Raw genomic sequence first — 113,154 nt, 5'->3', positions numbered from 1 at the left:
AGTGGCTCGACCGCCTGTCCCTGGCCACCGACGCCGCGGCGTTCACTGGTCTGCCGCTGGTGGTGGAGGCCGTGCCAGAGTCCCTGGAACTGAAGGCGGATTCCTTCGCCCAGATCGCCGCAGCCTCCCCGGACGCGGTCATCGCCACCAACACCTCCTCGCTCCCGGTCTCCGATCTCGCCGCCACCGTGGACAACCCGGTCATCGGGCTGCACTTCTTCAACCCGGTGCCGGCCTCCAAGCTGGTGGAGATCGTAGTCGCGGACAGCACGCCGGAGGACCTGGTGGATGTCGCGCGTGGCTGGGTCGCCGGGCTGGGCAAGACCCCGATCGTGGTCAAGGACGCCCCCGGTTTCGCATCCTCGCGCCTGGGGGTGGCCATCGCCCTGGAAGCGATCCGCATGGTCGAGGACGGCGTGGCCTCAGCGGAAGACATCGACAACGCCATGGTGCTCGGCTACAAGTTCCCGGTTGGCCCGCTGAAGCTGACCGACATCGTGGGACTGGACGTGCGCCTGGGAATCTCGGAGTACCTGGCCTCCACCCTCGGCGACCACTTCACCCCGCCGCAGCTCATGCGGGACATGGTGGCCCGGGGCGAGCTCGGCCGGAAGTCCGGCAAGGGGTTCTACGACTACAGCTAACCGCGCTTCTCGACGATCGCGTTGGTGATCCGTGCGGTGCACAGCCGCCGTCCCGCCTGATCCACCAGCACCACCTCGTGGCTGGTCAGCGTCTTACCCAGGCGGATGGCCGTGGCGGTGGCGGTGACGTGGCCCTCCCGGCTGGAGACGTGGTGCGTGGCGTTGATGTCCACGCCGACCGCCACCTTGCCCATCGTTGAGGCGTGGATGACCGCCGCCCAACTCCCCACCGCCTCGGCGAGGGCGACCATTCCACCCCCGTGCAATAAGCCGAGGGACTGCCGATTGCCGGCGATGGGCATGGTGGCCACGACCCGCTCCGCGGACTGCTCCACCACCTCCACGCCCATCTTGCGGTCGAGTTCTCCCAGTTCAATTTTCCAGGGCTCCACGTTGATCACCTTTCTGAAAGAGCTGCAGAAAATGCAGCCATGATTATACTGGCATCCAAATACTAACCGTCCGGTCGGTAGTTAAATGAAATTCCGCTCCACTCGATGAAAGGAACACCCGATGACCACCCGTAACAGCAGCATCACCTCCCTGATCTCCGAGGCCGGCAGCGGCGGCGCCACGCCTCCGGTTGCCCGGGACACCCTGGTTCCCAGCTTCCTCGCCGGGAAGTGGGTGACCCCGGACAACCCGGACCGGGTGGTGGAGGTCGCAGACTCCTCCACCGGTGAGACCGTCGCCCGGGTCTCCACCGACGGCCTCGACATCGCCGGCGCCGTCGAATACGGACGCACGGTCGGACAGGCCGGGCTGGCGGCACTGACCATCCACGAGCGCGCCCTGAAGATCAAGGAATTGGCCCTTTACCTCCAGGAACACAAGGAAGCTCTCTATGAGCAGGCGTTCAAGGCCGGGGCCAATAAGCGGGACAACTTCGTCGACATCGACGGCGGCATCTCCACACTGTTCACCTTCTCCTCCAAGGGGCGCCGTGAGCTGCCGAACTCGAAGGTGATCGTCGACGGTGCCACCGAGGTGCTGTCCAAGGACAACAGCTTTCTGGGCACCCACATCTACACCTCCCTGCCGGGAGTGGCCGTGCAGATCAACGCCTTCAACTTCCCGGTCTGGGGCATGCTCGAGAAGTTCGCCCCGGCCTTCATCGCCGGTGTCCCCACCATCGTCAAGCCGGCTACCCCGACCGGCTACATCACCGCCGCCTGCGTGGAACTGATGGTTACCTCCGGCATTCTTCCGGAGGGCTCCATCCAGCTGATTTCCGGCTCCGCCCGAGACCTGCTCGATCACCTCAACTACTGCGACCACGTCGCCTTCACCGGTTCCGCCGGCACGGCGGCGAAGCTCCGCGCCCACGACAACGTGCAGCGGGAGGGCGTGCGCTTCACCTCCGAGGCGGACTCCCTCAACGCCGCGATCCTCGGGGCGGACGCCACCGAGGGGACCCCGGAGTTCGACGCCTTCATCAAGACCCTGTTCGTGGAGATGACCTCCAAGGCCGGGCAGAAGTGCACCGCCGTGCGCCGCGCGATCGTCCCCGCCCCGCTGGTTGACGCCGTCGCCAAGGCGCTGTCCGAGCGGCTCGACGCCAAGGTCGTCCCCGGTGATCCCCGTGAGAAGGGCACCACCATGGGGCCGCTGGTCTCCGTCGAGCAGCGGGACGACGTCGCCGCGGCCGTCGAGACGCTGGTTGCCGCCGGGGGTGAGATCGTCCACGGCGGCGCCGACAAGCTGGAGGGCGCCTTCTTTGCGCCCACCATCCTCACCTTCGCCGACGCGGACACGGAGGCGGTCCATGACACCGAGGCCTTCGGGCCGGTCGTGTCCATCCTCGGCTACTCCGACACCGACGACGCCATCCGGCTGGCCGCCCGCGGCCGCGGCTCCCTGGTGGCCTCGGTGATCACCCATGACCCGGAACTGACCGCCCACTTCGCCACCGGTATCGCCGCCCACCACGGGCGCCTGCACTTCCTGGACCGCGACGACGCGAAGACCTCCACCGGCCACGGATCCCCGCTGCCGCACCTGATCCACGGCGGCCCGGGCCGCGCCGGCGGCGGCGAGGAGCTCGGCGGTGTGCGCGGTATCAAGCACTACATGCAGCGCACCGCCATCCAGGGCAGCGCCGATCACCTGACCGCCATCACCGGGCAGTGGCACCGCGGTGCCCGGGTGCAGCGGGTCACCCGAGCTGAGGTGGCGGCCGGAACCGGTACCCACCCGTTCCGTAAGGACCTGGCCACCCTGCAGATCGGTGACCAGTTCGCCTCAGACCTGCGCAAGGTCACGCTGGAGGAGATCCTCGAATTCGCTGAGAAGACCGGCGACACCTTCTACGCCCACGTGAATGAGGAGGCGGCCACGGCCAACCCCTTCTTCCCGCGCCGCGTCGCCCACGGCTACCTGCTGGTTTCCTGGGCGGCCGGGCTGTTCGTGGAGCCGGAGCCGGGCCCGGTCCTGGCCAATTACGGTCTGGAGAACCTGCGCTTCATCGAACCGGTCACCTACGATGACTCCATCCGTGTGGAGCTGACCGCCAAGCGGATCACTCCCCGCGTGACCGACGAGTACGGCGAGGTCTGCTGGGACGCCGCCCTGTACAACCAGAACGACGAACTCGTGGCCAGCTATGACGTCCTCACCCTCGCGGAGAAGGTGGAGACGCTCTACGTGAAGTAGCCCGTCTGCACGATGACCGCCGGCCCCGCCCTCTTCCTGAGGGCGGGGCCGAAGGCGGTGGGATGGAAATCAGTCAGTGCGGGGCGACGGGCTCATGGCGGGTTGATCTTCCTGTTCTCCGCGACACCAGGGGCCCCTGCCCGCGAGCTCGTCCAGGATGCACGTGGCTGTGGGCTGTCACTGCCATCCGTTCTCCCGCAACTGCCCGGGGCGGGAGCAGCCGCTCACGTCCGACTCCAGCAGCTGGGGCGCTACCTCTTCGAGCTCAGCAGACCCGTCAGCGGGCCGAGCAGCCAGTTGACGATCGCCATGATGATCGCGCCCCAGAAGGCGTCCAGGAAGGTCTCGATGGACAGTCCCAGGCCCAGTGCCTGCGAGATCCATTCTGCGAGCAGGAATATCGCCGCATTGATGACCAGGGCGAACAATCCGAGGGTGATGAGGGTGATTGGCAGTCCGATCACCTGTAGGACGGGCCTGACCAGCATATTCAGCACCACGATCACCGCGGCGACGCCGAGGAAGACCAGGAGGCGGTCATAGCTGCCGTCGCCGGCGAGTATGACGTCCGGGGTGGCGATGGACACGCCGTCGATGAGCAGCGTGACCACCCACAGGGCGACGGCGGTGCCGAGGGCCCGGATGAACAGGTTCCACAATCCGGAGAGCATGGTCTGATCCTAACAATCCCGGCGGCGAATCCGCTGCCGGGAAGCTGTGGGGAGGGCGGGAATGTCGGTTCCCCGGGCGGAGGCCGGCAACCGTGGTTGTCGGCGAGATCACCGTGGCCGAGTCCGGTGAGGAGTCTCGCAAATGTTGCAGAGAGTGCAAATATGCAGTTAGTGTATCCCCATATGGAAAATTCGGATGAGTCCTGGAACGTGGTGAGCCTGCGGGAGCGCAAGAAGCTGGAGACGCGCCGTAACATCCGCCAGGTGGCACTGGATCTGGCGCTGCAGTCGGGGATGGCAAACTTGACGGTGGAGGCCATCGCCGAGGCCGCCGAGGTGTCGCCGCGGACCTTCTTCAACTATTTCTCCTGCAAGGAGGATGCCTTGGTCACGGACACCGCGGCGACGGTCGCTGAGCTGCGGCCCCTCATCGTGAACCGGCCGTTGGACGAGACTCCGTTGCAGTCCCTGCAGGCGGTGCTGACGGAGGCCGACCCGTTGTCACTGACGAAGGCGAACCGGGAACGGGCGCTGGCCCGGCAGCGGCTGGTGCAGGACAATCCGGCGCTGATGTCGCGGCAGCTGGCGCAGTACTCGACCATGGAACGGGAACTGACCGGCGTCTTCGCCGACCGTTTCGGCGTGGACCGCGACGATGATCTCCGGCCGGCGCTGGTGGCGGCCGTCGCGGTGGGCATCATCCGGGTCGCGCTGCGCCGCTGGACGGCGGGCGGAACCGAGTCACTGAGCAATGTGCTCCGTTCCGTCTTCGACCTGGTCGACGAGGGTGCGCTGACGACGCCGCCCAGCGCCCGCTGACAGCCACGCCGACTCCCCGAACACCACTGACCCCAATTCCCCGGCCTTCGGCCGGGCAGCAACGCAAACGAGAGAAGGTCCTTCATGGCGAATGAGTCCACCATCCCGGCCTCCGGTGACTCCCCGGCGGGAGCTTCCGGGGAGCAGGAGACACCGGTCTACCAGAACCCGGTAGAGCGCAACGTCCTCATGGGCGTGCTGCTGGCCGGCGCCTTCGTGATGATCCTGAACCAGACCCTGCTGAACACCGCGCTGCCGGCGTTCATGGCTGATTTCGGTATCACCGCCAGTGACGCGCAATGGGTGACCACCCTGTTCATGCTGGTCAACGGCATCATGATCCCGGTCACGGCCTTCCTGATCCAGAAGTTCAGCACGCGGGCGATGTTCCTGACCGCGATGGGGCTGTTCATAACCGGCACGATCGTCGCGGCCGTGGCGCCGGTCTACCTGGTCCTGCTCCTCGGCCGTGTCCTCCAGGCCGCCGCCGGCGGCATGATCATGCCGCTCCTGCAGACCATTCTCTTCGCCATCTTCCCGCGGGACCGGCGCGGTTCCGCCATGGGTATGTTCGGCCTGATCATCGGATTCGCACCGGCCATCGGGCCCAGCCTGTCCGGTTGGATCGTCGACCACTTCCCCTGGCAGACGCTGTTCCTGATGATGCTGCCGATCGCCGTCATCGCCATGGTGATCGCCTTCTTCCTGCTGAAGAACGTCACCGAGAACACCGACCCGAAGCTGGACATCCTGTCGATCATCCTCTCCTCCCTCGGTTTCGGCGGTCTCCTCTTCGGCTTCAGCTCCGCCGGTACGGCGGGCTGGTCGAGCGCCGAGGTCGTCATCTCCCTGGTGGTCGGCGTGATCGCGCTGGTCCTGTTCGTCTGGCGGCAGTTGAAGCTGGACCAGCCCATGTTGGAACTGCGCGTGCTCCGGATCCCCATGTTCACGCTCAACACGGTGCTGGGCATGGTCATGTTCATCGCGATGGTCGGCGGCATGCTCATCCTGCCGCTGTACATGCAGAACATGGCGGACTTCACCGCCATGGAATCCGGCCTGGCCCTGTTGCCGGGGGCGATCATCATGGGACTGATGTCCCCGGTCACCGGCCGTCTCTTCGACCGCTTCGGCGGGAAGTGGCTCGCCGCGGTGGGATTCATCCTGCTGACCGCCACCTCGCTGCTCTTCGCCCGGCTGAGCGCGGACACCTCCTTCGTCTACATCGCCGCGGTGAACGCGGTGCGCATGGTCGGTGCCGCGATGGTCATGATGCCGGTGACCACGGCCGCCCTGAACCAGCTGCCCCAGACACTCGTTCCGCACGGCACCGCGGTCAACAACACGTTGCGCCAGGTCGCCGGTTCCGTCGGCACCGCGGTGCTGGTCACCGTGATGACGGTGACCACCCGAGATCCCGCGGAATACGGGGTCGAGGGAATGGTGCACGGCGCCAACGTCGCCTTCCTGGTCAGCGCCTTCATCAGCGCCGCCGGACTGATCGGTGCCTTCTTCATCACCAACTCCCACGGTGAGGAGACCGGCGAGAACCGGCTGGAGCAGATTCACCCGAAGAATTAGGGGGCTGTCAGCTCTGCCGGTCCAGCCAGGCGTCGATGCCGCCCGCCAGGCTGAGCGGGCCGGTGACCCCGGCTTCCCGCAGCGCTCGCACGGCCGTCGCGGAGCGCACCCCACCGGCGCAGTAGACCACCACCGGGTTCTGCCCGGCCCCGGTGATCTCCGCCGGCACCACGCCGTTCCCGGTGATCTCCGCCAGTGGCACGTTCACCGCGCCGGGGATGTGGAAGGTGGTGAATTCCCCGGGCTCGCGGACGTCGATGAGCACCGCACCATCCGGCACGACGAGGATCTCCGGCACCGCAGCGGCCTCTGTCGGGGCAGGTGGCTCGGCGGTGTCGGGGCCGTCGGCACGCAGTTTTTCCGCCGTCGCGGGATCGCCGACCACCGGAATGTACTCCCACCGGCCCGCCAGTGAGGAGAAGTAGCCGAGGGTGCCCACCAGCGGTTCGCCGATGCCGGTGAGCAGCTTGAGCGCCTCCATCGCCATGGCGGACCCGATGATGCCCACCAGCGGCCCGAGCACGCCCGCCTGGGAACAGCTGGGCACACTCCCGGGCGGCGGCGGGGTGGGGAAGAGGTCCTCGTACACCGGTCCGCGATCGGCCCAGAACACCGAGAGCTGCGCCTCGAACCCCAGGATGGACGCCCACACGTGCGGGATGCGCAGCTGTGCACAGGCCGCGGAGGCGACGTGCCGTGTGGCGAAATTATCGGTGCCGTCCAGCACCACGTCCGCGCCGTCGAGGACCTGCAGGGCATTGTCCCAGGTCAGTCGCTCCACAACGGTGTCAACCCGGATGGACGGGTTCAACTCCAGCATCTCCCGGCGCGCCGATTCCGCTTTGGCCTCCCCCACGGCGTCGGTGGTGTGGATGACCTGGCGGTGCAGGTTGGACAGGTCCACGACGTCATCGTCGATCAGGGTGATCCGTCCGACGCCGGCGCCGGCGAGGTAGAGCAGCGCGGGGGAGCCGAGGCCGCCCGCTCCGATGACGGCCACGTGGGCGTCGAGCAGTTTGCGTTGCCCCTCGGCCCCGAAACCGCCGAGGCTGAGTTGGCGGCGGTAGCGCGCGATCTCCCGGTTGCTCAGATCCGTCATTCCAACCCCACCCACTGCGTGGAGCCGTCCGTCAGGAGCTGTTCCTTCCAGATCGGCACCTCGGCCTTGACGCGGTCCGCCAGTTCCGACGCCGCGGCGAAGGCGTGTCCGCGGTGGGCCGCGGCAGCCAGCACGACGAACGCGAGGCCCCCGATCCGCAGATCCCCGGTGCGGTGTGCGGTCCACAGGCGGGTCTGCGGGTGCTTCTCGACGACCTCTCCGGCAACCGCCGCGATCCGCTCCGCCGCCGTGGGATGCGCGGAGTAGGACAGCTGTGTCACCCGCTGACCGCCGTCGTGGTCCCGCACCACGCCCTCGAAGGTGACCAGTGCCCCCATGGCCTCGGTCAGGGTCTCCCGGCGCGCAGCCGCCAGCAGCTCCTCAATGGGGGCGGCGGTCATCAGGGCACCGATGACGGTGCCGGTCTGCTCGGCGACATAGGCCGGATCAGTGCTCATGGCTTCCCTCCAGTTGTTCGACGATGTGGTTGAGGATCGGACGCAGGGTGGTCACCCCGTCCTTCACCCCGCCGGTGGAACCGGGCAGGGTCATTACGAAGGTGCGCCCGGTGATGCCTGCGACGGCGCGGGAAAGCACCGCGGTGGCGATGTTCTCCCGCCCCGTGGCCCAGAAGGCGTGGACGATGCCGGGCAACTCCTTGTCCAGGTGGGGCGTGATGAGTTCCACGGTGTTGTCGTCGGCGGTGATCCCGGTTCCCCCGGAGGTCAGCACCACGTCCGGCAGTGCCGTGGGCTCACTGAAGAGCTCGCTGAGGGCGGACGGCAGCTCGGCGTCGGCCACCACGGTGGCGTCCGGGGTGGAAAACCCCAGTTCGCGGAGGAACTCCACGGCAATGGGGCCGGAGCGGTCGGGGTAGTCCCCGGCCGCGGCGCGGGTGGAGGCGACCAGGACCAGGGCGGTGCGTTCGGACACGGAAAACTCCTCAGAGCGGGTAGACGGTGACGGTATCCCCGGCGGCCAGCCGGGCCCGCGCGGGCACCCGGATCAGGCAGGTGGCTCCGACGGCCCGGGCCAGCAGGTGGGAGCCCGCACCCGGTAACGGGGAGGCCACCACGCGGGTGTCGACGACCCGGTGGGTGCCGCGGCGCAGCTGCTCGCGGTCGTCGTCGAGTCCCGCCACGGCCTCGTCCAGCACAGCTGTGACAGGGGCCGGCGGGTGACCCAGGAGGGACGCCACGAACAGCCGGAAGCTGGCCAGGGTGGAGATGGGGTTGCCGGGCAGGCAGATCACCGGCGTGTCCGCGAGAAGCGCCATGCCCTGCGGGCCACCCGGTTGCTGGTCCACGTGGCCGAACCACGCCCGCGGCTGGTCCTCGAGCACCTGCCGGAAGACCTCGAACTTGCCCTGGCTGATCCCGCCCGAGGTGATCACCGCGGTGGGCTGTTTGTCGGCCACCTGCTCGTGGAGGAAGCCGCGCAATTGCCCGGCATCGTCACCGGTGTGCAGGGTGCTGACCACCTCGATGCCGTAACGGGCGCACAGCGCGCGCAGCATCGGGGCGTTGGCGTCGGGGATGGTGGCCTTGCCGGGTGTCCCGATTTCCGCGCCGCCGGTGCAGATCATCACGCGGGCGGGTGCTGCCACCTCCACCTCAAGGATCGACTGGCTGGCCAGCAACCCGACATCCAGGGCGCTGAGTAGATGCCCGGCGGGGAGGAGTTCCGTGCCGGCGGTGATGTCTGAGCCGGCACGCCGGATGAACTTTCCCGGCGAGGTGGCGGGCAGCTCCACCGTCTCGCCCTCGGCCAGGAACCGCGCCGGAGAGCAGGCTTCCACCGGCACGATGGCGCCGGTGCCCCGCGGGAGCTTCGCCCCGGTCATGATCGGGGCGGCCAGATTCCCCAGACCGGCAGGATAGAGCTCGTCCGGGTCCTGCCCGGCCGGGATGGTCGGACCCACCGGCAGCCGCGCCGCCTTCTGGTACGACTGTGCTTCCGGCAGGGCGTAGCCGTCCATCTGGGAGTTGTCGAAGCGCGGCGAGTCCGCTGCGGCCATGACCGGGGCGGCCAGGCGGTGGCCCGGGGCGTCGATAAGCGGGAGGTGGACGCTGCCGCGGGCGGGCAGCAGTTCCCGCAGGGCCGCCAGGTGATCCTCGGGTGTGCGCATCAGTGGCCTAACCTCCTTGTCCTATCGCCCCACGTTACCTGTGTCATCTGGACAACCGCAGGCGATGGCGGCATGCTGGGGGAAGAACCGGGCTATGGGAGGGAATTGACGTGGAGATCCACTATTTCGCCGCGGCGCGGGCGGCGCGGGGCACGGGGCAGGAGACGGTCGCGGACGTGCCGGACACGCTCGCTGACCTGCTGGACCAATTGAGCGCCGAACACACCGGCACCACCGACGCCGGCATGAACCTCGGGGAGGTCTTCGAACGCTGCAGCTTCCTGGTGGACGGCGCCCGTGCGGGGCAGGGCCAGCGTCTGGCCGGGGTGCAGCGCGTGGATGTCCTGCCGCCCTTCGCCGGGGGCTGATCTACAGTCGCGGCTGCAGCTTCTCCCAGGCAGCCAGGAAAACGTCGTTCTCTTCCGGAGTGGTCACCGTGACGCGCAGCCCCTCCGGGAAGGCGCGTGCCAGCACGCCCTCCGCCATCAGCGATTCCGCGACCGGCGCCGCATGCGCCGTGGGCAGCCAGATGAAGTTGGCCTGTGAATGGCGGGCGCCCACGGCGTCGGCCACCCGGTCACGGTCCGCCACGACGATCTCCGTGCGCTCCAGCAGTTCATCGGCGGCCGCCAGCGAGGCCAGGGCGCCCGCCTGGGCGACCGAGCTGACGGCGAAGGGGATCGCGACCTTGTTCAGGGCGGCTATGACCTCCGGTTGGCCGAAGGCGTAACCCACCCGCACCCCCGCCAGGCCATAGGCCTTGGAGAAGGTCCGCAGCCCCACAAGGTTGGGGTAGTGGGCGATTTCCTCCGGAGCCAGCGGAGTGTCCTCGGTGCGGTGGTATTCAATGTAGGCCTCATCCAGGCCCACCAGGACGTTCTCCGGAACCCGGGCCATGAAGTCCGCGAACTCCTGCCGTGTGATTGCGGCCCCCGAGGGGTTGTTCGGGCTGCAGAGGAAGATCACGCGGGTGCGCTCGGTGATGGCGTCGGCCATCGCCGCAGAGTCGTGCCGGCCGTCTTCGGTCAGCGGGACCGCCACCGGGGTGGCGCCGACGACCCGGGCGAAGATCGGGTACGCCTCGAAGCTGCGCCACGGAAACAGCACCTCATCACCGGGGCCAGCGGCGATCTGCACCAGCTGCTGGCACAGCGCGGAGGAACCGTTGCCCACGGCCACCTGCTCCGGATTGAGCTCAAGATGTTCGGCTAAGGCGGTGCGCAGCTGCACGGCGCCCATGTCCGGGTAGCGGTTCACTCCCTGCGCGGCTTCCGCCATCGCCTCCCGGGCCGCCGCGAGCGGCGGATGGGCCACCTCATTGGAGGACAGCTTCACCGCGTCGGGAAGTACTTTTCCGGGAACATAGGCGGGCAGGTCGGCGAGATCAGCGCGAAACAGGGAACTCATGGGCACCAGCCTATACCGGCGATTTATACGCAGGTGACGACGACCCGGAAGGCGGCGTGCCAGCCGGTTTGGTGTGGCGCGAGAGAAATGGCTAAGATGTTTTGAGGTTTCATGACACGCCGTTCGGTGTGCTGAGATCAATGGAGACGTGCCAGAGCGGCCGATTGGGGCTCACTGCTAATGAGTTGTCCTCTTAACGGGGGACCGGAGGTTCAAATCCTCTCGTCTCCGCCACAGCTTTGAACACGATGCCCTGCAGGAATCTGCTGGGTGGGACGCCGCCGGAATTTGGTTTCCGGATGCGAGTGGGACTAGGCTGAGCGCAGTGCAAACCCGCTGGGTTTACATTCTGCGCCCGTAGCTCAACGGATAGAGCATCTGACTACGGATCAGAAGGTTGGGGGTTCGAATCCCTCCGGGCGCACCACTGGACACCCCCGGCTGAAACTTCGAGTTTCAGCCGGGGGTATCCGCTTGTGTGATGTCCGGCTGCTGGGGGTTGTCGGGTAGGTCACGGCTACTGCCGGTTTGTAGCTTCCTGGGTGAGGTATTGGGCGGTTTCCCGCTACCTACCCGACAGTCCCCGCGCAGCCACTCTGGTTCTGCGCCGCGATATCCGGGATCCCTGGGTAGCATCCCGACAGGTAGTGTCATGGGCTGGCCGGATATTCGTCCGCCCAGGAGACTTCGGAGGTGTAGCCGTGGCTGAGACGACGATCGATCAGCTGGAGAAGATCATCCGTTCCAGGGATGAGATCCCCGCGGAACGTGCGCAGGAACTGTCTCGGATGTTGGATGCGCCTCCCATCCAGGAGGTCGTCGCCCTCGTGGAGCGCTCCGAGAACATCCGGGCAGCTGTCATTCTGCGGTTGCTCAGCCGGGAGCGGTCCATCGCGGTATTCGACGCCCTGGACGCAGGCCACCAGGCCGACCTGATCGGGGCACTGCAGAGCGGTGAGGTCTACGACTTCTTCGGTGAGCTCGACCCCGATGACCGGGTCTCCCTGCTGGACGAGCTGCCGGCGGAGATCGCCGATCAACTGCTGCGCAACCTCGACCCCACCGAACGCGACATCACCGGTGTCGTGCTCGGTTACCCGAAGGGGTCGATCGGTCGCCGTATGTCCCCGGAAGTGCCGATCCTCCATCCGGAGATGACAGTGGTGGATACCCTGCGTTATCTGCGCGCGGAGTCCGGGGACCTGGAGACGATCTACCTGCTGCCGGTCATCGGGCACGACCGGAAACTGCTCGGGGTACTCTCCCTGCGCGCATTGTTCCGGGCCGAAGACGGACAGCGGCTCGAGGAACTGATGAACAAGCCGATCTTCGCCAACTCCCATGACGATGCGGAGGAGACGGTGCGCTGGTTCATGCCGCTCGACCTGTTGGCCATGCCGATCGTCGATGACAGTCACCGGCTCGTGGGCATCCTCACCTTCGATGACGCCCAGGACATCCTCCAGGAGGCCGATGACGAGGACACGGCCCGCTCGGGCGGCCACGAGCCGCTGCAGCAGCCCTACCTGTCCACGCCGCTGGTCAAGGTCGTGCGTTCGAGGGTCGTCTGGCTGCTGGTGCTCGCGGTGTCGGCGCTGCTGACGGTCCAGGTGCTCGACACCTTCGAGGACACCCTCGCCGCCGCGGTGGTGCTCTCGCTGTTCATCCCGCTGCTGACCGGCACCGGCGGCAACACCGGCAACCAGGCCGCCACCACTGTCACCCGCGCCCTGGCGCTCGGCGATGTCCGCAAACGCGACGTCGGCAGGGTGATGTGGCGGGAGCTGCGGGTCGGGCTGATCCTGGGCTCCCTGCTGGGTGTGCTCGGTTTCCTGGGTGCCTGGGCGGTCTACGGTTTGCCGATCGGCCTGGTCATCGGGCTGACCCTGCTGGCCGTGTGCATGATGTCGGCGACGGTGGGTGGCGCGATGCCGATCGTCGCCAAGGCGGTGGGCGCGGATCCGGCGGTCTTCTCGAATCCCTTTATCTCCACGTTCTGTGACGCCACCGGTCTGATCATCTACTTCCTCATTGCGAAGTCGGTCCTGGGATTGTGATGTGGTGAGGCCTCGGGCGGCAACCAGCGGGGTTCTTCGGGGGACGTGAGAAACCCGCGGAATGTCGGGGGAGACCCTGCTAAAAGTGTGAAGTCAGAAATTAGCAGGTCGGTAGGTGTTGTTTTCCAAGGTGGGGGTAGATCCCCGTAACAGATCTGTATAGCGGCTAACAAAATAAGTGGAATCAAGTTAAGATTTCGTGAACCTGGTTACACTTGTCACCTCCAGTGCGCACCCGCACCGGAAGGCGGGGAACCGGGGATGCCCGATACCCATCACGTGCCACCCCTGCCTGCGGAGCAGAACCTGCTGCCGCGGGGACCATGGCGCGAAGTGTTTTGGAAGCGACTCTCATGAGCACACCACAGATCAAGGAAAGTAACGCCGAGGCTCCCGGCGAGGACTCCAAGGGCGGTGAACAGCGCGGCTGGCGCCGCCAGGCGACCGGCATCTTCGTCGGCCTGATCCTTGCCGCACTGGTCTACCTCTTCTTCCCGGCGTCCGCCGTGGAAACCGTCATGCAGTCCGCCGGTGTGGATCCGGAGACCGAGTACACCCATCATGCCCTGCGGATGACGGCCGCCGTGACCGTGCTCATGGGTGCCTGGTGGATGACCGAGGCCATCCCGCTGGCGGCCACCGCGCTGATCCCCATCGCGGTGTTCCCGATCTCCCAGGTCGCCTCCTTCAGTGAAGTCGGCTCGCCGTACGCCAGCTCGACGATCTTCCTGTTCATGGGCGGCTTCCTGCTCGCGCTCGGCCTGCAGCGCTGGAACCTGCACCGTCGCCTTGCGCTCGCGGTCCTGCTGACCGTCGGTACCAGCCCGAAACGGCTGATGCTCGGCTTCATGATCGCCACCGGATTCCTGTCCATGTGGGTCTCCAACACCGCGACGGCGGTGGTCATGCTGCCGATCGGCATGTCCGTGCTGCAGCTGACCGCAGAGACCGTCGGTGGCATGAAGAAGCAGGCGAAATTCGCCACCGGCCTGATGCTGGCGATCGCCTACTCCGCCTCCATCGGTTCGCTCGGCACGCTGATCGGTACCCCGCCGAACGCGCTGCTGGCCGGTTACATGGAGACCTCCCACGGCATCACCATCGGTTTCGGCCAGTGGATGATGCTCGGTGTCCCCCTTGCGGTGGTGTTCATGGTCATCGCCTGGTTGGTCCTGATCACCGTGTTCAAGCCGGAGATGAAGGAGATCCCGGGTGGCCGGGAGCTGATCAAGGAGGAGAACTCGAAGCTCGGCCCCTGGACGGGACCGCAGGTCATGGTCGGCATCATCTTCGTGCTCGCCGCCCTCTGCTGGGTGTTCGTCCCGCTGATCCTTGACTGGATCGGCTCCGAGATGGTCTACGATGACGCGATCATCGGTATCATCGCAGGTCTGCTGCTGTTCACCATTCCGGCGGACGTGAAGACCGGCAAGCGGCTGTTGGACTGGAAGACCGCCAACGAACTGCCCTGGGACGTGCTGCTGCTCTTCGGCGGTGGCCTCTCCTTGTCCGCGATGTTCACCGCCTCCGGCCTGTCCCTGTGGATCGGTGAGGTGGCGAAGGGGCTCGGAGCTCTGCCGATCTTCCTGCTGATCGCCGCCGTCGCAACGCTCGTGCTCTTCCTCACCGAGTTCACCTCGAACACCGCTACCGCTGCGACCTTCCTGCCGATCATGGGCGGCGTGGCCGTGGGCATCGGCCTCACCGCCGGTGGCGAGCAGAACGTGATGCTGCTGACGATCCCGGTTGCTCTGGCAGCCACCTGTGCCTTCATGCTGCCGGTGGCCACCCCTCCCAACGCCATCGCCTTCGGCTCCGGTTATGTCCGGATCGGCGACATGATCAAGGGCGGTATCTGGCTGAACCTGATCGGGCTCGTCCTGATCACCCTGTTCGCGTACCTTGTGGCGATCCCCCTGTTCGGCATAGTGCTGTAGGGGTCCTGCCCCGCGTCCGCCTCCGGCGGCGTGCCGCACCTCGATGAGCGGCACCGCCGGCACCTGAAGCTTGACCGCCGCTCCAATGGCACCTCCACCACGGGGCGGCGGTCATTTTTCCCGTTGCTGCACCACGGAGTGGGGTGGTCTGGTTGTTCCGGAGGTTTTCGGGCCAGCCACCTGCGGTTTTGTTTAGTGTGAGGGCCATCGGGTAGAGTAATGCCTCGTTGCAAAGCAGAAGCTTTTCAATCACTGCGCCCGTAGCTCAACGGATAGAGCATCTGACTACGGATCAGAAGGTTGGGGGTTCGAATCCCTCCGGGCGCACCATTGAAACCTCAGGTAAACCCATGGTTTACCTGGGGTTTCGTTGTTGCCGGAGCCCGCTGGCGCCCCGGGGTGCGCCGCCGCGAACACGGCGTGGCCGACCGGCTAGAACACCTCGATTCGGGCACCCAGCGATTCCGCCTGCTCCAGCATCCTGACCCAGTCGGGCCCGCCGGGATTCAGGCGCAGGACCGGCCGGCCGCTGATGGGGGAGGGGCTGACGGAGTCGCCCTGGCGTCCCTGTCCGGAGCGGGCCTCGTAACGGATGCGGGAGCGGTAGCCGTTGTCTGCCAGCTCCTCGATGTTCGGCGGTGTCTCCGTCAGGTGGGCGCGGGCGTCGGTCAGCAGGGCGATCGTCTCATCCAGGGCCACGAGCAGCGCCTCGGAGTTGGTCTCGCACATGGCGCGCACGAGGGACGGGGAGCTGGCGGCCACCCGGGTGGAGTCCCGGAAGCTGCCGGCTGCCAGGGAGAGGCTCAGTGCCCCGCCGTTGTCGCCGACGATCGCGAGGGCCTCGGCCAGCAGGTGGGGCAGGTGGGACACCCGGGCCACGGCGGCGTCGTGCACGTCTACCCGGGCCGGAATGACCTCGGCGCCGGTGATCTTGGCCATCCGCACCACGTCGGTCCAGAGGGCGATCCAGTCATTGCCGGGGCCGTTCGGGGCGTCGTTCGCATGGTCGAAGGTGACCACCCAGGCGGCGCGCTTGAAAAGGCCCGTCCGGGAGGCCTTCCAGCCGCTTTCCGCCGTGCCGGACATGGGGTGGCTGCCCACGTAGCGGTCCTCCAGTCCGGCCTGCTTGACCAGTTCGTACACCTCGGTCTTGACGGAGACGACGTCGGTGATCCCGCACGAGGGGGCGTGCTCGGTGATGGCCGCGAGCATCGCGCCGACCGCCGGCATCGGGGTGGCGATGACCAGCAGGGCCTTCTCCTGCTCTGCGCGCTGCAGCGTCTCCGTCAGGTCTGAGCTGACGTCGAACCCTTCCGTGCGGGCACTCTTGGTGCCGGAGGGGGAGCGATTATAGCCGAAGGCGGGGTGGCCGTGCGCGGACAGGTCGCGGAGCAGGGAGCCCCCGATGAGTCCGAGGCCGAGCATGCAGACGGGGCGGGAAATGTCTCGAGAAGTCACCTGACAAGTGTGGCACAGAAAGACTACGGTTACCTGGTATGAACGCCGATGAGTACGGTGACAGCTTCGCCGTGACGGTTACTCTGACGGATGGTGCCTGGCACGTCCGTTCCTTTGACGATGACTTTGACGGCCTGCAGACCTCGGTACGGGCCGTGCGCTCCCTCCGCAGTGAGGGGCCGGCGTTTGCCCTGCTGAACGTCGAGGACGATTACTTCGTCATCGTCCGCCCCGCCCCGGACGGGGTGCGCGTCCTGCTCTCGGACGCCACCGCGGCCGTGGAGGATGACTTCGCCGCCGAGGCGCTCGACGAGATCAACGTCGAGATCCCCGACATCGACCCCGATGAGCTCGACCAGGTTGATCCCTGGGCCGAGGGCGATTTCGACATCCTCGCTGATCTCGGCCTGGCGGAGGAGGTGCTCGGCGTGATCTGTGACGATGAGACGCTCTGGCCCACCGAGCAACTGATCCGGATTGCGGAGGAACTCGATTTCCTCGATGAGCTCGCCGACGCCGCGGACCTTGACCTCGACTAGCGTGCCCGCCCTGCCCCGCCCCCTCGGCGAGCTCCACGCCGAGGCCATGATCCGCCGAGCCATGGGCATCGCCGCCACCACCCCGCGTGGCGACGTCCCGGTCGGTGCCGTCGTCTACGCCCCCGACGGCCGGGAGCTCGCCACCGCCACCAACCGGCGGGAGACGGATGGCGATCCCACCGCCCACGCGGAGGTGCTCGCCATCCGTGAGGCGGTCCGTCTATACGGCGACGGCTGGCGGTTGACTGACTGCACGCTCGCCGTCACCCTCGAACCCTGTGCCATGTGTGCCGGCGCTCTCGTGGGGGCCAGGGTGGGCAGGCTGGTCTTCGGCGCCTGGGAACCGAAGACCGGTGCCGTCGGTTCGGTGTTTGATGTCGTGCGCGACCCCAGCGTGCTGCACCGCCCGCAGGTCCGGGCGGGCGTGCTGGAGCAGGAGTGCGCGGAGCAGTTGATCACCTTCTTCGAAACCTTGCGTTGAGCCGTGCATCCTTGTCGTTGACTGTGCGTTTGATAACGATTCAGTGACGCCTCCCACAGTGTTGTTGAGATGATTAAAGTGGGCGGCATAGCCACCGAACAGCGGGAGGATGTCCCAGATGGCCGACGCTGAGAAGCCCGGCCGGGTGCATCTCAGCCACACTGACAACGATGAAGGTTCGGCGGCAGCGACTAACACGAAAGGGTGAGTTTCATGGGTGAGTTCCAGGACAAGGCAGAGGGTCTCAAGGGCAAGGCCAAGGAGGCCGTCGGCGACGCAACCGACAACAGGGACCTGGAGAACGAGGGTAAGGGTGAGCAGGTCAAGTCCGACATCAAGGACAAGGCCCGCGAAGTCGGCGACAAGGCCAAGGAAGCCCTCGGTTCTCTGAAGGACGACGACAAGTAGGCCCCGAATTTGGTCGCCGGACAGTGCTTCCGTTAATCTAGTCGACGGTGGCGTGTCCGAGCGGCCGAAGGTGATCGACTCGAAATCGATTGTCGGGTAACTCCCGACCGGGGGTTCAAATCCCCCCGCCACCGCCACAGAAGATCCCGCACCCCTTTCAGGGTGCGGGATCTTTCGTCGTTGTCCGCCGGGAGCAGGTTCCGCCCGCCCGGGGCGGGGCGTCGCAAAGCTGGTGGCCGGCTCAGGGGGCGGGATCGGACCAACCTGGGTTCTCCCGCAACTCCCCGCGAGGTTTTGCTGATAGTGTCTACAACCTGATTAAAAGGTGTTCTCAGCTCACGCCTGTAGACTGACTTCCTGCTACTTTCCGTCCTATCCGCAGGAGTACCCCCACGTGGCGAAATGGTTGTTCAGGCTGGGCCGCTGGTCCTTCCACCGCAAGTGGATCGTCATATCGACCTGGCTGGTGATTTTCGCCGGGGTGGCGGCAGGTGCGCTGAGCATCATGAAACCGTTCACCACCGAGTTCGCGATCTCCGGTACCCCGTCGATCGACGCGATCGAGAACCTGGAGGAGAAGTTCCCGGGACAGGGGGACGTGGTCAACGCCGCGAGCGTGAACCTGGTGTTCCAGGCTCCGGAGGGGGAGACCCTCGATGAGCCGCAGAACATGGCGGCCATCGATGACGTGATCGGTTACATCGAGACCAATCTCGAGGATCTGACCGGCACGGAGCGCTTCGGCAACCCGGTGGAGGTGTCGCCCGCACTGCAGGAGATGGTGATCGACACCGCCACGGAATCGGGCCTGCCCCGGGAAGTGGCGGAGCAGGACGCAGAGAACCTGAAGATGCTCACCGACGACGGTGCCCTCGGCTACACCACCTTCACCTTCGACGTGCCCTCCGCCCAGAGCGTGACGGAGGAACACCGGGATGTGGTCAATGCCGCGATGGATCTCGGGCGCGAGCAGGGCCTGACGGTGGAAGCGGGCGGCGCCGGCTTCGGTGATCCCATCGCGATCAAGACCACCAGTGAGATCATCGGTCTGGTCGTCGCGTTCTTCGTGCTGATCTTCACCTTCGGCTCGTTGATTGCCGCCGGCTTACCCCTGATCACCGCTGTGATCGGGGTGGGCATCGGTGCGCTGGCGATCATCGGTGCCACCGCATTCACCGAGCTCAACAACATCACCCCCGTGCTGGCCGTGATGATCGGGTTGGCCGTGGGCATCGACTACGCCCTGTTCATCCTGTCCAGATACCGTTCGGAACGGACCCGGATGCCCGCCGATCAGGCGGCCGGGATGGCGGTCGGCACGGCGGGATCGGCGGTCCTGTTCGCCGGTACGACGGTGATCATCGCGCTGGCCGCGCTCGCGATCGTCAACATCGAGTTCCTCACCGCCATGGGGCTGTCCGCGGCGTTCACCGTGTTCGTCTCGGTGCTGGTGGCGCTGACGTTCATCCCGGCGCTGCTGGGGGTCTTCGGTGAGCGCACCTTCGGTGGCCGCATCCCGGGAATCGCCGGAAACCCCCGCAAGAAGGGGCCGAGGATACGTACGAAGGAGACGATGGGACACCGCTGGGTGCGGTTCGTGCACAAGGTGCCCGCCCTGGTGATGGCCGTGGTGGTGCTCGGCCTGGGCGCCCTGTCCGCCCCGGTGATGGACCTGGAGATGGCGCTGCCCTCGGACGCCACGTCCAACCTGGACACCACCCAGCGCAAGTCCGCCGACCTGATGGCGGAGGGCTTCGGGGAGGGCGTGAACGGGCCCTTCCTGGTGATCCTCAACGCAGATGACGTGGACCCGGAGGCGGGGGCGCTCCAGCCGCTGATGCGGGCCCAGGAGGATCTCGCGGAGCAGGCCGGGGAACCCTTCGACCCCGAACAGGGAGCGGCGATGAGTTCCTTCCTGTACACCACCCAGGCGTTGAACGGGATGACCGACGTCAAGCACGCCCAGATCATCGCGACCAGTGAGGACGGCCGGGGCGCACAGCTGATGGTCTCGCCCTACACGGGTCCCGACGACCACGAGACGACGGCCGTGGCCGAGGCCCTGCGTGCCCAGGGGCAGGAGATCGAGGACGCCACCGGTCTGGAGGTCGGACTGACCGGCCTGACGGCGGTGCAGATGGACATCACGGAGCGGCTGGCCGGTGCCATGCCGCTGTACCTCGCCGTGGTGGTGGGGCTGGCGATCGTGCTGCTCCTGCTGGTGTTCCGCTCCATCATGGTGCCCGTGGTCGCCGGCCTGGGCTTCCTGCTCTCCGTCGGAGCGGCCTTCGGCGTGACCGTGCTGGTCTGGCAGGAGGGCGTGCTGGGCCTGGTCAACACGCCTGGCCCACTGATCTCCTTCATGCCGATCTTCCTGATCGGCGTGACTTTCGGCCTGGCCATGGATTACCAGGTCTTCCTGGTCACCCGCATGCGCGAGCACTACACGCGCTCCGGCGGGGTGGACCGGCCGGAATCGAAGTACAACGCGGTGGAGGAGTCGGTGATCGAGGGCTTCTCCTCCGGTGCCCGCGTGGTCACGGCCGCTGCGTTGATCATGATCGCCGTCTTCGTCGCCTTCATCGACCAGCCGCTACCGTTCATCCAGATCTTCGGCTTCGCCCTGGGCGTGGGCGTGTTCTTCGACGCCTTCTTCATACGTATGGGGCTGGTGCCGGCCACCATGTTCCTCATGGGGCGGGCCACCTGGTGGATGCCCCGCTGGCTGGACCGCGTCCTCCCGCAACTCGACGTCGAGGGGGCCGCGCTCGAGGAGGAGTTTGAGCGCGAGCAGTCCCGGCGGGCGCGTGCCGACGACCGCGGTGGTTCCACCCGGCCCGCCCGCGGCGGCGGCAACGCGAACACGGATGAGATGCCGGTGGTGCGGTAGCCCCCGTTTAGACTGGTCGGCATGACCACCGCCTCATCATCCCCGGACCTGTCCTTCACCGTGGGCACCCGCCTCGAACAGGACGGGCCGGGAAAGCACGGCCGCACCGGTGTGATTCACACGCCGCACGGCGACATCGCCACCCCCGCCTTCATCCCGGTGGCCACCAAGGCCACCGTCAAGACGCTGACCCCGGAACAGATCCGCGAGACCGGCGCGCAGGCGATCCTCTCGAACGCCTACCACCTCTACCTGCAGCCCGGGCACGACATCATCGACGAGGCCGGTGGCGTCGGTGCCTTCGAGAACTGGCGGGGGCCGACCTACACCGACTCCGGTGGCTTCCAGGTGATGAGCCTGGGCTCCGGCTTCAAGAAGGTCCTGGCCATGGACATCTCGAACCTCACGGAATCCGACATCAAAGCGGCGAAGAAGGAACGCAAGGCGCTGGTGGATGAGGATGGCGTGGACTTCAAGTCCGTCATCGACGGTTCCAGGCACCGCTTCACACCGGAAAAGTCCATGCAGATCCAGCACGGGCTCGGTGCTGACATCATGTTCGCCTTCGATGAGCTCACCACTCTGGTGGACAGCTACGACTACCAGCGGGAATCCGTCGAGCGCACCACCCGCTGGGCGGAGCGCTGCCTGCTGGAGCATGAACGTCTGACACGTGCCCGCGTCGGCAAGCCCCTGCAGTCCCTGTGGGGCGTGGTGCAGGGGGCGCAGTACGAGGATCTGCGCCGGCACGCGACGCGTCGGCTGGTGGAACTGGATCGCGTGGCAGTTTCCGAGGGGCGTCGGGGCTTCGGCGGCTTCGGCATCGGCGGGGCCCTGGAGAAGGAGAACCTGGGCACGATCGTCGGCTGGTGCAATGATGAGCTGCCGGAGGACAAACCGCGCCATCTGCTGGGGATCTCCGAACCCGATGACCTGTTCACCGCCATCGAGGCCGGCGCGGACACCTTCGACTGCGTGGCACCGACCCGCCTCGGCCGCCGGGGAGGGGTGTACACCCTGGACGGCCGGATGAATTTGACCGGCGCCCGCTTCAAGCGGGACTTCAGCGGCATCGACGAGGAGTTCGGCGGCTACGTCTCCGAGAACTACTCCCGGGCCTACATCCACCACCTGCTCAAGGCCAAGGAGTTCCTCGCCGGCACGCTGTGCACCATGCACAACCTGTTGTTCATGATCAAGCTGGTGGACAACGCCCGTGCCGCCATCGAGGACGGTTCCTATGAGGCCTACCGCGATGAATTCCTGGGCCGCTACTACGCGGGGAAGAAGCCTGCCGATCAGCCACAGAGCCTGCACCGGAGAACACCGCGTGCTTAGCTGAGGGGCGTGCCACAGGGGGAGAGGTTGATCCTGACTACCGGGTTGAGTTTTAGCGCCGCGGAGGAGGTCAGGAGGCGGTTTCGTGACGGGGAACTCGTGAAGCTGGGGCAGGGTGTCTACTGCTCCGCCAGATTCTATTCCAGGGCGAAACCGTGGGAACGGTACAAAACTGACTGCCTCGCGGCAGCTGTGGCACGGCCGACAATGACCCTGGTGGGAAAATCCGCCGCTGCCGTATGGGGGTTTCCCCTGGGCCGGATCCCCAGGCAGGTGGAGATGGCCCGCGCTGATGGACGAGGTGGAAGCGCAGCGGCGCAGATTCAGCTCCGCGTACTGGCACTGATCCCGGAGGACCCGCTCTGTCAGTTGCGGAAGCCGTACCACCGGGGGCGGGTGACCGGGCACAAGCAGACGTTGATCGACACGGCACGTTGGCACGGCGTCAGCGACGCAGTGGTAGCGATGGACTACTGCCTGCACCAGCAGATCGTGACGAAACAGCAACTCAAAAGCATTCTTGACACCTACCAAGGATTCCGCGGCCGGAAATTTTCGGCCCAGGCAGTTCAGCTTTCGCATGCGGCCACCGAGAGTCCGCGGGAGTCGATGATCAGGGTGCGGATCTGGGAATGTGGACTTCCTGCGCCGCATGTCCAAGCGACGCTGCGTAATGAACGAGGTGAGTTCATCGGCCGAGCCGACCTTTTCTACCCTGAGTTCTCGCTCGCGATCGAGTATGACGGTGAGGCCAAATACACCGGGGCATTCGGGATTTCACCGGAGGGCGCGATGTACGACGAAATGCGGCGACAGCGGGAATTGCTGGCAGCCGGCATCCGGCTGATACGTGTCGACCGGGAAAATTACCGCGACCAGACGTGGCTGTGGAATCTCCGACGGGAAATAGAGGTTGGCACGCGTGCGGCGAACCCGTTTCCCCGCTCGCAATGGACCTCCGAAGGTGTGGCCTGGTAGCTGGTCCGCGATTTCTGCAAGGCATACGTAAGTTAGCGTCCGAAACGGCCGGAATCCGAGGAATTCCGAGCACAACTTACGTATGCCTTGCAGTGGCGGTGTCCGGAACGGGAGACATCCCCGGGGACAGAGAGAACTAGCCGGGATCAGCGACAGCGGGAGCGCTACACCGCGGCCCCATAGCCCTCGCTCCGCTTCACCCACCCGATCACCGCGTAGGTCACGGGCAGCAGCACGACTTCGATCAAGGTCTTCCACAGGAAGCCGGCCACCACGTAGTTCACCAGCCCGCTGAACGTCGAGATCCCGATCACCGGCGCTGCGATCACACAGAACAGCAGGGTGTCGCCGAATTCCCCCACCACGGTCGAGCCGAGGAGCCGTGCCCACAATGATTTCTCGCCGGTGCGCTTCTTAATGGCCACCAGCACGTAGGAGTTCAGCAGCTGGCCCACGAGATAGCCGGCCAGAGAGGCCAACACGATCTGCGGCACCAGGCCCAGGACCGCGGAGAACTCGGCCTGCCCCTCGTAGAAGGACGCCTCCGGCAGCCAGATCGCCACATAGAACGCCACCACGGCCAGCACCGTGACCGCGAATCCGGTCCAGATGGCGCGCCGGGTGGCCTTGAAGCCGTAGCATTCGGCGAGCACATCGCCTACCACGTAGGCCAGCGGAAAGAGGAAGAAGGCGCCGTCGGTGATCAACGGCCCGATCTCCACGCCCTTGGTGGCCGTGATGTTGGAGATGAGGAAGACCGCGACGAACAGCGCGACGAAGGTGGGGTAAAAGGACTTTTGTACGGGGATGAACTGGGCTTTACCGGACGCTGCCCCAGTAAAAGCGGCGGCGCCCTGCCCAGACCCGTGATCTGGTGTATTGGTCACCCGGATATCCTGCCATACCCTGGAGGCCATGCCCTCCCCGAAAGCCGGCGCCGGCCGCTACGCGCCCTCCCCCAGCGGCGATCTCCACTTCGGCAATCTGCGGACCGCGCTGTTGGCCTGGCTCTTCGCCCGTCACACCGGCCGTGCCTTCCACATGCGTGTGGAGGACATTGACACCCAGCGTTCCTCGCTGGAATCGGCCCATCGGCAACTGGAGGATCTCAAGACCCTGGGCGTTGACTGGGACGGCCCTGTCACCTACCAGTCCGACAACACCGACCGGTACGAGGCGGCGCTGAACCGGCTCCCCACCTTCGAGTGCTACTGCTCACGCCGGGACATCCAGGAGGCCTCGAGCGCCCCGCACGCCGTCCCCGGCCACTACCCGGGCACCTGCCGGAATCTCAGCGAATCCGAACGCCGGCGTAAACGCGAAGAACTCGAACAGCAGAACCGGGTCCCCGCCATCCGGCTCCGGGCGGACACGGACCACTTCACCGTCCACGACCACTATCTGGGTGAGTACACCGGCGACGTCGACGATTTCATCCTGCGCCGCGGTGGACAGCAACCGGACTGGGCCTACAACCTCGCGGTCGTCGTCGATGACGGCGCCCAGGGCGTCGACCAGGTTGTCCGCGGCGATGACCTGCTCTCTTCCGCCCCGCGCCAGGCCTACCTGGCCACTCTCCTCGAGACCGCCGTGCCCGGGTACGTCCACGTCCCGCTCGTCCTCAACACCGAGGGCAGGCGGCTGGCCAAACGCGACGGCGCCGTCACCCTCCGCGAGATGCTTGCCGACGCCCCGGTCTCCGCGGTCGTCGCCAAGCTCGCGGCGTCGCTGGGCTACTCCGGGATCAGTACCCCGGCGCAACTGCTGGAACAGTTCGATCCGGAGACGCTTCCGCGTGAACCGTTCGAGTGGCAGGGCTGATTCGAACGTCTGCATGTCCGGGTCACCGGATAAGGTGCGCCCTGAATCCGTTCCACAGCATTCAGGAGGGGCAATGCCCGCAGAAGTAAGTGCCACCACCGCCTGGCAGTTTCAGGCCGAGGTACCGGTGCCGCAGGACATCGGGCCATTGCTCGTGCCCGGTGAAGTTCCCGTCGCGGCCTACAAGACCTTCCGTGACTCGGCCGTGTTCACCGACCGGCGCCTGATCGTCCGCGACTCCCAGGGGCTGACCGGGAAGAAGGTCGAGCTCTATTCGCTGCCGTACAAGTCCATCGACATGTGGTCCTCGGAGAACGCCGGCCGCATCGACTTCAACGCGGAGCTTGAACTCTGGACCCGGGCCGGGCACATCAAGATCAAACTGGGGCGGCAGGTCGATGTCCGGCGTCTCGACGCCCTGATCGCCACTGCGGTACTCGGCTCGCTCACCCCGCACTGACGGACACCATCCGGCCACAGCTTCACAACGATTCCGGCAGAAAGGGCCGGTTCGGCCTCGCCTGCGCTATTGCTTGAAAGACCCCACCACTTCCCGGAGGACGGTCATGCACAATAGTCGACTGGTACTGAGCGTGGTTTCCGGCCTGGGCGTGCTGCTGGTGGCATGCAGCGGGGGAGGGGACAATGCGGAGCCGGTGGTGCGCTCCAGCGCCGAGGTGGCTACCGCGGTGGACACCAACCCGGTCACCACTACGGCGCCCACCACCGCCCTGCCGGGTACACCGGAAAGCCCGTCGGGGACTGTGGAAGAACCAGTAGGAGATGTGCTCGCCGTTCTCACGGCCGTCGACCCCGCCCCGTTCCACGGACAGGACCCCGGCTCTCTGGCGGGATACCGTTTCGTCTCGCCCACCGGCAACATCAACTGCCATATCGCCACCATTCCGGCGGCCTGCCACGTGCGGGAGCACGCCCCCTGGCCAGATGTGGAGCGCCGGGCGGACGGGATCAGCGCCGCCGGGTCGAGCACGGTCGGATGGATGGGAGAGATGGACTTGACCGGTCGGCCGATGCATTGGCGTCAGCAGGGGACGTTTCCGGTGACCGGGGTGGGCATTCCCCTGGAGTACGGCCAGCAGATCACGGTGAGCCGCACCATTGAGGGCGTGAGCTCCCAACTCACCTGCGGGTCCCGGTTTTCGGGCATGACCTGCATCATCAATGAGGGGGAGCACGGTTTCACGGTGAGTAGGGAGAACTACGAGAGTTGGTGACCCTGGAGCGGGACCACCGCCGGGGAGAGGGTTCGCGCGGTTTCCGTAACCTTGGTCAACGCCTGCTCCACCAACAGGTTGTCGCTGCTGCCGCGCCGGGTGGCCGCGAGGATGCGCCGGGCGGGCGTCGGTTCGCCCTGCAGCGGCACCCGGGCGACCGGCCAGTGCGGATGCAGCCGGGCGAGCCGGGGCACCAGCATGATGCCGAAACCGTGGGACACCAGGGCGGTGCCGGTTTCCCACTCATCCGCCCAGTGGGCGATGTCGGGTGAGAACCCGGCTGAGGTGCATGCTGCGACCACCAGGTGGTGGTAGGCGCTGCCGAGCCGGCCGACGATCCACGCTTCGTCGGCGGCGTCCGCGAGGTCCACGCGATCCCGGCCGGCGAAGGCGTGTGCGGCGGGGACGATCAGATCCAGCGGGTCGGCCAGGAGGGGACGCTGCTCGAATCTCGGGTCAGTGGACGGGGGAGTGGCGGAGGTGGCGGTGACCAGGGCCAGGTCAGCTTCCTCGGAGAGCAGCAGGTCGAAGCAGCGCGGGTTCGGCCTCGACGACGCGGACCGTCAGGTGCGGGTTGGTGTCGCGCACCAGTGCCGCAGCCTGGGGAAGCAGTTGACTCGCGGCCGTGGAGAAGGCGCAGAGGGTGAACTGCCCGCCGGCGTGCCCGCTCGCCTCCAACACGTCATTCCGAGCTTGCTCCACCTGGGAAAACAGGGTGTCAGCGTGCTGGAGCAGGACGTGGGCGGCGGCGGACAGGCGGATGCCGCGGCCGGACTGCACGAGCAGCTCGGTTCCCAGCTCATCGGCCAGCTGGCGGATCTGGTAGGAGACGGCGGAGGGGGTGTAGTGCAGGGCTTGGGCGGCAGCGGTGACGGTGCCGTGATGGTTGATCATCTGCAGCACTCGGAGACGGGGATCGATCATGCAAAATATTTTAACGGTTCATCCCGAAACTCTTCGCTTCTGCTTATTAGTTTCCGTGGGCACTATAGAGGTATGAGGCAAAGAGTTCAGGGGGTCGCACTCCGGGAGTGGGTGCTTTCGACCGGGTTGAAGTCATTATTTTCCTATCGTCCCAGCCGGGCGGCGTACACCGCCGGCTATCTGATGGTGGTGCTCACCATCGGCGCTTATCTGCCGACTCCGCTGTATCCCGTTTATCAGGCGCAGCTCGGTTTCAGTGATCTGGCACTGACACTGGTGTACTCAGTATTCCCGTTGGTCAGTGCTGTCGCCCTGCTGCTGTTCGGGCCGGCCTCGGACATGGTCGGCCGACGTGCGGTGCTCCGGATTGCCGTTCTGCTGGGGGCGCTGGGGTCCCTCAGCTTTCTGGCGGCCGACGGCCTGGCGTGGCTCTTTCTCGGGAGGGCGCTGCAGGGGGTCGCGCTGGGTGCTGCCACCGGGGCGGCGACGGCGCTGATCGTCGATCAGGCTCCGATCCGGCACCGGCGGTGGACCTCGGCCCTGGCCACCGTCGCATTCCTGGCGGGTACCGCGCTGGGCCCCGTCCTCGGCGGCGCGCTGGCGCAGTATCTGCCGGCACCCGGGGTGGTCCCGTATGTGTTGCACCTGTTGACCCTGGTGCTCGGCTGGCAGTTGGCCTCCCGATTGAGTTCTGCGACCCCCGCCGCCGGACGTCTGGCGGGGTGGCGGCTGAGCCTGCCCCGGATCCCGGCGGCGATCAAGACCCCCTTCCACTTTTCGGCGGTGGTGGGTTTCCTCGCCTGGACCGTGGTCGGTATCTTCCTGTCCACCGTTCCCAGTGTGCTGGAGCGTTCTGCCGGCATCACGAATGTGGCCACCATCGGATCGATTCTTGCGGCGTTGTTGGCCTTCGCGATGGCGATGCAACCCCTGATCCCGTTGCTGGATGCGCGGCGCGCGCAGATCATGGGTCTGATCGGACTGCTGCTCAGTCTGGTCGTGCTCGGGATGCAGCTGGGGGCGTCGTTGCTGCTCACGCTGCTGTCAGCGGCGATAGCCGGTTGCGGCGTGGGGTTGGCCTACGGGGGCTCGGCCGCAGAAGTTGACGCGATCACCGCGCCGGAGCAACGGGGCGGGGTCAACGCCGCCCTTTACCTGGCCTATTACCTGGGATCCGGTGTTCCCGCCGTGGTGTTGGGGCTACTGTCGCTGCGGGTCGGGATGACTGATGCGCTCGCCGTGCTGGTGGCCATCATCGCGGTTGCAACCGGGGGAGCCTGGTACATCTCCCGGTTCGTGCCGCGAGCCCATCAGGTGGACACCATGCTGTGACAGCATTCAAGGCTGGCGGGGACTCCGCTGCCGAGCTCGGCATGGGCGCTCGGTCGGAGAGCCCGGCCGGGTGCGGAAAATGCAATGCAAAAGCGATTAAGCCCCGGTCTTGTGGTCCGGGGCTTAATCGTGGCGGAGGATGTGGGATTTGAACCCACGAGGGTCGTGAAACCCGCACGCGTTCCAGGCGTGTGACATAGGCCGCTAGTCGAATCCTCCAGCGTGAAAACGGTGACGGTATCGCCGCCGCGTTCTCCAGAAACAGTACACAACGCTTTTGGGAATCACCAAATCGCATTCTCGGGGCGACTGGGCCGGGGAGTTTCGGGTCTTCCAGGGGCCGGGGGCATTGTCCGGAAGTGGGACAGTCCTGCGGTCTGGAGCCGTCGTCACCATGGGGTTGGCTCTCCGTGTCCCGGATGCGCTATTATCTTGAGCAGGATCCCGTGCGGCGTCTATCTTGTGAACTCCCCCAGGGCAGGAATGCAGCAAGGGTCAACGAGCTCTAACGGGTGCGCGGGATCCCCTAGACTTCTTCAGCGTCTAGAGTGGAAGCCGACATGTCGAGCACTTGCTGCACCATGGAAGGTAGGCCCACGTGACGCTCAATGATCTGGATCAGGACGCCCTCGCAGAGTTCGCGGCGCAGATCCGCGCCGAATACGAAGACCTCAAGGCGAAGAACCTCAAGCTCAATCTGACCCGCGGCAAGCCGTCGGCAGAACAGTTGGACATCAACAATGAGCTGTTGCATCTGCCGGGGGAGAACTTCCGTACCCAGGATGGCACTGACGTCCGCAACTACGGCAACCTCAAGGGCATCATCGATATCCGCCAGATCTGGGCCGAGCTGCTGGGGCTACCCACCGAGCTGGTCTACGCCGGGGATTCGTCCAGCCTGAACATCATGTTCGACCTGATTTCCTGGTCCTACATCTTCGGCAACAACGATTCTCCGCGCCCCTGGATGGACGAGGAGAAGATCAAGTGGATCTGCCCTGTTCCGGGGTATGACCGCCACTTCACCATCACGGAGCACTTCGGCTTCGAGATGATCACCGTGCCCATGCTCGACGACGGCCCGGACATGGACGCCGTGCGCGAACTCGCGCTCGACCCGCTGGTCAAGGGGATGTGGACCGTCCCGGTCTTCGGCAACCCCACCGGTGTCACCTTCTCGGAGCAGATCTGCCGCGAACTCGCGGAGATGGAGACGGGCGCCCCGGACTTCCGCATAGTGTGGGACAACGCCTACGCGGTGCACACCCTGGGGGAGGAGTTCCCGGAGGTCCACAACGTCATCAAGATGGCCGACGCGGCGGGGAACCCGAACCGCTTCTGGTTCATGTCCTCGACCTCGAAGATCACCTTCGCCGGTTCGGGCGTGGCTTTCTTCGCCTCCTCGCCGGAGAACCTCGCCTGGTACGTCTCCCATGCCAGTGTCCGCGGTATCGGGCCGAACAAGCTGAACCAGCTGGCTCACGCCCAGCACTTCGGCACGGCCGAGGGCGTGCGGGCGATCATGCGCAAGCACGCGGCGTCGGTCGCGCCGAAGTTCGACGCCGTCCTGGACATCCTCGATGAGCGGCTGGGTGGACAGGGCGTGGCCACCTGGACCAGACCGGAGGGGGGTTATTTCATCTCCCTCGACGTCGTCGACGGCACCGCCGCCCGCGTCGTGGAGCTGGCGAAGAACGCCGGTATCGCCCTGACGGAGGCGGGCTCGTCCTTCCCGCTGCACCAGGATCCGAACAACCGCAACCTCCGGCTCGCTCCGACGCTGCCGCCGAAGGAAGAGGTGGAGGTCGCCATGGATGGCGTGGCCACCTGCGTGCTGCTCGCGGCCGTGGAGAAGCTCGGGGCCTGAGCCCCGCCCGCCGGACAAGCATCGACCACCGAAGGGGTATGAGGTGAACCTGGACGAAGCTGCCTACTGGGTCAATTCCCTGTTCCCTGCGGAACTGGAGTTCCACCGCGTCGATGATTTCCACATCGGCTGCGCGGATCTCGGACAGGAACAGCAGCTGGCCTGCACCGCTGACTTCGGTCGCGTGGACACGGGTCTGACAACCACCGAGAACGGCCTGGACTTCGAGGTCCGCAGTGAGCTGTTCACCATCGGCAAGGTGACCGAGCGGCAGGCCGCCGGGGTGCTCGGAGCTGCCGCGGGCTACCTGCGCAGCGCCGCCGGCAAGACTCCCGCCCAGCCGGGCGTGCTGCTGCCGAGCGTGAACATCCTGGCGGGTCTCGGCCCGGAGTTCACCGTCCACCACGGGCTGCTCTCGGTGCCCTATGTCTGGGGGCCGGAGGTCCCCCGGCTGACGGAGCAGGCCGGCGACGTGAACGGCGAGAACACCGGCGCTCGCGGCCGGTTGACGGTCATGCTGCAGCTCATCATGCTCACCGACGCGGAACGCGATTACGCCGCCGCCTACGGCATCGGGGAACTGCAGCAGGAGTTGGCCCGCAACGACGTCGATCTGCTGGACTGGCGGCGTTAGTCACGCCTGCTGGCCGTCTTCCGGGATGTCCGGGGGCGGAGGTAGGCTCAGGGGCGTGGCTCTGTATCGGAAATATCGTCCCGCGTCCTTCGCCGAGGTCGTCGGCCAGGAGCAGGTGACCCGCCCTTTGTCGGTGGCCCTGGACTCCGGCCGGATCAATCACGCCTACCTGTTCTCCGGGCCGCGCGGTTGCGGCAAGACCTCCTCGGCGCGCATTCTCGCGCGTTCCCTGAACTGCGTGGAAGGTCCCACCTCCACGCCGTGCGGGGTGTGCAACTCGTGTGTCTCACTGGCCCCCGGCGGCCCCGGCAACCTTGACGTCACGGAACTGGATGCCGCCAGCCACAACGGCGTGGAGGACATGCGGGAGCTGCGCGACAAGGCGCACTACGCCCCCGCGGAGTCCCGCTACCGTGTCTTCATCATCGATGAGGCGCACATGATCTCCCCGCAGGGCTTCAACGCCATGCTCAAGATCGTGGAGGAGCCGCCGGAGCACCTCATCTTCATCTTCGCCACCACGGAGCCGGAAAAGGTCATCGGCACCATCCGCTCGCGCACCCACCACTATCCGTTCCGCCTGCTCACCCCGGGGGACATGCGGGGACTGCTGCAGCGCACCGCAGCGGCCGAGGACGTGCAGATCGACGACGCCGTCTATCCCCTCGTCATCGAGGCGGGTGGCGGCTCACCGCGTGACTCCCTCTCGATCCTCGACCAGCTCGTCGCCGGCTCCGGTCCGGGCGGGGTCAACTATGAGGACGCCCTGGGTCTGCTCGGGGTCACGGACCTGAAGCTCATCGACGCCGCGATCGATGCGCTGGCCGCCAACGACAGCGCCGCGCTGTTCCGGGTCGTCGATGACGTCATCGAGGCCGGGCACGAACCCCGCCGCTTTGTCACCGACCTGCTCAGCCGACTGCGCGACCTGATGGTCCTGCAGTCCGTGCCCGAGGCCATCGACATGGGACTGGTGTCGGCCCCGACGGCTCGCGCGCAGATCCTGCAGGATGAGGCCGCCAAGTTCTCCGGCGCTCAGCTGGCCTCGTTGGCCGCGCAGGTCAATGACCGGGTCTCGGACATGCGGGGGGCTACCGCGCCCCGGCTGCTCCTGGAGATCCTGTGCGCACACCTGCTGCTGCCGAGTGCCGCTGCGCCCGCACCGGGCGGGGGAGTGGTCCCGGCGGCTCCGGCCAACACCCCGGCCGCACAGGCCACCTCCGCGGCCAACGCCAACCAGGAGGTGCCCCAGAAACCGGTCTACGAACGGCCTTCGCAGCGCCGTGCCCGGGAAGCTGCGGAACAGGTCAGCGAAAAGGCCGCTGAGCAGACCGCGACTCAACAGCCCCAGCAGCCGAAGCCCGAACCCGTCCCAGAGGCACCCCGCCAGGTTCAGCAGGCCCCCTCAAACGTTCCGCAGCAGTCCCAGCAGCCAGCTCCGCAGCAGCAGCCGGGGCGGCAGGAAACCCCGGGTTCCACTCCCGACCCCGTCCGGCAGCAGTCACCGCAATCCAGGCCCCAGCAGCCGGAGGAGTCCCGGGAACCGACGCGCGCGTTCGCCGAGGTCCCCGCCCAGCCGCCGGCGGCACCGCAACCCGGGGAGGCGAGCGAGGCAGGCGGCGTCGACACCGACGCGGTCCTGGCGCAGATCCGCTCAAACTGGGCGAAGCTGCGTGGGGAAGTCGGCCGTCGGAACAAGATCGCGGAGATCATGCTCACCGAGGCGCGCATCCTGGGTATCCGGGAGGACACCCTCGTGCTCGGGCACAACACCGGCGCCCTGGCAGAGCGGCTCAATGAAAAGTCCAAGAATGACGTCATCGTTGCGGTGCTCAAGGATGAGATGGGGCTGAACCTGCAGGTCAACTGCGTGGTGGGCACCAACCCGGAAACGGTCGGTTTTCCGCCGCCGGGACCGCGCCAGAGCACCTGGAACCCGACGGCCGCCCCGTCCCAGAACGCGCCGGCCCCGGGCCAGCGGCAGTCACACCCGGGAGCCAGCTCCAGGGAGTCCGCGGACTCCGGTGAGGAGTCGGCGTCGCCGGCCCCGGCCGCTGAACCCCGACACCACCAGACTCCTCCGCAGCGCCCCGACACGGCCGCCACCGGTGATTGGGGAGCCCCGGCACCGCTGGGCGGGAACTCGAACCAGCAGCCGGCGGCGTCGGAAGGCGGCGCCTGGGGCAACCCGGCACCGCTGAGCGGTACCCCAGCCGGGCAGACGCGTGCCTCCGTCGCCCCTCCGGCTCCGCCCCAGGAGCCGGAGCGGCCGCGCCGCTGGGAGCAGGCGGCGGCACGGGGCAACGCGAAGATGCAGGAGCGTGCCCAGCGCCCGGAGTTCTCCGGTGGGGTGCCACTGCCGCCGGAACCTGATGATCCCGATGACCCCTACGGTTACCCGCCCGATGAGGGGATTCCGGACCGCTCGGTGCCAGTCCGCGCGCCGCAGCAGGCACCCCAGCAGCAGCGCCAGGCGCCGCAGCCTTCGCCGGCGGTCGTCCCGCCGCCGACTCCGGATGGTCAGCTTTCCCAGGTTGCCGCGCCGACGCCCCCGGCCGCGCCCGTCAATCCCGAGGACGCGCGCAATGCGGAAGAAGAGGAGATGGTGGCGGCCTCGCTGGAACCGGGGCAGCTGGACCGCCGTGACGCACAGGCCATCGCGATGGAGTTGCTGGCCAATGAGTTAGGCGCACGTCCACTGTGAACCGGTAGACTGCAGAAGCGAATTGAACTCCATCTGAAAGGCTCGTTATGTCCCAGCCGGATATGTCCCAGATCCTCGCCCAAGCCCAGGAGATGCAGACCAAGCTGCAGGAAGCACAGCAGGAGATCCTCGCGTCCACGGTCACCGGCGAGGCCGGCAACGGCCTGGTCACGGTGGCCATGGACGGCGGCGGAAACATCTCCGACGTCAAGATCGACCCGCAGGTGGTCGACCCGGAGGACGTGGAGACCCTGCAGGACCTCATCACCGGTGCGTTCCAGGACGCCCACCAGAAGGTTGCTGAGCTCGCCGAGACCAAGATGGGCCCGATTTCCCAGGGCTTCGGCAATGATCAGATCGGTGGCCTGCTGGGCTAGATCCCCGCATCATCGGCCGCACCCCGCACCGTCCAGTCCGGTGCGGTGGTGTGGCTGTTTTGACGCTCGTCTTAAGCTGTAGGGAGTTTTACTTCACCGCATGATCTACCAAAGGATGATGGCACCCACGTGTTTGAAGGACCCCTCCAGGACCTGATCGACGAGCTTTCCCGCCTGCCCGGTGTCGGCCCGAAAAGCGCGCAGCGCATCGCCTTCCACCTCCTGCAGGTCGAGCCGGAGGACGTCAACCGGCTGATCGGTGCCCTGGGTGCCGTCCGCGACGGGGTGACTTTCTGCCGGATCTGCTGCAACATCTCCCGCTCCGACGTCTGTCGCATCTGCGCCGACTCCGGCCGTGACCGCGGCACGATCTGCGTGATCGAGGAGCCGAAGGACATCCAGGTCATCGAGCGCACCGGCGAGTTCAACGGGCGTTACCACGTGCTCGGCGGGGCGCTTGACCCGCTGGCGAACGTCGGGCCGAAGGATCTGACCATCTCCACTCTGCTGCAGCGTATCGGTGGGGTGCTGCCGGACCGGGAGCTCGCCGACTCCACCAAGGACACTCCGCTTTATGACGACGCCCCGGAGATCACCGAGGTCATCCTCGCCACCGATCCCAACACCGAGGGCGAAGCCACCGCCTCCTACCTGGGGCGCCTGCTCAAGGACTTCCCGGACCTGACCATTTCCAGGTTGGCATCCGGCATGCCGCTCGGCGGTGACCTGGAATTCGTGGACGAACTGACCCTGTCGCGTGCGCTGAGCGGGCGACTGAAACTTTAAGACCTTGAGTTATAACGAATGTGCACTGTGGTGGCCAACACATAAACCGGGATTTATGCTGACGGTACGGGATCAACGACGGTTCGGATGCCAGGTCCAGACAGTTTAAGACGCGCGGTTGGTATCCGGTGGTTGATCCACTCACCGATCTGACCGATTCCGCGGTCGGCTGAGACAACGAGGAGTCACCATGACTGAACGTTCATCCCTCAGCGCACACTCACCCGCCAACGAGCGCTCCGGGCGCTCCCTGCTCCAGATCATCTCGCTCATCTACGGCGTCGTCTTCCTGCTGGTCGGTGTCGCCGGATTCATCCCGGGCCTGACCCAGAACGTGGGCGAGCTGCAGTTCGCCGGCCATGAGGGCCATGCGATGCTGCTGGGCATCTTTCACGTGTCCATCCTCCACAACATCGTCCACCTGCTCTTCGGTGTCGCGGGCGTAGCCCTGGCCCGCACGCCCGCCAGTGCCCGCCACTTCCTGCTGTGGGGCGGCATCATCTATCTGCTGCTGTTCCTCTACGGTCTGTTCATCGACTACGATTCCGCAGCGAACTTCGTCCCCCTCAGCGACGCCAACAACTGGCTCCACCTCGGCCTCGGCGTCACCATGGTGGCCCTGTCCTTCCTTCCCGGCAGGACCCGTTCGACCCGGGACACATCGACCACCGTTTAGGAGCTGTCACCCGGAAGGCGCTTTCCGGACTCTGTCTGCTGGTCTCCCGTCCCAGCTGCCGGGGCGGGAATCTGATTACACGCGGTCCTGGGCCAGCCCGCCCATGACATGAGAAGGAGAACGCACCATGACCGAATCCCATGATCCGAACAACAGCTCCGACGTCACCGTCATCCTCACCATCGATCACCGGGAGATGCTCGAATTATTCGGGCGGATCCACACCACCACAGATCCGGAGGAGCGCCGCGACCTGGCCGATGCGGGCACCGCTGAAGTCATGCGCCACTCCGTGGCCGAGGAAATGTTCGTCTACCCCGAGATGGAAAAGCACCTTCCCAACGGCAGCGAGGAGGTGGAGCACGACAAGAAGGAACACGATGAACTCGTGCAGGCGATGAAGAAGCTGGAGGGCCTCGAAGCCACGGATCCGGCTTTCCTGGATCAGGTCTCCGAGGTGGAGAAGCTTCTCGACCACCACGCCCACGACGAGGAGGACGAGCAGTTCCCGAAGCTGCGGCAGCATTTCGACCAGGACAAGCTCAACGAGATGGGGGAGAAGGTGCAGCAGGCCAAGAAGGTCGCACCCACCCGGCCGCATCCGTCGGCCCCGCACTCCGAGCTCTTCCACAAGACCGTCGGCGCAGGCGTCGGCATGGTGGACCGGCTCCGCGACAAGCTGATGGGGCGAGAGACCAACTCATAGACCTCCCATCAGACCTGACCCGGTCACCGCGCTCCGTTGGAATGACCGGAGGCGTGGAAAAATATGTCGTGATCGTCGCGGAACTGCGCTGAACCAGTGGTCCTGAGGGCAATCACGACATATTTTTCCGGTGGTCAAGGACCACCACCACTGCGAGCTACTTCAGACGCTCCGCGCGCAGCTGGTTCACTGCCTGGATCTCGAGCGGTTCCAGCTCCGTGAGGGAGATCCCCATGGCCCGGGCCAACAGCAGATCGGCCAACTGCGGGTTGCGGGCCAGCGCCGGCCCGTGCATGTAGGTGGCGATCACGCTGCCCTGCACGGCCCCTTCAGCGTTCTTCTGTTTGGAGTCGTCGGCGATATCGGTGGCGTTGTAGGAGTCAGTGTTGCCGGTGCCCCGGGTCAACCGGCCCAGGGGTGAAGCGTCCCCGCCGAGCAGGGTGGCGCCCAGGTGGTTCTCAAAGCCGCTGAGCGGTTCCGTCAAGTCGGCCGTGATGCCCGCCCGGGTGGGCGTGGACTGCACTTCGCCGATGGCACGGTCATCGAGGGTGACCGTCGTGGCGTCGATCAGCCCCACGCCGTCGACCACCCGGCCACCGGCGCGGAAGGAATCACTCAGAACCTGGAGGCCGGCGCAGATAGCGAAGATCGGGCGGCCGGCGTTCGCCGCGTGGACCAGGCCCCTATCGCGGAGCAGATGCTCGGCGGCCAGCACCTGGGCGGTGTCCTCGCCACCGCCGATGGTGTAGAGGTCCAGTCCGGTGGGGACGGGGTCCCCCAGCTTCACGGTTCTGATCTCGGCGGAGAAGCCGCGCATCCGGGCCCGCTGCCGCAGCACCAGGGCGTTACCGTCATCGCCGTAGGTGCCCAGGACGTCGGGGAGGATCAGCCCGATGGTCAGCTCAGTCATTCGAATTCTCCTTCTCGAGGGCCTTCTTCAGGTCCCGGAACGCCGTGTAGTTGGCCAGCACCTCGACGCGCCCGGTGGGGCAGGCGCGGATTGCGGCGACGGGATCGGGGAGGTGCTGGTGCTCCACCGAGGCGTAGGTCAGCCGGACCGTCAGATCAGTTCCCCGTTCACCCGCGGCCTTGACCGGCAGGGACTCGAAGTCCTCGAAGCGCACGTCCCACAACCAGGACAGGTCCTCGCCGTCGGCGACCTGGCCGTTGACGGCGATCACCAGTCCGTCGGCCTCCCGGTCGATCATGGACAGGGCCTCCTGCCAGCCGGCCGGGTTCTTGGCCAGCAGCAGGTGCACGTCCCGCCCCTCGAAGTGGACGGTGGAGTAGCGTCCGGCCACGTTGTCCACATTCTCGGCGGCGGAGACCGCGGCGTCGAAGGGGACGTCGAAGCCGGCCACAGCCGCTGCGATGGCCTGGGCCGCGTTGCCCCGGTTGGCGCGGCCCGGCAGGTTCAGCTCCAGCTGGGTGGAACCGGCCGGGGACCGCAGGCCGTCGTCTGTGACCACCCAGGTGGGCTCCGGGCGCCGGAATTCCCGGCCGTCGCGCAGCTTCTTCATGGCGTACCAGTCATCGCCATCACGGACGATGTGGCTCTCGGTGCGCGGGCAGGTCACGGAATCACCGACCCAGCCGGCTCCGGCGGAGACCCAGAGGACATTGTCGTGGTCATAGGCGACTGAGGTCATCAGCACGTCATCGCAGTTGGCCACCACCAGCATGCCGGGGTGGGCGTTCACGCAGTCCCGCAGGGCACGTTCGATCTTGTTGATCTCCCCCACGCGGTCCAGCTGGTCCCGGGTGAGGTTCAGCAGGATGAGCAGCTGGGGGTCGAGCCGCTCAGCGACCCTGGGCACGTGCAGCTCATCGACCTCCAGGACCACGTGGCTGGCGGACTTCCCGGCCATGAGGGCGGAGATGATGCCGGCGTCCATGTTGTCGCCACCCTCGTTGGTGGCGACAACATGACGTGAGCGCACCGCCGCGGCGAGCATGCGGGTGGTGGTGGACTTGCCGTTGGTGCCGGTCACCAGTGCTGTGGGGCGACGGGCGCCGAGCTGTTCCATGATGGACGGGTCGATGGCGTTGGCGATCAGGCCGCCGATCATGCCGCCGGCACCCCGGCCCGTCAGCCGGGAGGCGGTGGTGGCCAGTTTCGCCGCCGTGACCGCGGCCCGGGAGCGCAGCCGACGGAAGACGGAGGAAGGTTCAGAACTCATGGGTTCAGCCTAGTCGCTGCCCCTGGCATGGAACGGGAGCGCCGGGCGGACAGCCGGTGGACCATTTCCGGCGGGTCACTATCGGGGGCCTTGGGCCCGGGATATACTTGTCTCGGCGGTGAACTCGACCATCCACTGTCGGTGGTCTCGCCCCATCTCGATCCGGGTTCAACGAAAGGGACCAGCCGCGTGCGCCGAGAACCGGTGGCGTTTCGAACAGGAAAGAGGTCCGCCCGACGAAGTTCCGGGGTGGCCCTGGCGGTCCTTTTGATCCTGATCATTAGTGTGACCATCGGGGTCGCGCTTTTCCGCCCCGGGCCCGGCATCACCACGGACTGCACCGCATACGGCATTCCGGCTGATGATCCACGCGCGGCGGCCCCGGAGATCCAGCTGGTCACTGACGAGGACTCGCCGTCTCCCAGGGCGAAGGACCCCACCACGCGCCGGCCCTGGCGTGAGAACTGGGGAGGCAGCGTGGACGGGGTGATTCTGGGCGAACGGCACCGGGCCGGGGACATTCGCAGCCGGTACCACGTGTTCACCCGCGGCATTGACTTCTCTGAGCCGGTGGGGCTGCTGGTGCGGCTGCACGGCGACGGCGCCGAGGAGTACCACCACCCGGATGGGTTGAGCAATTGCCTGGCGGTGGTCGCCAGCTCCCACAATCTGATCACCCTGGTCCCGCGCTCCCCGGACCTGGTGACCGGGACCTGGTGGGAGGACCTGCCGAGGACGCTGCCCTGGCTCACGGACCTGGTCCGGGAAGTCAGCCGTGACTATGAGGTGGACACCGGGCGGATCTGGTGGATGGGATATTCCGGCGGAGCCGAGATGCTCAGTTACGGCGTGATTCCGACCGCCCCCGAACTGGTCTCGGGAGGGGCGGTGCTGTTGGGCGGAGGCGGTGCGCCCACTGCGCTGGAGCTGACGGTGCCGGCGGAACTGCGGGAGACCATGCAGTTGTCCTGGGTCACGGGCCGCCGCGATGACGGTACGGACCCGCGCGAACCATTCGACGCCATCGAAGCGGCGACGGAGGGGGCGGCCTGGTACCGCGACAACGGCTTCACCGGGGTCAGCACCGAATTTCCCGCGGAGCATGACCACTTCACCCTGCCGCAGGTGGGCATCATGGCCGAGCATCTCGACAGGGACGCTGCCGACAGCTAGTTACCGGTGTTCTCGAGGGGCCATTGCAGAACCTGCACCGTCCTCCTCAGGGGGAGGGGGGAGGGTTTTACACCCGTTTTGGGGAATTAATCTACGTAGTACGTATTACCACTAATTCCGCCATTGATGCGATCATGTTCTTTCAGATTTCCAGGCAAAAGGACATTGTACAGCTCAGGAAATTGGTGATTCCATAGTTTGGGCCTGATTTAATGCTACTTAAATTAAATAGTACTTTTTGGAAACTAGTGCCCCCAAATTAAGGGCTGTTTTAAGTTTCCCTGAGGCTTATGCTTCCGGTGATGGTGATTTGTTCGCCATAAGGTGTTTTGTTCAGCGGCTATGAGTTTTCCCTGAGGGTTGGGGGAGCGGTCAAGATCGGCGGTCACCTGACGTGCCGTTCGAAAATGACCGTCAACGTTGATCGGTAAATTGCCCATAATTTCCGAACAGCTTCCTTAATTGTCTCTCCTCTTTCAGGTTCTAAATACGTCCGCTAATTCACCTTAAATAACATCCGTTGTTTTCCAGGAGAATGCGTGAACTCCGAAGATAATCTCAGTCTTCCCAGCCCTCATGATCACCCTCGCCTAGCGGTTTACGGGGTCGAGGACCCGCCCGCAGAGCGGACCCTGCTCGACATCGTCCGCCAAACCACAGCGGACCACCCCGATGCCATCGCGATCGAAGGGTTCGACGCCTCGATCACCTACCGCGATCTGGAGACCCTGATCGCCCGGGAGGTCGAGCGGCTCCACGACAGCGGAATCGGCCGCGGCGACCGCATCGGAATCCGGGTACCTTCCGGCACAACAGACCTCTATGTGGCGATCCTGGCCACCATGTTCGCCGGGGCCGCCTATGTGCCGGTCGACTGGGATGACCTGGACTCCCGCGCGGCAACCGTGTGGGAGGAGGCCGAGGTCGCGGCCGTCTACGGCGAGGACCTCATGCTGGAGCTGCGCCGGGAGACCGCCAACCCAGACACCGGTGAGGCGACCCTCGACAACGATGCCTGGATCATCTTCACCTCCGGGACCACCGGGAAGCCCAAGGGCGTGGCCATTAGTCACCGCTCGGCAGCTGCCCTGGTCGACGCCGAGTACCTGACCTACCTGGTTGACGCCCCGCTGGGGCCGGATGACCGGGTGATGGGTGGGTTGTCCGTCGCCTTCGACGCTTCCTGTGAGGAAATGTGGCTGGCCTGGCGCAACGGCGCCACCCTGGTGACGGCACCGCGCGACGTCGTGCGCTCCGGTGACGCCCTGGGGCAGTGGATCGTCGACAACCGCATCACCGCCGTATCCACCGTGCCGACCCTGGCCGCGATGTGGGACCCGGCGTATCTGCAGAACATCCGCCTGCTGATCTTCGGCGGGGAGGCCTGCCCGATCGGGCTGGTGCAGAAGCTCGCCGCGCCGGGCCGCGAGGTCTGGAACACCTACGGCCCGACTGAGGCCACGGTGATCGGTTCCGCGGAGCTGATGAGCGTGGAACCGCCGGTGCGCATCGGCCGTCCCATCTCCGGCTGGGCGCTGACGGTCGTCGACACTGACGGGGTTCCCGTCGCGTGGGGCGAAACCGGTGAGCTCATCATCGGCGGCGTCGGGCTGGGCCGCTACCTGGATCTGGAGAAGGACGCTGAGAAGTACGCCCCGCTGCCGGCTCTGGGATGGGACCGTGCCTACCGCACCGGTGACCTGGTCCAGGCGGAGCAGGCGGGCCTGATCTTCGCCGGGCGCGTCGACGACCAGATCAAGATCGGTGGTCGCCGTCTCGAGCTCGGTGAAGTGGACGGGTATCTCTGTGAGCTGCCCGGGGTGAGCGCCGGCGCCGCCGCAGTCCACAAGACCGCCGGTGGCAACGACGTCCTGGTCGGTTACCTGTCCGGTGAGGACCCGGACGCCATCGACCTGGACACCGCACGGGTGCTGCTGGCCCGGAAGATGCCCGGTGGCATCGTGCCGGTCCTGGGGGTGCTTCCCGAGTTACCGATGAAGACCTCCGGCAAGGTGGATCGCAAGGCGCTGCCCTGGCCCCTGCCGAACAACGCGGATGACGCCGCCGAACTTCCCGCGGAGCTGCGGTCCCTGGCGGAACTCTGGGAGGAGCAGCTGGGGCCGGTGCCCATGGCCACGGACAGCGACTTCTTCAAGCTGGGCGGCGGCTCGGTCGCAATCGCTCGGCTGGCAGCCCGGATCCGGGAGAACTGCCCGGCCGCGGAGATCGGACAGCTCTACGCCCACCCCACCCTGCAGCAGATGTCGGATTACCTGGCTGACCTGGGCACCACCCACGAGGAACGCCCGCTGCCGCGCCCGATCCCGCGGGCGGCCGGGGTGTTCCAGGCCTCCTTCGTCGGCGCCCTCTACCTGTTCAACGCCCTGCGTTATGTGGTCGGCGCGCTGGTGGCGATCTGGCTGCTGGGCACCTTCTTCGACGCCGGCTGGGTTCCCTCGCTGCCGGCGGTCCCGGTCCTGATCTCCTGGATCGTGTTCTACTCGCTGCCGGGCAAGGTGCTGCTCACCGCAGCCGGCGTCCGGGCGTTGACGGTCGGCCTGCAACCGGGCCGCTACCTGCGGGGTGGGTGGACGCACCTGCGGGTCTGGGCCGCCCAGCGTCTGCTGACCTTCATGCAGCTGGAGAACCTCAACGGCACTCCCATGGCCCCGGCCATGCACCGGCTGCTCGGTAACCGGGTGGGACGGGACTCCCACCTCGGCCACAACCCACCCGTGACCGGCCTGGTCACCATCGGGGCAGACGTCACCGTGGAACACGAGGTGGACCTGGAAGGTTACTGGCTCGACGGCGACACCTTCATCGTCGGCCGCATCGACATCGCCGACGGCGCGCGGGTCGGGGTCCGGACCCTGGTCTCCCCGGGAGTGTCCATCGGCCGTGGGGCGGAGGTCCTGCCCGGTTCCCATGTGGACCGTGACGTTCCCGCCGCCGAGCTCTGGGGCGGGTCACCGCTGGTCTCCTACGGCACGGCCGGGGAATCCTGGCCAGAGGGCAATCCGGAGCAGCTGCGCCGCACCACCGGCCAGTCCTGCTACCGCTCCATGGGGGCGGTCCGGTCCTGGCTGACCTACACCGGCGGCCTGCTGGTGCTGCGCCTGCTGCAGGCCCTGGCCCTGCTGCCGGGATTCATGATCGTCTTCCCGCAGGTCAGGGATCTGGAGTTCTATGAGCATGTCTTCCCGGTGCTGGCCGTCTGGGTGCCGGTGTTCACCATTCTGATGGTGTTGACCTGGCTGGCCGGGGTCGTGGTCGTGGTTCGCATCACCGCCCTGTTCATCGTGCCCGGGTACTATCCGCGGGACAGTTTCACCGGCTTCGCCGTGTGGTTGACCCACATCCTGATGCAACGCACCCTGATCTCGACCTACCCGATCTACGCCTCCAGCTTCACGCCGACCTGGCTCCGTCTGCTGGGGGCCCGGGTGGGCAGGGACGTGGAGATCTCCACCGTCGAGACCATCCCGCACCTGACCTGGATCCGCAACCGTAGTTTCCTCGCGGACCACGCCCTGGCCAGCTCCACCCGCATGCGCGGTTCCTGGCTGCACATCGGTACCACCGTCATCGGTGAAGGCAGCTTCGTGGGCAATTCCGGCATCGTCGGACCGGACCGCGATGTCGCCGACAACTCCTTGGTCGCGGTGCTCTCCTCGGTCCCGCACCGCCCCAGGGCCGGTACCTCCTGGCTGGGCCGGACCCCGACCCTGATTCCGCGGCAGGAGATCGCCGGGGACACCGCCCGCACCTACCAGCCTCCGCTGCACCTGAAGATCACGCGCGTGGTGGTCGAGTCCGGCCGCATCCTGCCGGCGATGATCAACAACTGGCTCGACCTCGTCGTGGTCTACGTGCTCGCCGGCATCTACATGCAGCAGCTGTTCGCTGGCGCCCCACGGCTGCAGGCACTGCTCGTGGTCACCCTGGCCTCCTGGCCGGTGCTGGTGGTGGCGGGCACCCTGGCCGCCCTGATCCCGGTGCTGGTCAAGTGGATGCTCGTCGGCAACTTCCGCGAGCAGCAGAAACCGCTGTTCTCCAGCTTCGTCTGGCGCGGGGAACTGGTGGATGTGTTCGTGGAGAGCCTCGCCATCCCGGGCGTGGTGCGGATGAGCCTGGGCTCCCCGCTCTTCAACCTCTGGTCCCGGATGATGGGCGCGAAGATCGGCACCAGCGTCTGGTGCGAGACCTGGTGGCTACCCGAGTACGACCTCGTCCGGATCGAGGACCGGGTGTCGGTCAACCGGGGCACCGTGCTCCAGACCCACCTCTTCCACGACCGCGTGATGACGATGGAGTCGGTGACCATGGACACCGGTTCCACGCTCGGCCCGAACAGTTTCGTCCTGCCCGGCGGCCGGGTCGGCGAACGCTCCACCATCGGACCCGGCTCCCTGATCCAGCGCCAGGAGCAGCTGCCCGGCGACAGCCTCTGGCAGGGCAACCCGGTCCGGCACGTGGCCGCCATCTCCGGCGCCACCAGTGATACCGCGGCCTCCCCGGTAACTGGTCAGCACCGGGCAGCCGTACCCCGTATGGAGGATGCCGGGTCCCTGGCCCTGCTCCTCGACACCGAGACTGACCTGGCGGAACCCGTGAAGCCTGCGGCAGCAACGGGCCTGACCCTGGGAGAGAAACAATGACACAGCATCTGAACAACTCCGGTACCGAACTGGAGCCCTACGGCGGCGTACCCGAGGGTGACGTGCCCACCGGTTCCCGCCCCGAGCCCGGCCCCAGTGCCCAGCGCCGGGCCTGGACCGGCAAGGAACTGGACGGTGAACCCGTGCTGCTGGACCCCACCCGGGACAGTTCCCGGGAGTTCGGCGCCAGCCGACAGCTCGAGGGCAAGCGGATGGTGGGCCTGGACGTCGCCCGTGGCCTGGCCCTGCTGGGCATGGTCGCCGTGCACACCCTGCCCAGCTGGAACCAGGACACCGAGGAATCCACCCTGGTGTGGTGGTTGGCCGCGGGTAATGCGGCGGCCCTGTTCGCGGTCCTCGCAGGCGTCGGCCTGGCCCTGATCTCCGGTGGTCATGCGCAGGTGCCGGGGCGGCGGATCCCGGGGCAGCGCGGCAAACTCATCGTCCGGGCCGCGATGGTCTTCGGCATCGGTCTGGCCGTCAACCAGATCATCGACCCACCGGTCTACAACATCCTGCCCTACTACGGTCTGCTCTTCCTGATGGCGGTGCCCTTCCTCGGGGTGCGCAAACGGACGCTGGCGATGTGGGCGGTGGGCGTGACGGTCCTCGCTCCACTGGTGGCTTACTTCGTCCGGGGCGCCGAGCTGTTCTCCCCCCTGGAGGTCATTCAGCTGAGTGACCTGACAGCACAGCCGTTGGCGGTAGTGGAGACCCTGCTGTTCACCGGCAACTATCCCACGGCCACCTGGTTCGTCTATGTCCTGGTCGGTCTGCTCGTGGGACGTCTGGCACTCGGCCGCATCGCGGTGCAGCTCAACCTGCTCGGCTACGGGATCCTGCTTGCCCTGCTCGGGCAGGGGGCCTCCTACCTGTCCATCTGGTACCTCGGCGGGTGGGAACGGATGCTCTACTCCCACGTCGACGTCACCATGTGGGATGTGCTCAGCGCCATCTACCGCGGCGCCGAGGACAGCGATCTGCCCACCACCTCCCTGGCCTGGCTGACGGTCGCCTCCCCGCACACCAACACCCCGTTCTCACTGGTGCACACCATGGGCCTGGCCCTGGCAGTGCTCGGCGCCACTCTGCTGCTCTGCCGGGTCATCCGCAGTGTCCTCACCCCGCTGGCCCGGCTCGGCAGCATGACGCTGACCCTGTACGTGGGGCACCTGGCCTTCCTGTCCCTGGGCTTCTTCGAGGGTGCGGCATGGCTGTGGTTTATCGTGCAGCTCGTGGCTGGCACCGCCTTCGCCTACGGCTGGTCCCTGATGAACCGGCAGGGCCCACTGGAACTGCTCGTGGCCAAGGCCAGTGACATCCCCACCCGCCTCATTCCGCAGCCGGCCCCGGGCACCGTCCCGAGACAGGCCCGAGCCAGCCGAATCGGCGATCCGCCCAGCCTGGCGGAGGGCCGCCACCGGCGAAACGACGGCTCCGCCGCCCCGGGTGTCCCGGAACGGCGGGACTAAGTCCCCACGGGTGCTCAGCCCCGCCAGGCGACGGCGAGCTCAACCCGCCGGGGCCGGGGGAGCGTCAGCTGAGCCACCTGAACCCCCGGCGGCCCCAGCGGACGGCGTCGGCTTCCGGTACGGTCCCGGGCGGGATCGCGGTTCAACCCTGTCCCCAACGCCTTGAGTCCGGCCTCCTTGCGGGTCCAAGCGGCAGTCACGGCCCGGGCCTGCAGGGGGCCGGGCAGCCGCGACAGCCGCCGCTGGTCGGACTCGTGCAAGGTGGCCAGTAATAACCGCGCCTCCGCGGGGGTCTGCAGGTCCTCCACGTCCACCCCCACCCCTTCCGGGCTGATCGCCACCGCGATCAGCCCGGAACTGCGGGACAGGGAAAATTGCGGCACCGGGACAATCTCCCCGGCGGTCCGCAGGTGCAGGCGACCGGCAGCGCGGGTGAACACCAGCGCCGAGTCCGCCACCCGGAGCCGTTCGGCCAGCAGCCGCCGCAGCAGCAGGTGGGACGCCAGCCGCAGCTGCTGGGTCGCCGGCGCGGCGGGGCGGGTGGCCTGACGCAGCTCGGCCTCGCCCAGGTGCCGCACCCCGCCGTCCAACAGGGGCAGCGCCGCTGCCACGGGCACGGCATGCACGCTCAGCTCCCCGGGCGGCGGCGCCGGGGTCCGCCAGAACCGGCGGGGCAGCGGCACACGGTAGCCGTCGAGGTCCATGGCGGGTCAGCTCTCGCGCCGGCCTCCGCCGCTGACCTGACGCACGGCGGCCATGAACTCGGTGTCGGAGAGCAGGGGGATACCCTTGCGCTGAGCGTGCATCGCCTTGCCCGTCAACTCCCGGGTCTGGTTGCACACCACCACCGACGTCTGCCGGGTCAGCTTCTCGGAGTAGGCCAACTCCTCCCGCAGACACGCGGCGATGATCTCGTCCGGATCCATCTCGATCTCGGGGGCGACCACCACCTCCATGCCCTTGCGCAGAGGATGTCCCGGCACGTACGGGCCGGGATTGTCGAGGGGCCGGGGGGCCTCCACGGCGTCGACCCGCACCGTCGTGCGCTGCAGCCCGAACTGGTCGGCCCGCAGCTGTTGCGGTGAGCGGCTGGCCACCTCCCCACGCTCCCGCTGGAGCAGGTGAATATCCACGATCAGTTCGGTGATCTCCCGCGTGACCTCAGCTTCCTCGCGGCAGGCCCGCTCCACCGACGCCACCGGTGACGGCGCCTCCAGGTGCAGCGCCGCCGCCAGACCGGCCGGGCGGGTGTCCGCCAGCTGCACCCCCTGGCGCCGCGCGGTGGCCAGGGTGTCCACGACCGCGGCGGGGCGCGGCACATGCCCCACCCGGTGACGACGCCGCCGGGACCGGCCCCGCCGCTTCGAACGGTTGGCCCGCGCGGCGGCATTCATCGCACGCCGGGCCTCGGCGACGAGGAACCCCCAGGTCTGGGACGCGTCGTGGACCACTAGGGTGCGGTCGTCGAGCAACCGGCCGAGCGGCTTGAGTACCTGGGAAAAGGTCTTGCCCGCGGCGATCTCCCCGGGCTGCAGGCCGTGCAGGTGGAACGGTCCCGGATTCTCCCCGGGGTTGAGCACCGCATGGAAGTCCTCGCCGATCTCACCGGCGTCGTTGAACGTCACCGCATCGACCGCGATCACCCGCGACGTCGCCGGATGAATTCCGGAGGTCAGCAGGTGGACCGCAACATAGGGAAACGCCGCCACGGCCGCCTGCCGCCGCCGGGCGCGCTCCTGCCGTTCGGCGTCGCGTTGGGCCTCCCGCTCGGCGGCCTGCGGGGATTCGGCGGCATCACCGTGGGCTGCGGAGCTGACTTGCTGGTTCATTGTTCCGAGTCTAGTTCGCCGCGGCATTCCCGCAGACACTCCCCGGCCGTGCCGTGTCTGCGCAGGGGTGCAGCCCGCTTCACGACGCCGTGGTGTCCGGCGCCGCCACCCCACACGGGCGTGGTGGGCGCCGAGAACCTCGCAATCTGTGAGTGGCGGCACTACCGTGCACAGCATGGAGACCACGAACGCACCAGAAACCGGTAACGGCGCCCGCCCACAGGTGGTCGCCCTGAGCTCCGCGGAGGACGCCTGGTTGGAGAACCTCATGGCCACCGCGGAGGCCAAGGGTTACCTCGACAGCATCGACACCCTTTCCGACGCCTTCGAGGAGGCCCGGGAGGAGTGGTCCAGCCAGCCCCAGCACTCCCGTCCGGAGCCGGGGAAGATCATCCACCTCTACGCCGTGGCCTTCGGCCAGCAACTGGCGATGGACCACGACCTGGACTGGGCTGGCCTGCGGAAGTCCGACACCATTGAGATCGTGCTGTGGGACCCGGAGGGAGAAGTGACCCTGCTGCCGATCAGCATGGTGGAGAAGCGCTGGCATGATCCGGCGGTACGTTCCCTCCGGGACCTCTATGACCAGTCCGTGGCGTCCCTGACCGCCGGGCAGTAGACCGGACCGCAGCGCAGGACGACAAACCGCACAGCCGGTCCCGTTCCATGGTGGAACGGGACCGGCTGTGCCATTCTCCGGGTGAGGAGTCTCCGGTTTAGACGCCGCCGCCCAGTCGGGAGGGTTCCAGCGCCAGGGAACGGTTGATCGCGGAGGTCACGGCCTTCAGTGAGGCGTAGGTGATGGAGCCGGCGATGCCCACGCCCCAGGAGGCGGAGCCGTTGACCTCGGCGAAGACATAGGCCGCTGCCTCGGCATCATCACCGGAGCTCCGGGAGTGCTGGGAGTAGTCCTGCACCTCGACGTCGATGTCGACCTTCTCCAGGGCATTGGCGAAGCCGGCGACCGGACCATTGCCCTCACCGGTGACGGTGATCTCTTCCCCGCGGACGGTGACGTGGGCGGTGACCTTGGAGACATCCTCCTCGGTTTCCGCGTTGTCCACCTTCACCGAGATCAGCTCGATGGTCTCGGAGCGGTCCAGGTACTCGGTGGCGAAGATGTCCCACATGTTCTTGGAGTTGACCTCGCCGCCCTCCGAATCCGTGACGGCCTGGACGACGCCGGAGAACTCCACCTGCATCTGCCGTGGCAGGTTCAGGCCGTGATCGGTCTTCATGATGTAGGTGACGCCGCCCTTGCCGGACTGGGAGTTCACGCGGATCACGGCTTCGTAATCACGGCCGACGTCCTTCGGGTCGATCGGCAGGTAGGGTACCTCCCACGTGGTGCCCTGCAGCTCATCCCAGGTGACCTCGGTGTTGTTCGCGCCGGGCTTGACCTGGGCGGCCATGGCGTCCAGTCCCTTGTTGACGGCATCCTGGTGGGAGCCGGAGAAGGCGGTGAACACCAGCTCGCCGCCGTAGGGGTGGCGCTCGGGGACCCGCAGCTGGTTGCAGTACTCGACGGTCTGCCGGATCTTGTTGATGTCGGAGAAGTCGATCTGCGGGTCCACTCCCTGGGTCAGCATGTTCAGTCCCAGGGTCACCAGGTCCACGTTGCCGGTGCGCTCGCCGTTGCCGAACAGGCAGCCCTCGATGCGGTCCGCTCCGGCCAGGTAACCCAGCTCCGCGGCGGCCACACCTTCGCCGCGGTCATTGTGGGGGTGCAGCGACAGGATGATGGCGTCGCGCTTTTTGAAGTTGCGGTGCATCCACTCGATGGAGTCCGCGTAGACGTTGGGGGTGATCATCTCCACCGTGGACGGCAGGTTGATGATCATCGGGTTCTCGGGCGTGGCCTCCATGATGTCGACCACGGCGTCACAGACCTCCAGAGCGAAGTCCAGCTCGGTGCCGGTGAAGGATTCCGGGGAGTACTGCCAGCGCCAGTTGGTGTGCGGGTAGTCCTCGGCGACGGTCTTGATCAACTCGGCGGCGTCGGTGGCCAGCTTCTTGATCGCCGGCTTGTCCTTGCGGAAGACGACGCGACGCTGCAGTTCAGAGGTGGAGTTGTAGAAGTGGACGATGACGTTCGGGGCGCCTTCACAGGCCTCGAAGGTCCGGCGGATCAGGTGCTCACGGGCCTGCACCAGTACCTGGATGGTGACGTCCTCGGGGATCATGTTCTTCTCGATGATCTCCCGGACGAAGTCGAAGTCCGTCTGGGAGGCCGACGGGAAGCCGACCTCGATCTCCTTGTAGCCCATGTTCACCAGCAGCTCGAACATGCGGCGCTTGCGCTCCGGCGACATCGGGTCGATCAGGGCCTGGTTGCCGTCACGCAGGTCCACCGCGCACCACTGCGGGGCAACGGTGATCTTCTTGTCGGGCCAGGTGCGGTCCGGCAGGGTGATGTCCTCGACCTCTTCGGCGAACGGCAGGTAGCGGTCCACCGGCATGGCGGAGTTACGCTGCTTGTTCCAGGCGGGCTGCCCCTCGCGGCGCGGGCCGGACGGAGTGCGGATCTCAGAGGGAGCGGAGATAAAAGAATCGTTGGGAGACATAGCGGTTAATCATCCTTCGTGAAGTTGCGGCTACAAAACGACTGTAGCGCTGCTGCGGGTCCACGACCGGCGACACCAAACTCCGCGACGGGGTGCCGGCCGTGTTTTTCGACCTACTGGGACCCGCCGCGGCGAAGAAGAAGGAGAGCTCGCTGCGTCATGTGGCACAGCCTACAACATGAAATGGGGTGCGTGTCGAGGGCGGGGAGGGTGCAGGGGCGGGTTAGCCGGTTGGCTACTCGGCAGGGACCGTGCTCACCGTGCGGTACCGGCGGAGCGGGGCCACCGCGGCGTCGATAAGCGGGGGTGTCAGACGCTGCGCCGGGAGAGGATGACGGTGGAGATGATCATCGCGATCAGTGCCAGCCCCATGCTGAGCCAGCCGAGAGTGGTGTCCACGGTGAACTTCTCCCCGAGCACCAGGTAGCCGAGGGTGAAGGCGACGAGGGGTTCGGTGATGGTCATGGCGGGCAGTGAGGTTCGCAGCGCACCGGCGTTGAAGGAGTACTGCTGGACGATGGTGCCGAGTGTGGCGCCGAGGATCAGCCCCCAGAGTTCCCAGTTGAAGATCAGGCCGGGGATCCCGTCCTGAATGAAGATGTCCACCACGGACTTCGAGATCACCGCCACATAGCCGAAGAGGGCGCCGGTGACGATGCCCAGCAGCAGGGCCTTCTGGTTGCGGGGGCGGTACTGCGCTACCCGGTCGATGAGAATCATCAGCACTGCACCGATGATCAAGGCCGGCAGCCAGCGACCGAGGGGCGGTTGCGGGTCACCGGCGGCGGGCCGGCCGAGGATGACCAGGACCCCCACGGCCACAGTCAGGATCGCGGCCCACGCCATCTCCCGCGGGTTGATGTGGCGTTTGTCGTACCAGGCGGCCAGCGGCAGGGTGAACATCAGCGACAGCACCAGAATCGGCTGAACCACGAGCAGGGTACCGAAGCCCAAGGCGATGACTTGCAGGCCGTAGCCGATCAAGGCGGTGCCGGTGCCTGCCCACCACAGGGGGCGGGAAATCGCGGCCCACAGGGGAGAGCCTTTGATGGTCCCGTCATCGGGTGCGGAACCTGCGATGCGGTGTCGCACGACCGTCCCCCACGCAATGGTCAACGCGGAGGAGAGTGCGAAAAGCACGGCAATGAAGTTCGAAGGCACTGTGGGGATTCTAGTGCAGGTACCCCCGTTTGCCGGGTCTTCACACCCGCGCCCCAGCCGCAGGGTTGGGACGATAATATGGTTTCGGTAAAGATAACCGACACGAAAGGCGGCCCGCCGGTGGCACTGGTCGTACAGAAGTATGGCGGTTCCTCGCTGGAGAGCGCGGAACGGATCCGTAATGTAGCGGAACGGATCGTCGCCACCAAGAAACAGGGCAATGATGTGGTGGTCGTCTGCTCCGCAATGGGGGACACCACCGATGAGCTGCTGGAGCTCGCGGCAGCCGTGAACCCGGTTCCGCCGGCACGTGAGATGGACATGTTGCTCACCGCCGGTGAGCGCATCTCCAATGCGCTGGTGGCCATGGCGATCGAGTCCCTGGGAGCGCAGGCACAGTCCTTCACCGGTTCCCAGGCCGGGGTGCTGACCACCGAGCGGCACGGCAACGCCCGCATCATCGACGTCACCCCGGGGCGGGTGCAGGAGGCCCTGGATGAGGGCAAGGTCTGCATCGTCGCCGGGTTCCAGGGCGTGAACAAGGACACCCGAGACGTCACCACGCTCGGACGCGGCGGTTCCGACACCACCGCGGTGGCTCTCGCTGCGGCGCTGAACGCCGACGTCTGTGAGATCTACTCCGATGTCGACGGCGTGTACACCGCCGATCCGCGCATCGTGCCCAACGCCAAGAAGCTGGAGAAGCTCTGCTTCGAGGAGATGCTCGAGCTCGCAGCCGTGGGATCGAAGATCCTGGTGCTGCGCAGCGTTGAGTACGCGCGCGCATTCAACGTGCCCCTGCGCGTCCGATCGTCTTATAGCAACGACCCCGGCACCCTCGTGTCCGGTTCAATGGAGGATATTCCCGTGGAAGAAGCAGTCCTGACCGGTGTAGCCACCGACAAGTCCGAGGCCAAGATCGCCGTCCTCGGCATCACCGATGAGCCGGGGGAGGCCGCCAAGGTCTTCCGGGCGCTGGCCGACGCCGAGATCAACATCGACATGGTGCTCCAGAACGTCTCCTCCCTGAAGGACAACACCACCGACATCACCTTCACCTGCCCGCGTTCCGACGGTCCCCGCGCCGTTGAGCTGCTCAAGGGACTGCAGCAGAAGCAGGGCTGGAACAACGTCCTCTACGACGACCAGATCGGCAAGGTCTCCCTGGTCGGCGCCGGGATGAAGTCCCACCCCGGCGTGACCGCTGAATTCAGTGAGGCACTGCGCGACGCCGGCATCAACATCGAGATGTTCACCACCTCGGAGATCCGCATCACCGCGGTCATCCGCGAGGCCGGCCTCGATGAGGCCACCCGCGTGCTGCACGAGAAGTTCCAGCTGGGCGGCGAGGAAGAGGCCGTCGTCTACGCCGGCACCGGCCGGTAGTTTTCCGGACCCACGCCGGGTCCACCCCTGATCATCGAAGGGGTGGGGCCGGCGTTCGCGTTGTCCGGAGAACTGTGGCGGTGTTCGCGGGGAGCGGGCGGATCTGCAACTCATACGTAAGTTACCGTCGAAATCTGCGGATTCCGGTCGGTTTTTGGCCGCAACTTACGTATGCCTTGCGCTACCGCTGGTCCAGGGTGCGGCAGGAGGGGACGTTCTGCCTCCGGACGTCGAGGTTCCGAAAGTAGCCCGAAAGGGTACCTGCCGGTCCCCCGGCATTGAGTTGCCCCAGCAAGTGCGTAGAATCAACGGAGAAATCCACGATCTCATGAAAGGGCAACGTCTGATGACCACTGTCGCAGTCGTCGGTGCCACCGGCCAGGTCGGTCGCGTGATGCGTACTCTCCTCGAGGAGCGTAACTTCCCGGCCGACAAGTTCCGCTTCTTCGCTTCCCCCCGTTCCGCCGGAACCTCCCTGACTTTCCGCGGACAGGAGATTGAGGTTGAGGATCTGACCAAGATCACCGAGGAATCCGTCGCCGACGTGGACGTCGCGTTGTTCTCCGCGGGTGGCTCCACCTCCCGGGAGTGGGCCCCCGTCTTCGCTGCCGCAGGGGCGACCGTGGTGGACAACTCCTCCGCCTGGCGCAAGGATGACGAGGTGCCGCTGGTCGTGTCCGAGGTCAACCCCGCTCAGACGAAGAACCTGGTCAAGGGGATCATCGCCAACCCGAACTGCACCACCATGGCTGCCATGCCGGTGCTGCGCGTGCTGCACGAGGAGGCCGGCCTCAACCGCCTCAACATCTCCTCCTACCAGGCGGTCTCCGGCTCCGGGCTGGCCGGCGTGGAGGCTCTGGCCAAGCAGGCCGCAGAGATCGGTGAGCACAACGTCGACCTGGTCAACGACGGCTCCCTCATGCCCACCGATGAGCTGGGTCCCTACGTCGCCCCGATCGCCTTCAACGCCCTGCCGCTGGCCGGCAACGTCGTTGACGACGGTTCCGAGGAGACCGACGAGGAGCAGAAGCTGCGCAACGAGTCCCGCAAGATCCTGGGACTTCCGGACCTGAAGGTCTCCGGCACCTGCGTGCGTGTACCGGTCTTCACCGGCCACACCCTAACCATCCACGCCGGGTTCGACAATGCGATCACTCCCGAGCGCGCCCGCGAGCTGCTCGCCGACGCCCCGGGCGTCGCCGTGGTGGACGTGCCGACGCCGCTGGCCGCCACCGGCCGCGATGAGTCGCTGGTCGGCCGCATCCGCCAGGATCAGACCGTCGACGACAACAAGGGACTGGTCTTCGTGGTCTCCGGCGATAACCTGCGCAAGGGCGCTGCCCTGAACACGATCCAGATCGCGGAGCTGCTGGTGTAGTTCTCCTTCCCCTCCTGAACCGCCCCCACGTGTGTGGGGGCGGTTTTTGCGTGGTTTTCAGGGCATCGGCTGGGAGTTGAGGGAAAACTTGCGCGGGCTCCTCCGGTGTTGAAGGTGGCGCCAGGACCACAGTCTGGAATCGTGTGGCGTGTTCTTCCGGAGACGCCGCTGATCCGCTACTTCTCCCCGCGCTTCTCCGTGCGGTTGGTGGCCTCGATCAGATCCTTGCGTGCCCGGGCCACGCGGGAGCGGATCGTGCCTACGCGCACGCCCGCGATCTTGGCTGCCTCGTCATAGGTGTAGCCGAGCACCTGGGTGAGGATGAGGGCTTCGCGGCGTTCGCCGGGCAGGGCGTCGATAAGCGTGCGGACGTCGATCCATTCGGACCAGGAAGAGGAACGGTCCCGGGGAGCGGCCATGGTGTCCGCCACGTCCTCGTATTCGGTGGCGGATTTCCGGGGGCGGGCCATGTCGTGCCGGATATTATCCACCCAGACCCGCCGGGCCAGGGAGAGCAGCCAGGTCCTCGCGGAGGAGCGGGCGGCGAAGCGGGGCAGGGCCCCCATCACCCGTAGGTAGGTCTCCTGGGTGAGATCGTCGGCGATGTCCCGGCCGCCGAGATGGGCCAGGAGACGCCAGACATCGTCCTGGGTGGACCTGATGAACTCGGTGAGCGCGACACGGTCACCGCGACCGGCGGCCAGCGCTAGCTCGGTGACCCTGTCATCATCGCGCTCCGAGTGTTGTCCCACGACAGTCGAGAATACCAGGCCAATGGGTCTTCCCAGGTCAGCCACCATGCAAGAGACGAGCTTCCGGGGTAGAAAAGAAGGCGTGACAGTTGCACGACTCACAAAATCTATGTAAGCTATCAATCAGACTTCATCCATAAGCCAAGACTTTCAAGAGGAGATAGCAGTGACTAATGACAACTCTGCAGTCGATCAGGTTCTGAATCGGGGCCTCGTCCAGCCCGAGCATGGCTTGACCCACCGTCACAACGGTGCACCGGTTCCCTCGGAGAACCACTCGGTGACCCAGGGTCAGCAGGGTGCCACCATCCTCAATGACATTCACCTCATTGAGAAGCTGGCCCACTTCAACCGGGAGAACGTCCCGGAGCGCATCCCGCACGCCAAGGGCAACGGTGCCTTCGGTGAGCTGCACATCACCGAGGACGTGTCCCAGTACACCAAGGCTGACCTCTTCCAACCCGGCAAGGTCACCCCGATGGGTATCCGTTTCTCCACCGTCGCCGGTGAGAAGGGCTCTCCCGACACCTGGCGCGACGTTCACGGCTTCGCCATGCGCTTCTACACCGAAGAGGGCAACTACGACATCGTCGGCAACAACACGCCGATCTTCTTCGTCCGTGACGCCATCAAGTTCCCGGACTTCATCCACTCCCAGCGCCGCACCGGCGCCTCCGGTCTGCGTGACGCCGACATGCAGTGGGATTTCTGGACCCGCACGCCGGAGTCCGCGCACCAGGTGACCTACCTCATGGGAGACCGCGGCACCCCGCGCACCCAGCGTGAGATGAACGGTTACGGCTCGCACACCTTCCAGTGGATCAACAAGGACGGCGAGGCGTTCTGGGTGAAGTACCACTTCATCTCCCGCCAGGGAGTCCACAACTGGACCGACGCCGAGGCCGAGGAAATGGCGGGCAAGGACGCCGACTTCCACCGCAAGGATCTCTTCGAGGCCATCGAACGCGGCGATTACCCGATCTGGGACGTCAAGGTCCAGATCATGCCGGCCAAGGACGCCGAGACCTACCGCTTCAACCCCTTCGACCTGACCAAGACCTGGTCCAAGGAGGACTACCCGCGGATCGACGTCGGCTACTTCGTCCTGAACCGCAACCCGATCAACTTCCACTCCCAGATTGAGCAGATCGCCCTGGACCCGGGCAACCTGGTTCCCGGCGTCGGAATCTCCCCGGACAAGATGCTGCAGGCACGCGTGTTCGCCTACGCCGACCAGCAGCGTTACCGCATCGGGCCGAACTACCGTCAGCTCCCCGTCAACCAGCCCCTGCACCCGGTGAACACCTACTCGCACGAGGGCAGCATGAACTTCCTGTTCAATGACGAGGAGCAGCCGACCTACTCACCGAACCGCCACAGCAAGGGGCAGGGCTACCTGGACAACGGCCAGAACTCCTCCTCGGGGGAGACCCTGGGCCGGGCTGACGATGTCTACGTCGCACCGGACTCCCACGGCAACGACCTGGTTCGTGCCGCCTACGTCGAGCACCCGGAGGACGGTGACTTTGTCCAGCCCGGCACCCTCTACCGTGAGGTGCTCGATGACGAGGCAAAGGAACGTCTGGCCGGCAACATCTCCCGTGCCATGGTCGGCGTGACCCCCGAGGTCGAGGAGCGCGTCTACTGGTATTGGACCCAGGTCGACGAGAACCTCGGCAAGCGCGTCAAGGAGCTGTTCACCGAGCTCAAGGCCGAGCGCGAGCCGCACGACCCGGAGTCCGGCACCACCTCGACCAAGTAGTCAGTACCCGCCCAGCCACAACCCGCCGTCAGGCGCCTGGAGAACTTCCAGGCCCGACGGCCCTGATTGGCCCGGTCCATCACCTCGCAGCCCCGTAGGTGGAGGACCGGGCCTTCGGTATTTCTCCCACCACAACAGCGGACGGGGTGGCGCTCGCCGCAGAATGCGGGGAGTGCCACCGGGTTTCCCGCTGCAGCTTACTCCCGGGTATCCGGAAGAAGACCGACCTGACGACGGTATCTTCGTTACCCTGGGGCGTGACAGTCGACACATATACCACGGAGGAGAAATACCATGGCAGAAAAGCTCTACACCGCATCCGTTACGTCCACCGGTGGCGGCCGCGACGGCCACGTGGAAGGCGACGGCAACATCGATTTTGACGTCCGTCCCCCGAAGGAGATGGGTGGCGATGGCGCCGGGGTGAACCCGGAAGCCCTGATCGCCGCAGCCTGGTCCGCATGTTTCAATGGCGCGCTTCAGCTGATCATGAAGAACCATGACGTTGATGTCTCCGCCCATCAGCCAGAGGTCACCGCGGACTTCAGCATCAACAAGGACCCCTCCGGCGAGGGATTCCGGCTCTCCGGGGTGATCAAGGCCAAGTTCAAGAATCAGGAGCAGATCGACAACGCCGCCAGCCTGGTTCAGGAGGCACACGAGTTCTGCCCGGTCTCGAAGGCCCTGCGTGGGGAGGCAGACATCGAGGCGGGACTGGGCTAAACCACAGTCCTCTCGCCAGCAGACCCGGGGATCGCGAAAACCTGGACCACCGACCCTCCGGCACCTGATGCGACACCAGCACGGTACCGGAGGGTTTCGGCGTGGTGGCCTCTCGGAGAGGGCATCACGCTGCCGCGGGGCTGGCGCAGGGGAAAACAATCCCCGTCTCAGCCGGTGCTGGCCGAGTCGGGGAGATCTGCGGGTGCTGCGCAGTTGAGGTAACCAGCTCAGAGGGAGGACGTGAGCACGCTGGACCCCAGGCCCAGAGCGGAGCTGCCGAGATTGAGGACGGAGCTACCCACGCCCAGGGCGAGCCAGGCGGTGACCACCTGCAGGCCGGCTTCGGCCTGATCAGAGGGCAGGCCCGGCACAAAGTTCTGGACACTGTTGACGAACTCCTGCGGGATCTCGATCTGGGAGCTCGGGTAGGGTGCGCTGACCTGGGCGTTCGCGGTGGCGGTGGTGCCTCCGAGGACAAGTGCACTGGTCAGGGCGACGGCAGCAAGAGACTTGAGACGCATACGGATCCTTTGGTTGCGCAGGATGGCGGAGAAAATGTGACGCGCGGCATGAAAGTGCGCTGCCTGACTGATGCTACCTAAGCTGATGAGTCCGCGGCCGAAGTTCACAGTGCTCCTACCCGACCGAGGTCAGTCGAACGGGTGGTACAGACGGACCTGCTGGTCTAACTGAAGAACGCGTTCTTCTCTGACACGGTGATCAGGGGATACGGAACTGGCGACCGCGCCCCGTACCGGCAGCGCCCACCACGGAAAATCCCGGCGCAGACGTGAGCCCGGCACGGGAACCCCGGGGACCAGTCAGAAGTTCGCGGGCTCGGAACCGTCTTCAGTGGACTCGCCGGCCTTCACGTCGACGACCGTCACCCCGTAGATGGAGCGCCCGATGACGAAGCTGCCCACCGCGGCGATGATCCACACCGCGGCGATCGCGATGATCGCGCGCACCAGGTTGTTGGCGTCGAAGCCGGAGGTGGTCCAGTCCCTGATCAGCTTGGCCACGATCAGGATCGGAACGGCGCAGCTGACCGTGGTGCCCAGCAGGTTCACCCGGGTCAACGCGTCCGGGGCCCGCCAGATCGAGGACGTCGTGGCAGCGGTGAACACGGTGGCGATGATGACAAGGATGGCCACGATGATTTCAGAGATGGTCACTGGGCTACCTTCTTCCCTTGGAGATCATGCGGGCCATGGAGATGGTCGGCAGGACACCGGCCACCAGCGCCGCCAGAATCACGATCTCATAGGCGATGGAGGTCTGATTGTCCATGCTCCAGACCAGGAAGATCGCGATCATCGTATAGAACACCACGTCAGAGACCACCGTGCGGGTCAGGAAGTCCCTCGCGCGGAAGATCAGCACCATGCTCGCCAACAGGCAGATCAGCATGATTACGCCGGCAGCCACCAGGATCATCTGGAATGCGGTCATGGACGGTCATCCACCTTCCGGTCAGTGGGAGGATCTGGGTAGGAATAGTAGCGCTCGCCAAGCGTGGTCGTCGGTCCCTGCCCGGGGACACCGTGGTCAATCGGGCGGACCGCCGGGACCAGACGGTTCTCCATGTCAGCCAGGGACTCGATCACCTCCACGGGATCCGTTCCCTGCACCGCCTGCACGAGCAGGATCCGGGGGTCACCCTCCCGGACCGGATCACGGAAGCCCATCGACAGCGTTCCCGGGGTCATGGTGATCGAGGTGGAGAACCAGAAGATCTGCCAATCGCCGGTCACACGCAGCGGATAGTGGATCACTACCGGGTGGATTCCGGCGTCGCGGCGGAACGCCGCCATGACCAGACCCCAGCCGCTGACGAAGATCTCCTTGATCAACCAGGGGATGTAGATCAGTACATGCATGGGTTAATTTCCTCCCTGCAGGTCGGACATGTCGGGCACCCCGACAGGGTCCTCGCCCAGAATGGACTGCTGGTAGCCCTCGACGTCCAGGAGTCCTTCGGTGGCGGTCAGCACGGCGTCGATGAGTGGTCCGGCAAAGACGAACATGGCCACCGAGACCACGATCAGAGTGGCGGCTGGGGCGATCAGGGAGCCGCGGACCCGCAGGGTGTCCGGAACTCCCTGCATCGGGCGGCCCCAGAAGACGGTGCGCCAGACCCGGAGCATGGCCAGGAGGGCCGCGAAACTGGCGATGATGATCGCCGCGATGACGACCCAGGAGCGCCAGTCCCCGGCACGGGCAGCCTCCATCACGATGAAGACCTTGCCCCAGAGCCCGGAGAACGGTGGGAAACCGACCACCGAGAAGGCGCCGGCGGCGAAGACCGCTGCCACGAGGGGATCGCGCCGGGCGAGTCCGGAGAGTTTCCGCAGCACCCCGGTGCCGTAAGTTTCCTCGATCGCGCCGGAGCTCAGTACCAGAGCACCCACGGTGATCATGTGGTGCAGCGCGTAGAGTAGCCCGGCGGCCAGCGCCCGCTGCGGATCCCCGGTAGTGAACGCGAGCATGACCAGGATGAACGGCATGCCGTTGACCATCTGATAGGCCAGCACACGGCGGATCGAGTTCTCGGCCAGTCCGGCGAAACCGCCGATCATCATGGAGATCACCATGACCACGATGATCAGCAGGTTCCAGCGTTCATCCAGATCGAAGATCATGACGTAGATGCGGAAGAGCATGTACACGGCGACCTTGGTGTGCAGGGCGGAGAACAACCCCATCACAGCCGCGGAGGTGCCCGGGTAGGTGCGCGGCAACCAGGTGTGCACCGGGAAGACGCCGGCCTTGGTGGCGATCGCGACGATCACCATGCCCATGGCCACGACCGCCGGGCCGTTGCCCGCAGCCACACCCTGCAGGGCGGCGATGTTCACGCTGCCGGTCACGCCGTAGACGAAACCGACACCGGCCACCAGCAGGGTGGATGCCGCGAGGTTGACCAGCACGAAGGTGCGGCCGACGGCCAGCCGGGCGCCGGTGCCCGTCATTGCGATCAACCCGTAGGAGGGCAGCAGCATGACCTCGATGAACACGAAGAAGTTGAACAGGTCCGCGGTCAACAGCGCGCCGTTGACGCCGGTGACCAGCATCAGCGTCAGTGCTGGGTAGTAGCGGGACCGGGTTTCGCCGGCCGCGGTGGCGAACCAGTTGGCCACCACCGCCACCAGCCCGGTGGTGATGATCATGATGGCCGAGAATTCATCCGCGGCGAAGGGGATCGCTACTCCACCCTGGAACAGGCCGACGTTGTGGCCCATCGTGCCGTGTTCGGCGGTGTAGGTGAACAACCAGACACCGGCGAGCACACTGGCGGCGGGGACGGCGAGGTGGAGCAGATCGCGGACCCATTTCCAGGGCGCCATGACGGCCAGCGCCGACGACACCAGGGGAACGGCCACGAAAAGGGGCAGCAGGGTAACCATCAGCGGCGGCTCTCCTTCTGGGTGGTCTTGAGCTCGCCGGCCCGGCCACGGGCGCGTTCACCGGCGACGAAATCCGCGGCGGACTGGTTGGCCCGGCCGAGCGTGCTGAACGGGGAATCGTGGAGCTCGGTGTCTCCGGTGTCCCGGTTGCCGCCACCGGCGATCGGGTCGGTGACCTCGGTGTCGTCGGTGCGTCCGAGCGCCGCCATGGTCAACAGGATCGTGGCGGTCGCCATCGCGATGACGATGGCGGTGAGCACGAAGGCCTGGGGCAGGGGGTCAGCGGCATCGGCCACGTCCGACCGGTCCGGAAAGGCCTCTCCGCGCCAGGCGCCCACCCCAGCGGCCAGCAGAATCAGGTTGGAGGCGTGGCCGAGCAGCTGCATGCCGAGCACGACGCGGACCATGCCGCGTTGCTGAATGAGGAAGACTGCGCCGGTGACCAGCACCGCGATAGTCAGTGCCATGATCATCGTCCGGTCTCCTTCCGGTTGGTGTCGGTGGAGGCGTCGCCTTGTTCAAGCACTGTGACAGCCCCCTGCTCATGGGTGTTGCCCCGCTGGCGGTCCGGGCCGTCATCGCCGGGGTCGGGGTTCGGTTCGATCGGATCCGGGAACGGTTCGACAACCTCGTCCTCGCCGATGTACGGCGCCGGGGTGCCCGGCAGCGGCCCGTCGGTACGGGCATAATCGAGTTCCGCGACGGATCCGGCGCCCGGTTTGAGATAGCCGCCCAGGGCATTGACCGCGGAGGTCAGCATGCCGAGCACCGCGAGGTAGATGCCACCGTCGAAGATGAGCGACGTCGTCCAGTGCTGGCCGAAGGCGTCGGCGTAGAGCGGCTTGAGGAAACCACCCTCGAAGTAGCCGACGAAACCGGCCGCCAGCGCGACCACGATGCCGATGCCGGTCAGCCAGTAGGGGGTGGACGGGCGGAAGACGATGCTGTCGCGGCCCCGACTGACGTAGGCGAACATGATGGCGGTGCCGGCGACCAGGGCGGCGACGAAGCCGCCACCCGGGTCCGCGTGGCCCCGCATGAAGATCAGCACGCTGAGCACCCCGAGCACCGGGAGGACCAGCTGGAAGCCCTTCTTCAGGGGCAGAGAGTTCAGCTGGGACTGGCCGAAGGGGCGCGGGCGGGTGCCACGGGTGAACTGCATCCGCGGGATGGAGGCGGCCACGGCACCGATCACGATTGCGGCCATGCCCAGCACCGAGAGCTCACCCAGGGTATCCAGGGCACGGAACTCGACGATGATCGTCGCCACGATATTGTTCCCGCCCGTGATTTCGGGGGCGTTGTCCAGGTACCACTCGGCGATGTCGGAACGGTCATGCCGGCCCAGCAGAGTGAACACCGCGAGGAAGGCGGTGGCACCGGCCAACAGGGCGATGATCAGGGAGCGGATGGTGCGGGACCGGGAAACTCTGGGGAAGCTGGCCGGCTGATGGCGCACCACCATCATGATGATCACCACCACCAGGGCCTCGACCAGGAACTGGGTCAGCGCCACATCCGGTGCGCCCAGCAGCAGGATCTGCAGAGTCATGCCCACGCCAGCGGTACCGATCAGCACGGCACCGGTGATGCGGTTGCGGCTGAAGATCAGTCCGATGACGGAGAACAGGATGATGAGGAAGGGGCCGAGGTCCTGCCAGTTGTCCAGCCCCGCAGCGCGCGGCGCCAGCGGAATTCCGTCCACACCGGTCGTGCCGAACAAGGTGACCAGCATGAGCGCGATCAGGCACAGGAACGGCCAGATCAGATGGCGCGACGGGTTGAGGGAGTTGGCCATGCCGGCCAGGACACGCCCCAGGGCAGCGGCCGCGGTGGTCACCCCATGGAGGGCACCATTGCCGTTGAAGGGCAGCAGGTGGCGGGATTCCAGTGCCGGCCAGAGACGGTGGCGGTAGACCACGCCGAGCACACCGATGGCGATCGCCACCAGGGAAATCACCAGCGGGACGGTAATGCCGTGCCACAACGCCAGATGGGTCTCTGCCTGTCCGCCGATCGAGGCCACGATGGAGTCGACCGGGCCGTCGAAGATCCCCAACAGGAAACCCAGTGGCAGCGAGAGCACACCGGGCAGGGCAGCCGGAAGCCAGAGCGACACCGGGGCCTCGTGGACCTCCTGGTTTGCGGGGCCGTTGTCGTCGGTGGTGCCGTCGAGGAAGGCGCCGAAGATGAACTTGGCGGAGTAGCTGAAGGTCAGTAGGGCACCGAAGCCGCCGATAATCAGCAGCACCCAGGTGGCGGCGTCACCGATCGGGGCGTCCTGGAACGCGGTGAGCATGCCTTCCTTGGAGACGAAGCCCAGCATCGGTGGGATCGGAGCCATGGACAACGCACCGATGAGTGCGGAACCGAAGGTCCACGGCATCTTCTTCCAGATCACACCCAGACGGCGGATGTCGCGGGAGCCGGTTTCATGGTCGATCACGCCGATCAGCATGAACAGGGAGGACTTGAACAGTGCATGTGCGATCGTGTGCACGACGGCGGCAGCCAATGCGAAGGGCGTGCCCACGCCGATGGTGGCCACGATCCAACCGAGATGGCTGACGGTGGAGTAGGCGGTCAGCTTCTTCAGATCGGTCTTCTGCAGGGCGAACAGCGCGGAGGTCACGGCGGTGGCCATGCCGGCCACGATGAGCAGCCAGTTCCACACGGCGACGTCGTGGAAGACCGCGGAGAACCGCAGCAGCAGGTAGATACCGGCCTTGACCACGGCGGCGGCGTGCAGGAACGCCGAAACCGGAGTGGCCGCGGCCATCGCCTCCGGCAGCCAGAAGTGGAAGGGCAGCTGGGCGGATTTCGTGAACGCGGAAACGGCGATGAGGACGGCGACCAACGCTGTCAGGCCGGGGCGCTGCGCCCAGACGTCACTTTCCAGGATGCCCTGCAGGGAGGTGGTGCCGGCCTGGGTGGCTGCCACCGCCAGGGCTGCCAGCAGCGTCAGGCCACCGATGAAGGTGAGCACCAGGGTGCGGACGGAGCCGGCTTCGCCCGCGGAACCCGAGCGCGCGATCAGCAGGAAGGAGGCGATGGACACCAGCTCCCAGCCGATGAACAGCACCACCACATCGTCGGCGAGCACCAGCAGCAGAATGGCCAGCGTAAAAGCCGTCATGATCGTGTAGAAGCTGGTGTTGCCCTGTCGTTTCGGCAGGTAGGCCGCCGAGTAGACGAACACCACCGCGCCGATGACCAGTGCGAGCAGGGCGAAGAAGGCGCCCAAGGCGTCGGCCCGCAGGGAGAGGGAGACGTCTGTCCCGGCCGCGAGGAAATCGCGTATCCAGACGAACTCCCAGGTCACTGGCTGGCCGTCCAGGATCTCCGGAAGCCTTGTGCCCAGGACCGTCGCCGCGGCCACGAACACCGCGGCCAGCGGCCACCCCGCCTTCCGGTCCATCAGGCGCACCAGCAGCGGGGAAAGGACCACCGCGGCCCCGGCCAGGGCCATCACAATCGGTAGCGTCACGCGTCGATCACTCTCCCAAGGGAGTAAAAACTTCAGAATAGGCGGGTGTTAAGACCAGTTAAGGTTAGCAGGCGAAACACGGTGCGCCTCCCGAGGGGGAGTGGCCCCGATCGATAAGTTGCAGGGGTATGAGCTCCCTCCGGTTCCGCCTAATCGCTTTGCTCGCCGTCGTTCCCCTGATCCTCGGGGCGGTGTATCTCGCCGTCGCCGGACCCGGCCTGGAGCGTTCCTGGTCCGACGCCGCGCACCCGGCCGGAGCCCCCGTCGCGCAGGGGCCGGCGGGGATCGACCCCGCTGAACTTGTCGACGCCCGCCGCGCCGCCAGCGAGGCCGGCACCCAGGCCGGCTTCCTGACCACCGGTACCGATGAACTCACGAGTGGTACCGGGCAGCTCCGCGACGGCGCGGGGGATCTGGCCGCGGGTACCGAGGAGGCGAAGGCCGGGGCGCAGGAACTCCATAACGGCCTGGTGCAGCTGCAGGCGGCCACCGGCCAGCTGGGTGATGGTGCGACCCAGGTCGCGGACGGGGTGGGCAGCGCCGTCGACCAGATCGTCGGGCTCGGCGCCGTGCAGGGGCAGATCCTCACCGCCCTCGACGACATCGACGGGAAGCTGGCGGATTCCCGGGACCCCCAGGTCGGTAAGTTGCGACGGGACCTCGCTGGCTTCCGGGGCCAGGTCGAAGCTGTCGACCTGACGGGTGGGATCACTGATCAGCTCACCGAACTCAAGGAAGGCTCCCGCGAGATCGCCAACCAGCTCGCGGTTCCCGGCTATGGCTTCCATGACGGCATCTATTCCGCCACTGACGGCGCACGTCAGCTCAATGAGGGGCTGGGTGCCTTGCAGGGCGGGGTCGGCGAGGCAGTCGACGGAGTCAGTCAGCTCGATGACGGTGCCCAGCGGATCGATCAGATGGCCGAGACCAACAAAGATCAGCTGAACACCATTCAGCGCAGTCTGCCCGCTGTGCAGGCGCCCGCCCAGGGGGAGGGGGTCCAGGCGGCCGCTGAATCGGAGATCACCGGCCAACTGGCACCGATGTACGCGCTGCTGATCGGGGCGTTGGCCGCGCTCGGCGGAGTGGCGGCAGCCTATATCGGCCGTGGCCGGTGGCTCGATCTCCTACTCGGCGGCGTCGGTGTCGTGGTGTTGAGTGGGGTGCTCTTCGGCCTGCTCAGTCAGGGGGTCGAAGCGGTGGGCGTCGCGGCCGGCGTGGCGGTACTGGCCCTGATGACCGCGGCGTCGGCCGGGTTGACGCTGCTCGCCCGCTGCGTGGCCGGGGATCGTTGGGGAGCCGTGTTCACGATGGTCTGGTCGATCGTCCAGGTTGGGCTGGTGGGCTGGGTGTGGCAGACGGCTTCTCGGACGGAGGTCGCGGCGGCCTGGGAAGTCATCGTCGCGCTGACCCCGCTGCACTACGTGACCGGGGCCCTGTCAGCGGTCGGCAATGCGGGGGCCCCACAACTCGTTTGGCTCGGTGCCGGGGTGCTCGCTGCGGTTGCGGTGCTCGCCTTTGCGGCGGTGGGGCTGGGACGGCGGAACGCTGTGACTGAGCTGGGCCAGGGGCGGGACCGGCTCCGGTGACGGGATGACGTGTGGTCAGTCTCAATGACGGTTCAGTCTGCCCCAGCTGAGCCGCATCCGGAGCTTTGTTGAGAATGAACCCTCTCGGCGGCCGATTTCCCGGCGCCCGTAGTTTCCGGAGTCCCGGGCGGGCAAAGCGAAATACCCTCCGACTCAAACCTGAGTCGGAGGGTATTTCCGTGGTCGGGATAACAGGATTTGAACCTGCGACCTCCTCGTCCCGAACGAGGCGCGCTACCAAGCTGCGCCATATCCCGTGGCACTTGCACTACTGTAGCCGACAACCTCCTCAGGAAACAAAACAGCAGGTCAGTTCGGAAAACTCCCGTTACTCCGGCCGCTCAGTGATTCGGAGCAGGGTGGCGGAGGGGCGGCACCAGAGGCGGACCGGGGCGAACTTGGAGGTTCCCAGGCCGTTGGACACGTGCATCTTCATCCCGTGGAAATCGTGGAGCCCGGAGGCTCGCTCACGGTCGATGCCGGAGTTGGTCACGATCGGTGAGCCATTCGGCAGACAGATCTGCCCGCCGTGCGTGTGGCCCGAGAGGGAGAGTTGGTAACCGTCTGCGGCGAACCGGGAGAGCACGCGGGGTTCGGGAGAGTGCAGCAGCGCCAGAGACAGGTCGGAGTCCACATTCGGGGCACCGGCGATCTCTTCGTAGTCATCCAGGTCGTGGTGTGGGTCATCGACGCCGGCGGCGGCAATGCGCACCGGGCCCACCTGGAATTCGTGGCGTGCCTGGTTGGCGTCGAGCCAGCCACGTTCGAGGAAGGCGGCACGCATCCCCTGCCAGGGCAACTCCACGGTGCTGGGAGTGCGCTTCTTCTTGAACATATAAGACAACGGGTTGGAGAACCTCGGGGCGAAGTAGTCATTGGTGCCGAAGACGAACAGCCCCGGCCGGTCGAGCAGGGGGCCGAGGGCGCGCAGGACATCCGGTACGGCGTGTTCATCGGAGAGGTTGTCACCGGTGTTGATCACCAGGTCCGGGTTCAACACGTCGAGAGCTGACACCCACGCCTGCTTGGTCCGCTGCTGCGGGATCATATGCAGATCCGAAACATGGAGGATCCGGAACTCCGGGACGCCGCGCAGTGTGCCGGGGGCGAGCAGTTCGACGGTGAGGTCCTTCAGCTCGAAGCGGTTCAGTTCGCTGTGACCCCAGGCTGCCAGTGCGGTACCGCCGACTGCTCCCAGGCCCAGCGCTGCGGCGGACGTGGTCAAGATTCGCTTCGTCATAGAGTGCACTCATCAAGACTACCTGCGGAGTATCGTGGGCAAGCATGAGTGAGCTGAAGACCCAGATCCGTGATGACCTGAAGACCGCCATGAAGGCCCGAGAGAAGGAACGCACCGGCACCATCCGCATGCTGTTGGCTGCGATCCAGGCAGAGGAAACCACTGGAACCAAGCACGAACTGACTGATGATGACGTCCTGAAGGTCATCGCCCGGGAGATCAAGAAGCGCCGCGAATCCGCTGAGGTTTACCGGGAGAATGACCGCCCGGAGTTGGCCGACGCTGAGCTGGCTGAGGTGGAGGTCCTGACTGCCTATCAGCCGAAGCAGCTGGATGACGCCGGGGTCGCTGACCTGGTCAAGGTGGCCATCGCCGAGGTCGCCGCAGACGAGGGGGAGCCGGTGACCATGAAGCAGATGGGCCAGGTCATGAAGCTGGCCACGGAAAAAGCCGCTGGCCGGGTCGACGGCAAGCGGCTTTCAGCGCAGGTCAAGGCCGAATTGCAGGCCTAGTAGTTCCGCAGACCGGCGACACGTCAGATGCCGAAGGCGTCTCTGAGGTCGCGGGTGAAGTTGTCAATGTCTTCCTGGGTCACGTCCGGGAGGACCGGAGCGGGCGGTGGCGCAGGAGCGTCGCCGTCCGCTCCACCGTTACCACCACCGCCGGGGCCGGCGGGCGGGGCGTCGTCACCCGCCCCACCGCCGCCCGGCGCCGGAGTCACGGCCGAGGCGTCGGAAGCGACACCGGGCTCGCCGGCCATGCCGGCGCTGCGCTCCGGCAGAGTGCCGGACGTGGCTTCCGGGACCTGGTTGGCGATGCCGAACCAGGTTCGGGCGGGCTCCAGCCCTCCGTAAAGGCCACCGCTGGCACACTGCTGCACCGGAGAGGTGCACAGCGGCATCGTGTTGGTGCCGTCATTGTAGATGTAGGGGGCGGCGGCGAAGTTCGAGTTGAAACCGAGGAACGCGGAGGACTGGTGGGACTCCGTGGTGCCGGTCTTGGCCGCCACCGGAGAGGTCCACCCGGCGGACTGTGCGGCAGCCTGGGCCGTACCGATCCGGGCGTCCTGGCTCATGCCGAGGGACAGGGTGTCGGCGGTACTTTCGTCAATGACCTGCTCGCAGTCGGGGCGTTCCAGGTGCACCTCTTCGCCGTCGCGGTTGGTGATCGAATCGATCGGGTTCGGCTCGCACCACCGGCCAGAGGAAGCCAGCGTGGCACCGACGTTGGAGAGCTCGAGCGGGTTCACGGCCGTCGGCCCCAGGGTGTAGGACCCCAGGTTCGCCTCCTTCATGTAGTCGGCGATGGAGTAGTCGTCGTTGTAGCTGCCGGGTTCCTCGTAGGTGCGCAGCCCGAGCTTGACGGACATGTCCACGACCGGGGCGACCCCGACCCGCTCAATCATCTCCACGAAGGTGGTGTTGGGGGAGTGCGCCAGTGCCTCAGTCAGTGTCATCTGGGGCTGATAACTGCCGGCGTTCTCCACGCAGTAGGTGTTGGCCGGGCAGTTGTCGGCGCCGCCGGAGCCCATGCCCCGCGCCTCGTAGCGGGTGGGTACGTTCAGTGTGGTCTCCAGACCCATGCCCTGTTCGATGGCTGCGGCGGCGGTGAAGATCTTGAACACGGAACCGGCGCCGTTGCCGATCAGGGAGGTCGGCTGGGGGAGCATCGTCTCCCCGGCCTCCAGATCCAGGCCGTAGTCCCGGGAGGAGGTCATCGCGAGAATGTCACGGGAGTTCTGCCCCGGTTCCACGACATTGACCACCCCGGCCACTCCCGGGGTGTCCGGGTTGACGTTCGCGGCTATCGTCTCGTGGGCGGCATCCTGGACCTGAGGGTCCAGGGTGGTCTGGATGGTGTATCCGCCCCGAGCCAACTCCTCGCGGGGCACCCCCTTGGAATCAAGGTAGGTCAGCGCGTAATCGCAGAAGAATCCCCGGTCGTCGGCGCCGATGCAGCCGTTGGGCAGCGTATTGGGGGATTCCAGGACCCCCAGCGGCTCATTCTTGTAGGCGTCCGCATCCGCCTGGCTGATGACGCCTGTCTCAGCCATGGACTGCAGGACGTCGTTGCGGCGGACGGTGACCCCTTCTTCGTTGGTGTACGGGTTCAGGGCCGAGGAAGATTGGGGGATGCCCGCGAGCATTGCGGCCTGCGGCACGCTCAGTTCCGAAGCCGGGATACCGAAGTAGGTCTGGGCTGCAACCTCGATGCCGAAGGCACCGTTGCCGAAGGGGACCAGGTTCAGATACCGGGTCAGAATCTCATCCTTGCTCAGCAGCTTGTCCAGCTCGGACGCCATGCGCATCTCACGCAGTTTGCGGGGGATCGAAGTCTCGATTGCCGCGGCCTGCTCTTCTTCGGTATCGGCATCCACCAGCAGCAGATAGTTCTTGACGTACTGCTGGTTGAGGGTGGAGGCGCCCTGGGCCACCCCACCGGAAACCAGGTTTGTCACCGCAGCGCGGGCGGTGCCCTGCAGGTCCACGCCCTCGTGCTCATAAAAGCGGCGGTCCTCGATGGCGACTATCGCGTCCTTCATCGGTTGGGAGATCTCCTCGCCGGAGACCGGCACCCGACGCTGTTCGAAGACCCACGCCATGGGAGTGCCCTCGGCGTCGGTCATCGTCGTGATCGTCGGGGTCGCCCCCTCGGTCATGTCTGAGAGGTTCGACTGCATGGTCTCGTTGGTACGGGCGATCGCCACCCCCGAAACCCCCGCAAGCGGGGCGAGGGCCAAAGCACCGACGAGGGCCGCGGCAAGGGTCGCGGCCAGCACATTTCTGAGCGAAGTTGAGACTGGCACCCTTTTACCCTACGCAGAACCTCTCGCGCAGGGGAACCCGGCATTCCCCCTTTTTGTGTGACGTCCTCGACATCGTGTTAATCCTGTGAATACACTCATATTCATAAAGGGAAAGTTACTGATTACGTTCCACACGACGGAGGTAGAGATGACAATGTCGCTCAAACGTGACCAACGGCATGATTCCCTCGTGCGAAACGGCGATGAGTGTCCCGGATTAGCGGGCGGAAACGTCGATCGCGGAGAATGGGTTACCAAAGCGAAATGCCGCGAAGGTGACCCGGACGCCTTGTTCGTCCGCGGCGCAGAGCAGCGGAAGGCCGCAGCCATCTGCCGGCACTGCCCGGTTCTCGAACACTGCCGGGCCGACGCACTGGATAACCGCGTCGAATTCGGGGTGTGGGGTGGACTCACGGAACGTCAACGGCGCGCGCTACTGCGTAAGAACCCCGAGGTGGAGAACTGGGCCAGCTACCTGGCCGCCGGTGGAGAGCTCAGCGGCATCTGACTGCCTTCCCGCCGGCGGGCGCAGCAGGTGGGGATGTGCGGCTGACGGGGCGTGACTCGCCACGTAGTGTGGGTTCCATGACTAAATGGGAATACGCCACCGTGCCGCTGTTGTCGCACGCCACCAAGCAGATTCTGGACACCTGGGGAGAGGACGGCTGGGAGCTGGTCGCCGTCGTCCCGGGGCCTAACCCGGACAACACCGTCGCCTACCTCAAGCGGGAGGCTCAGTAATGACCAAGGTCAGCGACCGGCTCCGGGAACTGGGTATCACCCTGCCGGAGGTTGCCGCGCCGGTGGCCGCTTACGTGCCTGCCGTGCAGGTGGGTAACCAGGTGTGGACCTCCGGGCAGCTGCCGTTCACCGGGGGGCAGCTGCCCGCCACCGGCAAGGTCGGTGCGGAAGTGGACGAGGCCGCCGCACAGGAGTTCGCGCGCACTGCGGCGCTCAATGCGCTCGCTGCCGTGAATGCGCTGGTCGGCATCGACAAGGTCACCCGGGTGCTCAAGATCGTGGGTTTTGTCGCTTCCGCAGACGGCTTCGGTGGGCAGCCCGGCGTGATCAACGGAGCCTCCAACCTCATGGCCGAGGTATTCGGGGAGGCGGGGGCGCATGCCCGATCCGCCGTTGGAGTGGCGGAACTGCCGCTGAATTCCCCTGTTGAGGTGGAGCTGGTCGTCGAGATCTCCGCTTAGGGATTCCAGTTCTGCGTAATCGGTTGCGGCGGCTAGAGTGGAATGCATGGAGCATCCTGCTTACAGCCAGCTTCGGCCGGTGACTGAATCCGCGTCAGTAGTTCTGTGCCCCAACCCCGGCTACGGCTCCCTGGAGGGGACCAACTCCTGGGTCATCCGGGCACCGGAGGACGAGAAGAGCATCGTCATTGATCCGGGCCCGGAGGATGAGGGGCATCTCAATGTCCTGCACTCCAAGGCCCAGGAAGTCGGTCTGACGCTGCTGACGCACCGCCATCACGATCACGCTGATGGCGCTTCCCGCTTCCGTCAGTTGACGGGCGCACCGGTCCGCGCCTTCGACGCCCGTTACTGCGAGGCGGGGGGCGCGAAGCTGCGGCACGGGGAGATCATTAACCTGGATGGCGTCACGCCGCAGATCGAGGTGGTGCACACCCCCGGCCACACCGCGGACAGCACCAGCTTCTTCATCTGGGGCGGCGAGCCCCACAACTCCGTCCTGGAGGGCATCGTCACCGGTGACACCATCGCCGGTCGACACACCACCATGATCTCCGAAACGGATGGTGATCTGGCTGATTATCTCGCCACCCTGCAGCTCTTGGAGGAGCGCGGCCGGGACATCCCGCTGCTCCCCGGACACGGGCCCGAAGGAAAGGACGTGGCCGCCTTCGCCCGCAAGTACATTGAGCGCCGGGAGTACCGGCTGAAGCAGATCCGGGAGATCTGGGCCGAACGGGGCCGGGACATCGAGGTCGGGGACCTGGTCAACCAGATGTACGACGACGTGGACCCGGTGCTGCGGGGAGCAGCCGAACAGTCCACCCGCGTGGCGCTGCGCTACCTGGCTGACCGCGACAAGTAGCCGCAACCACCTTCCGCATCGTCTGGGGTGTGGGTGGTCCGGATGCGGCCCCTCCCACGTCCCTGGATAGCTGAAACGCCGCCACCAGCCGGCCCATGGACCGGCTGGTGGCGGCGTCGGGCTTTCCGGCGCGCGGCCAGATGTTAGCGGGCGCGCTTGGCCAGGTGCTCGGTATCGACGATCAGCACCGACTTGCCCTCCAGGCGGATCCAGCCGCGGTGGGCGAAGGTGGCCAGGGCCTTGTTCACGGTTTCCCGGGACGCGCCGACCAGCTGCGCGATCTCTTCCTGGGTGAGGTCGTGGTTGACGCGCAGGGCCCCGCCTTCCTGGGCGCCGAAGCGGTTCGCCAACTGCAGCAGCGTCTTGGCCACCCGGCCGGGGACATCGGTGAAGATGAGGTCGGCCAGGGAGGCGTTGGTGCGGCGCAGACGACGGGCCAGCACCCGCAGCAGCTGCTGTGCGATCGCCGGGTGGTCGCCGACCCAGGTTCGCAGCATCTCGGAGTTCATGGTCGCCGCGTGCACCTCGGTGACACAGACGGCGGAAGAGGTGCGGGGGCCCGGATCGAAGATGGACAGTTCACCGAACATGTCGGACGGACCCATGACGGTCAGGAGGTTTTCGCGGCCGTCGGGGGCGTGCCTGGCCAGCTTCACCTTGCCGGAGGTGATGATGTAGAGCCGGTCACCCGGCTCACCTTCCTCAAAGATCGTTGTTCCCCGAGGAAAGCGGACAGTTTCCATGTCCTTGATCAGGTTATCAACGGCTCCGGCGTCCACGCCCTGGAAAATTCCAGCGCGGGACAAAATCTCCTGTACACCTTCCACGTGCATCTCCTTGGGGTACGTGTGCAATGCGATCTCCGACCGTTGGGATTCGATCTAACTGTTTCTCGCGACCGGGTGTGGCCGCAGCTTTCGAGGAAGTCGGAACTCGTCTGCACTGCAAGCTGTCTTTGGTACCAACTGTACCGTGGAATCGGTCACTTTATCATTTAAAGTTCCGAATTATCACACTGGGAGCGATCCGAGGATCTAGTATGACTAGCACCCCACATTACCCCGCATGAGAATTTTCGCTGATGTCGGTATGGCGATCCTGCAGGACCCGGCCTTCTATGCGTTCCATCTGCATGGCGAAAGCCGCGAGGATCACCGGGACGAGCACCACGAGTAATGCGGACATGTCCCCCAGAGTAGCAACTGCCTCTGGCTAATAAAAACACCTGTGTACAGTGCTTATGCCGGTCCTGGCTGAGGTCGGTCCGGGCGATGGGTTCGGGAAATGTCCGGTCCGCTGGCTAAAGTAGGGAACATGTCCCAGTCCGAAGGCTCCCTCACACGGCGCACCACGCCGGCTGACCGTCCCCGGATCGGGTCTCACCTCGCCGCCAAGGGGAAAGAGACCTACCTCGGTCGAAAACGGCGCGCCCGCCGGATCAACCGCACCCTGGCCGTCGGACATCCGGACGCCCACTGCGAACTGGACTTCTCCAACCCGCTTGAGTTGACCGTGGCCACGGTCCTGTCCGCCCAGTGCACTGATGTGCGAGTCAACCAGGTTACGCCGGCGTTGTTCGCCCGCTTTCCCACCGCCGACGCATACGCCACCGCGCGCCAGGCGGAGCTGGAGGAATACATTCGTCCCACCGGCTTCTACCGGGCGAAGGCGCGCAACCTGATCGCGATGGGGCAGCGGCTGGTCACGGATTTCGGCGGTGAGATTCCGCGGGAGCTGGATGATCTGGTGAGCCTGCCGGGAGTCGGACGGAAGACCGCACACGTCGTCCGCGGCAATGCCTTCGACATCCCGGGACTCACCGTGGACACCCACTTCGGCCGCCTGGTCAGCCGTCTGATGCTCAGTGACCAGACCGATCCGGTGAAGGTGGAGTTCGCCATCGCCGACCTGATCGAGAAACCGGAGTGGACGATGTTCTCCCACCGGATGATCTTCCACGGACGGCGCGTCTGCCACAGCCGGAAGGCCGCCTGTGGGGCCTGCTTCCTGGCCGCGGACTGCCCGTCCTTCGGAGTCGCCGGCCCCGTGGATCCGATGACGGCCGCTGAGCTGGTCAAGGGCGACACCCGGGAGCATCTCCTGGACTTAGCTGGAGTGTGAGACATGAGATCCAGCATGAAGTGGTACGCGGTCGGTGTCGTCGTGGTGACCCTCCTCGTGGTGCTGGCCGTACCGGCGATGCTGCGCAGCGTCAACGAGGATGCTGCTTCGCCGCCTGCCTCCACGACGCCGTCACCGGCACCGGAGTCGGCTCCGGAACCGTCTGCTGCACCAGTGGCCGGGGCGGACCGCCCAGACTGTCGTGCGAGCGGGGTCGCCGGGGTGGATCTGCCCTGTCTGGGCGGGGGCAACGGTGCCACCGCCGCGGACACGCAGCCGGCGGGCACGGAGGCCAGCGTCGTGAACCTCTGGGCGTGGTGGTGTGGGCCGTGCCGGGACGAGCTGCCGATTCTCGAGGAGTTCGCGGACGCCCATCCGGAATATGACGTCGTGGGAGTTCACGCCGACGCCCACCCGGACAACGGGATCGCCCTGCTGGAGGACCTGGACGTGGCACTGCCCAGCTACCAGGACAATGACAATCTCTTCGCCGGGACGCTCGGGCTGCCGGCGGTCGTGCCCATCACCCTGGTCGTCGTCGACGGTGAACAGGTGGCGATGTTCCCGCAGCCCTTTAAAACGGTTGCGGAACTGGAAGCCGCGGTATCGGAGGCGGTCGCGTGACCCTGCCAGGCGGATTCGAGCCCGACCAGCCCGGAGAAAATATCGCTCTCAGCCCGGAAAAGGCCCCCCTGTGGATGGGGAAGCTACTGGAGAGCATTGACGCCGGACGTTTCAGCAGCGGTCTACGCACCGGTGAACTACACCGGTCCACCCGCGTCGACCAGAATCGCCGGGCTGCGGTGCTGATGCTCTTTTCCGGGGCGGAAACTTCCTTGGAGCTGCCCAACGACGCCGCGGTGCTGCTGACCCACCGCTCGCCCAGGATGCGTTCGCACTCCGGGCAGATCGCATTCCCGGGCGGCCGCGTCGACGCCACCGACCGCAACACGGTGGACTGCGCGTTGCGGGAGGCCTGGGAGGAAACAGGGTTGGACCGCCAGACACTGACTCCCGTCGCGGAGCTGGAGGAGGTGCACATCCGGGCCTCCGGATACCCCGTGCATCCGATTCTCGGGCACTGGCATTCTCCGTCTCCGGTAGCCGTGGTCAGCCCGGCGGAAGCCGATGAGGTCTTCCCCGTCCCGGTCTTCGAGCTGATCGACCCCGCCAACCGCATGATGGTGCAATGGGGGACGTGGCGGGGTCCGGCGTTCAAGGTCAACGGTTATGTGGTCTGGGGATTCACCGGCGGCCTGTTGTCCGCGGTGCTGCACCATGCTGGCTGGGAGGAACCCTGGGACCGCGACACGGCCGTGGATCTGCGCACTGCCCTGGCCTCCTCACGCAATAATGAAAGTCCTAAATAGGTGAAATTCCCTCACTTTCCGAACCCGAACTGGAGCACCGTGTGACTGCGAGTCTGATTGTCGACGCAATTCTGGTGCTCGCTGTCGTCTTGGCGATGTTCAGTGGCTGGCGCGCCGGGGCGTTCTCCTCCGTGCTCAGCACCATCGGCGTGGTGGCCGGACTCATCTGTGGTGCGGCGCTGGCCCCGCTGGTGATGCAGCTGGCGGAATCAACTCCGCTGCGCGTTCTCCTGGCACTGGTCACGATCATCCTGCTGGTGGGTGTCGGCAACCTGGTGGGGGGAATGATCGGCACGACATTACGGGACCGGATGCGTTTCCGGTCCTCGATGAAGATCGATTCCGGCATCGGAGCCGTGTTTCAGGGCCTGGTGACGCTGCTGGTTGCCTGGTTGGTGGCTCTGCCCCTGGCCTCCGGTGTCGGCGGCGCGATCGGTGACGGCATCCGCAACTCCACGATCCTGGGCTACGTGGACCGGGTGACTCCGTCCCAGCTGAATCAGGTGCCGACCCAGATCTCCGCGCTGCTCAACGATTCCGAGATCCCGTTGATCGGATCGCCCTTCCAGCAGAGCGCCTCCCCGGACGTGGAGGCCCCGCGGATCGACGTCGCCAATCGGGAGCTGGTGGATCAGATGCGACCGTCGGTGGTGCACGTGCTGGGTGACGCCCGCGTCTGCAGCCGTCGGCTGATGGGCACCGGTTTCGTCACAGAATCCGACTACGTGCTCACCAACGCTCATGTGGTCGCCGGCACGGAGAGCGTGCGCCTGGACACTGTCCTGGGGCTGCGGGAGGCCGAGGTGGTCTACTACAACCCTGAGATCGATATCGCCGTGCTCCACAGCCCGGGTCTGGATCTGCCGTCCCTGGACTGGGCGGAACAGCCCGCTGACACCGGCGATGACGCCATCGTCATGGGATTCCCGGAATCCAGCCCCTTCGAGGCCGCGCCGGCGCGCATCCGGGATCAGATCACCATCGCGGGACCGGACATCTATGCGGAAGGCCGAGTGGAACGTGACGCCTACACCATCCGCGGGGCAATCCGACAGGGTAATTCCGGTGGACCGATGACGGATGCGGAGGGGGATGTGCTGGGCATGATCTTCGGCGCTTCCGTGGACTCCTCCGACACCGGCTACGCGCTGACGGCGGATGAGGTGCTCGAGCAGGTCGGCGACATCACCGAGTTGACCGAACCAGTGGACACCCAGTCGTGCGTGGTGCGCTGAGTACCCGACCCGGGGATGTGTAACGACGCCGCAGGGCGTCCCCGTCCAGGGCTCTCACGCCTCCCGGGCCAGGAAGTCCAGGACAGTGGTCACGAAGCCCGTCGGATTCTCCAGGTGGGGGAGATTGCGGGCGTGCGGTACCGCCACCTGCTCGACCGTGACTCCAGCTGTCACGCGGTCGCGGGAGCGGCGGGCCAGATGCGGCCAGGCGCCGTGCTCCTGGTAGAGCAGGAGGGTCGGTGCCACCACCTGTTCCCGCAACCAGGCCAGGGGCAGCGAGGTCAGTAGCAGCCGGTTGTTGCGGACGACGGCTGGCCCGGTGCTGCTGATCCCCGCGGCCGTCACCCGCAGATTGATCTCCTCCCGGAAGTGCGTGCTCCGGTGGTAGGAGCTGGTGGTGTTCAGCCGAAGTTGCCGCCGGTACATCGCTGGCGCCCAGCGCTGCAGCCGCTTGATGCCGGCGGACGGCAGGCGGCACAGCAGGCTGCGCGTGAGCAACCACGGGTACAGCCAGGGGCGACTGGCGATCGCGCGGCGCAGGTCCACCGGGTGAGCTGCGGCCACCGCCACCAGGGCGCGGACCCGCTCCGGTTCACTGGTTGCCAGGGTCCACGCGACAGACCCGCCCGTGTCGCTGCCGACGACCACCGCTGAGCCGTGGCCGAGCGCCCGGATCAACCCCGAGACGTCACCTACCGCATTGCGGATGTCGTAGCCGTAACTGGACGGAGGCTTATCGGACATGCCGTAGCCGCGGGCGTCCACCGCCGCCACGTGGTACCCGGCGGCTGCGAGGGGCGCGATGACCTCCCGGTAATCGAACCATCCTGCGAAGGAGCCGTGCAGGAGCAGCAACAACGGATTCGCCGGGTCGCCGGCGGTTACCGCATGGAGCCGAATTCCCCTGGTGTGGATGTGTTCGTGCCGGAACGGGCCGTCCAGGGCGACGACTGACGGGGAGAGGTCACTCCGGAAAAGGCGGCTACTGCGGACGGGGGCAAACGGCACGGGCGGACTCCTGAGCTATGAAAAACCGCCCCGGGGCCGAGTGGTACAGCTTGGCGGCGCAGCGGGACGGCAACGGGTGATGGCAGGGTTAGCTGAACATTCCCCGGTCACGGGCTTCCAGCTTCTTGGTGGCCTTGCCGGGAACCAGGCTCTTGAGCTCATTGACGGAGTCAATTGTTCTCTTGGGGGCCCCGATCTTCTTCACCTTGCGCCAGCCGAACAGGGCCAGGGCCCCGGCGAGGACGACCATCACCAGGAACACGATCAGGAATGACGCCCACGGCTCCAGCCAGATCGACAGCAGGGCGGCGACGAAGAAGAAAAAGAAGAAGGAGCTGTACAACGCAATCACGCCGGCGACGCCGAACAGACCGCCGCCGATCGCGCCCTTCTTCGCCTCGCCAGCGAGCTCTGTCTTGGCCAGCTCAAGCTCTGCGCGGAACAGACTGGACATCTGCGCGGTGGCATCGCTGACCAGGTTGCCGACCGAACCCTGCCCCGCGGCACGGGTATCAACGTCGTTCAACGGAATCGAATTGACCTTGGCGGAGAAATCCTCGGTGCCGTCGGTAAAAAGGCCGTTCTGATTGCTCACGATGTTCTTTCCTCCAGGGGTCGACAGATAGGACCGGGGTTGGGCGCACTGACGTCGTGGACATCAGTCTGGGACATCAATATCCCCAATGGTGCCACGGAATTGACGTGCGTGCGTGTCCGACGACCCGTTTAGTTGATGGTTTCCTGAGCACCAGCCTAGTTGATGGAGCTGGAAGTGACCGCTTCCGCCCTGATCCGCTGACGCCGTTTTCCGGCCGGTGTGCCCGGGGTGCTGGTGGTCCCGAGAGGTTCCGGGACATCGGTGCCGCCCGGGGCAGGCCGCGACTGGGGATCTCGGTATCTGCTACCGCGCCCATCGACAGGCCTTCCAACCCGTCGGTGGGGCAGGCGCTCAGCTGCCGGGGACGGGGCGTCGACGTCCTGTTCCGTGGCCCCGATGCGATCGGCGGTCTCGTCGCCGACGGCCGGGTCGACGCAGTAGGTATTCGCCTGCGGCTATACGGCTTCGGATAGTCGGTGGGTGTTGCAGGGCAGGGGGAACCTGTTAAGCAGAGCCACGGCTGGTGGCGCGCTTGGCCCACCACAGGCCGCCGACGGTGACCGCCGCCAGGCCGGCCAGCACGCTCGTGCCGATCGTGACCTCACGAGCGGTCGGCGGCTGGAAGAGGGGCACCGGATTCCGGAAGGAGAGAATGTCCCAGCTGTTTTCCAGGGCGCTCTTCTTCATCTGCCGGTCCGGATTGACTGCCGCGGGATTACCGACAGTCTCCAGCATGGGGATGTCGGTGGCCGAATCGGAGTAGGCGTAGCTGGCCGTGAGGTCGTAGCCGTGTTCTGCGGCGAGCCGACGCATAGCCTCCGCCTTGGCCGGTCCCTTGCAGTAGAAGCTGACCTCACCAGTGAACTTGCCGTCCAGAACCGCCAGCTCGGTGCCGACGACGGTGTCCACCCCTAACTCCGCGGCGATCAACTCGACCAACAGGGTGGCAGACGCGGAGATGATGATGACGTCGTGTCCGGCGGCCCGGTGCGATTCGATCAACTCCCGGGCCTCGGCGTAGATCGTCGGGGTGACCACGGTGTGCAGCGCCTGGGAGGCGATCTCCCGCACCTGGGCAACGTCCCAACCGGCCACCATGTCGGCCAACTGATCCCGGGAGGTGTCCATCTGCTCACCGGAGTGGCCGCCCAGCATGAACGAGGCCTTGGCCAGGTAGAGTTCGATCGCCTCACTGGCGGAGATCAGACCGTTGTGCAGGAACTCCCGGCCGAAAGCATGGGCTGAAGATGTGGCGATGACGGTTTTGTCCAGGTCGAAGAAGGCGGCCACCTGAGGCGGGGTGGCGGGTTCTTCGGGGTGGTGCTGGGCGTTCACGTCGGTCAGTCTAGTGCGGGAAGCTGCGGCCGCATAGGGACTGTTGTGAAAATTGTGATTACTGTTGCTCACGATCTTCAGTTGCCGTTCCATCGGGTTCCGCCTTTTGCAGGGTCAGGGTCTTCAATGGGATTATCTCGGCTCATCGACGAGACGTTACGAAGCGGTAACAACTTATGGGGCGACGTAGAGTCCTGCGGCTACAGGGAGTCCTGGGTGGGTGTCCACTCTTCGATCGGTGGGACGCCGTGTGCCGGTCACTGACCGGCGGCCGAAAACGGATACGAAATTTTGTGCGAAAAGTATTGTCAAGGCACCTGCGGTGTGCAATAATGCTGCTTGCAAGGCCCCGATATACAGTGTGGCCTGCCCCGGCTCGCCCCCCGAGGCCGGGTTAGACGGCCCGCGCACACCCCCCCCGAGGCGCGGGCCGTCCTTTTATGCCCGGGCCTCCCCATCTTCACCGATTTGGAGCGTCTCCGCGACACGGAGCTGAAGTTTGTCCACAGCTGGGTGATGATGGGTCTACAACTTTCGGGTTTATCCACAGTCTGCTGGCCGGGTGATTGTCGGAATTGCGTCAGACTACGAGGGTGTGGGGCATGACCTCGGAAACTGCCACCATCCTCGTAGCCGTCGCTGATCCGGTGCTCCACCCGGAGGCACTCCACGTCGCCGCCGCCACTGGGAGGCGGGTCATCGACACCACCGACCCCGGAGAGATCGCCCGTCATCATTCTCGGGTTGACGCGGTACTCATTGATGCGGAAGGAGCTGCCACGGTTGCGGGGCTTCCCCGACGGCGACAGGTCTATTTTCTCGTGGCTGATCCCGGCCCTGTGGATTGGCAGGCGGCCCTGGAGGCCCAGGCCGAACAGGCACTGGTGATCCCGGCTCAGGCCGCAGAGCTCTTGAAATTACTCGGACGAGAGGGATCTCCCCTTGCGGGTGGGGGAGAGGTGGTCGGCGTGGCCGGCGCCGCCGGCGGGGCAGGTACCAGCACCTTCGCTGCAACCCTGGTTCGGGCCGCAGGGGCCGGACGTACCCCCGCTCTCATTGATGCTGATCCCTCCGCTGGTGGCTTGGACCTGCTGCTCGGGTTGGAGGACGCGACGGGAGCCCGGTGGCCCGACCTGCGTTTCGGCACGGGGGCCGTCTCAGCCGAGGACCTACGGGCAGCGCTTCCCACCACCAGTGACCAGATCGCTGTACTGACGGGCGCCCGTGCGACTGTGCCCGATCCCTACCGCCTATCAGCGGCAGAACTCGGGGCGGCGTTGCGCAGTTTCCGGGCCGCGGCAGGTCTGTGCGTGGTGGATCTGCCTGGCGGGAACCTCACTGAGGATGTGGTCGAGCACTGCGACCGTCTGGTTCTGCTGGTGCCTGCGGAGGTGCGTCCCGTCGCGGCGGCGGCGCAGGCGATAAACCGATGGCGGGCACGGCAGGTTGAGACTCTTCTGGTGGTTCGCCATCGCGGCTGGTCGGGGCTGTCCCCGGCAGATATCGAGAAGATCACCCGGAGTGAGGTCATCGCCGAAATCGGTACCGTCGCGCGGCTGCCCAAGCAGATCGAGATGCTGGGACTGCCCCACAACCTGCCCAAGCCCCTGCTGGTGGCGGCGCAGGCGGTGCTTGCGGAAACCCGTTCCGCCGCCGTCGGGAGTGCAGCGTAATGGCGACTGACACAGAACTGCTGGAGAAGATCCAGCGCCGCATGGTCGAGGAGACGGACCGTCCGGATGCCGCTGCCACTGCCCGCATCGTGCGCGAGGAAGCCGGGGTGATCAGTGATGTCGACGTACTCGCGATCTTGCGCAAGTTACGGCACGATTCCACAGGCATCGGTCCGCTGGAGCCGCTTCTCCTGTTGGACGGAGTCACGGACATCGTGGTCAATGGGCCGGAACAGGTCTGGTTTGACAGGGGCCAGGGACTGGAGCAGGCGGACCTGCGCTTTGATGCTGACGCAGATGTGCGGCGGTTGGCCACCCGGCTGGTGGTGGCCTGCGGTGGCCGGCTCGATGATGCCCAGCCCTTCGCCGACGGGAGACTCCGGCGCTCTGACGGTAGTCAGATCCGTATTCACGCACTCCTGAGTCCTCCGGCGGACGGGGGAACCTGCCTGAGCCTGCGGGTACTGCGGCAGGCGGTGACCACCCTGGAGCAATTGGTGGAGTCCGGCACGTTGAGCTGCGAGCTGGCGGAACTGCTGCAGATTATGGTGTCCCGGCGCATAGCCTTTCTGGTTACAGGCGGAACCGGTACCGGAAAAACCACCCTGCTTGCTGCCCTCTTGGCGGCGGTTCCCGGACACGAGCGGATCCTGTGCATTGAAGACACCGCGGAGCTGCAACCCATTCATCCGCATGTGGTGTCGCTGGTGGCCCGCTCCAGCAACATTGAGGGTAGGGGCGCGATCTCCCTGGCAGACCTGCTGCGGCAGGCCCTGCGGATGCGTCCCGATCGGATCGTGGTGGGCGAGATCCGCGGTGGGGAGGTGGTGGATCTCCTGGCGGCGCTCAACACCGGTCACGATGGTGGCGCGGGGACCGTGCACGCGAATTCCCTGCAGGAGATTCCGGCCCGTATGGAGGCGCTGGCCGCGCTCGGCGGACTGGACCGGCATGCCCTGCACTCCCAGCTCGCGGCGGCGGTGAAGGTGGTGCTCGGTATGCGGCGGACCGCTCAGGGCCGACAGCTCCACCAGCTCGGCCTGCTCCACGGAAACCCGGTGGAGGTCTCGGTGATCTGGGATGCTGATCACGGCTCCCGCCCCGGGTTCGAGGATTTTCGCAGGCGGGTCAGCTCATGATTCCGTTGCTTCTGCTTGCGCTCAGCTTCGCCTTGCCCGGGCCCCGTCCGGCAGGCCGTCTCGTTTCCGGCGGTGCCCCCGGCCGACAGCTGCGCCGCTCCCCGGTGAGCATGACCTTGTTCGTTCTCACTGCTGGGTTGGCTGGCCTGATCTTTCTGTTGCACGGTCAGCTCAGCACCGCGTTGGCCGGTGGGATCGCAGTTAGCACTGCGGTAGTCACGCTCCGACAGTTGCGCAATGATCAGCTCGCCCGCAGACGATCCACCGCTACTGCGGCGTTTCTCGGCCACCTGCTCGGTGAACTCCGTGCCGGGACGGGCATGCCACAGGCTCTGGGGGCAGCGGCCGCAGCCGTGACGGAGGAGGCACCGACTGAGTTCCGACGCCTCGTCGAGGTCACTGCCGCCCGCACCCAGGCTGGTGGTGCGGGCGCCGAGGTGCTCCTTGATGCAGCAGACTCCGCTCCGGAGCTGGCCGACACCGCCCAGTTGTGGCGCACTGCTGAACACCATGGGATCCCCCTGACTCCGTTGATCGAGCAGGCACAGTCCCGCTTAGACACCCGCGCCCGGCATCGGGCCGCCACCAGCGCGTCGCTGCAGGGACCACAGGCCACAGCCGTCGTGCTCACCCTGCTGCCGGTCGCCGGGATCCTGATGGGAACGGCAATGGGGGCGGATCCATTGGGGTTGCTCTTCGGTGGCGGACTGGGCGGGATGCTGTTGGTTCTCGGGGTGGGGCTGAGTTGCAGTGGGTTTCTCTGGTCCCGCCGGATCATCACGGGAGCCACCCGATGAAGGAGCTGTTGTCGTTGCTGTTCAGTCCCGCCACCCTGGTCCTGTTGTCCATGGCTCTCATGATCGTCCCGCCCGCCCCCGCCGGAAGAGCCCTCGGGGAAGATGGGGTCGCCGTCTCCGACGGACCCAAACGACCCCGCGACGGCCCCGGCCGTGGCGGTGCCGGGACCCGGCTGTGCCGATGGCTGGGGCGCATCTGGCCCTCAGCGCTGAGCAGCGGAGGCGGCCGGATCGACCGGCTGGCCGTGGCCGCCGACATCGCCTTGTTCGCTGCCTGTGTGCGGGCCGGACTGTCCCCGGGTACTGCTGCGGGGGCAGTGGCCGGGAGCACGTCAGATGAGTCAGCCGGAGCGTGGAGCGATGTCGCCAGGCTATTGGCGGTCGGTGTGGACCCGGCGCGGGCCTGGCACCGGATGAACGGGGTTCCCGGGCTGGCGGAGCTATCTGGCATCACCCGGCTGTCCCACCGCTCAGGAGCGGCGATCGCCACCGGTTGCGAACGTGTCGCTGACACATTGCGTACCGAGGCAACCGACAGCGCACACGCCGCAGCTGAACGCGCCGGGGTCTACATTGCTCTACCGCTAGCCGTCTGCTTTCTTCCCGGTTTCATCGTCCTGGGCCTGGCCCCGGTCGTGATCAGCCTGGGACTGGAGCTGCTCGGCTAGTTCGTGGGAGCTGTCCCTTCTGTCCCTTCGACACGTCACGGCGGACGTTTTCCGCCGCAACAGAAAAACTCCTCACACCCTACTTCTCAACAAGGAGACCATCATGTACCTTTCCATTCTGACCAGCAACCTTCTTCGCCGTGGCCGTACTGCGGTAGTCCCCCTGCACAACGACAAGGGGATGTCCACGGTCGAGTACGCCATGGGGTCGCTTGCCGCGGCAGCGCTGGCCGCTGTCTTGTATGCGGTGATCAACGGGGGCGCAGTGGTCGATGCCATTGAATCGATCATCACCGATGCCCTGAGTGACACCCCGTGAGCGGCCGGACAGACTGATGCAGCTCCGGAAGCACCGTCAATGGCGTGGCCTGTTCGCCGATGATCGCGGTTCGGTCACCGTCGAGGCCGCACTGGCCCTGACGAGTCTGGTGATCGTCTGTGCCGGCATGGTCGCGGCGATTGCGACGCTGGCAGCCCAGGTAGCCGCCGTCGACGCCGCGGGAGCGGCTGCCCGTTCCCACGCCATCGGGGTCATCTACCACCCGCCGCGGGGAGACATCCGGCTCAGCACCTCAGCTGGCCTGGTGACCGCCACCGCCGAAGTTCCCGGGGTGGTCGGGACCATGCGGGCGACCGCCGTCTTCCCGGTGGAGACCCCGGAGGCCCGAGAATGATTCCGCGGCTGCTTGGGCGTATGACGGGTGTGCTGCGGGAGGACCGGGGCTATGCCACCGTTGTCTCGGTGGGCATCATCATTGCTCTGGTCAGCCTCGCCGGGGTGGTGGCGGTTGCCACCACGCTGGTCGTGGCGACGCATCGTGCCCAAATGGCCGCTGATCTCGCGGCGGTGGCCGGGGCCGGGGCCAGGGCGTACGGTCATCCTGCCTGTACGGCTGCCGGGGAAACCGCGGTGCTGAACCAGGCTCAACTGGTGGACTGCGCGGTTTCGGGTCCTGATGTGACAGTGACGGTCTCAGTCACCGGCCGCAGCGCGGAGGCGAAGGCCGGACCACTCTGAAACCGGTCTCAGGACGGTTCGGGAAACTCGCTGAGCATGGTCACCATGGCCCCCAGAAGCTTGAGGGCACCGGACTTGTTCAGCGGGTTGTTGCCGTTGCCGCACTTGGGTGACTGCACGCAGGACGGGCAGCCGGATTCACAACCGCAGGAGCGCACTGTCTCAAAGGTGGCGGTGATCCACTCCCGGAACCTGCTGAAACCGGTGTCAGCGAAGCCGGCACCGCCCGGATGCCCGTCATAGACGAAGACGGTGGGCAGGGCGGTGTCGATGTGGAGTGCGGTGGAGACCCCGCCGATGTCCCACCGGTCGCAGGTGGCCAACAGCGGCAGCAACCCGATCGCGGCGTGTTCGGCGGCGTGCAGCGCACCGGGGACATCCGCCGGAGGGATTCCCATGGCCGTCAGTGCTGCCGGATCGATCGTGTAGGCCACGGCTCTGGTCACCAGCGTCTGCGGCGGCATCTGCAGCGGCACCGACTCCAGCACGGTGCCATCGGGCAGCTTGACCACATACCCGGTCACCCGGTCCGTGACCTCCACGTCCACATTGGCCACCCACAGCCCGGGGGAGGGGTTGGCGATCTCCTCCGGTGCGGGATCCGAGACCATCCGGATGTCAGTCTCACTGCGCGCGTAGGTGGTGTACTCCGGAATGTCGGGGCGTGCCAGAGCCACCAGGTCCTCGAAGTCGAGTTCGTCGATGACGAAGGACTCGCCCTGGTGGAGGTACACCGCGCCGGGGTGTACCTGGGCTGCTGCGCGCGCTGAGTCGATGGTGCCCAACAGCCGGCCGTCGGTCAGGTCCACGATCATGACCTCGTCACCCGAACCGCCCCGCAGGCTGACGCTGGTGTGCGCGGTGTCCGGGGTGGGCAGGTCGTCGCTGTCATTCGGCCGTTCCACGGCGAACCAGCCGCGCGGCCGCCGTCGCAGCAGACCCAGTTCCGTGAGTTCGGCGACCACCTCCGCGGCGTCGAGGGCGGCGACGTCGTCCTCGCTCAGCGGCTTCTCCACCGCCGCGCAGTAGACGTGGCCGCGCAGCACGTAGGGATTACGGGGATTGAACACGGTCCTTTCCACGGGCCGTCCCAGCAGGGCGTCGGGATGGTGCACCAGATAGGTGTCCATCGGCTCATCGCGGGCGATCATGACCACGAGGGAACCCTGGCCGCGACGCCCGGCCCGGCCGGCCTGTTGCCAGAACGAGGCCACCGTGCCGGGGAACCCGGCGGTGACCACCGCATCCAGCCCGCCGACGTCGATACCCAGCTCCAGGGCGTTGGTGGTGGCCACTCCGAGCAGTTCACCTTCGTCGAGTTGCCGCTCCAGCCGACGGCGGTCCTCCGCCAGGTAACCCGCGCGGTAGGAGGCCACCCGGTCAGCGAAATCGGGACGCCCCAGCAGGGCCAGCTCCTCCGCCGTGCGCATGGCCACGACCTCGGCTTGTCTGCGTGACCGGACGAAGGTCAGGGTGCGGGCTCCGGCGGTGACGATGGCGGCCATGATGTCAGCGGCCTCGGTGCTGGCCGCCCGACGCACCGGGGCGCCGTTTTCGCCTTCGACGCCCTCAAGGAAACCGGGCTCCCACAGCATGACGGTGCGGGCTCCGGTGGGAGCGCCGTCCTCGGTGACCGCGGAGACGGGTTGGCCCAGTAGGTTCCGGGCGTGGTCCGCGGGCGCGTTGGAGGTGGCGGACGCCAGGATGACGGTGGGCCGGGCCCCGTAATGTTCGGCGATGCGCAGCAGCCGCCGGAGCACGAGGGCGATATTTGCCCCGAACACCCCGCGGTAGGTGTGGCACTCGTCGATGACCAGATACTTCAGGTGGCGGAGCACCCGTGCCCACCGCTGATGGTTGGCGAGCACGGACACGTGCAGCATGTCCGGGGTGGAAAACACCAGGCGCGCGTTATCTCGGATGCCGGCCCGCGCCTCCGTGGGGGTGTCGCCGTCATAGGGGGCGGGGTGGATGCCACCCAGCCCGGGTACCTCCCGGCACAGTCGGCTCGCGGCGGCGAGCTGATCCGACCCCAGCGCCTTTGTCGGTGTCAGGTAGAGAGCGCAGGCCGTGCCGTCGGTGGCGAGATCGGACAGGATGGGCAGCTGATAGCCCAGAGACTTCCCCGAGGAGGTACCTGTGGCCAACACCACATTGGTGCCTTGATGGGCCAAATTGGCGCAGGCTGCCTGATGGATGAATAGACGGGTGATCCCCTCGTCCTCGAGGTGCTGACGCAACGGGGGATGCACCCACCTGGGCCAGTCAGCGTAGCGGGCCGGACGAGGGGGCAGGGTGGTGTGAAACGTGCAGGTAGAGCTGGAAAACCGATGGCGGATGGCGGAGCTGAGTTCCTCGCCCAGCGCGTTGATGGCGGGGCGCCGCGAGGCTTCGGTGGCACGTTGCGTGGCCGTGGGATCTGGCCCGGAAGCAGGGGCGCTGGACACCAAATTTCACCCCTTTTTGTGTGGGCCTGGAAGCGGTATTTCGGGAAACTTTAGCTGAAGACTATCGCGACGTGCGAAAACGTGACACACTGAGCCTTGGTCGCGGTTTCTGCGCGCAGTGTCTAGGCGCTCGCAAGGGATGTTGACGCGGGCGCCCAGTTGAACTCACACTGTGCATGAAACTGCATAGTTGGGGGATACCTGGGGGTTCCGATATTCCGACCCGGTGATTCCAGCAATTCGGTCTCGCCGTTATCTCTCCAGGAAAGTAAAGGTAAGAAGAATGGCACAGGGAACTGTGAAGTGGTTCAACGCGGAGAAGGGCTTCGGCTTCATTGCTCCGGAGGATGGATCCGCCGACGTTTTCGTCCACTACTCCGAGATCCAGGGCAGCGGCTTCCGCACCCTCGAGGAGAACCAGCAGGTTGAGTTCGAGATCGGCGAGGGCGCTAAGGGCCCGCAGGCCCAGCAGGTCCGCGCGCTGTAATCTCGTGGGTTTCGGCCCACTCAGCTGACGAGAACGCCGTCCCCGCACACCAGCGGTGGGCGGTGTTTTTTGCGTTCCAGCGGACGGATTCGAGGGATGCTGTCAGGACACGTCTGCGCGTCTCACCAGGGGTAGGGTCCCTCCCGTGGCCGATTCAGGAACGGTCGCTCCGCCGTTCCCAACGCTGGTACAGCTTCTGCAGGACCAGGCCGAAGGCCGTGCCGAAGATGACTCCTGCCACCAACCCGATCAGGGGTTGATCCTGGAACAGCCAGCCACCCAGGTATCCCAGCACGGTGGCCTGGCTGGCCCAGAGAAACACCCCGATGGTGTCCCAGAAGAAGAAACGCCGCCAGGAGTATCCGATGGACCCCAGGATGATGGTCACACACCACCGGGCCCAGGGGATGAACCGGGCGATGATGATCGTGGCGACATCGTGCCGGTTGAGATTGCGCCGGCCCCACTCCAGGGCCTTGCCCCGCTTGGAGTTGCCGGGGATCCGCTGGACGATGCCGACCAGCCGGGTGCCGAAGAAATAGCAGAGATTATCGCCGACGATCGCGCCGGCGGCGGCGACCAACACGACCAGCACCAGACTCGGCGTCCCCCGGGATCCCGACCAGGCGCCCGCCAAGGTGATGATCGTTTCGCTCGGAACCAGCGGGAAGAGACTGTCGATCACGACGACGATCCACAGCACCGGGTAGAAAGCTGCGGCTGTCATGAGGGTCTCGACCCACGACACGAGCTGGTCGATCACCTGCGTCCTCCGCATCTTTGGCTGTTGCGGGACGATTCTAATGGTCCCGCAACAGCTCCGCTGGGCGGCCGTGGCGGGGAGTGGGGTGGAGTGGATGCCGTTCCTCTCCGGGGGAGAACCATTAAATACTGTGTACGGTGTATTCCTGAAAGACGTGTGGGGTAGTGTTCGCTGAAATGACGTCATCGCGATAACGTTCGGTGACAAGATTGTTTCCAGTTTCAGTTTCAAGGACTGCCAGCACCAGCACGTAGGCAGAATCAGTAACACGAGAGGGATGTAACCCCGGTGGCAGAAGACAAGGGCAGCGGCACCGACGTCAAACGACTTGTGATCGTGGAGTCGGCGACGAAGGCAAAGAAGATCCAGCGCTACCTGGGGAACAGTTACATCGTTGAAGCCTCAGTCGGCCATATCCGTGACCTGCCCCGAGGTGCTGCGGACGTGCCGGCCAAGTACAAGAAAGAGTCCTGGGCCCGTCTCGGCGTGGACACCGACCACGGCTTCTCGCCGTTGTACGTGGTGAGCCCGGACAAGAAGAAGAAAGTCGCTGACCTGCGTGCGAAGCTGAAGCAGGTCGATGAGCTCCTGCTCGCGACAGACCCCGACCGTGAGGGCGAGGCGATCGCCTGGCACCTGCTGGAGGTCCTCAATCCGAAGGTTCCGGTGCGGCGCATGGTCTTCCACGAGATCACCGAATCCGCCATCAGGGAGGCCGCCGAGAACACCCGTGAGCTCGACCAGAGCCTGGTGGACGCCCAGGAGACCCGGCGCATCCTCGACCGGCTCTACGGTTATGAGATCTCCCCGGTGCTGTGGAAGAAGGTCATGCCCCGGCTCTCCGCCGGCCGCGTGCAGTCCGTGGCCACCCGGGTCATCGTCGAACGGGAACGCGAGCGCATGGCGTTCATCTCCGCCGAGTACTGGGACATCGTCGCGGAGCTGGACACCGGCGACACTGCCGCGAACCAGGAGAACCCCCGGACCTTCAAGGCGAAGCTGGCCACTATCGACGGTCGCCGCATCGCCCAGGGCCGCGATTTCAGCGACCGTGGAGAGCTGACCGCCGATGTGGTGGTCGTGGACAAGCAGCGTGCGGAAACGCTCGCGGCGAACCTGCAGGGCGAGGCGATGAGCGTCGCCAATGTCGAGGAAAAGCCGTACACCCGGCGCCCCTACGCCCCCTTCATGACCTCGACCCTGCAGCAGGAGGCCGGCCGCAAACTGCACTTCACCTCGGAGCGTACGATGCGCATCGCGCAGCGGCTCTACGAAAACGGCCACATCACCTATATGCGTACCGACTCGACCTCGCTGTCCCCGTCGGGCATCCAAGCGGCCCGGGATCAGGCGCTCGAGCTCTACGGCCAGGCCTTCGTCGCTGATTCGCCGCGCCGTTACGACCGCAAGGTGAAGAACTCGCAGGAGGCGCACGAGGCGATCCGTCCCGCAGGCGAGACCTTCGCAACCCCGGGTCAGCTCCACGGACAGCTCGACGCGGAGGAGTACAAGCTCTACGAACTGATCTGGCAGCGCACCGTCGCCTCCCAGATGTCGGACGCCAAGGGCACCTCGATGAAGGTCACCGTCGCCGGTACCGCCAACTCCGGCGAGACCGTGGAATTCAACGCCACGGGCCGCACCATCACCTTCCCCGGCTTTCTGCGTGCCTACGTGGAGACCACCCGTAGTTCCGACGGTCGGGACATCGCCGACAACGCCGAGAACCGGCTGCCCACCCTGAGCACGGGTGACGATCTGAGCGTCAACGACCTGGAAGCGGCCGGCCACTCGACGAACCCGCCGGCCCGGTTCACTGAGGCCAGCCTGGTCAAGAAGATGGAGGACCTGGGTATCGGCCGTCCGTCGACGTACGCGTCGATCATCAAGACGATCCAGGACCGCGGTTATGTCGTGCCGCGGGGCAACGCCCTAGTGCCCAGCTGGGTGGCCTTCGCAGTGGTCGGCCTGCTCGAGCAGAACTTCGAGGACCTGGTGGACTACGACTTCACCTCCTCGATGGAGGACGAACTCGACATTATCGCCAGCGGCGACAAGGACCGCACCGAATGGCTGACCGGCTTCTACTTCGGCAACGCCGAAGCCTCCGACGCCAAGGCTGAGTCCGTCGCCAGGGAGGGCGGGCTGAAGAACCTCATCGGCGACAATCTGGAGCACATCGACGCCCGCGCGGTGAACTCGCTGCACCTCTTCGACGACGAGGAGGGCCGCGCCGTCAACGTCCGTGTCGGCCGTTACGGCCCCTACATCGAGCGCAAGGTGGGGGAGAAGGACGGCGAGCCGGAGTACCAGCGCGCCAACCTCTCCGAGTCGACCACCCCCGATGAACTGACCCTGGAGATCGCCGAGAAGCTGTTCGCCACGCCGCAGGGTGGGCGGGAGCTGGGGGAAAACCCCGCCAACGGCCGGATGGTCGTGGCCAAGGAGGGGCGCTACGGGCCGTACGTCACCGAACAGGTGCGGGAGGATGAACGGGACCGCGCCGCCGCTGAGGCGGAGAAGGTCGTCGCCGCGGAGCGCGAGGCGGAGGACCGGCAGCGCGCCGAGGAAGGCAAGCGAAAGAAGAACTGGGACACCAAGACCGCCGCCAGCCAGAAGGAAAAGCGGATCAACCAGCTGATCGAGGAGTCCCTCAAGCCGGCCACGGCGTCGTTGTTCGAGAGCATGCAACCCGCGGAGGTGACCCTCGAGCAGGCCCTCCAGCTGCTGTCGCTGCCCCGGGAGGTGGGCATGGATCCCGCGGACAATGAGATGATCACGGCCCAGAACGGGCGCTACGGTCCCTACCTGAAGAAGGGCACCGACTCCCGGTCCCTGGCGAATGAGGAACAGATCTTCACGATCACCCTCGATGAAGCACGGCGCATCTACGCGGAGCCGAAGCGCCGCGGCCGCGCCGCCGCGAAACCGCCGCTGAAGATGCTCGGCGACAATGATGTCTCCGGTAAGCCGATGACCGTCAAGGACGGCCGGTTCGGCCCCTATGTCACCGACGGTGACACGAACGCCTCGCTGCGCAAGGGGGATGTGCCGGAGAAGCTCACCGACGCCCGCGCCAATGAACTGCTCTCTGAGCGTCGCGCCAAGGAAGCCGCCGATGGCGGCACAAAGAAGACGGTCACGAAGTCGCCGGCCAAGAAAACCACCAAGAAAACTACGGCTAAGAAGACGACCAAGAAGACCACGAAGAAAACCACGAAGAAGACCACTGCCAAGAAGCCACCGCAGACCACCACGCGTGTGGTCAAGGCGGGCACCCGGAAGAAGTAGGCGGCGGGTGTGAACAGGCACGGGATCGCCAGCGAGTTCCTCAGCCGGACGAAACGGGGTACCGAGGCTCTGCTGGCCTCCGTCACCGCTGCCCGCGGTGAACCGGAGCGCGCCGGCTACCTGGCTGCCGGAGTGGCGGCAGGCATTGCCCGTGGTGTGGGGAGGTCGTGTGCGTCGACGCCACTGCGGCTGATCCTGCCGCCGCTGCTGGCCGGAACGGTGCTGCGGAGTACCAGAGCTCCTCGGGACAAGGTGGTTCTGCTCGCCGGATTGGGGGCCGGCTGGGTGGGGGAGACGGAAAAGTGCCGCACCCAGTTCCAGCCTTCTGCACTGGGGATCGCGGCGGTGGCCGGCCAACACCTGGCGTATGCCACGTCACTGATGCGCCGCGGTGCCCGGCTCTCGCGCGTCAGCGCAGGTTCACGGCTGGTGGTGTGGGTCAGCGGGGTCGGAGTAGCGGCTTACCGTCGAAAAGGTGGGGTGCCGCTGGTTCCCGCAGCCGCCACTGCGGGCCTGCTCGCCGCCACGACCTCCGCGCTGGCGGAGGACCGTGCCCTGCAGAATGGCCCGGTCACCCGACAGGGGGTGGATCACGGAGCCAACCTGGTGCTGGCGTCTGAGGGCCTGACCCTGGTGCGGGCGGTGGTCGGCCCACGGCAGGGGGTGGCAGGTCAGGCGCTGGACGCAGGCATCACCGTGAGTGCCGTGATCGGCCATCTGCTGTTGGTGGATGCCCTGATGCGCGGTTGAGCCGGTGCCCGCTCAAGCCACCCACGTGCCCTGTCCTCCGGCTTCTCCGAAGGGGGACAGGTCGGCGGAGCGGGTGATCAGCTCCTGACGCTGGGCGTACGGGACCGCGGTGACGGAGCCATCGCGGGAACGCAGCAGCAGCCCGATGCCGTGCCGGAACGTCGGGGAGTACAGAGCCGTGGGGGTCATGGGGGAAGGATCCCAGCCCGGGGCGGGAAGGGAAAGCGGTGCTCCGCTCACCCTGTGGAGAACGGGAGGCAGGCACCTGGTTATCCACAGGCAGGCGGTGGGAGTCGAGCGCCCGGAACTCACGCAGAGTCCGTTACCGGCGACGTGCTGACGCCCCCGCCCCGCCCCAGTCGCTGCCATCTCCGCAGTTCACGGAGCTTTCGTGGCGCTTCTGCGGGACTAGCAGCCACACTGGAGCAGGAACGACAGAACCGACCTCCCAGCGCGGCAGGGGCTGTTCCCGGCGCTGGCCGCTACCGAGGAGTAACCCCGTCATGACTGATCTGTCCGCCGTCGCCCTGGTCTGTAGTCTCAACCCTTCACCGACACCCTCCAGCAGTGAGTTGATGGCCAGTCATGTGCTGGCCGAGCTCGAGAAACACGGGGTGTCCACCTCGTCTGTCCGCGTCGCAGACCACGACGTCAAACCCGGGGTGCAGATCGACATGGGGCAGGGAGACCACTGGCCGGCGTTACGCCAGCGGGTGTTGTCCGCCGACATCCTGGTGCTGGCCACCCCGATCTGGATGGGCCATCCCGCCAGCATCGCCCAACGGGTGGTCGAACGTCTCGACGCCGATCTTGCCGAGACCGATGACCGGGGCCGGCCGATCATGTACGACAAGGCCGCGATCGTGGCCGTGGTGGGTAACGAGGACGGTGCACACAAGGTCATCGCCGACATGACGCAGGCGCTCAGTGACATCGGGTTCTCCATCCCCGCGCAGGGTGGAACCTACTGGGTGGGGGAGGCGATGCAGTCCGTCGACTACAAGGACCTGGACGAGGTGCCGGCACCCGTCGCATCCACCACCGCCGGCGCGGCCCGCAATGCGGCCCACCTGGCACGACTGCTGCGGGCAGAGCCCTATCCGACAGCCGGGGAATAACTGCCCGATGCCTCGCGTCCGATGAGCTACACCACCCCGAGCACTGCGCTTCCTGCCCGGTGGCCTAGTCTGAGCGCATCGTCTTGTACCGTCCTCGTCTATCCCGTCGGACCACCCCCGCCGACGTGACTGATGACCGACCACGGGGCCGCAGGTAGCGGCCATATCACGGGAAAGCTCAGACACTCAGCTCATGCAGGATTGGCAGGTCCTCACCCTCACAGCGGCGATCATTCTCGGCGTCGTGCTTCTCATTCTCAAAGGTCGGCTCCACCCGGCCATCTCCCTGGTCATCGGGGCGCTGACCCTCGGGTTGACGACGGGGCTCGGAGTGGAGGAAACCACCGAGACGGTGATGCGTGGTTTCGGTGACATCCTCTACGAGGTCGGTCTGTTGATCTCGTGGGGAGTGCTCACCGGCGCTCTGCTGCACGCCACCGGGGCCATCACCCGTCTCGTGAATTCCCTGCTGCGTGTTTTCGGGGCCAAGGGCGTACCGTTCGCCCTCGCACTTTCCCACGGCACCGTGCTGCAGTCCATCTTCCCGGACGTCATGCTCGTGATGAGCGCCCCGTTGGTCCGCCGCATGGTGCCTTTCATGGGCAGGAACGGCCGGGCGAAGCTGGCCAGCGCCATGGCACTGGGCATTGAGGTCGGGGTGGTGCTGGTCGTGCCGGGCGTCGGCGCGCTGGCACTCGCCGGGGTCATGGGGATTTCCCTGGGCAAGATGCTGATTTTCGGTCTGCTCGTCGGCGTGGCCACGATGGTGATCACCCAGCTCATCATGTCCTTCGCCTTTGACCGGGGCTTCTGGAACCCCGACCTGGACGAGGCCTTCCCCGCTGGTTCCGCAACCGACACCCCGCCGGAGACCGTCCCGGACGATGCGGGCGACGTGGCGACGAAGACCGGCACGAAAGCGCCGCTGCGGGAGCTGCCGCTGGGTCTGCTGTTCAGTCCGATGCTGCTTGCCCTGGTGTTGATGGCCACCGGAGCTGTGCTGGAGATCGCCGAGGTCAGCCACCCGGTCATGGACTTCCTGGCCACACCCGTGGTAGCACTGCTCATCGGCCTACTGGGCACCTTCGTGCTGGCCTGGCGTGCCTTGGGCATCGCAGGCACTGAAGAGGCACTCGGCAACGGTTTCCGGGAGGCCGGCCTCATCCTGATCCTCACCGGTGCCGGTGGCTCCCTGGCGGAGATGGTCTCCCAGTCGGGGCTGGGGGACATCCTCGGCAAGTTCTTCTCCGCCAACTCGGCGGTGCCCCTGTTGACGGTGTGGGCCATCGCCGCAGTGCTGCACGTGGCGGTCGGTTCCATCGTGATCTCCTCGATCACGGCGGCGGGGTTGCTGGCCCCGGTCGCCGCCCAGATCGGCTTGGATCCGGTGCTGATCGCCCTGGCGGCGGGTGCCGGTTCGATGTTCCTGGTGCACGTCACCTCGAACACCTTCTGGCTACTGCAGTCCCTGCTGGGGCAGACCACCCGCGGGGCATTCAAGACGGTGACCATCGGCATTTCAGTGGCCTCGGTGGTGGCGCTGGGGCTCACGCTGCTACTGGCATTGTTCTTCTAGACGGCGCGCCCGGGGCCACGACGGCAGCGACCACTCCCGCAGCTCCGGACTTCAGGAGAACACGCTGAGCAGGTACACCACGAACACCATCAGGTGCGCCGCGCCGTGCATGGCCGTGACCTTTTTGCCGGCGAAGGTCGCCACCGACAACAGCAGGGTGATCAGCAACAGCGCCAGGTTGGTCGGGCTTTCCGCGAAGATCACGTGCTGATCGGTCAGGATCGCGATGATCAGCACCGAGGGGATGGTCAGCCCCACCGTGGACACCAGGGCACCGTGGGTCAGGTTGCTCACCCGTTGGATCTCGTTGGTCAGAGCGGCCCGGATGGTGGTGATGGTCTCCGGGAGGAAGACGATCGCGGCGATGATGATGCCGGACAGCGCAACGGGTGCACCGACCCGGTCGAGGGCGACGTCGAGAAGCGCGGCCATGTTGTGGCTGAGCAGCACAATCGGCAGCACCATCGCCAATAGCAGCCCCATGCGGGTGAACACCTCCACGCGGTGCTCGGCGATCACCCGGGTCACTCGCGGCCGCTGGTCGCCTCCGGTCTCGGCGGTCGCCACATAAGCGACCTCCTGGAAGTCGGCCTGTTGGGCGCCCATCTGCCGGTAGAGGAAGAAGGCGTAGATGGCGATCGTCAGGGTGATGATCGGAACCTCCTGGAAGGTGGTGAAGGCGCCGTCCTGCCCCAGGAAGGCAGGCATGGCGAAGGCCACCGACGACAGCACGATGATCATCGCCAGATAAGCGGAGGTGCCGGTGCGGTTGTGCGCCATATCGCCGTGTTTCATGCCCCCGATGAGCAGCGCGAGCCCGACCACCAGGTTCAGGATGATCATGCTCACGGCCATGACGGAATCGCGGGCGATGGTGGTGTGGTCACCGGGGCCGAGCAGCACCGCGGAGATCAGGATGACCTCGATCGCGACGACGGACAGGGTGAGCACGAGGGTGCCGTAGGGGTCACCCAGCCGGTGGGCCAGCCCCTCGGCCTGTTCCATCACGCCGAAGGCACAGACCAGGATCACCGCGATGATGGCGGCCAGTAGCCCCCAGATCACCGGGGTGGGCAGCTCACCGGAGAGCTGGCCGGCGAAAAAACTCAGCAGCAGGAAGGCAGCCCAGCCGAGCACCAGCTGGGCGATCACCGGGCGGGTGACAAAACTCCGGACGGCGGGGGAGGGTGCCACAGAAGATGACATGAGATCAACGGTCCTGATCCCGGGGCCGTCCCCGCTGGGGTGTGATCGCGCCGGGTCGTCCCGGAGCTCGCGTTCTTCATCCGTAGACTACCCACGCAGGTCCGCTCCGGCAAACATGGTTGTTCAGTCGAGCCACCGTCGCTGGAGTGGTTTCAGCAGGGGAATCACCTGCTTGGCCACCATTCCGATCAGGAGGGCGGCGGCGACGGTCCCCTCCCGGACGCCGACGAGTTCGTGGAGGGCCATCGCCGATAGGACAGCTGCGCTCAGCACCAGCAGGGAGTCAAAGACCATCTTGGCGTAACCGAAGACCAGATACCGACGGGCGCCGAGCCACCGGGTGAGCTCATTCGTGATCGTCAGGACCAGGGCGTCACCGGAGAGCATGACGGTCTGCGACGTCACCGAACAGGCCACGCCGATGCCCACGCAGGTGATACCGATCAGGCCCAGTACCCACTGCTGCCAGTAGGCCGAGTAACTGAGGTCACGCAGCAACCACACCGCGACGTCGTTGAGCAGTCCGAAGAGCAGCACCACCGGAAGCTGGAGCACCTGCAGCGGGGGAAAGCGGCGTCGTAGGATCAGCACCTGTGCGAGAAGGAACGCCGCGTTCATGAGGATGGTGTGGGTGCCCAGAGTCAGGGGCGTGGTCAGGCTGAGCACATAGGGCAGGCTTGAGATGGAGGTGGTCCCCAGATCACTGCGCACCGCGAACGCGATCCCGAAGGCCATGACCGTCAGCCCCGCCAGGAGCAGCAGGTAACGACGGAACAGGTGCGGCTGACCCCTGGTGTTCTCCATCGCCGCCCCTTTCCGGTTTCCGGACGGCGGTTTGTCCGGCGCCCCGTTGTCAGGGTAGCGGTATCAGGGGCCCGGTCACCGCCAGGTTGCCCCATCGGCCACGACCCTGGATCCCGCGGTCCAGGAGGGCCGTCTGTACTGTCCTGGACGCCGGGTTTCCCGGTTCGCACCGTCTTCCCGTCAACCGCAGTTTCCGCCTGCCGATGGAAGCTCAGGGGGCGTACTATGATCGGGTCCACCATAGTCAAGGGAGCATGACATGCCGGAATGGCTGCTGGCTGGAGGCACCGGTCTGATCGGTGGTGCCGCCCTGCTGCTGGGCGCCCTCATCGCCTGGTTCATCCGGGTGCCGTCGCGGGTGGTGGCGGTGGTGATGGCATTCGGCTCCGGGGTGCTGATCTCCGCACTGTCCTTCGAACTCGTCGAGGAGGCTGTCAGCCAGGGTGGTCTTCTCGCCACCTCCCTGGGATTTTTGGTGGGAGCCGTCGTCTACGTCGGGCTGAACCTACTTCTCGCGCGACGCGGGGCCCGGCACCGCAAACGCTCCGGCAAGCAGCAGCCCTCGGATTCCGGTGGCGGAGTGGCGATCGCGATCGGGGCATTGATCGATGGCGTTCCGGAGTCCATGGTCCTGGGTCTGGGATTCGTGGGCGGCGGCGGTCTCAGTCTCCCGATGCTGGCGGCAGTGTTCATCTCGAACGTTCCGGAGGGGCTGTCCAGCACGGCGGGAATGAAGAACGCCGGCCGGGGGCCAGGATATGTCTTGGGGATCTGGGGCGGGATGGCGGTGGTCTCCGGGCTTGCTGCCCTGGCCGGCTACCTGCTTCTCGACGGGGCGTCGCCAGCCGTACTCGGCTTCGTCAATGCCCTGGCTGCGGGTGCGATCCTCGCCATGATCTGCGACACGATGATCCCGGAGGCCTTCGAGAAGGCGTCCCTGTATGCCGGATTGATCGCGACCCTCGGCTTTCTGGCGGCCTTCAGCCTGCACGCGATGGGGTGATCACAGGTTGGCGAGCGCGTAGTCCGCTTCGGCGACGGTGAACTGCTCGCCGTATTCGGAGGTCAGCTGGTCGTGGATCGCGGCGGGGGACATGTCCATGTTGTCCTGGTAGCTGCGGGCCGACGCCAGGGCGTTGGCGTTCCAGTCGGCCTGGACGTTGTCGATCGCGTACTGCGCGGCCGCTGCGGAGAACTGTCCGCCATATTCTGAGGTGAGTTGGTCGTGGAGCCCTGCCTTGGACATGTTCATGATCGCGTCGTAGGATTTCGCCTCCCGCAGCGCGGAGCGGTATTCGGTGGGTACGTCGGCTTCGGCACCTGCAATCGCATCGCTGTCGGTGCTGGAGGAGTCCGCGACAACCTCGGTCACGGTCGGGCTCGGGGGCGCAGCCGGCTCGGTGCTGGGGGAGTCCGCGGCAGTCTGCGTGGTGGTGGCGCTGGTGCTGGCTGCGGTGGTGATCTCATCCTTGGGCCCGCCGCCCATGTTGGCTACCACGCTGAGCACGATCACGGCCCCGAGGGCACCGCCACCCCACTTCAGGAGCCGGTGCTTCTTCTTCGGGCGGGCCGCTCGGGGATCGGTGGGCAGGCCCGGGGTGGTCGGCGGGAACTGGGAGGTCGGGGTGTTCGGGTCGAGCGGATGCTGGTGGGGCTGGGGTGCGGGCATGGGTGCGGCTCCTCGGGGCTGGGTGAATCAAAGACAACCTGAGAATAGAAAGAGCACCGGACATCAAAGATTAAAAACCAGCCACCCACTGACACATCTGTTCTAAGGAAATTAATACCTTCTATAATTCCCGACAGTATTGCTGCCGCTGCGGGCAGGGCTGTTGGGGGTCCAGCCCAGGCGCCGCTGAAGATGCCCCGTTCTGGGCGCGGGGCCAGCAGGTCGCACCGGAAAACGTGGGGCAGGAGCACCGGGAGCGAACCTCAGGAACGGTCCGCCAGAGTGGGGCGGATCGGACGGGCGAGCTGGGTCATCTCGCCGCGGCCCCGGAGCTCGACCGATTTCATCACGGTCCAGCGGGCGCGCTCAGCTTCATTGGCACTGCGCAGTGTCGCGGCATTGGTGAGCACCCGTCCCGGGGTGTCCTTGGACAGGTCGGTCAGGCGGGCCGCGGTGTTCACGGCGTCGCCGATCACGGTGTACTCGAACCGGTCGTGGCCACCGATGTGTCCGGCGACCACGTGACCGGCCGCCACGCCGATGCCGGCCTGCAACTCCAGGTCCTTGAGCTCCTGCCGCATTTCGCGGGCGGCCTGGAGGGCATGGGAGGTGGAGTCGGCCAGGGTGATCGGGGCACCGAAGACGGCGAGCGCGGCATCGCCCTGGAACTTGTTGATGATGCCCTTGTTGCGGTGCACGACGTCCACCACGCGATTGAAGAACTTGTTCAGTTCCTCGACGACTTCCTCCGGTGTGTGGTTGACGGCGAAGGTGGTCGAGCCGATCACGTCGATGAACAGCACCGCCACCTTGCGGTCCTCGCCGCCCAGCGTCGGACGTTCCTCCAGGGCCCGCTGGGCAACCTCAGTGCCCACGTAGCGGCCGAAGATGTCGCGGACCCGCTGGCGCTCCTTCAGCCCCCGCATCATCTCGTTGAAGCCGGCCTGGAGCACGCCGATCTCGGAGCCGTCGTAGATGTCCACCTGGGCGTTGGAGTCCCCGCGGCGCACCCGGTTGATGGCGTCCTGCAGTTCGTGGATCGGGTCCACCACGTTCATGATCGCGAAGCTGATGCCGACGAAGCCGGTGAGCAGGGCGGCGGTGGCCAGCACCGTTATCCCGGGCAGGATCTCGTAGGGGTCATCACTGAAGAATCCCAGACGCTGTCCCAGCAGCATCAGCAGAATGCCGATGATCGGCATGGCGGAAGTCATGATCCAGATCAGCCGCAACCGCTGCTTGATGGGTGGTTCCAGGGTGGAATCCTCGAACCTGCGGGCCAGCGCAGCCGCAGCCACCGGACGGACCAGTCGTTCGGCCTCCAGGTAGGTGATGAGCATCATCACCGCCCCCGCCAACAGGATGCCGACGCCCAGTACCAGGGCTAATCGACCGGAGAAGGACATGGCGATGAACGCCGCGATCGCCAGCCCGATCAACCAGACCACGCCGGCCACGGCGGCCTGGTACATGGGGATCCGCATCACCAGGTTGCGGACCATGTTCGGGTCATGCTCGTCCGGATGGCGCTGCCAGTCCAGCACCGGCCGGAACATCAGGAACGTCACCGCGGCACCGACGAGCACCGCGAAGATCAGATAGCCGATTCCGATCGCCGTCACGTACGGCACGTCCGTCTCAAAGCTGTCCAGTTCCGGCATCGGGATGAACCAGCGGACGAACAGCATGATCGCGAGCGCCCCGAGAACATTGGAGCCGAGCACGGTAGCGGCGTACAGGGGCCAGGATGTGCCCCACAGCCAGTTCAGTGCTCTCCACAGTCGACGCATGACCAACACTTTAGTGGCTTCTGTCAGTGCAGGCTCCATACCCAGATAGACTCAGTGCCGTGAGTGCCCCATCCCGTCCCGAAAGTGTCTCTGAACGGCTCGCGGACCTGCCCGCGGTGCGTAAATCGCTTATCGACGCCGCGTTCGCCGCCCGCGCCCGGGTGCGCGGCGTCCCGGCGCGGGAGTACGGGGTCGAGGACAGTGCCATGACCCACTCCTGGCTTTTTACGGGCCCGCCGGGCTCCGGACGGTCCAACGCGGCCGTCGCGCTGGCCGCTGCCCTGGTGTGCACGGACCCGGAGGAACCCGGATGCGGGCGCTGCGAGGACTGCCGCGCGGTATTCAACGATTCCCACACGGATGTCGTGCACATCGTGCCGCAGGAGCTGACCATCTCCGTGAAATCGATGGAGCAGCTGATCCGTGACGCCGCGAGCATGCCCACCGTCTCCCCCTGGCGCGTGGTGGTGCTCGAGGATGCTGACCGCCTCTCTGACGGGGCGGCCAACTCACTGCTCAAGACGGTGGAGGAGCCGCCACCCCACACCATCATCGTGCTGTGCGCGCCGTCCACTGATCCCGAGGACTTCTCCGTGACGCTGCGCTCGCGCTGCCGCCACGTCTACGTCAAGACCCCCTCGCGTGATGAGATCACCCGGATCCTCGTGGAGGAGGAGAACGCCTCCGAGACCGATGCCCAACTGGCGGCCTCGGCCTCCCTACGGCACATCGGGCGGGCACGGAAGCTGGTCAATTCGCGGGAGGCGCAGAAACGGCGCACCGAGATCCTCAACCTCGCCGAGCTGGTCTTTCACGGCGACCAGGCTTTCCAGGCGGTCAGCAAGTTCGTCGACCCGGTGAAGAAACAGGCCAAGGAAGCACTCTCCGAGATCAACGACACCGAACTGAAGAAGCTGGAGGCCTCCCTCGGGGCCGGCGGCAAGGGAAAGGGCACGCAGAAGCTGGCACGTGGCCTCAAGGGTCAGGTCAAGGACCTGGAGAAGCAGCAGAAACTCCGGGAGACCCGGCAGGTACGGGATATCCTCGACCTGTCCCTTCTGGACTTTTCCAGCCTCTACCGGGATGCGCTCATGCTTTCGGTAGGAGCGGACGTGGAACTGACCCACCCGGACTACCGGGGTCTGGCCGCCGACCTGGCTGAGAAGATTCCGGAGGCGGGTCTGGTGCAGTGCCTGGACGCCATCGCCCACTGTCGGGAACAGCTGGGGCAGAACGTTCCGCCGAAAGTCGCTTTCGACGGCATGGTCGGCCGGATCCGCAAGGCCGCCAAGGCCTCGTGATCGCGCCGTCGACCAGCTCAGCAGCGGGCTCGGGGGCGGGCGATTTTTTCCGGCATGAGGGCTTGAGGTAAGCTCCAGATCTGGTAATTATGCCGCGGTTCCAGCGGCGATTCCCGCCGCCTTAGCTCAGTCGGTAGAGCGTCTCACTCGTAATGAGAAGGTCGCGAGTTCGATTCTCGCAGGCGGCTCCGCACAGAAATGCCCCCTTACCTGCAACAACGGGTGAGGGGGTGTTTCCGTTTCAACGGCTCGACGGCCACCGCGCACGGTTTTGACTACATTTTGACTTCAACCCGCGGCTATCGGGAGCGTGTGTGAAGCTGGTCCAGGGCGTCGGCCACCTCGTCTAGATCGTCCGGGAACAAGTCGCTGTAGATGTTCAGGGTGACCGCAGCTGACTCATGGCCCAACAGTTTCTGTACCGCCAGGACGTTCGCCCCTGCGCTAATCGACAGGCTGGCGCACGTGTGCCGCAGGGCGTGGGGTGTGAGCGTCGGTAACCTCTGCCCGTCCTCATTCGCTGCCTGCCATGCCGCCTGAGCGTCTTTCAGCCCCGGCTTGAAGGTCCGGTCCCGATAGTTGTCAGCATCAAGCCTGTGGCCGTCTGGGGACGTGAACAGCGGGGCATCATGCGGCCGCCCGTCCGCCAGCCCGTCGATCATCGACGCCACGAACTTCGGCACCGGCACGCGCCGTTGCTCATACGTTTTCGTCGGCCCAATCTCGCCCGGCCCCTTCACCGCCTTAGTGATGGATAGCCGGCGGGCCGTCCGGTCATAGTCCTCGACAAGGAGCGCGGTGGCCTCATTGATCCGCGGCCCGCAGTAGGCCAGCACGTAGATCAACGTGCGGTACTGGTCCCCGTCCATGCCGTCCGCCAGGGCGTCGACCTGAGCGACGGTGAGATACGGTCGCCGCGCCCTGGTCTCACGCTTGACCTGAATCTTGACCGCCGGATTCGTCTTGATCTTCCGTTCCTCGACGGCCACCTCGAGGATGGACCGGAGGACATGCACGGCCCGGAGCACGGTGTCACGCCCCTTGGACTCTTGGAGTTCGACCACCCATTTACGGATCTCAGGTGTGGTGATCTTCCCCACGGGCCAGTTGCCCCACTTCGGCTGTACGTGCACCTTCCATGATGATGCATTGTTGCGCCGAGAGCGTGGGGCTAACTGTTTCTGCCCGTGCTCCCACGCAGGATGCAGCTGGGAGACGGTGATCGTCCCGGCGGTGGGGGAGATGAACGTGCCGTCCGCTTTCGAGGTCTCGACCTGGGCCGCAAAAAGTTCGGCGTCTTTCTTCCGCTTAAATCCCCGCTTAGTCGTCGGCCGGCGGTCCGGGGTGCGGTACTGGACCTTGTACCGGCGGCCGGCCTTAGTCTCGTACGGCTCAATGGTCGCCACGAGATAGTTCTTCCGAATACTTCTTTATGTCATCGAGAAGGGCATCTAGGTGCCATGCAGGCAGGGAGCGAGTTAATTTTTCAAGCGCTTGATCTGATCCGTAGGGCTCGGCATAGGTCTCCGGAATTGTTGCCTTAGTCAGCCATTGCCAGACCTCAAAAGCGCTCACTGTCTTCATGCCGGTGACCGTTGCATCTTCGTTGCCGGTGTTTGTCGCGGGCATGAGTAGGTAGTTCGGGACGGTTCCGAGGACTACGGCGAGGGCGGCTAGATCGTCTACGTCAACTTTGCGTTCACCGGCTTCAATTCGTCGGAGCCCTAAGGGTGGGATGGGGTTTCCGACAGCTTCAAGACGCCGTGAGAGTTCCGCAAAAGTCAGGTGTTGGGCTTCTCGTAACCGCTGAATGTTGTCTCGGACGGCCTGACCAGTGGGGCCAAGGGTCATTTTCTTTCCTGCCATGCATTCACGGTACGCGATCAAAGATGAAGATTGCACGCTCATATTGCTCAATATTGAAACAGGGTGTATAACTGATCTTGGAAGCGATCAAGATGATCTTTATGAAGATCAGTATCGGACCAAGAGGAGTAACTATGAGCGCACCGCTCACCATTGAGGACATGATCGCCCGGTATCCGGGCACCTCCCGCCAGACCTGGGCGCAGGCACGCTACGAGGGGAAGGGGCCGGCCTTCTTCAAGATCGGCCGCAAAGTTTTCTACCGGCCGGATGACGTGAAGGCCTGGGAAGACTCGCAGGTCCGCACCCGCACCGACGAGGAGGTCTCCGCATGATGCCCGTAGATTTCGCCACTTGCCCCCGCTGCAACACCATCAACGACCTGACCGGCCCGCACAACTTCTACTGCGATAACTGCGGTGCCGACCTCGCAGACGAGACCTCGGACGTTGACCTCGAGGACATGGCCGTCGATGGCGGCGGCAACTTCGGCTGGGAGTGTCCGAACTGCGGTGCCGTCGCCGTCGGTTATGCCGACGACGAGGATGACGACTACCTGTGTTCCTGCGGGCACGACGTGCGCGAGACCGTCGAGGACGACGAGGTTCCCGTCCCGAACATCTACGTCGACGGGGTGCCGGTGCCTGGCGCCCTCGACGCCGCCGGCCGCCTGGTCCCCGCGTCCACCCTCAACGACGAGGACGACGAGCGCGCCGGGCACACTCCCACGGATTCCCTGATCTACCTCGTCCGTGCGGTCAACGGCTTGATCGACCTGGCCGTCGATGACATCCACGGCGTGTACGCCGACACCATCACCGACACCGAGGATCTTCCCGAGCACCTGTCCGACGCCGTCTCCGCGCTCGAGACCGCCGCCCGCATCATCCAGCACGAGGCCACCTTGCACGGCGCGTACCGTCGCCGCTCCTACGACAACGGTGTTCCCACCAGTGGTGTGCGGAAGGAACCGCACCTGGAACCGCAGGACAACGGCACGCACCGCATGGTGTTCACCGATGTTCACTACGACCTGTACCCCGACGGCGTGGCCTTCCACCCGATTTCCCGTGACTACAAGGAGACCGCATAACCATGACCACCATCAACGAAAAGACCCCCGCGCCGGGTGCCACCGGCAACGAGGGCAACGAGCAGATTTCTCAGACCAACTCTGTCACCACAGCGTACCTGAGCTACCCCAAGGACAACACCGGGCATACCTACGGCACCTGGTCTGATACTGACCTCAAGATCGAGGATCACATCACCCTCATCATCCCGATCGAGGACGCCCAATTGATCTACGCCGACGGTAGCCGGCTGGTGCGAATCAATAAGGAGTGTGTCCTCGCGCAGTCCAAGGAAGCCCGGAAGCTTCGGGAGGAAAAGCGGGCGAAGCAGCGGGAAGCGGTCAAACGTCAGATCACTGCGGAAGTCGAAGAGGAGTTCCGGGACCAGCTAGCCGACCTCGATGACCAGTACACCGAGCTGTACAAGCAGATCGACGCGCAGGCGGAAGCCCGGTTTCACGCCGAGCGCCCGGAGGTGGACCTGTGACCATTTCTGACCTGCTCGACCAGGCCGACGCCGTACTCATCCATGATGCCGAAGACCTACTAGACCGTCTCATCTTCTAATCGAGACAGCCCTACTGAGACAGACTCCACCGGCTCACGACCGGAGTAGGGCGCGACTCCTGAAAAAGGGAGAATCCCCGACCAGCGGGGCAGCTGGCCGGGGATATGGAAGGGCAGATGAAGACCAAATTTCATCCTAGCCCACCAGGTGGCCGAGAGATCGGCATGAGTAGACAAACATCATGATTGAAGGGCGAAGGTGAATGACCAACTCCTATGAGCGGTTCATACAAGCCGCGCAGGACCAGGGCCTTACCGTCCGGGAAACCACCGCCGGCAAACAAGCCAGCATCCAAACACCGGGACATTCGGGGAGGGACCAGGGCACCAGTGTCACCTACAACGGCGACCGGGTTTTGGTGTTCTGCCACAACGGGGAAGTTGAAGACGTCCTCGATCACCTGGGCATGACCCACCGCGATTTGTTCGATGATCCTAAAGGCTCGACCTACAACTACCCGGACGGCCGGATCGTGTTCCGTAGCGTCGCGAAGAAGTTTCGCCAGGACGGCAACAAGCAGGGCACGTCCTTGTTCGGTGTGGGCTCCCTCGCACAGCCGGGGCCGGTGTACATCTGCGAAGGGGAAAACGATGTTCTGACCGCAATCAACGTGTGTGAGGTTGCCGCGGTCTCACAGTCCGGCGGATCCAACAACAGTCCGTCTAAGGCTGATTGGACTGTGCTTGCTGGCCGAGATGTGGTGATCGTCCGGGACAACGACCAGCCCGGCCATAAGCGGGCTGAGAAGGTACGGGCCTACCTCGACTCCCTTACCGAGTCCCCGGCGTCGGTTCAAGTGGTGGACGTCGCCGCAGGGAAAGACCTGTCAGACCACGTGGCCGCCGGCCGAGGACTCGATGAGATGATCCCCGCCCCCACGGTCACCCCGGGCCGGTTCATCACCCTCGAGTCCTTCGCCGGCATGGACTGGGATGTGCCTACTTGGGCCTGGGAGCCGGAAGTCAACGGTAATCCCCACGGTGCTATCCCCGTAGGCTCCGTAGCCCTGTTCGCTGGCCGTCCGGGTGCTGGTAAGTCTTCCGCTGGCCGCCACTTCGCCGCGATGATCAGCCGCGGCATTCTCCCCGGCTGCTGGTCTGGCACCCCGCACTCTGTCGCGTACATCGCCGGGGAAGAGTCCCTGAAGTACAACGTCATCCCCAGCCTTGTCGCTTCCGGGGCCGACATGGGAAAGATCCTTCACCCTCAGGTGAACTTCACCGCCCCGGACGGGGAAACGGAAGTTGTCGCCCTGGTCCCCGAGAAGGACATGCGAGACCTCACGGCAAGCCTGAAATCTAAAGGCGTGAAGCTGGTCATCGTTGACCCGCTCATGGAGTTCATGGGCACTGATGCCGACGTGTACAAGAACAATGAAGTACGTGCCAAGCTCAAGCCCTGGTCGCAACTCGCTGAAGACATTGACGGTGTGGTCATAGCCATTACCCACCTGAACAAGTCCGGCAATGGTGACGTGGTGGCCGGTATCAACGGATCATCCGCGTTCGGCGAAGTCGCCCGTGCTGTCTTCGGTTTCGCAAAGGACCCGGAGAGTGAAGAGGGCGACCGGATCATGAGTCAGGAGAAAAACTCCATCGGTACCGAGGGGGCAGCATGGGTCTACCGGATTGAAAGTCGGCAGATCACCAACGCCGAGGGGAAGGCCGGAGACTTCGGAACTTTCGTGATGGTGGGAGATTCCGACCGGACGGTGGGAGAGGTTCTGCGCGATACCTCAATGGGTTTCGCCGGTGAATCTGGCGGCGGTGTTAAGCCTTTCGTCCTGGCCCTGCTCGAGGGCGAAGGTGGGGTGGCTCCGGCCGCGAAGATTAAGAGCGAAGTTACTGAAGCCGGCTACTCATGGAAGACGGTTCAGAACAATCGCGGCAAGTGGGGTATCGCTACCCGCAAGGCTGAATCCGGATGGGTGTGGGAGCTGGAGTCAACACCGAAGAATCTGGGGTTCACTCCGGTACCCAAGGTCCCGGAAGACAATAAAGGTCCTCACATGCGGGATCTCGGGATCTTGGGATCTTCAATGGTCACAGGCGTAAATCAAGGTCCCGAGGGGGCAAGGTCCCAAGGTCCCGTACACAAGGAGGAGCCGGGACCTTCCCCGAAATATCCTCCTGAAGTTACTTTCCGGCAGCCGAAGCTCTCCGGTGACACCGAGCTCGAGGACATGGTCATCGGTTCCCTCCACGCCGAATACCCCATGGGGATGAAGACGGTGGAACAGTCCGTTACTCCCCGCTACCGAGACCAGGTGCCGGCCGTCCTCGACAAGCTCGTCACTGACGGGCTCGTCATCCGGGACGACAAAGGCCGCTACACACTCAACTCAGTAAAGGACACCGCAGCATGAGCCCGAAGAGATACCCCTTCACCCACGTCCGCCTCGGCGACCTGGCCGGTAACCGCTAACCACGAAAGGCAACAGCATGATCATCAAAGCGAGAGCAGTTAAGCACCGGAAGCGGTGGGAGGACGTCACCGCCCAGGTCTCCCGCTACCGCGACGGCAACCGCCCCAAGATCAAGATCACGCTCAGCAACGGCACCGTCGTTGAACTCCGCACACCAGCCGCCATTGAGCTCATCAATCAGGTCGCGGACAAACTTGAGGGGGACGCCGCGTGATCGTCTACACCGTCCCGGTGGTCGTCCTCCACGGCGCCACGCTGATCGCCGCGCACCGCCTGGCCGCCGCCGGCGCCCGCCGCCACAACAGCGTCGGCATTCCCCTGCGGACTCATGAGCGCGAACTACTGACCGAACTGACCACCGCCAGCAACGACACCCGCGCCCTGGCACAACGACAACAACGACAGGCCGCGCCGGGCTCCCCGGCAGACTCACCCATGACGGCCGAGGAGCTCGCACAACAGCGCGGGGTCAGCGTCCGCACCATCCAGCGCCACGCAGCAGACTACGGCGGATGGAAGCACAACGGCCGGTGGCTATTCCCCGCCGACCTCCGAGACAGAAAGGCAACAACGTGACCCACGATCTTGAAGACCACGACGGTTTCTGGTCCGTCCTCGGCGCGACCGCAGCCACCCCCGGCAGCGTCGCCTACTACAGCAACGGCGACGCCATCCCGGTCACCGCACTGCTCATGGTCGAGCACGTCCAGCGCCCCACCGACTACCCGGCCGAGTGGGCCGCGGAAGACGGTCTCGCAATCGGCAGCGGCCGGATCAAGGCAGTCGCCGCGGTGATGGACCAACAGGGCGAAGTCGTTCCCGCCAGCTCCCTGCCCGGCTTCACCGGCATTGAGCACGTCCACCCGGCGAACGTCATGGGAGGGAAGTAACCGTGGCCGAGCAGAACACCGACGCCGCCGAGTGGCAGGCCGAGGGCCAGGACACCGAGCAGGGCCAGGGCATCACCCCGGCCGCGCCGGGCTCCCCGGAACAGTCGGCAGGTGAGACACCGGACCCTAATGAGACACCCGGACAGGGCCAGGACGACGAGCAGGACTCCCCGGAGGTCGCCGAGCTTAAGCAACAGCTCGCAGAGTCCCGCGCCCTCAACGCCGTCCACGCCTGGGAGGGTGCCTACCGGGAAGCGTTCGAGCAGTCCGGCCTACCGGACACTGCCGACGAGATTGTCCGCGGTCTCCTCGACGGTGCCACTCCGGAGCAGGTAGGCCCGACCATCGAGAAGCTCGCACAGTTCGCGCAGGCAACCCAGCCCGCCCCCGTCGCTTCCCAACGCCCGGTGGAGAGCATGACCCCCGGCACCGGCCGGCCCCGCGACAACGGCGGCGCCACCGGCTGGTCCCGCGACCTCCTCAACAGCAACTAGCAGAAAGGCAAAGATATGAGTTCCGAAATTTTCCAGGCACAGCTACTCGGCGGTGGCAGCGACGACGGCACCCCGAAGGGCTCCAAGTTCTTCGACGCCACCACCGTCAACGAACTGATCGTCAAGCCCGTCATCGAGCAGTCCGTCGCCATGCAGGTCAGCACCGTCCTCCGCCCCACCGCAGGCGCACGAGTGGAAATCCCACTCATCCTCAACGACGGCGACGGCGAACCCGGCTGGGTTCCCGCCGGTGGTGAAGTCCCCCTCAACGCCGCCCCGGACGCCGGCTTCCTCCTCCTCGATCACCACAAGCTCGCAGCCCGCGGTGAAGTCCCGTGGGAGCACATGGACGACGTGGCCCACGACGTGACCAACATCTACGGTCAGGGACTGGTCAACAAGCTCATCCGCACCATTGACGATGCATTCTTCTCCCCGGCCGGCAAGCACCCCATCCACGGTGTCGGCAAGCTCAAGGGAATCAATGAGATGACCGCCACCGGACTGGCGAACACCGACACCTTCCTCGACGCCCTCGAGCACGCCGAGAACCACGACACCAAGGTCACCAGCTTCGTCATGTCGCCGGCCACCAAGACCGCCATCGCCAAGCTCAAGAAGGCAACCGGCAGTGAGGAGAACCTCCTCGGCGTCAACGACGCGCCGGGCTCCAACACCATCTCCGGTGTGCCGCTACTGTCCACCCGCCGAGTCCCCGACAACATCATCTGGGCTCTCCCGGCCGACCGCCTGGTCGTGTCCATGCGGCAGAACGCCACCCTCACCCTGGACCGAACCGCCGGCTTCGAGCGCATGACCGCCGGCCTGCTCGCCAGCACCCGCGTCGGCATGGGCTGCATCGAGCCCGCAGCCGTCACCAAGATCACCATCGACGCCGCAGCCTAGGTTCCCTCCTCAACCTGGACATGACATGACCCGAAGACCCTGTGAATGCGTGAGTGTTCGCAGGGTCTCGGCATAGATAGGAGCAGCATGAGCGACCGTAAGCCCTGGTCTTCCCAAGGCCCACGCAAGCGCCCACCGGAGTGGTTCAAGACCAAAGCACAGGCCGAGAAGCGCCTACCGAAATACTGCGCAGTATGCGGCGACCCCCGCGCCCTGGAGCTCGACCACATCATCCCCGTCGCCGAGGGCGGTGAACACACCCTGCACAACGTCCAATGGCTGTGCCCGCCGCACCACGAGGAGAAGTCAGAGCAAGAGAAGCTGAGGGGCAACAAGCGCCGCGCAGCACGCCGCAAACTGCCCGTACAGAAGCACCCGGGGCTGATATGAAGTGCAAAACAGTGCAATAGGGGTGGGCTATGTCCCTCGATCTACCTTTTGCCCAACTCGTCAAACAATGTGCGGCGGAAAGTCGGTAAATCAATATGTCGCGGGGTGGCAGTGTGAAACCGTCTATAGGCTGGGTTTATCGCCATATTTTCAGTGAAGTTCCACACATTTTAGGAGGGCTAAATGCCTGCTCGTAGGAAGCCGATTCATCAGAAGGTGGACCATCGTGAGCGTGATCGGCCGCTCGACCAGGGCGGGGAGGTCATTCACCTGCCGACTCGCGGGGTGGTGAAGGTGCCACCGGCCCGGCGTCACTGGCACAGGGTGGCGAAGGATTGGTACAAGTCGCTGAATCAGTCTGGTCAGGTGGGGGCTTATGAGCCGAGTGACTGGGCTGCTGCGCAGTTGGTGGCCGAACAGATGAGCCGGCTACTGAAGGACGCTGAGGAGTCTGGTCAGCCGATTCGGGCGGCGCATTTTGAGACGGTGTGGAATGCGATGGGTGATCTGCTCACGACTGAGACGGCTCGGCGTAAGGCGCGGGTGGAGCTGAAGCGTGATGGTCAGGTGGTGGACCCGGAGCAGGCTGAGGTGGATTCGATGGTCGCGGATTACGTGAACATGTTCAAGGACGATGATTCGTCGTAGTTTCGCGCTCGAGGGGTGGGGCGGTGAAGTCTCATCCTCGATTTTTTCGCGGGGGTGCTCAGGGTTTCGGGGTGCTCTCGCGCCCGCGCACGCGGGGGGAGATGTCCATTTTGTAACGCCGTTACTTTCTGGACATCTCTCGCGCCCGCGCCCGCGTGGGGGTGACTACTTTTTGACTACCACCCGCGCTAATCCGCCGATATTCAGCCAACCTCGAAAACAGTTAAACCGCTGGCAGATGACCTACTCGCCCCGGCGTAGCCCTCATTCGTCTTTCTCGTAATGAGAAGGTCGCGAGTTCGATTCTCGCAGGCGGCTCCAATGAAGAAGCAGGTCAGCCCCACATTCCGCTATCGGAAGGTGGGGCTGACTTTTTGGTGAGTACACTCTGGGTACACTATGCGCTCTTAAACCGCTGATTCATCCTCTGGGCTACCGAATCAAGATCTGACTCGTAGAGATGGCCGTACACATCCAGCGTCATGTCGGCGGAAGCATGACCAAGCATCCTCTGGATCACTTTGATATTTGCCCCAGAGGAGATGGCAAGGGACGCCGCAGTGTGCCTCAGGTCATGGACGGTGACTGGCGGGAGCGGAGTACCGAGGATTTCGCCGGCTTCCTTTACTGCACCAAGGAAGACTCTTCTTCGGAAGTTCTCGTTGCGTATGGGATACCCCTCAACGGTAGTGAACACCAGGTCGGTAGGATCCTTGTGCCTCATTGAGTGTTCAAGATCGTCTCTGAGGAAGGCCGGGAAAAGTACTGTGCGAGAAGCATGCGATTTCGGGGACTTCTCGATTAGGCCGTGTTACGAAAATCCGGTGAGTGAGACCGGCGTGGCATAAACAGCAACGAGGGTTTCCCCGCGCACGGTGTTGGTGTCTAATCATCAACGCACACAAGGAAACCCTCGTTGCCAACCCTACCGCCCTCGGCACGGCAGGACCTCACCGACGCCGAATGGAATCTCCTCGCCCCCCATTGCTTCCCACCCCATCACGGAGGGGACGACCACGCACCTGGAACTTAAGGTCCCTGGTCGACGGCATCTTCTTTAGGATCTGTACCGGTTGCCCGTGGCGGGATGTCCATGAGCACTATGGCCCCTGGTGGCGGGCCTATGACCTCTTCGTTCGTCTCCAGGCGACAGGTGTGTGGGAGACCATTCACACCCGGCTGCTCGCCCATGCCCAGCCACGTCGGAAAACTCTCCTGGGAAGTCAGCGTCGACTCCACCACCAGCCGCGGCCATGTCCACGCCGCCGGCGCCCGGAAAGACAGTCCCACCCGGCATCCAGGGGAGCCTGCCGATCACGGTTTCGGCCGGTCGCGGGGCGGGTGGTCAACGAAGATTCATGTGGCGATCAACGCCGACTGCGGGGTGATGTCGTTTGTGATCACCCCAGGTCAGGCAGGAGATGGCCCGCAGATGGTGCCGGTGTTAGACAAGATCTGGGTCCCTACCGGCAACCGTGGCCGCCCGCGGCGACGACCCGACCGCGTGCTGGCAGACAAGGCCTACTCATCGCGGGCCAACCGGGCCTGGCTGCGGGCCAGGCGGATCCACACGACGATCTCCCAGCCGAAGGACCAGATCGCCCACCGCCGTCGCAGGGGATCAGCCGGTGGCCGACCCCCTGCCTTCGATACCGCAGCCTACCAGCGTCGTAATGCCGTAGAGCGGGGCATCAACCGGATCAAACAGCACCGCGGATGCGCCACGCGCTTCGACAAGTTAGCGGTGCACTTCGCAGCGACTGTTCAGCTAGCAACTATCCGGTACTGGCTGAAACGACTTTCGTAACACAACCTAATAGTGCTTTGTTAGCTCTTGTGGGCAGGTGAGCTGAGGCGTAAATTCATATCATGAGCAGGAACAATACCACCGCCACTCATGATGACCTCGCGGACTTCATCACCGAGGTTTTCGCCTCCCTGACC

108 protein-coding genes, 7 tRNA genes, 1 other RNA gene and 1 pseudogene (1 of these 117 only partly in view) are annotated in these 113,154 nt (G+C 65.7%); 74 read left to right on the top strand and 43 right to left on the bottom strand.

Going from position 1 to position 113,154, the window contains the following annotated elements; genetic code table 11:
• A protein-coding gene (locus tag ACQCVD_RS06825; RefSeq protein ID WP_426822964.1) for a 3-hydroxyacyl-CoA dehydrogenase family protein crosses the window boundary here: on the top strand, positions 1-644 show its 3' portion. 229 nt of this gene lie to the left of the window's left edge; the window shows 644 of its 873 coding nt (coding positions 230-873); its start codon lies beyond the left edge, outside the window; the stop codon is at positions 642-644.
• Here the strand turns inward: ACQCVD_RS06825 and ACQCVD_RS06820 are convergent.
• A complete protein-coding gene (locus tag ACQCVD_RS06820) occupies positions 641-994 on the bottom strand; it encodes a PaaI family thioesterase (protein ID WP_426823069.1) in 354 nt (117 codons plus the stop codon). The genes ACQCVD_RS06825 and ACQCVD_RS06820 overlap by 4 nt on opposite strands.
• Before the next feature lie 163 nt (positions 995-1,157).
• On the opposite strand from ACQCVD_RS06820, the gene paaZ reads away from it, so the two are divergent.
• Positions 1,158-3,296: a phenylacetic acid degradation bifunctional protein PaaZ gene (gene paaZ, locus ACQCVD_RS06815; protein ID WP_426822963.1), complete on the top strand. Its 2,139-nt coding sequence runs from the start codon at positions 1,158-1,160 to the stop codon at positions 3,294-3,296.
• A gap of 251 nt (positions 3,297-3,547) precedes the next feature.
• Here paaZ and ACQCVD_RS06810 read toward each other — a convergent pair whose 3' ends face one another.
• Positions 3,548-3,967: a phage holin family protein gene (locus ACQCVD_RS06810; RefSeq protein ID WP_426822962.1), complete on the bottom strand. Its 420-nt coding sequence runs from the start codon at positions 3,965-3,967 to the stop codon at positions 3,548-3,550.
• A 183-nt stretch (positions 3,968-4,150) separates the two neighbouring features.
• On the opposite strand from ACQCVD_RS06810, the gene ACQCVD_RS06805 reads away from it, so the two are divergent.
• Both ACQCVD_RS06805 and ACQCVD_RS06800 read left to right on the top strand, forming a co-directional pair.
• Positions 4,151-4,786: a TetR/AcrR family transcriptional regulator gene (locus ACQCVD_RS06805; RefSeq protein ID WP_426822961.1), complete on the top strand. Its 636-nt coding sequence runs from the start codon at positions 4,151-4,153 to the stop codon at positions 4,784-4,786.
• Between the two features lie 84 nt (positions 4,787-4,870).
• Entirely contained in the window at positions 4,871-6,367 is a 1,497-nt protein-coding gene (locus ACQCVD_RS06800) for an MDR family MFS transporter (RefSeq protein WP_426822960.1), read from the top strand.
• 7 nt (positions 6,368-6,374) lie between these two features.
• Here the strand turns inward: ACQCVD_RS06800 and ACQCVD_RS06795 are convergent, their stop codons facing one another.
• Genes ACQCVD_RS06795 through ACQCVD_RS06780 form a run of 4 tightly spaced genes read right to left on the bottom strand, consistent with a single transcriptional unit; the run spans position 6,375 to position 9,597 of the window.
• Positions 6,375-7,457 carry a ThiF family adenylyltransferase gene (locus ACQCVD_RS06795; protein ID WP_426823068.1) on the bottom strand — a complete coding sequence of 361 codons (1,083 nt, stop codon included), beginning with the start codon at positions 7,455-7,457 and terminating at the stop codon, positions 6,375-6,377.
• 5 nt (positions 7,458-7,462) lie between these two features.
• On the bottom strand, positions 7,463-7,924 hold the full coding sequence (locus ACQCVD_RS06790) for a molybdenum cofactor biosynthesis protein MoaE (RefSeq protein ID WP_426822959.1): 462 nt from the start codon (positions 7,922-7,924) through the stop codon (positions 7,463-7,465).
• Positions 7,914-8,399, bottom strand: a complete 486-nt coding sequence (locus tag ACQCVD_RS06785; protein ID WP_426822958.1) for a MogA/MoaB family molybdenum cofactor biosynthesis protein — start codon at positions 8,397-8,399, stop codon at positions 7,914-7,916. The genes ACQCVD_RS06790 and ACQCVD_RS06785 overlap by 11 nt, the downstream gene beginning before the upstream one ends.
• A gap of 10 nt (positions 8,400-8,409) precedes the next feature.
• Positions 8,410-9,597, bottom strand: a complete 1,188-nt coding sequence (locus ACQCVD_RS06780; protein WP_426823067.1) for a molybdopterin molybdotransferase MoeA — start codon at positions 9,595-9,597, stop codon at positions 8,410-8,412.
• Between the two features lie 107 nt (positions 9,598-9,704).
• On the opposite strand from ACQCVD_RS06780, the gene ACQCVD_RS06775 reads away from it, so the two are divergent.
• Positions 9,705-9,962: a MoaD/ThiS family protein gene (locus ACQCVD_RS06775; RefSeq protein WP_426822957.1), complete on the top strand. Its 258-nt coding sequence runs from the start codon at positions 9,705-9,707 to the stop codon at positions 9,960-9,962.
• A gap of 1 nt (position 9,963) precedes the next feature.
• Here ACQCVD_RS06775 and hisC read toward each other — a convergent pair whose 3' ends face one another.
• A complete protein-coding gene (hisC, locus tag ACQCVD_RS06770) occupies positions 9,964-10,992 on the bottom strand; it encodes a histidinol-phosphate transaminase (protein WP_426823066.1) in 1,029 nt (342 codons plus the stop codon).
• 151 nt (positions 10,993-11,143) lie between these two features.
• Between hisC and ACQCVD_RS06765 the strand changes: the two genes are divergently transcribed.
• From ACQCVD_RS06765 to ACQCVD_RS06745, 5 genes are all read left to right on the top strand, one after another.
• Positions 11,144-11,235: transfer RNA gene (locus tag ACQCVD_RS06765), tRNA-Ser, on the top strand.
• 117 nt (positions 11,236-11,352) lie between these two features.
• Positions 11,353-11,428 (top strand) — tRNA-Arg (locus tag ACQCVD_RS06760).
• Between the two features lie 274 nt (positions 11,429-11,702).
• Positions 11,703-13,058 carry a magnesium transporter gene (gene mgtE / locus ACQCVD_RS06755; protein WP_426822956.1) on the top strand — a complete coding sequence of 452 codons (1,356 nt, stop codon included), beginning with the start codon at positions 11,703-11,705 and terminating at the stop codon, positions 13,056-13,058.
• A 353-nt stretch (positions 13,059-13,411) separates the two neighbouring features.
• Complete coding sequence (locus ACQCVD_RS06750; RefSeq protein WP_426822955.1) at positions 13,412-14,995, top strand: SLC13 family permease; 1,584 nt, start codon at positions 13,412-13,414, stop codon at positions 14,993-14,995.
• 254 nt (positions 14,996-15,249) lie between these two features.
• Positions 15,250-15,325: transfer RNA gene (locus ACQCVD_RS06745), tRNA-Arg, on the top strand.
• Between the two features lie 102 nt (positions 15,326-15,427).
• Here ACQCVD_RS06745 and ACQCVD_RS06740 read toward each other — a convergent pair.
• The gene (locus tag ACQCVD_RS06740) at positions 15,428-16,453 is read right to left on the bottom strand and encodes a prephenate dehydrogenase (protein ID WP_426822954.1); all 1,026 of its coding nucleotides are present in this window, start codon (positions 16,451-16,453) and stop codon (positions 15,428-15,430) included.
• Positions 16,454-16,491: 38 nt separating this feature from the next.
• On the opposite strand from ACQCVD_RS06740, the gene ACQCVD_RS06735 reads away from it, so the two are divergent.
• The 7 genes from ACQCVD_RS06735 (at position 16,492) to ACQCVD_RS06705 (ending at position 23,087) form a co-directional block, all read left to right on the top strand.
• The gene (locus ACQCVD_RS06735) at positions 16,492-16,992 is read left to right on the top strand and encodes a tRNA adenosine deaminase-associated protein (RefSeq protein WP_426822953.1); all 501 of its coding nucleotides are present in this window, start codon (positions 16,492-16,494) and stop codon (positions 16,990-16,992) included.
• Complete coding sequence (locus tag ACQCVD_RS06730) at positions 16,955-17,473, top strand: nucleoside deaminase (protein WP_426822952.1); 519 nt, start codon at positions 16,955-16,957, stop codon at positions 17,471-17,473. Before ACQCVD_RS06735 ends, ACQCVD_RS06730 begins: the two co-directional genes overlap by 38 nt.
• Positions 17,474-17,686: 213 nt before the next feature.
• Entirely contained in the window at positions 17,687-17,881 is a 195-nt protein-coding gene (locus ACQCVD_RS06725; RefSeq protein ID WP_426822951.1) for a CsbD family protein, read from the top strand.
• Positions 17,882-17,927: 46 nt separating this feature from the next.
• Positions 17,928-18,018, top strand: a tRNA-Ser gene (locus ACQCVD_RS06720).
• 257 nt (positions 18,019-18,275) lie between these two features.
• Positions 18,276-20,771 (top strand): MMPL family transporter, encoded by a 2,496-nt coding sequence (locus tag ACQCVD_RS06715; RefSeq protein WP_426822950.1) that lies wholly within the window; start codon positions 18,276-18,278, stop codon positions 20,769-20,771.
• 21 nt (positions 20,772-20,792) lie between these two features.
• Positions 20,793-22,109: a tRNA guanosine(34) transglycosylase Tgt gene (gene tgt / locus ACQCVD_RS06710; protein WP_426822949.1), complete on the top strand. Its 1,317-nt coding sequence runs from the start codon at positions 20,793-20,795 to the stop codon at positions 22,107-22,109.
• A gap of 216 nt (positions 22,110-22,325) precedes the next feature.
• On the top strand, positions 22,326-23,087 hold the full coding sequence (locus ACQCVD_RS06705) for a hypothetical protein (protein WP_426822948.1): 762 nt from the start codon (positions 22,326-22,328) through the stop codon (positions 23,085-23,087).
• 164 nt (positions 23,088-23,251) lie between these two features.
• Here the strand turns inward: ACQCVD_RS06705 and ACQCVD_RS06700 are convergent, their stop codons facing one another.
• Positions 23,252-23,974 (bottom strand): queuosine precursor transporter, encoded by a 723-nt coding sequence (locus tag ACQCVD_RS06700; protein ID WP_426822947.1) that lies wholly within the window; start codon positions 23,972-23,974, stop codon positions 23,252-23,254.
• A 28-nt stretch (positions 23,975-24,002) separates the two neighbouring features.
• On the opposite strand from ACQCVD_RS06700, the gene gluQRS reads away from it, so the two are divergent.
• The 3 genes from gluQRS (at position 24,003) to ACQCVD_RS06685 (ending at position 26,143) form a co-directional block, all read left to right on the top strand.
• Positions 24,003-24,908: a tRNA glutamyl-Q(34) synthetase GluQRS gene (gene gluQRS / locus ACQCVD_RS06695; RefSeq protein ID WP_426822946.1), complete on the top strand. Its 906-nt coding sequence runs from the start codon at positions 24,003-24,005 to the stop codon at positions 24,906-24,908.
• A 73-nt stretch (positions 24,909-24,981) separates the two neighbouring features.
• Complete coding sequence (locus ACQCVD_RS06690) at positions 24,982-25,368, top strand: PH domain-containing protein (protein ID WP_426822945.1); 387 nt, start codon at positions 24,982-24,984, stop codon at positions 25,366-25,368.
• Between the two features lie 106 nt (positions 25,369-25,474).
• Positions 25,475-26,143, top strand: coding sequence for a hypothetical protein (locus ACQCVD_RS06685; RefSeq protein WP_426822944.1), 669 nt, complete (start codon positions 25,475-25,477; stop codon positions 26,141-26,143).
• Here ACQCVD_RS06685 and ACQCVD_RS06680 read toward each other — a convergent pair.
• Both ACQCVD_RS06680 and ACQCVD_RS06675 read right to left on the bottom strand, forming a co-directional pair.
• On the bottom strand, positions 26,128-26,637 hold the full coding sequence (locus ACQCVD_RS06680; RefSeq protein ID WP_426823065.1) for a LysR substrate-binding domain-containing protein: 510 nt from the start codon (positions 26,635-26,637) through the stop codon (positions 26,128-26,130). The genes ACQCVD_RS06685 and ACQCVD_RS06680 overlap by 16 nt on opposite strands.
• Before the next feature lie 7 nt (positions 26,638-26,644).
• Complete coding sequence (locus tag ACQCVD_RS06675; protein WP_426822943.1) at positions 26,645-27,067, bottom strand: LysR family transcriptional regulator; 423 nt, start codon at positions 27,065-27,067, stop codon at positions 26,645-26,647.
• Positions 27,068-27,139: 72 nt separating this feature from the next.
• On the opposite strand from ACQCVD_RS06675, the gene ACQCVD_RS06670 reads away from it, so the two are divergent.
• A complete protein-coding gene (locus tag ACQCVD_RS06670; protein ID WP_426822942.1) occupies positions 27,140-28,399 on the top strand; it encodes an MFS transporter in 1,260 nt (419 codons plus the stop codon).
• Positions 28,400-28,529: 130 nt separating this feature from the next.
• Here ACQCVD_RS06670 and ACQCVD_RS06665 read toward each other — a convergent pair.
• A tRNA-Ser gene (locus ACQCVD_RS06665) sits at positions 28,530-28,618 on the bottom strand.
• A gap of 216 nt (positions 28,619-28,834) precedes the next feature.
• On the opposite strand from ACQCVD_RS06665, the gene ffs reads away from it, so the two are divergent.
• The 8 genes from ffs to ACQCVD_RS06625 all read left to right on the top strand — a co-directional run bounded on the left by ffs (position 28,835) and on the right by ACQCVD_RS06625 (position 36,149).
• Positions 28,835-28,933: signal recognition particle sRNA small type (ffs, locus tag ACQCVD_RS06660), an RNA gene on the top strand.
• 79 nt (positions 28,934-29,012) lie between these two features.
• Positions 29,013-30,266 (top strand): aminotransferase class I/II-fold pyridoxal phosphate-dependent enzyme, encoded by a 1,254-nt coding sequence (locus ACQCVD_RS06655; RefSeq protein WP_426823064.1) that lies wholly within the window; start codon positions 29,013-29,015, stop codon positions 30,264-30,266.
• A 43-nt stretch (positions 30,267-30,309) separates the two neighbouring features.
• Positions 30,310-30,900, top strand: coding sequence for a suppressor of fused domain protein (locus ACQCVD_RS06650; RefSeq protein WP_426822941.1), 591 nt, complete (start codon positions 30,310-30,312; stop codon positions 30,898-30,900).
• A gap of 55 nt (positions 30,901-30,955) precedes the next feature.
• Positions 30,956-33,604, top strand: coding sequence for a DNA polymerase III subunit gamma and tau (locus ACQCVD_RS06645; RefSeq protein ID WP_426822940.1), 2,649 nt, complete (start codon positions 30,956-30,958; stop codon positions 33,602-33,604).
• Positions 33,605-33,651: 47 nt separating this feature from the next.
• A complete protein-coding gene (locus ACQCVD_RS06640; protein WP_426822939.1) occupies positions 33,652-33,981 on the top strand; it encodes a YbaB/EbfC family nucleoid-associated protein in 330 nt (109 codons plus the stop codon).
• A gap of 129 nt (positions 33,982-34,110) precedes the next feature.
• Entirely contained in the window at positions 34,111-34,767 is a 657-nt protein-coding gene (gene recR, locus ACQCVD_RS06635; RefSeq protein ID WP_426822938.1) for a recombination mediator RecR, read from the top strand.
• Between the two features lie 190 nt (positions 34,768-34,957).
• Positions 34,958-35,443, top strand: a complete 486-nt coding sequence (locus tag ACQCVD_RS06630; RefSeq protein ID WP_426822937.1) for a DUF4383 domain-containing protein — start codon at positions 34,958-34,960, stop codon at positions 35,441-35,443.
• Positions 35,444-35,570: 127 nt separating this feature from the next.
• The gene (locus ACQCVD_RS06625; RefSeq protein ID WP_426822936.1) at positions 35,571-36,149 is read left to right on the top strand and encodes a hemerythrin domain-containing protein; all 579 of its coding nucleotides are present in this window, start codon (positions 35,571-35,573) and stop codon (positions 36,147-36,149) included.
• Between the two features lie 157 nt (positions 36,150-36,306).
• On the opposite strand, the gene ACQCVD_RS06620 is transcribed toward ACQCVD_RS06625, so the two are convergent.
• On the bottom strand, positions 36,307-37,059 hold the full coding sequence (locus tag ACQCVD_RS06620) for a type 1 glutamine amidotransferase (RefSeq protein ID WP_426822935.1): 753 nt from the start codon (positions 37,057-37,059) through the stop codon (positions 36,307-36,309).
• The gene (locus ACQCVD_RS06615; RefSeq protein ID WP_426822934.1) at positions 37,052-38,329 is read right to left on the bottom strand and encodes a MurT ligase domain-containing protein; all 1,278 of its coding nucleotides are present in this window, start codon (positions 38,327-38,329) and stop codon (positions 37,052-37,054) included. Before ACQCVD_RS06615 ends, ACQCVD_RS06620 begins: the two co-directional genes overlap by 8 nt.
• A 285-nt stretch (positions 38,330-38,614) precedes the next feature.
• Between ACQCVD_RS06615 and ACQCVD_RS06610 the strand changes: the two genes are divergently transcribed.
• From ACQCVD_RS06610 to ACQCVD_RS06600, 3 genes are all read left to right on the top strand, one after another.
• Complete coding sequence (locus ACQCVD_RS06610; RefSeq protein ID WP_426822933.1) at positions 38,615-39,502, top strand: hypothetical protein; 888 nt, start codon at positions 38,615-38,617, stop codon at positions 39,500-39,502.
• Positions 39,503-40,041: 539 nt separating this feature from the next.
• Positions 40,042-44,163: a Pls/PosA family non-ribosomal peptide synthetase gene (locus ACQCVD_RS06605; protein WP_426822932.1), complete on the top strand. Its 4,122-nt coding sequence runs from the start codon at positions 40,042-40,044 to the stop codon at positions 44,161-44,163.
• A complete protein-coding gene (locus tag ACQCVD_RS06600) occupies positions 44,160-45,635 on the top strand; it encodes a heparan-alpha-glucosaminide N-acetyltransferase domain-containing protein (RefSeq protein ID WP_426822931.1) in 1,476 nt (491 codons plus the stop codon). The genes ACQCVD_RS06605 and ACQCVD_RS06600 overlap by 4 nt, the downstream gene beginning before the upstream one ends.
• A 14-nt stretch (positions 45,636-45,649) precedes the next feature.
• On the opposite strand, the gene ACQCVD_RS06595 is transcribed toward ACQCVD_RS06600, so the two are convergent.
• Positions 45,650-46,339, bottom strand: coding sequence for a 4'-phosphopantetheinyl transferase family protein (locus ACQCVD_RS06595; RefSeq protein ID WP_426822930.1), 690 nt, complete (start codon positions 46,337-46,339; stop codon positions 45,650-45,652).
• Between the two features lie 6 nt (positions 46,340-46,345).
• Positions 46,346-47,464 carry a DNA polymerase III subunit epsilon gene (locus tag ACQCVD_RS06590; RefSeq protein WP_426822929.1) on the bottom strand — a complete coding sequence of 373 codons (1,119 nt, stop codon included), beginning with the start codon at positions 47,462-47,464 and terminating at the stop codon, positions 46,346-46,348.
• Positions 47,465-47,639: 175 nt separating this feature from the next.
• On the opposite strand from ACQCVD_RS06590, the gene ACQCVD_RS06585 reads away from it, so the two are divergent.
• On the top strand, positions 47,640-48,083 hold the full coding sequence (locus ACQCVD_RS06585; protein ID WP_426822928.1) for a DUF3806 domain-containing protein: 444 nt from the start codon (positions 47,640-47,642) through the stop codon (positions 48,081-48,083).
• Between the two features lie 97 nt (positions 48,084-48,180).
• On the opposite strand, the gene leuA is transcribed toward ACQCVD_RS06585, so the two are convergent.
• Together leuA and ACQCVD_RS06575 are read right to left on the bottom strand one after the other, a co-directional pair.
• Positions 48,181-50,028 (bottom strand): 2-isopropylmalate synthase, encoded by a 1,848-nt coding sequence (gene leuA / locus ACQCVD_RS06580; protein WP_426822927.1) that lies wholly within the window; start codon positions 50,026-50,028, stop codon positions 48,181-48,183.
• 309 nt (positions 50,029-50,337) lie between these two features.
• Positions 50,338-51,189: a DMT family transporter gene (locus tag ACQCVD_RS06575; RefSeq protein ID WP_426822926.1), complete on the bottom strand. Its 852-nt coding sequence runs from the start codon at positions 51,187-51,189 to the stop codon at positions 50,338-50,340.
• 120 nt (positions 51,190-51,309) lie between these two features.
• Between ACQCVD_RS06575 and ACQCVD_RS06570 the strand changes: the two genes are divergently transcribed.
• Together ACQCVD_RS06570 and ACQCVD_RS06565 are read left to right on the top strand one after the other, a co-directional pair.
• Positions 51,310-52,575 carry an aspartate kinase gene (locus ACQCVD_RS06570; protein ID WP_426822925.1) on the top strand — a complete coding sequence of 422 codons (1,266 nt, stop codon included), beginning with the start codon at positions 51,310-51,312 and terminating at the stop codon, positions 52,573-52,575.
• 346 nt (positions 52,576-52,921) lie between these two features.
• Positions 52,922-53,953, top strand: a complete 1,032-nt coding sequence (locus ACQCVD_RS06565; RefSeq protein WP_426822924.1) for an aspartate-semialdehyde dehydrogenase — start codon at positions 52,922-52,924, stop codon at positions 53,951-53,953.
• 176 nt (positions 53,954-54,129) lie between these two features.
• Here ACQCVD_RS06565 and ACQCVD_RS06560 read toward each other — a convergent pair whose 3' ends face one another.
• A complete protein-coding gene (locus tag ACQCVD_RS06560; RefSeq protein WP_426822923.1) occupies positions 54,130-54,753 on the bottom strand; it encodes an RNA polymerase sigma factor in 624 nt (207 codons plus the stop codon).
• Between the two features lie 118 nt (positions 54,754-54,871).
• Here ACQCVD_RS06560 and ACQCVD_RS06555 point away from each other — a divergent pair, with 118 nt between their 5' ends.
• The gene (locus ACQCVD_RS06555) at positions 54,872-56,467 is read left to right on the top strand and encodes a catalase (protein ID WP_426822922.1); all 1,596 of its coding nucleotides are present in this window, start codon (positions 54,872-54,874) and stop codon (positions 56,465-56,467) included.
• Between the two features lie 294 nt (positions 56,468-56,761).
• Positions 56,762-57,190 carry an Ohr family peroxiredoxin gene (locus tag ACQCVD_RS06550; RefSeq protein WP_426822921.1) on the top strand — a complete coding sequence of 143 codons (429 nt, stop codon included), beginning with the start codon at positions 56,762-56,764 and terminating at the stop codon, positions 57,188-57,190.
• Between the two features lie 227 nt (positions 57,191-57,417).
• Here the strand turns inward: ACQCVD_RS06550 and ACQCVD_RS06545 are convergent, their stop codons facing one another.
• The 7 genes from ACQCVD_RS06545 to ACQCVD_RS06515 form a co-directional block, all read right to left on the bottom strand.
• Positions 57,418-57,711, bottom strand: a complete 294-nt coding sequence (locus ACQCVD_RS06545; RefSeq protein ID WP_426822920.1) for a hypothetical protein — start codon at positions 57,709-57,711, stop codon at positions 57,418-57,420.
• A gap of 300 nt (positions 57,712-58,011) precedes the next feature.
• Positions 58,012-58,365, bottom strand: a complete 354-nt coding sequence (locus tag ACQCVD_RS06540) for a Na+/H+ antiporter subunit G (RefSeq protein WP_426822919.1) — start codon at positions 58,363-58,365, stop codon at positions 58,012-58,014.
• Positions 58,366-58,369: 4 nt separating this feature from the next.
• Positions 58,370-58,642, bottom strand: coding sequence for a cation:proton antiporter (locus tag ACQCVD_RS06535; protein WP_426822918.1), 273 nt, complete (start codon positions 58,640-58,642; stop codon positions 58,370-58,372).
• Positions 58,639-59,070, bottom strand: a complete 432-nt coding sequence (locus ACQCVD_RS06530; protein ID WP_426822917.1) for a monovalent cation/H+ antiporter subunit E — start codon at positions 59,068-59,070, stop codon at positions 58,639-58,641. The genes ACQCVD_RS06535 and ACQCVD_RS06530 overlap by 4 nt, the downstream gene beginning before the upstream one ends.
• Before the next feature lie 3 nt (positions 59,071-59,073).
• Entirely contained in the window at positions 59,074-60,597 is a 1,524-nt protein-coding gene (locus ACQCVD_RS06525; RefSeq protein ID WP_426822916.1) for a monovalent cation/H+ antiporter subunit D family protein, read from the bottom strand.
• Positions 60,597-61,070 (bottom strand): cation:proton antiporter subunit C, encoded by a 474-nt coding sequence (locus tag ACQCVD_RS06520; RefSeq protein ID WP_426822915.1) that lies wholly within the window; start codon positions 61,068-61,070, stop codon positions 60,597-60,599. Before ACQCVD_RS06520 ends, ACQCVD_RS06525 begins: the two co-directional genes overlap by 1 nt.
• Positions 61,067-64,084, bottom strand: coding sequence for a DUF4040 family protein (locus ACQCVD_RS06515; protein WP_426822914.1), 3,018 nt, complete (start codon positions 64,082-64,084; stop codon positions 61,067-61,069). The genes ACQCVD_RS06520 and ACQCVD_RS06515 overlap by 4 nt, the downstream gene beginning before the upstream one ends.
• A 128-nt stretch (positions 64,085-64,212) precedes the next feature.
• Here ACQCVD_RS06515 and ACQCVD_RS06510 point away from each other — a divergent pair, with 128 nt between their 5' ends.
• Entirely contained in the window at positions 64,213-65,673 is a 1,461-nt protein-coding gene (locus ACQCVD_RS06510) for a hypothetical protein (RefSeq protein WP_426822913.1), read from the top strand.
• Positions 65,674-65,853: 180 nt separating this feature from the next.
• On the opposite strand, the gene ACQCVD_RS06505 is transcribed toward ACQCVD_RS06510, so the two are convergent.
• Positions 65,854-65,930 (bottom strand) — tRNA-Pro (locus tag ACQCVD_RS06505).
• Positions 65,931-66,001: 71 nt separating this feature from the next.
• Positions 66,002-66,913, bottom strand: coding sequence for a metallophosphoesterase (locus ACQCVD_RS06500; protein ID WP_426822912.1), 912 nt, complete (start codon positions 66,911-66,913; stop codon positions 66,002-66,004).
• A 44-nt stretch (positions 66,914-66,957) separates the two neighbouring features.
• Between ACQCVD_RS06500 and ACQCVD_RS06495 the strand changes: the two genes are divergently transcribed.
• Positions 66,958-67,425 (top strand): GatB/YqeY domain-containing protein, encoded by a 468-nt coding sequence (locus ACQCVD_RS06495; protein ID WP_426822911.1) that lies wholly within the window; start codon positions 66,958-66,960, stop codon positions 67,423-67,425.
• A gap of 23 nt (positions 67,426-67,448) precedes the next feature.
• Here ACQCVD_RS06495 and ACQCVD_RS06490 read toward each other — a convergent pair whose 3' ends face one another.
• Positions 67,449-69,719 carry a transglycosylase domain-containing protein gene (locus ACQCVD_RS06490; RefSeq protein WP_426822910.1) on the bottom strand — a complete coding sequence of 757 codons (2,271 nt, stop codon included), beginning with the start codon at positions 69,717-69,719 and terminating at the stop codon, positions 67,449-67,451.
• 148 nt (positions 69,720-69,867) lie between these two features.
• Between ACQCVD_RS06490 and ACQCVD_RS06485 the strand changes: the two genes are divergently transcribed.
• The 4 genes from ACQCVD_RS06485 to ACQCVD_RS06470 all read left to right on the top strand — a co-directional run bounded on the left by ACQCVD_RS06485 (position 69,868) and on the right by ACQCVD_RS06470 (position 71,786).
• Complete coding sequence (locus ACQCVD_RS06485) at positions 69,868-70,227, top strand: WhiB family transcriptional regulator (protein ID WP_426822909.1); 360 nt, start codon at positions 69,868-69,870, stop codon at positions 70,225-70,227.
• 77 nt (positions 70,228-70,304) lie between these two features.
• Entirely contained in the window at positions 70,305-70,460 is a 156-nt protein-coding gene (locus ACQCVD_RS06480; RefSeq protein ID WP_426822908.1) for a hypothetical protein, read from the top strand.
• Positions 70,460-70,921, top strand: coding sequence for a RidA family protein (locus ACQCVD_RS06475; protein WP_426822907.1), 462 nt, complete (start codon positions 70,460-70,462; stop codon positions 70,919-70,921). Before ACQCVD_RS06480 ends, ACQCVD_RS06475 begins: the two co-directional genes overlap by 1 nt.
• 46 nt (positions 70,922-70,967) lie before the next feature.
• On the top strand, positions 70,968-71,786 hold the full coding sequence (locus tag ACQCVD_RS06470; RefSeq protein WP_426822906.1) for an MBL fold metallo-hydrolase: 819 nt from the start codon (positions 70,968-70,970) through the stop codon (positions 71,784-71,786).
• Positions 71,787-71,929: 143 nt separating this feature from the next.
• On the opposite strand, the gene glxR is transcribed toward ACQCVD_RS06470, so the two are convergent.
• Positions 71,930-72,613, bottom strand: coding sequence for a CRP-like cAMP-activated global transcriptional regulator GlxR (glxR, locus tag ACQCVD_RS06465; RefSeq protein WP_426822905.1), 684 nt, complete (start codon positions 72,611-72,613; stop codon positions 71,930-71,932).
• A 487-nt stretch (positions 72,614-73,100) separates the two neighbouring features.
• On the opposite strand from glxR, the gene nth reads away from it, so the two are divergent.
• The 4 genes from nth (at position 73,101) to ACQCVD_RS06445 (ending at position 76,512) form a co-directional block, all read left to right on the top strand.
• A complete protein-coding gene (nth, locus tag ACQCVD_RS06460) occupies positions 73,101-73,907 on the top strand; it encodes an endonuclease III (RefSeq protein ID WP_426822904.1) in 807 nt (268 codons plus the stop codon).
• A 3-nt stretch (positions 73,908-73,910) separates the two neighbouring features.
• Positions 73,911-74,531, top strand: a complete 621-nt coding sequence (locus ACQCVD_RS06455; protein ID WP_426822903.1) for a thioredoxin domain-containing protein — start codon at positions 73,911-73,913, stop codon at positions 74,529-74,531.
• 74 nt (positions 74,532-74,605) lie between these two features.
• Positions 74,606-75,277, top strand: a complete 672-nt coding sequence (locus ACQCVD_RS06450) for an NUDIX hydrolase (RefSeq protein ID WP_426823063.1) — start codon at positions 74,606-74,608, stop codon at positions 75,275-75,277.
• A 41-nt stretch (positions 75,278-75,318) separates the two neighbouring features.
• Positions 75,319-76,512 (top strand): MarP family serine protease, encoded by a 1,194-nt coding sequence (locus tag ACQCVD_RS06445; RefSeq protein WP_426822902.1) that lies wholly within the window; start codon positions 75,319-75,321, stop codon positions 76,510-76,512.
• 54 nt (positions 76,513-76,566) lie between these two features.
• Here ACQCVD_RS06445 and ACQCVD_RS06440 read toward each other — a convergent pair whose 3' ends face one another.
• The 3 genes from ACQCVD_RS06440 to ACQCVD_RS06430 form a co-directional block, all read right to left on the bottom strand.
• Positions 76,567-77,520: an alpha/beta fold hydrolase gene (locus tag ACQCVD_RS06440; protein WP_426822901.1), complete on the bottom strand. Its 954-nt coding sequence runs from the start codon at positions 77,518-77,520 to the stop codon at positions 76,567-76,569.
• Between the two features lie 88 nt (positions 77,521-77,608).
• Complete coding sequence (locus tag ACQCVD_RS06435) at positions 77,609-78,115, bottom strand: phage holin family protein (protein ID WP_426822900.1); 507 nt, start codon at positions 78,113-78,115, stop codon at positions 77,609-77,611.
• Positions 78,116-78,622: 507 nt separating this feature from the next.
• Positions 78,623-79,453: an HAD family hydrolase gene (locus tag ACQCVD_RS06430; RefSeq protein WP_426822899.1), complete on the bottom strand. Its 831-nt coding sequence runs from the start codon at positions 79,451-79,453 to the stop codon at positions 78,623-78,625.
• Positions 79,454-80,055: 602 nt separating this feature from the next.
• Between ACQCVD_RS06430 and ssd the strand changes: the two genes are divergently transcribed.
• The 7 genes from ssd to ACQCVD_RS06395 all read left to right on the top strand — a co-directional run bounded on the left by ssd (position 80,056) and on the right by ACQCVD_RS06395 (position 84,748).
• Positions 80,056-81,126, top strand: a complete 1,071-nt coding sequence (gene ssd, locus ACQCVD_RS06425) for a septum site-determining protein Ssd (protein ID WP_426822898.1) — start codon at positions 80,056-80,058, stop codon at positions 81,124-81,126.
• The gene (locus tag ACQCVD_RS06420; protein WP_426822897.1) at positions 81,126-82,265 is read left to right on the top strand and encodes a TadA family conjugal transfer-associated ATPase; all 1,140 of its coding nucleotides are present in this window, start codon (positions 81,126-81,128) and stop codon (positions 82,263-82,265) included. Before ssd ends, ACQCVD_RS06420 begins: the two co-directional genes overlap by 1 nt.
• Positions 82,262-83,062: a type II secretion system F family protein gene (locus ACQCVD_RS06415; protein WP_426822896.1), complete on the top strand. Its 801-nt coding sequence runs from the start codon at positions 82,262-82,264 to the stop codon at positions 83,060-83,062. Before ACQCVD_RS06420 ends, ACQCVD_RS06415 begins: the two co-directional genes overlap by 4 nt.
• Complete coding sequence (locus ACQCVD_RS06410; RefSeq protein WP_426822895.1) at positions 83,059-83,730, top strand: type II secretion system F family protein; 672 nt, start codon at positions 83,059-83,061, stop codon at positions 83,728-83,730. Before ACQCVD_RS06415 ends, ACQCVD_RS06410 begins: the two co-directional genes overlap by 4 nt.
• 103 nt (positions 83,731-83,833) lie before the next feature.
• Entirely contained in the window at positions 83,834-84,049 is a 216-nt protein-coding gene (locus ACQCVD_RS06405) for a DUF4244 domain-containing protein (protein ID WP_426822894.1), read from the top strand.
• A gap of 16 nt (positions 84,050-84,065) precedes the next feature.
• On the top strand, positions 84,066-84,404 hold the full coding sequence (locus ACQCVD_RS06400) for a hypothetical protein (protein WP_426822893.1): 339 nt from the start codon (positions 84,066-84,068) through the stop codon (positions 84,402-84,404).
• A gap of 20 nt (positions 84,405-84,424) precedes the next feature.
• Complete coding sequence (locus tag ACQCVD_RS06395) at positions 84,425-84,748, top strand: Rv3654c family TadE-like protein (protein WP_426822892.1); 324 nt, start codon at positions 84,425-84,427, stop codon at positions 84,746-84,748.
• Between the two features lie 8 nt (positions 84,749-84,756).
• On the opposite strand, the gene ACQCVD_RS06390 is transcribed toward ACQCVD_RS06395, so the two are convergent.
• Positions 84,757-87,120, bottom strand: a complete 2,364-nt coding sequence (locus ACQCVD_RS06390) for a DEAD/DEAH box helicase (protein WP_426823062.1) — start codon at positions 87,118-87,120, stop codon at positions 84,757-84,759.
• A 358-nt stretch (positions 87,121-87,478) separates the two neighbouring features.
• On the opposite strand from ACQCVD_RS06390, the gene ACQCVD_RS06385 reads away from it, so the two are divergent.
• Positions 87,479-87,682, top strand: coding sequence for a cold-shock protein (locus tag ACQCVD_RS06385; protein WP_426822891.1), 204 nt, complete (start codon positions 87,479-87,481; stop codon positions 87,680-87,682).
• Between the two features lie 154 nt (positions 87,683-87,836).
• Here ACQCVD_RS06385 and ACQCVD_RS06380 read toward each other — a convergent pair whose 3' ends face one another.
• Positions 87,837-88,445, bottom strand: a complete 609-nt coding sequence (locus ACQCVD_RS06380) for a DedA family protein (RefSeq protein ID WP_426822890.1) — start codon at positions 88,443-88,445, stop codon at positions 87,837-87,839.
• 288 nt (positions 88,446-88,733) lie between these two features.
• Here ACQCVD_RS06380 and topA point away from each other — a divergent pair, with 288 nt between their 5' ends.
• Together topA and ACQCVD_RS06370 are read left to right on the top strand one after the other, a co-directional pair.
• Positions 88,734-91,736 (top strand): type I DNA topoisomerase, encoded by a 3,003-nt coding sequence (gene topA, locus ACQCVD_RS06375; RefSeq protein ID WP_426822889.1) that lies wholly within the window; start codon positions 88,734-88,736, stop codon positions 91,734-91,736.
• A 9-nt stretch (positions 91,737-91,745) separates the two neighbouring features.
• Positions 91,746-92,486 carry a lysoplasmalogenase family protein gene (locus tag ACQCVD_RS06370; RefSeq protein ID WP_426822888.1) on the top strand — a complete coding sequence of 247 codons (741 nt, stop codon included), beginning with the start codon at positions 91,746-91,748 and terminating at the stop codon, positions 92,484-92,486.
• A gap of 12 nt (positions 92,487-92,498) precedes the next feature.
• On the opposite strand, the gene ACQCVD_RS06365 is transcribed toward ACQCVD_RS06370, so the two are convergent.
• Positions 92,499-92,675, bottom strand: coding sequence for a hypothetical protein (locus tag ACQCVD_RS06365; RefSeq protein WP_426822887.1), 177 nt, complete (start codon positions 92,673-92,675; stop codon positions 92,499-92,501).
• A 314-nt stretch (positions 92,676-92,989) separates the two neighbouring features.
• Between ACQCVD_RS06365 and ACQCVD_RS06360 the strand changes: the two genes are divergently transcribed.
• Complete coding sequence (locus ACQCVD_RS06360) at positions 92,990-93,604, top strand: flavodoxin family protein (RefSeq protein ID WP_426822886.1); 615 nt, start codon at positions 92,990-92,992, stop codon at positions 93,602-93,604.
• A 193-nt stretch (positions 93,605-93,797) separates the two neighbouring features.
• On the top strand, positions 93,798-95,180 hold the full coding sequence (locus tag ACQCVD_RS06355) for a GntP family permease (protein ID WP_426822885.1): 1,383 nt from the start codon (positions 93,798-93,800) through the stop codon (positions 95,178-95,180).
• A 51-nt stretch (positions 95,181-95,231) separates the two neighbouring features.
• Here ACQCVD_RS06355 and ACQCVD_RS06350 read toward each other — a convergent pair whose 3' ends face one another.
• Both ACQCVD_RS06350 and ACQCVD_RS06345 read right to left on the bottom strand, forming a co-directional pair.
• Positions 95,232-96,386, bottom strand: a complete 1,155-nt coding sequence (locus ACQCVD_RS06350; protein WP_426822884.1) for a calcium:proton antiporter — start codon at positions 96,384-96,386, stop codon at positions 95,232-95,234.
• A gap of 123 nt (positions 96,387-96,509) precedes the next feature.
• On the bottom strand, positions 96,510-97,190 hold the full coding sequence (locus ACQCVD_RS06345) for a YczE/YyaS/YitT family protein (protein WP_426822883.1): 681 nt from the start codon (positions 97,188-97,190) through the stop codon (positions 96,510-96,512).
• Positions 97,191-97,449: 259 nt separating this feature from the next.
• On the opposite strand from ACQCVD_RS06345, the gene ACQCVD_RS06340 reads away from it, so the two are divergent.
• Positions 97,450-98,193, top strand: a complete 744-nt coding sequence (locus tag ACQCVD_RS06340; RefSeq protein ID WP_426822882.1) for a ZIP family metal transporter — start codon at positions 97,450-97,452, stop codon at positions 98,191-98,193.
• On the opposite strand, the gene ACQCVD_RS06335 is transcribed toward ACQCVD_RS06340, so the two are convergent.
• Positions 98,194-98,859, bottom strand: coding sequence for an Ltp family lipoprotein (locus ACQCVD_RS06335; RefSeq protein WP_426822880.1), 666 nt, complete (start codon positions 98,857-98,859; stop codon positions 98,194-98,196). It abuts the gene before it with no gap.
• Between the two features lie 263 nt (positions 98,860-99,122).
• Positions 99,123-100,649, bottom strand: coding sequence for an adenylate/guanylate cyclase domain-containing protein (locus tag ACQCVD_RS06330; RefSeq protein WP_426822879.1), 1,527 nt, complete (start codon positions 100,647-100,649; stop codon positions 99,123-99,125).
• Between the two features lie 59 nt (positions 100,650-100,708).
• Between ACQCVD_RS06330 and ACQCVD_RS06325 the strand changes: the two genes are divergently transcribed.
• Positions 100,709-101,950 carry a DNA polymerase III subunit delta' gene (locus tag ACQCVD_RS06325; RefSeq protein WP_426822878.1) on the top strand — a complete coding sequence of 414 codons (1,242 nt, stop codon included), beginning with the start codon at positions 100,709-100,711 and terminating at the stop codon, positions 101,948-101,950.
• Positions 101,951-102,065: 115 nt separating this feature from the next.
• Positions 102,066-102,138: transfer RNA gene (locus ACQCVD_RS06320), tRNA-Thr, on the top strand.
• 111 nt (positions 102,139-102,249) lie between these two features.
• On the opposite strand, the gene ACQCVD_RS06315 is transcribed toward ACQCVD_RS06320, so the two are convergent.
• Together ACQCVD_RS06315 and ACQCVD_RS06310 are read right to left on the bottom strand one after the other, a co-directional pair.
• Positions 102,250-103,356 (bottom strand): tyrosine-type recombinase/integrase, encoded by a 1,107-nt coding sequence (locus ACQCVD_RS06315; RefSeq protein ID WP_426822877.1) that lies wholly within the window; start codon positions 103,354-103,356, stop codon positions 102,250-102,252.
• Positions 103,343-103,816, bottom strand: coding sequence for a helix-turn-helix domain-containing protein (locus ACQCVD_RS06310; RefSeq protein ID WP_426822876.1), 474 nt, complete (start codon positions 103,814-103,816; stop codon positions 103,343-103,345). The genes ACQCVD_RS06315 and ACQCVD_RS06310 overlap by 14 nt, the downstream gene beginning before the upstream one ends.
• 134 nt (positions 103,817-103,950) lie before the next feature.
• Here ACQCVD_RS06310 and ACQCVD_RS06305 point away from each other — a divergent pair, with 134 nt between their 5' ends.
• The 11 genes from ACQCVD_RS06305 to ACQCVD_RS06255 all read left to right on the top strand — a co-directional run bounded on the left by ACQCVD_RS06305 (position 103,951) and on the right by ACQCVD_RS06255 (position 111,210).
• Positions 103,951-104,151: a helix-turn-helix transcriptional regulator gene (locus ACQCVD_RS06305; protein ID WP_426822875.1), complete on the top strand. Its 201-nt coding sequence runs from the start codon at positions 103,951-103,953 to the stop codon at positions 104,149-104,151.
• Positions 104,148-104,909, top strand: a complete 762-nt coding sequence (locus tag ACQCVD_RS06300; RefSeq protein ID WP_426822874.1) for a hypothetical protein — start codon at positions 104,148-104,150, stop codon at positions 104,907-104,909. The genes ACQCVD_RS06305 and ACQCVD_RS06300 overlap by 4 nt, the downstream gene beginning before the upstream one ends.
• 2 nt (positions 104,910-104,911) lie before the next feature.
• The gene (locus tag ACQCVD_RS06295; RefSeq protein WP_426822873.1) at positions 104,912-105,376 is read left to right on the top strand and encodes a hypothetical protein; all 465 of its coding nucleotides are present in this window, start codon (positions 104,912-104,914) and stop codon (positions 105,374-105,376) included.
• Between the two features lie 283 nt (positions 105,377-105,659).
• A complete protein-coding gene (locus ACQCVD_RS06290) occupies positions 105,660-107,822 on the top strand; it encodes an AAA family ATPase (protein WP_426822872.1) in 2,163 nt (720 codons plus the stop codon).
• Between the two features lie 76 nt (positions 107,823-107,898).
• The gene (locus ACQCVD_RS06285) at positions 107,899-108,096 is read left to right on the top strand and encodes a hypothetical protein (protein ID WP_426822871.1); all 198 of its coding nucleotides are present in this window, start codon (positions 107,899-107,901) and stop codon (positions 108,094-108,096) included.
• Positions 108,093-108,458, top strand: coding sequence for a hypothetical protein (locus tag ACQCVD_RS06280; protein WP_426822870.1), 366 nt, complete (start codon positions 108,093-108,095; stop codon positions 108,456-108,458). The genes ACQCVD_RS06285 and ACQCVD_RS06280 overlap by 4 nt, the downstream gene beginning before the upstream one ends.
• A complete protein-coding gene (locus ACQCVD_RS06275; RefSeq protein WP_426822869.1) occupies positions 108,455-108,772 on the top strand; it encodes a hypothetical protein in 318 nt (105 codons plus the stop codon). The genes ACQCVD_RS06280 and ACQCVD_RS06275 overlap by 4 nt, the downstream gene beginning before the upstream one ends.
• 2 nt (positions 108,773-108,774) lie before the next feature.
• Positions 108,775-109,266, top strand: a complete 492-nt coding sequence (locus ACQCVD_RS06270; RefSeq protein ID WP_426822868.1) for a hypothetical protein — start codon at positions 108,775-108,777, stop codon at positions 109,264-109,266.
• 15 nt (positions 109,267-109,281) lie between these two features.
• Positions 109,282-110,172, top strand: a complete 891-nt coding sequence (locus tag ACQCVD_RS06265) for a phage major capsid protein (protein WP_426822867.1) — start codon at positions 109,282-109,284, stop codon at positions 110,170-110,172.
• An 87-nt stretch (positions 110,173-110,259) separates the two neighbouring features.
• Positions 110,260-110,562, top strand: coding sequence for an HNH endonuclease (locus ACQCVD_RS06260; protein ID WP_426822866.1), 303 nt, complete (start codon positions 110,260-110,262; stop codon positions 110,560-110,562).
• A gap of 183 nt (positions 110,563-110,745) precedes the next feature.
• Positions 110,746-111,210 (top strand): hypothetical protein, encoded by a 465-nt coding sequence (locus ACQCVD_RS06255; protein ID WP_426822865.1) that lies wholly within the window; start codon positions 110,746-110,748, stop codon positions 111,208-111,210.
• Between the two features lie 397 nt (positions 111,211-111,607).
• On the opposite strand, the gene ACQCVD_RS06250 is transcribed toward ACQCVD_RS06255, so the two are convergent.
• Positions 111,608-112,012, bottom strand: coding sequence for a tyrosine-type recombinase/integrase (locus ACQCVD_RS06250; RefSeq protein ID WP_426823061.1), 405 nt, complete (start codon positions 112,010-112,012; stop codon positions 111,608-111,610).
• 114 nt (positions 112,013-112,126) lie between these two features.
• Between ACQCVD_RS06250 and ACQCVD_RS06245 the strand changes: the two are divergent.
• A pseudogene (locus ACQCVD_RS06245) lies at positions 112,127-113,017 on the top strand (IS5 family transposase).
• Positions 113,018-113,154 lie beyond the last annotated feature (137 nt).

This window comes from Corynebacterium halotolerans, from assembly GCF_050107895.1.
In the GTDB taxonomy this organism is placed as follows: domain Bacteria; phylum Actinomycetota; class Actinomycetes; order Mycobacteriales; family Mycobacteriaceae; genus Corynebacterium; species Corynebacterium halotolerans_B.
Note: the sequence above shows the minus strand (reverse complement) of the source record. Positions and strands in the feature narration are given on the sequence as shown.

Bases quoted from the DNA above. Each gene is read 5' to 3' on its own strand.
- ACQCVD_RS06495 (WP_426822911.1), top strand. From the start codon at position 66,958: ATGAGTGAGCTGAAGACCCAGATCCGTGATGACCTGAAGACCGCCATG.
- paaZ (WP_426822963.1), top strand. From the start codon at position 1,158: ATGACCACCCGTAACAGCAGCATCACCTCCCTGATCTCCGAGGCCGGC.
- ACQCVD_RS06300 (WP_426822874.1), top strand. From the start codon at position 104,148: ATGATGCCCGTAGATTTCGCCACTTGCCCCCGCTGCAACACCATCAAC.
- ACQCVD_RS06285 (WP_426822871.1), top strand. From the start codon at position 107,899: ATGATCATCAAAGCGAGAGCAGTTAAGCACCGGAAGCGGTGGGAGGAC.
- ACQCVD_RS06475 (WP_426822907.1), top strand. From the start codon at position 70,460: ATGACCAAGGTCAGCGACCGGCTCCGGGAACTGGGTATCACCCTGCCG.
- ACQCVD_RS06810 (WP_426822962.1), bottom strand. From the start codon at position 3,967: ATGCTCTCCGGATTGTGGAACCTGTTCATCCGGGCCCTCGGCACCGCC.
- ACQCVD_RS06590 (WP_426822929.1), bottom strand. From the start codon at position 47,464: ATGAACCAGCAAGTCAGCTCCGCAGCCCACGGTGATGCCGCCGAATCC.
- ACQCVD_RS06395 (WP_426822892.1), top strand. From the start codon at position 84,425: ATGACGGGTGTGCTGCGGGAGGACCGGGGCTATGCCACCGTTGTCTCG.
- ACQCVD_RS06470 (WP_426822906.1), top strand. From the start codon at position 70,968: ATGGAGCATCCTGCTTACAGCCAGCTTCGGCCGGTGACTGAATCCGCG.
- ACQCVD_RS06295 (WP_426822873.1), top strand. From the start codon at position 104,912: ATGACCACCATCAACGAAAAGACCCCCGCGCCGGGTGCCACCGGCAAC.
- leuA (WP_426822927.1), bottom strand. From the start codon at position 50,028: ATGTCTCCCAACGATTCTTTTATCTCCGCTCCCTCTGAGATCCGCACT.
- ACQCVD_RS06730 (WP_426822952.1), top strand. From the start codon at position 16,955: ATGAGCTCGCCGACGCCGCGGACCTTGACCTCGACTAGCGTGCCCGCC.
- ACQCVD_RS06350 (WP_426822884.1), bottom strand. From the start codon at position 96,386: ATGTCATCTTCTGTGGCACCCTCCCCCGCCGTCCGGAGTTTTGTCACC.
- ACQCVD_RS06410 (WP_426822895.1), top strand. From the start codon at position 83,059: ATGAAGGAGCTGTTGTCGTTGCTGTTCAGTCCCGCCACCCTGGTCCTG.
- ACQCVD_RS06450 (WP_426823063.1), top strand. From the start codon at position 74,606: ATGGGGAAGCTACTGGAGAGCATTGACGCCGGACGTTTCAGCAGCGGT.
- ACQCVD_RS06620 (WP_426822935.1), bottom strand. From the start codon at position 37,059: ATGACTGAGCTGACCATCGGGCTGATCCTCCCCGACGTCCTGGGCACC.
- ACQCVD_RS06625 (WP_426822936.1), top strand. From the start codon at position 35,571: ATGACCGAATCCCATGATCCGAACAACAGCTCCGACGTCACCGTCATC.
- ACQCVD_RS06310 (WP_426822876.1), bottom strand. From the start codon at position 103,816: ATGGCAGGAAAGAAAATGACCCTTGGCCCCACTGGTCAGGCCGTCCGA.
- ACQCVD_RS06305 (WP_426822875.1), top strand. From the start codon at position 103,951: ATGAGCGCACCGCTCACCATTGAGGACATGATCGCCCGGTATCCGGGC.
- ACQCVD_RS06630 (WP_426822937.1), top strand. From the start codon at position 34,958: ATGACTGAACGTTCATCCCTCAGCGCACACTCACCCGCCAACGAGCGC.
- ACQCVD_RS06455 (WP_426822903.1), top strand. From the start codon at position 73,911: ATGAGATCCAGCATGAAGTGGTACGCGGTCGGTGTCGTCGTGGTGACC.
- ACQCVD_RS06565 (WP_426822924.1), top strand. From the start codon at position 52,922: ATGACCACTGTCGCAGTCGTCGGTGCCACCGGCCAGGTCGGTCGCGTG.
- ACQCVD_RS06520 (WP_426822915.1), bottom strand. From the start codon at position 61,070: ATGATCATGGCACTGACTATCGCGGTGCTGGTCACCGGCGCAGTCTTC.
- ACQCVD_RS06550 (WP_426822921.1), top strand. From the start codon at position 56,762: ATGGCAGAAAAGCTCTACACCGCATCCGTTACGTCCACCGGTGGCGGC.
- ACQCVD_RS06385 (WP_426822891.1), top strand. From the start codon at position 87,479: ATGGCACAGGGAACTGTGAAGTGGTTCAACGCGGAGAAGGGCTTCGGC.
- ACQCVD_RS06510 (WP_426822913.1), top strand. From the start codon at position 64,213: ATGAGCTCCCTCCGGTTCCGCCTAATCGCTTTGCTCGCCGTCGTTCCC.
- ssd (WP_426822898.1), top strand. From the start codon at position 80,056: ATGACCTCGGAAACTGCCACCATCCTCGTAGCCGTCGCTGATCCGGTG.
- ACQCVD_RS06805 (WP_426822961.1), top strand. From the start codon at position 4,151: ATGGAAAATTCGGATGAGTCCTGGAACGTGGTGAGCCTGCGGGAGCGC.
- gluQRS (WP_426822946.1), top strand. From the start codon at position 24,003: ATGCCCTCCCCGAAAGCCGGCGCCGGCCGCTACGCGCCCTCCCCCAGC.
- ACQCVD_RS06820 (WP_426823069.1), bottom strand. From the start codon at position 994: ATGGGCGTGGAGGTGGTGGAGCAGTCCGCGGAGCGGGTCGTGGCCACC.
- tgt (WP_426822949.1), top strand. From the start codon at position 20,793: ATGACCACCGCCTCATCATCCCCGGACCTGTCCTTCACCGTGGGCACC.
- ACQCVD_RS06530 (WP_426822917.1), bottom strand. From the start codon at position 59,070: ATGCATGTACTGATCTACATCCCCTGGTTGATCAAGGAGATCTTCGTC.
- ACQCVD_RS06400 (WP_426822893.1), top strand. From the start codon at position 84,066: ATGCAGCTCCGGAAGCACCGTCAATGGCGTGGCCTGTTCGCCGATGAT.
- ACQCVD_RS06525 (WP_426822916.1), bottom strand. From the start codon at position 60,597: ATGGTTACCCTGCTGCCCCTTTTCGTGGCCGTTCCCCTGGTGTCGTCG.
- ACQCVD_RS06260 (WP_426822866.1), top strand. From the start codon at position 110,260: ATGAGCGACCGTAAGCCCTGGTCTTCCCAAGGCCCACGCAAGCGCCCA.
- ACQCVD_RS06600 (WP_426822931.1), top strand. From the start codon at position 44,160: ATGACACAGCATCTGAACAACTCCGGTACCGAACTGGAGCCCTACGGC.
- ACQCVD_RS06640 (WP_426822939.1), top strand. From the start codon at position 33,652: ATGTCCCAGCCGGATATGTCCCAGATCCTCGCCCAAGCCCAGGAGATG.
- ACQCVD_RS06690 (WP_426822945.1), top strand. From the start codon at position 24,982: ATGCCCGCAGAAGTAAGTGCCACCACCGCCTGGCAGTTTCAGGCCGAG.
- ACQCVD_RS06355 (WP_426822885.1), top strand. From the start codon at position 93,798: ATGCAGGATTGGCAGGTCCTCACCCTCACAGCGGCGATCATTCTCGGC.
- ACQCVD_RS06750 (WP_426822955.1), top strand. From the start codon at position 13,412: ATGAGCACACCACAGATCAAGGAAAGTAACGCCGAGGCTCCCGGCGAG.
- ACQCVD_RS06360 (WP_426822886.1), top strand. From the start codon at position 92,990: ATGACTGATCTGTCCGCCGTCGCCCTGGTCTGTAGTCTCAACCCTTCA.
- ACQCVD_RS06330 (WP_426822879.1), bottom strand. From the start codon at position 100,649: ATGCGTCGACTGTGGAGAGCACTGAACTGGCTGTGGGGCACATCCTGG.
- ACQCVD_RS06340 (WP_426822882.1), top strand. From the start codon at position 97,450: ATGCCGGAATGGCTGCTGGCTGGAGGCACCGGTCTGATCGGTGGTGCC.
- ACQCVD_RS06685 (WP_426822944.1), top strand. From the start codon at position 25,475: ATGCACAATAGTCGACTGGTACTGAGCGTGGTTTCCGGCCTGGGCGTG.
- ACQCVD_RS06615 (WP_426822934.1), bottom strand. From the start codon at position 38,329: ATGAGTTCTGAACCTTCCTCCGTCTTCCGTCGGCTGCGCTCCCGGGCC.
- ACQCVD_RS06725 (WP_426822951.1), top strand. From the start codon at position 17,687: ATGGGTGAGTTCCAGGACAAGGCAGAGGGTCTCAAGGGCAAGGCCAAG.
- ACQCVD_RS06255 (WP_426822865.1), top strand. From the start codon at position 110,746: ATGCCTGCTCGTAGGAAGCCGATTCATCAGAAGGTGGACCATCGTGAG.
- ACQCVD_RS06365 (WP_426822887.1), bottom strand. From the start codon at position 92,675: ATGACCCCCACGGCTCTGTACTCCCCGACGTTCCGGCACGGCATCGGG.
- ACQCVD_RS06485 (WP_426822909.1), top strand. From the start codon at position 69,868: ATGACAATGTCGCTCAAACGTGACCAACGGCATGATTCCCTCGTGCGA.
- ACQCVD_RS06265 (WP_426822867.1), top strand. From the start codon at position 109,282: ATGAGTTCCGAAATTTTCCAGGCACAGCTACTCGGCGGTGGCAGCGAC.
- ACQCVD_RS06420 (WP_426822897.1), top strand. From the start codon at position 81,126: ATGGCGACTGACACAGAACTGCTGGAGAAGATCCAGCGCCGCATGGTC.
- ACQCVD_RS06480 (WP_426822908.1), top strand. From the start codon at position 70,305: ATGACTAAATGGGAATACGCCACCGTGCCGCTGTTGTCGCACGCCACC.
- ACQCVD_RS06405 (WP_426822894.1), top strand. From the start codon at position 83,834: ATGTACCTTTCCATTCTGACCAGCAACCTTCTTCGCCGTGGCCGTACT.
- ACQCVD_RS06545 (WP_426822920.1), bottom strand. From the start codon at position 57,711: ATGCGTCTCAAGTCTCTTGCTGCCGTCGCCCTGACCAGTGCACTTGTC.
- ACQCVD_RS06415 (WP_426822896.1), top strand. From the start codon at position 82,262: ATGATTCCGTTGCTTCTGCTTGCGCTCAGCTTCGCCTTGCCCGGGCCC.
- nth (WP_426822904.1), top strand. From the start codon at position 73,101: ATGTCCCAGTCCGAAGGCTCCCTCACACGGCGCACCACGCCGGCTGAC.
- ACQCVD_RS06670 (WP_426822942.1), top strand. From the start codon at position 27,140: ATGAGGCAAAGAGTTCAGGGGGTCGCACTCCGGGAGTGGGTGCTTTCG.
- ACQCVD_RS06800 (WP_426822960.1), top strand. From the start codon at position 4,871: ATGGCGAATGAGTCCACCATCCCGGCCTCCGGTGACTCCCCGGCGGGA.
- ACQCVD_RS06560 (WP_426822923.1), bottom strand. From the start codon at position 54,753: ATGGTGGCTGACCTGGGAAGACCCATTGGCCTGGTATTCTCGACTGTC.
- ACQCVD_RS06735 (WP_426822953.1), top strand. From the start codon at position 16,492: ATGAACGCCGATGAGTACGGTGACAGCTTCGCCGTGACGGTTACTCTG.
- ACQCVD_RS06335 (WP_426822880.1), bottom strand. From the start codon at position 98,859: ATGCCCGCACCCCAGCCCCACCAGCATCCGCTCGACCCGAACACCCCG.
- ACQCVD_RS06595 (WP_426822930.1), bottom strand. From the start codon at position 46,339: ATGGACCTCGACGGCTACCGTGTGCCGCTGCCCCGCCGGTTCTGGCGG.
- ACQCVD_RS06790 (WP_426822959.1), bottom strand. From the start codon at position 7,924: ATGAGCACTGATCCGGCCTATGTCGCCGAGCAGACCGGCACCGTCATC.
- ACQCVD_RS06290 (WP_426822872.1), top strand. From the start codon at position 105,660: ATGACCAACTCCTATGAGCGGTTCATACAAGCCGCGCAGGACCAGGGC.
- ACQCVD_RS06500 (WP_426822912.1), bottom strand. From the start codon at position 66,913: ATGACGAAGCGAATCTTGACCACGTCCGCCGCAGCGCTGGGCCTGGGA.
- ACQCVD_RS06535 (WP_426822918.1), bottom strand. From the start codon at position 58,642: ATGACCGCATTCCAGATGATCCTGGTGGCTGCCGGCGTAATCATGCTG.
- ACQCVD_RS06585 (WP_426822928.1), top strand. From the start codon at position 47,640: ATGGAGACCACGAACGCACCAGAAACCGGTAACGGCGCCCGCCCACAG.
- ACQCVD_RS06345 (WP_426822883.1), bottom strand. From the start codon at position 97,190: ATGGAGAACACCAGGGGTCAGCCGCACCTGTTCCGTCGTTACCTGCTG.
- ACQCVD_RS06675 (WP_426822943.1), bottom strand. From the start codon at position 27,067: ATGATCGATCCCCGTCTCCGAGTGCTGCAGATGATCAACCATCACGGC.